Origin of the sequence: Salmonella sp. NW1250 (assembly GCF_051812965.1) — a bacterium.
Taxonomy (GTDB): domain Bacteria; phylum Pseudomonadota; class Gammaproteobacteria; order Enterobacterales; family Enterobacteriaceae; genus Salmonella; species Salmonella enterica.
Genome location: NZ_JAMNDD010000004.1, coordinates 109,253 through 203,372, shown reverse-complemented (window position 1 = coordinate 203,372; position 94,120 = coordinate 109,253). Strand labels below are relative to the sequence as shown.

At 51.9% G+C, this 94,120-nt stretch carries 82 protein-coding genes, 1 tRNA gene and 1 pseudogene (1 of these 84 only partly in view); 43 read left to right on the top strand and 41 right to left on the bottom strand.

The genetic code is table 11. The features are described from left to right. Window positions 1-23: 23 nt before the first annotated feature. The 8 genes from NBA72_RS08875 to NBA72_RS08840 form a co-directional block, all read right to left on the bottom strand. Window positions 24-100 (bottom strand) — tRNA-Pro (locus tag NBA72_RS08875). A gap of 90 nt (window positions 101-190) precedes the next feature. Continuing rightward, window positions 191-1,882: a kdo(2)-lipid A phosphoethanolamine 7''-transferase gene (eptB, locus tag NBA72_RS08870; RefSeq protein ID WP_001269257.1), complete on the bottom strand. Its 1,692-nt coding sequence runs from the start codon at window positions 1,880-1,882 to the stop codon at window positions 191-193. A gap of 217 nt (window positions 1,883-2,099) precedes the next feature. Then, entirely contained in the window at window positions 2,100-2,627 is a 528-nt protein-coding gene (lpfE, locus tag NBA72_RS08865; protein ID WP_000792959.1) for a long polar fimbrial protein LpfE, read from the bottom strand. 5 nt (window positions 2,628-2,632) lie between these two features. Further along, the gene (gene lpfD, locus NBA72_RS08860) at window positions 2,633-3,697 is read right to left on the bottom strand and encodes a long polar fimbrial protein LpfD (protein WP_023195899.1); all 1,065 of its coding nucleotides are present in this window, start codon (window positions 3,695-3,697) and stop codon (window positions 2,633-2,635) included. 17 nt (window positions 3,698-3,714) lie between these two features. Beyond that, the gene (gene lpfC / locus NBA72_RS08855; RefSeq protein WP_000220316.1) at window positions 3,715-6,243 is read right to left on the bottom strand and encodes an outer membrane usher protein LpfC; all 2,529 of its coding nucleotides are present in this window, start codon (window positions 6,241-6,243) and stop codon (window positions 3,715-3,717) included. A gap of 22 nt (window positions 6,244-6,265) precedes the next feature. Next, window positions 6,266-6,964, bottom strand: a complete 699-nt coding sequence (gene lpfB, locus NBA72_RS08850) for a long polar fimbrial chaperone LpfB (RefSeq protein WP_001082125.1) — start codon at window positions 6,962-6,964, stop codon at window positions 6,266-6,268. Between the two features lie 84 nt (window positions 6,965-7,048). Beyond that, window positions 7,049-7,573: a long polar fimbria major subunit LpfA gene (gene lpfA / locus NBA72_RS08845; RefSeq protein WP_001747709.1), complete on the bottom strand. Its 525-nt coding sequence runs from the start codon at window positions 7,571-7,573 to the stop codon at window positions 7,049-7,051. A 517-nt stretch (window positions 7,574-8,090) separates the two neighbouring features. Further along, entirely contained in the window at window positions 8,091-8,795 is a 705-nt protein-coding gene (locus NBA72_RS08840; RefSeq protein WP_000637073.1) for an autotransporter outer membrane beta-barrel domain-containing protein, read from the bottom strand. Window positions 8,796-8,951: 156 nt separating this feature from the next. Between NBA72_RS08840 and tag the strand changes: the two genes are divergently transcribed. Then, window positions 8,952-9,533 (top strand): DNA-3-methyladenine glycosylase I, encoded by a 582-nt coding sequence (gene tag, locus NBA72_RS08835; RefSeq protein WP_001188416.1) that lies wholly within the window; start codon window positions 8,952-8,954, stop codon window positions 9,531-9,533. Then, complete coding sequence (locus NBA72_RS08830; protein ID WP_000619902.1) at window positions 9,511-9,951, top strand: N-acetyltransferase; 441 nt, start codon at window positions 9,511-9,513, stop codon at window positions 9,949-9,951. Before tag ends, NBA72_RS08830 begins: the two co-directional genes overlap by 23 nt. Here NBA72_RS08830 and NBA72_RS08825 read toward each other — a convergent pair. Continuing rightward, window positions 9,920-12,253 (bottom strand): molybdopterin guanine dinucleotide-containing S/N-oxide reductase, encoded by a 2,334-nt coding sequence (locus NBA72_RS08825; protein ID WP_000148455.1) that lies wholly within the window; start codon window positions 12,251-12,253, stop codon window positions 9,920-9,922. The two genes, NBA72_RS08830 and NBA72_RS08825, sit on opposite strands and share 32 nt — an antisense overlap. 152 nt (window positions 12,254-12,405) lie before the next feature. Here NBA72_RS08825 and NBA72_RS08820 point away from each other — a divergent pair, with 152 nt between their 5' ends. Next, window positions 12,406-13,068 carry an OmpA family lipoprotein gene (locus tag NBA72_RS08820; protein ID WP_000747548.1) on the top strand — a complete coding sequence of 221 codons (663 nt, stop codon included), beginning with the start codon at window positions 12,406-12,408 and terminating at the stop codon, window positions 13,066-13,068. A 229-nt stretch (window positions 13,069-13,297) separates the two neighbouring features. Continuing rightward, complete coding sequence (ghrB, locus tag NBA72_RS08815) at window positions 13,298-14,272, top strand: glyoxylate/hydroxypyruvate reductase GhrB (protein WP_001528209.1); 975 nt, start codon at window positions 13,298-13,300, stop codon at window positions 14,270-14,272. A 49-nt stretch (window positions 14,273-14,321) separates the two neighbouring features. On the opposite strand, the gene NBA72_RS08810 is transcribed toward ghrB, so the two are convergent. Then, window positions 14,322-15,032, bottom strand: a complete 711-nt coding sequence (locus tag NBA72_RS08810) for a DUF3053 domain-containing protein (protein ID WP_000190524.1) — start codon at window positions 15,030-15,032, stop codon at window positions 14,322-14,324. Window positions 15,033-15,471: 439 nt separating this feature from the next. Between NBA72_RS08810 and NBA72_RS08805 the strand changes: the two genes are divergently transcribed. The 3 genes from NBA72_RS08805 to cueP all read left to right on the top strand — a co-directional run bounded on the left by NBA72_RS08805 (window position 15,472) and on the right by cueP (window position 16,975). Further along, window positions 15,472-15,762, top strand: a complete 291-nt coding sequence (locus NBA72_RS08805) for an HTH-type transcriptional regulator (RefSeq protein WP_000455790.1) — start codon at window positions 15,472-15,474, stop codon at window positions 15,760-15,762. Window positions 15,763-16,049: 287 nt separating this feature from the next. Continuing rightward, on the top strand, window positions 16,050-16,262 hold the full coding sequence (gene cspE, locus NBA72_RS08800) for a transcription antiterminator/RNA stability regulator CspE (RefSeq protein WP_000014594.1): 213 nt from the start codon (window positions 16,050-16,052) through the stop codon (window positions 16,260-16,262). 173 nt (window positions 16,263-16,435) lie between these two features. After that, entirely contained in the window at window positions 16,436-16,975 is a 540-nt protein-coding gene (gene cueP, locus NBA72_RS08795) for a copper-binding periplasmic metallochaperone CueP (protein WP_000047140.1), read from the top strand. A 372-nt stretch (window positions 16,976-17,347) separates the two neighbouring features. On the opposite strand, the gene NBA72_RS08790 is transcribed toward cueP, so the two are convergent. Next, window positions 17,348-17,833, bottom strand: coding sequence for a GNAT family N-acetyltransferase (locus NBA72_RS08790; RefSeq protein ID WP_042948514.1), 486 nt, complete (start codon window positions 17,831-17,833; stop codon window positions 17,348-17,350). Next, window positions 17,821-18,108: a DUF1778 domain-containing protein gene (locus tag NBA72_RS08785; protein WP_000965886.1), complete on the bottom strand. Its 288-nt coding sequence runs from the start codon at window positions 18,106-18,108 to the stop codon at window positions 17,821-17,823. The genes NBA72_RS08790 and NBA72_RS08785 overlap by 13 nt, the downstream gene beginning before the upstream one ends. A 195-nt stretch (window positions 18,109-18,303) precedes the next feature. On the opposite strand from NBA72_RS08785, the gene NBA72_RS08780 reads away from it, so the two are divergent. Further along, the gene (locus NBA72_RS08780) at window positions 18,304-19,338 is read left to right on the top strand and encodes a CHAT domain-containing protein (RefSeq protein ID WP_039519754.1); all 1,035 of its coding nucleotides are present in this window, start codon (window positions 18,304-18,306) and stop codon (window positions 19,336-19,338) included. Between the two features lie 172 nt (window positions 19,339-19,510). Here NBA72_RS08780 and NBA72_RS08775 read toward each other — a convergent pair. The 4 genes and pseudogenes from NBA72_RS08775 to NBA72_RS08760 all read right to left on the bottom strand — a co-directional run. Then, a pseudogene (locus NBA72_RS08775) lies at window positions 19,511-19,939 on the bottom strand (transposase); the annotation flags it as partial. A 466-nt stretch (window positions 19,940-20,405) separates the two neighbouring features. Beyond that, window positions 20,406-22,475: a glycine--tRNA ligase subunit beta gene (glyS, locus tag NBA72_RS08770; protein ID WP_042948517.1), complete on the bottom strand. Its 2,070-nt coding sequence runs from the start codon at window positions 22,473-22,475 to the stop codon at window positions 20,406-20,408. A gap of 9 nt (window positions 22,476-22,484) precedes the next feature. Then, window positions 22,485-23,396, bottom strand: a complete 912-nt coding sequence (glyQ, locus tag NBA72_RS08765) for a glycine--tRNA ligase subunit alpha (protein ID WP_001168551.1) — start codon at window positions 23,394-23,396, stop codon at window positions 22,485-22,487. 138 nt (window positions 23,397-23,534) lie between these two features. Then, a complete protein-coding gene (locus NBA72_RS08760) occupies window positions 23,535-23,837 on the bottom strand; it encodes a YsaB family lipoprotein (protein ID WP_000605592.1) in 303 nt (100 codons plus the stop codon). Window positions 23,838-24,002: 165 nt separating this feature from the next. Between NBA72_RS08760 and NBA72_RS08755 the strand changes: the two genes are divergently transcribed. After that, window positions 24,003-24,998 carry an acyltransferase gene (locus NBA72_RS08755; protein ID WP_042948518.1) on the top strand — a complete coding sequence of 332 codons (996 nt, stop codon included), beginning with the start codon at window positions 24,003-24,005 and terminating at the stop codon, window positions 24,996-24,998. A 22-nt stretch (window positions 24,999-25,020) separates the two neighbouring features. Here NBA72_RS08755 and NBA72_RS08750 read toward each other — a convergent pair whose 3' ends face one another. The 3 genes from NBA72_RS08750 to xylA all read right to left on the bottom strand — a co-directional run bounded on the left by NBA72_RS08750 (window position 25,021) and on the right by xylA (window position 28,425). Beyond that, window positions 25,021-25,374, bottom strand: coding sequence for a YiaA/YiaB family inner membrane protein (locus NBA72_RS08750; protein WP_439004990.1), 354 nt, complete (start codon window positions 25,372-25,374; stop codon window positions 25,021-25,023). Window positions 25,375-25,548: 174 nt separating this feature from the next. Further along, window positions 25,549-27,003: a xylulokinase gene (gene xylB / locus NBA72_RS08745; RefSeq protein WP_000275322.1), complete on the bottom strand. Its 1,455-nt coding sequence runs from the start codon at window positions 27,001-27,003 to the stop codon at window positions 25,549-25,551. Window positions 27,004-27,102: 99 nt separating this feature from the next. Then, entirely contained in the window at window positions 27,103-28,425 is a 1,323-nt protein-coding gene (gene xylA / locus NBA72_RS08740; protein WP_001149561.1) for a xylose isomerase, read from the bottom strand. A gap of 362 nt (window positions 28,426-28,787) precedes the next feature. On the opposite strand from xylA, the gene xylR reads away from it, so the two are divergent. After that, complete coding sequence (gene xylR / locus NBA72_RS08735) at window positions 28,788-29,966, top strand: D-xylose utilization transcriptional activator XylR (protein ID WP_000459824.1); 1,179 nt, start codon at window positions 28,788-28,790, stop codon at window positions 29,964-29,966. A 60-nt stretch (window positions 29,967-30,026) separates the two neighbouring features. Here xylR and NBA72_RS08730 read toward each other — a convergent pair whose 3' ends face one another. After that, window positions 30,027-30,851 carry a protein bax gene (locus tag NBA72_RS08730; protein WP_001575119.1) on the bottom strand — a complete coding sequence of 275 codons (825 nt, stop codon included), beginning with the start codon at window positions 30,849-30,851 and terminating at the stop codon, window positions 30,027-30,029. A 315-nt stretch (window positions 30,852-31,166) separates the two neighbouring features. On the opposite strand from NBA72_RS08730, the gene NBA72_RS08725 reads away from it, so the two are divergent. Together NBA72_RS08725 and avtA are read left to right on the top strand one after the other, a co-directional pair. Continuing rightward, on the top strand, window positions 31,167-33,194 hold the full coding sequence (locus tag NBA72_RS08725; RefSeq protein ID WP_042948519.1) for an alpha-amylase: 2,028 nt from the start codon (window positions 31,167-31,169) through the stop codon (window positions 33,192-33,194). Window positions 33,195-33,367: 173 nt separating this feature from the next. Continuing rightward, window positions 33,368-34,618 carry a valine--pyruvate transaminase gene (gene avtA, locus NBA72_RS08720; RefSeq protein WP_000144379.1) on the top strand — a complete coding sequence of 417 codons (1,251 nt, stop codon included), beginning with the start codon at window positions 33,368-33,370 and terminating at the stop codon, window positions 34,616-34,618. A gap of 36 nt (window positions 34,619-34,654) precedes the next feature. Here avtA and NBA72_RS08715 read toward each other — a convergent pair whose 3' ends face one another. After that, window positions 34,655-35,128, bottom strand: coding sequence for a 4Fe-4S dicluster domain-containing protein (locus NBA72_RS08715; RefSeq protein WP_001078817.1), 474 nt, complete (start codon window positions 35,126-35,128; stop codon window positions 34,655-34,657). A gap of 116 nt (window positions 35,129-35,244) precedes the next feature. Continuing rightward, window positions 35,245-36,045, bottom strand: coding sequence for an IclR family transcriptional regulator YiaJ (yiaJ, locus tag NBA72_RS08710; protein WP_000081338.1), 801 nt, complete (start codon window positions 36,043-36,045; stop codon window positions 35,245-35,247). A gap of 229 nt (window positions 36,046-36,274) precedes the next feature. Here yiaJ and yiaK point away from each other — a divergent pair, with 229 nt between their 5' ends. From yiaK to araD, 10 genes are all read left to right on the top strand, one after another. Next, window positions 36,275-37,273, top strand: coding sequence for a 3-dehydro-L-gulonate 2-dehydrogenase (gene yiaK / locus NBA72_RS08705; protein ID WP_000861182.1), 999 nt, complete (start codon window positions 36,275-36,277; stop codon window positions 37,271-37,273). An 11-nt stretch (window positions 37,274-37,284) separates the two neighbouring features. Further along, a complete protein-coding gene (locus tag NBA72_RS08700; protein WP_020899368.1) occupies window positions 37,285-37,749 on the top strand; it encodes a YhcH/YjgK/YiaL family protein in 465 nt (154 codons plus the stop codon). Window positions 37,750-37,772: 23 nt separating this feature from the next. Next, entirely contained in the window at window positions 37,773-38,705 is a 933-nt protein-coding gene (locus NBA72_RS08695; RefSeq protein ID WP_042948521.1) for a DUF4862 family protein, read from the top strand. Window positions 38,706-38,843: 138 nt separating this feature from the next. Beyond that, the gene (gene yiaM, locus NBA72_RS08690) at window positions 38,844-39,317 is read left to right on the top strand and encodes a 2,3-diketo-L-gulonate TRAP transporter small permease YiaM (protein WP_000832313.1); all 474 of its coding nucleotides are present in this window, start codon (window positions 38,844-38,846) and stop codon (window positions 39,315-39,317) included. Window positions 39,318-39,319: 2 nt separating this feature from the next. Beyond that, a complete protein-coding gene (gene yiaN / locus NBA72_RS08685) occupies window positions 39,320-40,597 on the top strand; it encodes a 2,3-diketo-L-gulonate TRAP transporter large permease YiaN (RefSeq protein ID WP_000301822.1) in 1,278 nt (425 codons plus the stop codon). An 11-nt stretch (window positions 40,598-40,608) separates the two neighbouring features. Next, window positions 40,609-41,595 (top strand): 2,3-diketo-L-gulonate TRAP transporter substrate-binding protein YiaO, encoded by a 987-nt coding sequence (gene yiaO, locus NBA72_RS08680; RefSeq protein ID WP_000766337.1) that lies wholly within the window; start codon window positions 40,609-40,611, stop codon window positions 41,593-41,595. A gap of 3 nt (window positions 41,596-41,598) precedes the next feature. After that, window positions 41,599-43,095 carry an FGGY-family carbohydrate kinase gene (locus NBA72_RS08675; RefSeq protein ID WP_042948523.1) on the top strand — a complete coding sequence of 499 codons (1,497 nt, stop codon included), beginning with the start codon at window positions 41,599-41,601 and terminating at the stop codon, window positions 43,093-43,095. After that, window positions 43,092-43,754: a 3-keto-L-gulonate-6-phosphate decarboxylase UlaD gene (ulaD, locus tag NBA72_RS08670; protein ID WP_000089527.1), complete on the top strand. Its 663-nt coding sequence runs from the start codon at window positions 43,092-43,094 to the stop codon at window positions 43,752-43,754. The genes NBA72_RS08675 and ulaD overlap by 4 nt, the downstream gene beginning before the upstream one ends. Next, window positions 43,747-44,607: an L-ribulose-5-phosphate 3-epimerase gene (locus tag NBA72_RS08665; RefSeq protein ID WP_042948525.1), complete on the top strand. Its 861-nt coding sequence runs from the start codon at window positions 43,747-43,749 to the stop codon at window positions 44,605-44,607. Before ulaD ends, NBA72_RS08665 begins: the two co-directional genes overlap by 8 nt. Then, window positions 44,601-45,296: an L-ribulose-5-phosphate 4-epimerase gene (gene araD, locus NBA72_RS08660; RefSeq protein WP_042948526.1), complete on the top strand. Its 696-nt coding sequence runs from the start codon at window positions 44,601-44,603 to the stop codon at window positions 45,294-45,296. The genes NBA72_RS08665 and araD overlap by 7 nt, the downstream gene beginning before the upstream one ends. Window positions 45,297-45,457: 161 nt before the next feature. On the opposite strand, the gene NBA72_RS08655 is transcribed toward araD, so the two are convergent. Beyond that, the gene (locus NBA72_RS08655; RefSeq protein WP_042948527.1) at window positions 45,458-46,273 is read right to left on the bottom strand and encodes an AraC family transcriptional regulator; all 816 of its coding nucleotides are present in this window, start codon (window positions 46,271-46,273) and stop codon (window positions 45,458-45,460) included. 263 nt (window positions 46,274-46,536) lie between these two features. Between NBA72_RS08655 and NBA72_RS08650 the strand changes: the two genes are divergently transcribed. Next, a complete protein-coding gene (locus NBA72_RS08650) occupies window positions 46,537-48,492 on the top strand; it encodes a glycoside hydrolase family 127 protein (protein WP_023245585.1) in 1,956 nt (651 codons plus the stop codon). A gap of 285 nt (window positions 48,493-48,777) precedes the next feature. On the opposite strand, the gene aldB is transcribed toward NBA72_RS08650, so the two are convergent. Beyond that, window positions 48,778-50,316 (bottom strand): aldehyde dehydrogenase AldB, encoded by a 1,539-nt coding sequence (aldB, locus tag NBA72_RS08645; RefSeq protein ID WP_000183988.1) that lies wholly within the window; start codon window positions 50,314-50,316, stop codon window positions 48,778-48,780. Between the two features lie 168 nt (window positions 50,317-50,484). Between aldB and NBA72_RS08640 the strand changes: the two genes are divergently transcribed. Further along, entirely contained in the window at window positions 50,485-51,366 is an 882-nt protein-coding gene (locus tag NBA72_RS08640) for an ROK family protein (RefSeq protein WP_042948529.1), read from the top strand. 247 nt (window positions 51,367-51,613) lie between these two features. Here NBA72_RS08640 and selB read toward each other — a convergent pair whose 3' ends face one another. From selB to NBA72_RS08625, 3 genes are all read right to left on the bottom strand, one after another. After that, the gene (selB, locus tag NBA72_RS08635) at window positions 51,614-53,464 is read right to left on the bottom strand and encodes a selenocysteine-specific translation elongation factor (RefSeq protein WP_042948531.1); all 1,851 of its coding nucleotides are present in this window, start codon (window positions 53,462-53,464) and stop codon (window positions 51,614-51,616) included. Further along, window positions 53,461-54,852 carry an L-seryl-tRNA(Sec) selenium transferase gene (selA, locus tag NBA72_RS08630; protein ID WP_000200187.1) on the bottom strand — a complete coding sequence of 464 codons (1,392 nt, stop codon included), beginning with the start codon at window positions 54,850-54,852 and terminating at the stop codon, window positions 53,461-53,463. Before selA ends, selB begins: the two co-directional genes overlap by 4 nt. Before the next feature lie 98 nt (window positions 54,853-54,950). After that, window positions 54,951-55,559, bottom strand: coding sequence for a glutathione S-transferase (locus NBA72_RS08625; protein ID WP_000766681.1), 609 nt, complete (start codon window positions 55,557-55,559; stop codon window positions 54,951-54,953). A gap of 475 nt (window positions 55,560-56,034) precedes the next feature. On the opposite strand from NBA72_RS08625, the gene mtlA reads away from it, so the two are divergent. The 3 genes from mtlA (at window position 56,035) to mtlR (ending at window position 59,917) form a co-directional block, all read left to right on the top strand. Then, window positions 56,035-57,951 carry a PTS mannitol transporter subunit IICBA gene (mtlA, locus tag NBA72_RS08620; RefSeq protein ID WP_042948533.1) on the top strand — a complete coding sequence of 639 codons (1,917 nt, stop codon included), beginning with the start codon at window positions 56,035-56,037 and terminating at the stop codon, window positions 57,949-57,951. 230 nt (window positions 57,952-58,181) lie between these two features. Further along, window positions 58,182-59,330, top strand: coding sequence for a mannitol-1-phosphate 5-dehydrogenase (mtlD, locus tag NBA72_RS08615; protein ID WP_023254779.1), 1,149 nt, complete (start codon window positions 58,182-58,184; stop codon window positions 59,328-59,330). Beyond that, window positions 59,327-59,917, top strand: coding sequence for a mannitol operon repressor MtlR (gene mtlR, locus NBA72_RS08610; RefSeq protein WP_000193201.1), 591 nt, complete (start codon window positions 59,327-59,329; stop codon window positions 59,915-59,917). Before mtlD ends, mtlR begins: the two co-directional genes overlap by 4 nt. Before the next feature lie 9 nt (window positions 59,918-59,926). On the opposite strand, the gene NBA72_RS08605 is transcribed toward mtlR, so the two are convergent. After that, window positions 59,927-60,136, bottom strand: a complete 210-nt coding sequence (locus tag NBA72_RS08605; RefSeq protein WP_001062558.1) for a hypothetical protein — start codon at window positions 60,134-60,136, stop codon at window positions 59,927-59,929. Window positions 60,137-60,425: 289 nt separating this feature from the next. On the opposite strand from NBA72_RS08605, the gene NBA72_RS08600 reads away from it, so the two are divergent. From NBA72_RS08600 to trmL, 7 genes are all read left to right on the top strand, one after another. Next, the gene (locus tag NBA72_RS08600; RefSeq protein WP_000665687.1) at window positions 60,426-60,788 is read left to right on the top strand and encodes a YibL family ribosome-associated protein; all 363 of its coding nucleotides are present in this window, start codon (window positions 60,426-60,428) and stop codon (window positions 60,786-60,788) included. A gap of 486 nt (window positions 60,789-61,274) precedes the next feature. Continuing rightward, the gene (locus NBA72_RS08595) at window positions 61,275-61,958 is read left to right on the top strand and encodes a DUF3251 domain-containing protein (protein ID WP_042948537.1); all 684 of its coding nucleotides are present in this window, start codon (window positions 61,275-61,277) and stop codon (window positions 61,956-61,958) included. Between the two features lie 43 nt (window positions 61,959-62,001). Continuing rightward, window positions 62,002-66,378: a trimeric autotransporter adhesin SadA gene (sadA, locus tag NBA72_RS08590; RefSeq protein WP_042948538.1), complete on the top strand. Its 4,377-nt coding sequence runs from the start codon at window positions 62,002-62,004 to the stop codon at window positions 66,376-66,378. A 298-nt stretch (window positions 66,379-66,676) separates the two neighbouring features. Further along, a complete protein-coding gene (gene lldP, locus NBA72_RS08585; protein ID WP_001055308.1) occupies window positions 66,677-68,332 on the top strand; it encodes an L-lactate permease in 1,656 nt (551 codons plus the stop codon). Further along, the gene (lldR, locus tag NBA72_RS08580) at window positions 68,329-69,105 is read left to right on the top strand and encodes a transcriptional regulator LldR (protein WP_000636696.1); all 777 of its coding nucleotides are present in this window, start codon (window positions 68,329-68,331) and stop codon (window positions 69,103-69,105) included. The genes lldP and lldR overlap by 4 nt, the downstream gene beginning before the upstream one ends. Beyond that, a complete protein-coding gene (gene lldD / locus NBA72_RS08575) occupies window positions 69,102-70,292 on the top strand; it encodes a quinone-dependent L-lactate dehydrogenase (protein ID WP_000586988.1) in 1,191 nt (396 codons plus the stop codon). The genes lldR and lldD overlap by 4 nt, the downstream gene beginning before the upstream one ends. A 64-nt stretch (window positions 70,293-70,356) precedes the next feature. Beyond that, complete coding sequence (trmL, locus tag NBA72_RS08570) at window positions 70,357-70,830, top strand: tRNA (uridine(34)/cytosine(34)/5-carboxymethylaminomethyluridine(34)-2'-O)-methyltransferase TrmL (RefSeq protein ID WP_000932335.1); 474 nt, start codon at window positions 70,357-70,359, stop codon at window positions 70,828-70,830. 67 nt (window positions 70,831-70,897) lie between these two features. Here the strand turns inward: trmL and NBA72_RS08565 are convergent, their stop codons facing one another. Continuing rightward, window positions 70,898-71,902: a LacI family DNA-binding transcriptional regulator gene (locus tag NBA72_RS08565; protein ID WP_042948618.1), complete on the bottom strand. Its 1,005-nt coding sequence runs from the start codon at window positions 71,900-71,902 to the stop codon at window positions 70,898-70,900. Window positions 71,903-72,220: 318 nt separating this feature from the next. Here NBA72_RS08565 and NBA72_RS08560 point away from each other — a divergent pair, with 318 nt between their 5' ends. Next, window positions 72,221-73,417 carry an L-talarate/galactarate dehydratase gene (locus tag NBA72_RS08560; protein WP_001218249.1) on the top strand — a complete coding sequence of 399 codons (1,197 nt, stop codon included), beginning with the start codon at window positions 72,221-72,223 and terminating at the stop codon, window positions 73,415-73,417. A gap of 73 nt (window positions 73,418-73,490) precedes the next feature. After that, window positions 73,491-74,801, top strand: coding sequence for an MFS transporter (locus tag NBA72_RS08555; protein ID WP_001092104.1), 1,311 nt, complete (start codon window positions 73,491-73,493; stop codon window positions 74,799-74,801). A gap of 82 nt (window positions 74,802-74,883) precedes the next feature. Here NBA72_RS08555 and cysE read toward each other — a convergent pair whose 3' ends face one another. The 5 genes from cysE to NBA72_RS08530 all read right to left on the bottom strand — a co-directional run bounded on the left by cysE (window position 74,884) and on the right by NBA72_RS08530 (window position 78,081). Beyond that, window positions 74,884-75,705, bottom strand: a complete 822-nt coding sequence (gene cysE / locus NBA72_RS08550) for a serine O-acetyltransferase (protein ID WP_001112113.1) — start codon at window positions 75,703-75,705, stop codon at window positions 74,884-74,886. 77 nt (window positions 75,706-75,782) lie between these two features. Next, complete coding sequence (gpsA, locus tag NBA72_RS08545; RefSeq protein WP_001076596.1) at window positions 75,783-76,802, bottom strand: NAD(P)H-dependent glycerol-3-phosphate dehydrogenase; 1,020 nt, start codon at window positions 76,800-76,802, stop codon at window positions 75,783-75,785. Continuing rightward, window positions 76,802-77,269: a protein-export chaperone SecB gene (secB, locus tag NBA72_RS08540; RefSeq protein ID WP_000003370.1), complete on the bottom strand. Its 468-nt coding sequence runs from the start codon at window positions 77,267-77,269 to the stop codon at window positions 76,802-76,804. Before secB ends, gpsA begins: the two co-directional genes overlap by 1 nt. 43 nt (window positions 77,270-77,312) lie before the next feature. Continuing rightward, window positions 77,313-77,564, bottom strand: a complete 252-nt coding sequence (gene grxC, locus NBA72_RS08535; protein WP_001273795.1) for a glutaredoxin 3 — start codon at window positions 77,562-77,564, stop codon at window positions 77,313-77,315. An 85-nt stretch (window positions 77,565-77,649) separates the two neighbouring features. Further along, window positions 77,650-78,081 carry a rhodanese-like domain-containing protein gene (locus NBA72_RS08530; protein ID WP_001156179.1) on the bottom strand — a complete coding sequence of 144 codons (432 nt, stop codon included), beginning with the start codon at window positions 78,079-78,081 and terminating at the stop codon, window positions 77,650-77,652. Window positions 78,082-78,328: 247 nt separating this feature from the next. Between NBA72_RS08530 and gpmM the strand changes: the two genes are divergently transcribed. Genes gpmM through NBA72_RS08515 form a run of 3 tightly spaced genes read left to right on the top strand, consistent with a single transcriptional unit; the run spans window position 78,329 to window position 82,132 of the window. Beyond that, a complete protein-coding gene (gene gpmM, locus NBA72_RS08525) occupies window positions 78,329-79,873 on the top strand; it encodes a 2,3-bisphosphoglycerate-independent phosphoglycerate mutase (RefSeq protein ID WP_000116576.1) in 1,545 nt (514 codons plus the stop codon). Between the two features lie 33 nt (window positions 79,874-79,906). Next, entirely contained in the window at window positions 79,907-81,166 is a 1,260-nt protein-coding gene (gene envC, locus NBA72_RS08520) for a murein hydrolase activator EnvC (RefSeq protein ID WP_058814511.1), read from the top strand. A 3-nt stretch (window positions 81,167-81,169) separates the two neighbouring features. Continuing rightward, complete coding sequence (locus tag NBA72_RS08515; RefSeq protein WP_042948542.1) at window positions 81,170-82,132, top strand: divergent polysaccharide deacetylase family protein; 963 nt, start codon at window positions 81,170-81,172, stop codon at window positions 82,130-82,132. Here NBA72_RS08515 and NBA72_RS08510 read toward each other — a convergent pair. From NBA72_RS08510 to kbl, 3 genes are all read right to left on the bottom strand, one after another. Beyond that, window positions 82,119-83,153, bottom strand: coding sequence for a glycosyltransferase (locus NBA72_RS08510; protein WP_000798200.1), 1,035 nt, complete (start codon window positions 83,151-83,153; stop codon window positions 82,119-82,121). The two genes, NBA72_RS08515 and NBA72_RS08510, sit on opposite strands and share 14 nt — an antisense overlap. A 494-nt stretch (window positions 83,154-83,647) precedes the next feature. Further along, window positions 83,648-84,673: an L-threonine 3-dehydrogenase gene (gene tdh / locus NBA72_RS08505; RefSeq protein ID WP_000645990.1), complete on the bottom strand. Its 1,026-nt coding sequence runs from the start codon at window positions 84,671-84,673 to the stop codon at window positions 83,648-83,650. Between the two features lie 9 nt (window positions 84,674-84,682). Beyond that, on the bottom strand, window positions 84,683-85,879 hold the full coding sequence (gene kbl / locus NBA72_RS08500) for a glycine C-acetyltransferase (RefSeq protein WP_001213790.1): 1,197 nt from the start codon (window positions 85,877-85,879) through the stop codon (window positions 84,683-84,685). A gap of 202 nt (window positions 85,880-86,081) precedes the next feature. Between kbl and rfaD the strand changes: the two genes are divergently transcribed. Genes rfaD through rfaL form a run of 4 tightly spaced genes read left to right on the top strand, consistent with a single transcriptional unit; the run spans window position 86,082 to window position 90,270 of the window. Then, a complete protein-coding gene (rfaD, locus tag NBA72_RS08495; RefSeq protein ID WP_000587771.1) occupies window positions 86,082-87,014 on the top strand; it encodes an ADP-glyceromanno-heptose 6-epimerase in 933 nt (310 codons plus the stop codon). A gap of 2 nt (window positions 87,015-87,016) precedes the next feature. Then, on the top strand, window positions 87,017-88,063 hold the full coding sequence (rfaF, locus tag NBA72_RS08490) for an ADP-heptose--LPS heptosyltransferase RfaF (protein WP_000699198.1): 1,047 nt from the start codon (window positions 87,017-87,019) through the stop codon (window positions 88,061-88,063). Then, complete coding sequence (rfaC, locus tag NBA72_RS08485; RefSeq protein ID WP_001264614.1) at window positions 88,063-89,016, top strand: lipopolysaccharide heptosyltransferase RfaC; 954 nt, start codon at window positions 88,063-88,065, stop codon at window positions 89,014-89,016. Before rfaF ends, rfaC begins: the two co-directional genes overlap by 1 nt. A gap of 39 nt (window positions 89,017-89,055) precedes the next feature. After that, complete coding sequence (gene rfaL, locus NBA72_RS08480) at window positions 89,056-90,270, top strand: O-antigen ligase RfaL (RefSeq protein WP_042948547.1); 1,215 nt, start codon at window positions 89,056-89,058, stop codon at window positions 90,268-90,270. Between the two features lie 56 nt (window positions 90,271-90,326). On the opposite strand, the gene NBA72_RS08475 is transcribed toward rfaL, so the two are convergent. From NBA72_RS08475 to rfaJ, 4 genes are all read right to left on the bottom strand, one after another. Next, entirely contained in the window at window positions 90,327-91,472 is a 1,146-nt protein-coding gene (locus NBA72_RS08475; RefSeq protein WP_042948548.1) for a lipopolysaccharide N-acetylglucosaminyltransferase, read from the bottom strand. A 99-nt stretch (window positions 91,473-91,571) separates the two neighbouring features. Further along, on the bottom strand, window positions 91,572-92,381 hold the full coding sequence (waaZ, locus tag NBA72_RS08470) for a 3-deoxy-D-manno-oct-2-ulosonate III transferase WaaZ (RefSeq protein WP_042948550.1): 810 nt from the start codon (window positions 92,379-92,381) through the stop codon (window positions 91,572-91,574). Window positions 92,382-92,530: 149 nt separating this feature from the next. After that, window positions 92,531-93,229: a lipopolysaccharide core heptose(II) kinase RfaY gene (gene rfaY, locus NBA72_RS08465; RefSeq protein WP_042948552.1), complete on the bottom strand. Its 699-nt coding sequence runs from the start codon at window positions 93,227-93,229 to the stop codon at window positions 92,531-92,533. Window positions 93,230-93,251: 22 nt separating this feature from the next. Continuing rightward, window positions 93,252-94,120: the 3' portion of a lipopolysaccharide 1,2-glucosyltransferase RfaJ gene (gene rfaJ / locus NBA72_RS08460; RefSeq protein ID WP_042948554.1), read on the bottom strand. The gene runs 145 nt beyond the window's last position; 869 of the gene's 1,014 nt are visible here — the last part of the coding sequence; the start codon falls outside the window, past its right edge — the gene reads right to left on this strand; it ends in the stop codon at window positions 93,252-93,254.

Sequence of the window (94,120 nt, the reverse complement as noted above, 5' to 3'; positions counted from 1 at the left end):
TCGTTGAGCAGGGTTTCTGAATTTGGTCGGTGATAGAGGATTCGAACCTCCGACCCCTTCGTCCCGAACGAAGTGCGCTACCAGGCTGCGCCAATCACCGAATGCGGGCGCATCTTACTGCTCAGGCGCACGCCCGTCAATCCCTTAGTCGCAAAATACAATTCAATCGGCGAGAAAGTCGGCAGACAACCTACTTCGCGGCGACTTTCTGCGCATCGGGAATATGGCACCAGTTGTTGTTCTGGTTAATGCCGCCATCCGGCGATGTATACCCCAGGCAGCCCATTATCGTATCGTACAGCTCCACATGACGACGCGGCACTTTGATCTCCGCCTGCTGTTTCAGGTGAGCGAACATCTGCGCATGTTGCGGACTGGCAAGATATTTATCCGACATCCATACCAGCATCGGAACACGGAATTGCTCCGGCGGCGCCATATTGCGCGGCGTACCGTGCAAATGTTCGCGTTCGTTAATCGACTCGCCGTGGTCAGCCGCGTAGAACACAATCGCTTTTTTATCACGCAGCTGATCGAACACACTGGTAATAAAGTGATCCACATAGGTCACGGAGTTATCGTAAGAGTTGATCATCTGCGCTTTCGTGCAGCCGCTATCGACCCCAATACATTCGGGCTTCCACTGAGCGTAGCTGCGCGGATAACGTTGCGTATAGTTAAAATGCGACCCCTTAGTATGCAGGATAATCAGATGCTTACCCTCAGGATTCTGGGCAAGCGAGTTCTGCATCTCATCAATCAACAGCATGTCATCAACCGTTTTACCGCGGTTACGCGGCTCGGCGCCGATCTGCTCGCGGTAGGAGATATTATCCGCCATGGTATTGCTATAGAACCACATCTCGCTCTGCATGGCGTACAGATCGGAACTGAATCCGAGCTGTTTGAGTACGGCAAAAACATTCTGCTCTTTTAAGGTACGCTGCGGGTTATTATCCGCCCCACCTTCCCGTACAAACATACAGCGTAAAGAAAGCTTCGTCGCGGTATCGCAAGAATAGCCGCGGAACGCCGCCAGATTTTTTTCCTGCGCCAGCTTAGGCGTGGTATTACGCTCGTAGCCGAAAATCCCCATGTGATCCCAACGGGTCGTCTCACCGATAATGAAAACGACGTAGGTGTCATCCCCATCCTTCGGCGCAACATAGGTAAATTTCCTGGCCGGGTTTATTAACGAATTATTGTCCGACGACTCATCTACCTGCGCCCAGGCATACAGCCCTAACGCAGATAACCAGTTTGAAGGCAGATAGGAGTTCGCCACCACGCCGCCATAGCTGGGTAAGTCGATACCTGTCGCCCGTTCAACCTTTTTTTGCTGTATATCCAGCAGGCGGATAGGCGCCCACACCATTACGCCTGCGAGTACCACTACAGCGGCGCTGCGAAAACGCTGCCCCGGCGTACGTAGCTGGCGCAACAACGTGTAGCGACAGTGGTTACTCCAGATAAAGATGAGCGGAAGCACGCTCACGGCAATCAGCCACAATACGAAGTGCAGCCCCACCACCTCTTTCGAAAGATCGATATCGGTGGTCATAACAGACGCAATAATGCCGTAGCCAATCACCACGTTCAGGAAGGTCATGTAATAACTGGCGCCAGCGGAAAACAGCACCACCAGCGTGGCCAGCACACGCCAGACGCGTCGGCCAAACAGTGAAAGAAGACGAAGTAAGAAGAAAGTGACCAGCACCGTGGCGCCAAGTTCGACAACCGCGGAAAGGCCTTTCCAAATGGTAAATTCTTGCGCATAACTGCCGAAACGGCGGTAAAACACGGCGCAATTCATAAACAGACCGATATAGAGCGCAAGCAAGAAACTAAGTTTCTGTTGCGTCATCGATTTAATGTATCTCATGCAAACAAACCCTGGGAATCGGGATAAAAACGACCTGTACAACGATTCTTTAATCAAACAGGTAAATATGCGGCTAACGCAGATGTAAGAAAGTCTACAAGCACGGTTAAGTAGACCACAAGCAGAGGGGAAAGTGGCAACGGAGAGTGTGATCGGAGAAGATTTTTACAAAAAATCACTAAAAATGGAAAAGGGCCAGCGAACTGGCCCTCAGTGATTATTCGTATGTGACGCTAAAATTCACCGTCGCATTCGCTGGGCCAACGGTGGCATCCGGCTTAACAGGCACATAGCTGGCGATATAGTTCAGCTTGTTCGTACCATCAAACCAGACAGTGTGTTCGACAGGCGTAGAGTCGGTACTGGAGGGGTATTGTTGCTCCCCACCAGATGTTTTAATTTTTAACGCCACGCCCGTCGCGCCGCCGCTATCCAGGGCAAAAAGCGAGGGGTCAGTCGGGTCTGGAGAACCGTCCATCGTAACGCTGGCCTTTGTGGCATACGCGCAATCTTTTAAGCCGATGCTAAAGTTTTTCTGGTTCAGCTCTTTACCCACTTTTACCGGGCGCTGAAGCACCACAGTCTCCATATTGACGTCGATACTGTCGTTTTCCAGTTCACAGGTAGCCGCCTTAATAGTAATGGTAAAGTGGATATCACCAGCAGAACCGATATTCGACGGTGCCGCCATCGCGGAAGTGGTAAGCAGTAAACACGCTGGCATCAAAGCATGAAGGTTTTTCATCCTGCTTACTCCACATCAATACGCATGGTGGCAATTCCCTCGAAATCCCCGGCGGCCGGCAATTTGCCGGTGGTACTAATGGGGTAAGCCGAAATGGTCGTTGAGGCGGTACGGTGCGTGTCGTCAACAAGACCCGATACGCTCAGCTCCTGATTAACACTGGCGTCATTTGGCACCAAAATTTTACCGTTAGCGCCCTCAATGATGGCACCGATATCCGGGTTGCCCATGTCGATGGCATTCGAATCATTAGCGTTTGGCGTTCCCTCAATACGCAGGAAGATCTTTACGCCATCGGAAATATTGGTGCATTTAAACTGCAGCTCTTTGGTGAATTTCGTGGCGTTCTTTGCAACTTGTCCTTTGCGATCTTTAAAATCAGTGGCCTTAAATTCCCCAAACGGAATTTCCAGCGTGCTGCCGCTGGAGAGCTCACAGCCCTGTGGAACAATGATGCTCCCACTTAAATATACGGATGCCAACGGACTGGCATTATAAACGTCTACTTTGTGGGTTCCAAACAAGTCCAGTATCTTTGTACTCGGTATTTGCAGTTCACCGACAAATGGATGATTAATATAAAGAGATAATTTTCCTTTGCTTCCTGTTGTAAACCGTACATCACCCACAGTGCAGCCTGCTCTGGCGGCGGACAGATTATCTAAATTAGAAAATGGCGCTGTTTTATAATCCTGATAGTGTCCCTGAACCCAAACATCGACTGAAATCTGGATATTATTATTGATAATAAAATATTGGCGTTCGCCTTCGCTGTGGCCAGGAGCGAGGGGGGAAGTAGCTTTATAATATGTCGATGCCGTAGCAGTCCCCTCTGGACATTCACAAACAGCATCGTAATCCCCCCCTAAATCCCACGACCAAAAATCACGGAAAACCATACCTGAGGCATTCTTGGACGTATCGGTGATGGTTTTATTCAGCGTGGCCGAAAAAACATGAGTCCCGCCGTCAGGCGTACACGCCCCCCAATCCGCTGCCGCCAGCGCCTGGCCAGAAAACAGCACCGACCCGCCCAGCAGGCCCGCAAACATCATCAACTTTTTCAACATAATCGTTTCCTTCCCTGTTACCGGCAGACGGCATTCGCCATCACCACGCCGGTATTATCCTGTTGTTCCGGCAGCGTAAACGCCACGCGGCATTGCTGTGCCTGGTCTTTACCCCAGTTCACCTGAAGGGCACCTTTCTCCGGCATCCCGCTGATATAAAGCTGACCGTCTTCACCCACGATACTGCTGGACTCTTTTGTGGTATCCAGCAGCGTGGCGGTAGCACCAAACGGCACCGCTTTGCCATTGGCCTGCGTCAGGTTCATCAGCACGCGATAGCCCACTCGGGTATCGAAGCGGGCACGAACAATCGCGCCGCGCGTCGGCACTACGTTGACGGAGGCGGTATCCAGGTCAACCTGGTTGTTCAGGCTGTCGCTTCGCAGTGAGACTTCCGTTTCACGGTACGGAGTGAGATAAGGCACGACTGCATTACCCATCCAGTCCACTTCCACACCACCGTTGTTGATCACGTGCGCGCCGCGCGCCCCCGGTGCGGAGATAATGGCCATGGATTCACCCAGCGGTTGAGAAAGAGTGATGCCTTCGCTATGGGCTATCACACCGCCGCGCAAACCGTAGTTCACCTGCTGGCCGTCACGGTTGTAGTTGTAACCCAGACTGGCGCTACCCACGCCGCCCTGGTAATCCAGGTTCACGCTGCCGCTGTTACCCACGCCGTTGCTGCCGTAGCCTTCCTGCACGCTATAGTTCAGGTTGTGGTCTTCCAGCGCGGTGCCGCTCACCCCTAACTGCTGGTTGGTTCGACCATGCTGATCGGTCGTGAGGTGGTAGTTACTCCACACGCGTCCCAGTGGAATCGACATGGAGAATGACAGTAAACGATCGCTCTCATCCCACTCCGGGCTTTTCGTCCAGGTGTAAGCAATGCTGTAGTTCACGCGGCCAATACGGCCGTTATAACCGGCATTCAGCGAACGCTGTTTACCTTCATCGTTCCAGTAGTCCTGCTGCGTGACGTTAAAATAGACCGAGCCCCAGGCGCCCAGTTGCTGCGTTACGTTGCCCTGAATCTGACTACGTTTGTGATACTGGCTATAAGAGCTGTCCGCATCGCTGCGCACATCCGTCGCTTCCTGGAAGGTGTAATAGCCGCTGGTCGAATACTTGTAACCCAGCAGACGGAAATCGGTACCGCTGTTAAAGCTCTTGGAGTAGAGGAAACGATAAGACTGACCTTCCGAATTCTCCTCATTTGCCAGCTTGCTTTTTGCCTGGGTTACATCGATGGAGATCGCGCCGATATAGCCGAAGTTTTTACCTAATCCTCCCGCCAGCGAGTAATAGTCGTCAGAGAAGATCGCACCACCGTAAACGGTAAAGCCATACGGCAGGCCGTACATGGCATCAAGCTGCCCGAATTTCGGCTCGGCGCTGTTATAGTTCCCGGCACGGTATTCCCCGGCGGAAAGGCTGTACTTGAGATGGCCTTCACGCTGGAGGAGCGCCACCGAGGAGAACGGCTGAACGAACTTCTGCTCACTGCCGTCCGATTCTTTAATGGTGACCGTCAGGTCGCCGCTGTTTGAGGTTGGATACAGGTCGTTAATTTCAAACGCACCCGGCTGAACAAACGTACGGTAAATAACGTAGTTGTTCTGCTCAACGGTGACTTCGGCATTACTTTTGGCAATACCCCGGATGACGGGCGCAAACCCACGCTGGCTGTCAGGCAGCATCTCTTCGTCGGAAGTTAACTGCACCCCGCGCATCTGAACGCTGTCAAAAATATCACCGGCAGTGGAGGTATCCCCCAACGTCAGCTGTGATTTCAGCGGCACAATGGCACGGCTTAGAGATGTGCCAATGTTATCCCATGTGTTGTTACCGTCGTTTCGCGTCCAGGTACTATAATTACGTAACCGCCATGCCCCCAGGTTCATACCGCTGCGCAGGTTCAGATAGTAGCTGTCGCTGTTGTAGTTGGTCTCACTGTCGTGCGCGTCATAGCTGGCGTTGCTGCCGGAGAAGTTATAATCCACCAGCAGGGCATTCACCCCTTCGTCCCACTGCGATTCTGGCACCGTACCGCGCGCTGTCTGCTTCATCGCAGCCTGCGGGAAGCTCATGATCAGGGTCTGGTCTGCAAAATCGAAATGGCTGGCGGCCTGGGGAATAATGTCGTCAAAAGCAACACAGGCTTCAGGCGGGGCCATTTTCAGCGCCGGGAAGCTATCAATACGCACGCCCATATCTTCAAGCTGCACGCGGCTTAAGCACGGCACCAGGGATTCACCCATTTTTGCGCGCTGCGCCTCTGTCGCTGCCTTAAACTCCAGGGTGCGAGACTCCATTTTTTTTTCGTTGACCACCACCGAGACGCGGTATTTACCTGGCAGGTGTTCAGCTTTATTGGATTCATACATTGAAAGGTCAACGTGCTGATCAATACCCGGCACATCCTCCAGAAAGCGCGGGTTAAATGTTCCCGCATACGCGGGGAGCGTACTCGCTATCATCAGCGCAAGCGCAGACTGCGTGAAACGCGAGGTCTTATTGCCCAGAGGAAGATGCGTCCATGTCATAGTAATAATCCTTTAAAACGTGTTAGTTAACGCGCTGTGTCAACATGTCGCCAGCCGTGCCAAAGTCATTAATAATGTTGTATTTAACTTCGCTTACCTTGCCGGTGCCGGCTGGCAGTTCAATATTCAATGAGCCTTTTGCCGGAACCATTCCCGTTTTTTCAATATCACGGCCGTTGGCATAAAATTTATTAAACGTCAGGTTAAAGGCAGATGGGTTTTCCACTTTGATCTGGTTAGCCCCTGCGCTGGTGAACTGCAGTTTGTTCCAGCCGTCCATGCTATTGCCTTTCAGGCCCGCCGGACGATAGAACAGTTTTAAGCGGGTACGTACGGCGATCTGCAGTACGTTTTTAGCTTCCGCGTCTTCACTTTTGGCAGGAATAGCTTTTACGTTAATCCAATAAACGGACTCGCGATCCTGCGGTAACGTGCTCGTCGTATTAACAATACGTAAAACGTTATTTTTAGTCGGGCTTAATTTAAATAACGGTGGAGTGATGATAAAGGGCGTCTTTTTATTACCGTTAGCATCATCAATCCATGACTGAATGAGAAATTCATCCGTGGTGCTTTTATTATTTACCGTAAGAGAAGCTTCCTTTCTACTACCGTCATAAATAACACGCGTGCTGCTTAATGCCACGCCACCGGCAAAACTGTTTTGAGCAATCAGCGCCAGCACCAGTGCTGTGCAAGATATCAAACGTGAGCGGTTCATGATTCTCTTCCTGAGCCTCCGCTGGAAAAAATGGCAACGGGATTTCCGTTGCCATTATGATTGACTGTATTAACGAAAATTCGATTATTCGTAGGACAGGTTGAAGTCCACTTCTGCGTTACCGTAACCAGTGGTTACAGCATCTTTTGTTGCAACGTAGTTAGCGGTGTAGTACAGCACGGTCTGACCAGCAGCCAGCGTAGTGGTGGATTTACCGGTGTTCATTTCAACAAGCTTGTTAGCGTTGTCGTAGATACCGATGCCCACGCCAGTTGCCGCACCTGCTTCAGTGTTAACAGAAACCAGTGTCGCGTCGTCTGCATCTCCAACGCCAGCGAAGCTCACGTTAACTTTGGTTTGAGAGGTGATGTCACAGTCTTCCAGTTTGATTTGGAAAGGCTTGGAAACAGATTTATCGCCAATGGCTTTGAAGATATTTTTCTTAACCTGACCCAGCACAACTTCCTGGTTCTGAGAGTCAGTAGAAACGACGCATGGCGCGTCAACGATTTCACCGGTGAATTTAATGGTGCCGTCACCAGATTCAGCAGCGAAAGCAGAAGTGGAAACTACAGCGAGAGCAGACAGAGCAAAAACAACTTTTTTCATTAAAAACTCCATTTATGACGGTAGATAACAGAACGCATCCTTAGGATTATCTGCATTCTGTGAGGAAATGGAGTGTATAGAGGTGGGTATTGGATACAATAATTAGTATATATAAAAATAATTTTTAGTTAATCTTAAAAAAAATAGAAATCAATATGTTACAAATGTAACGTACATAAATGTAAATTTTTATTAAGAATAAATTAATATAATTAATATATTATTTCTTCCTATTCATAAATAAGTTAAATGCCTTCCTTATTTATTAGACGTTTTTTTAACTACAATTGATTAGGCATTTGTGCTAAATAAAAAAAATAGCACCAAATGGGTGCGCTGTACGCCTGGTGTTGCATGTGTTACGCAGACGCTTCGCTAACCCCCTCCCGCTGCGGCTGGCGAATAGTGGTGGAAACTGCCAGCGAGATGATTAACAGCGCAAAGATAACGCAGAAGGTTAGCACCCTACTTCCGCCACAAGATCTGTTATCACAGCGTTTCGATGGTAGTTTTTAAGTTAAAACCTGGCGCTCACCCCCAGGGTATACAAATAATCGCTATCCGTAGCGCTATTTTCCGCCTGGGAAAACGCCGCATACGCCGCCATGTGCGGGTTAAGTAACACGTCCGCGCCTACGGTGACATCCAGCCAGTTTCCCGCCTGATTTCCTGCGGTCATACGACTCAACCCGGACTGCGCTTTCCAGATATTTTCCCCAAACTGTTGGTTATAGCTAATTTGCGCCCAGGGACGGACATCGCCGAACTGCGAGTTTACCCGCCAGCCTAACGTACTGACGCTGGCGTGCCATAACGGATCGGTAAGCGCTAATGTCGTCGCGCTATCGCCATATTCGTTATACATTGATGACGTCGAACCGTCGTAATGCAACGCCGCGACCGGCCCAGTGGTCACACGTCGGGAAAGCGGAAAATTCCAGCCCATACTGATACCGCTGGTCGCATCAAGCGGGGTTTCATCCGCCAGGCTAAGCACCGGCCCCACCGTATTTTGCGTAGACTGAATACGTTCGGCCAGTATGTCGTTGTAATTCGGTTGGTGATCGCTGTCCCAGGTATAGCGTTCCGTCGTATGCCCCGGAGCCGCTTCAGCGATATATTCTTGTTGCCAGGCATACGTGGTATTGATAAAAAACGAGCAGGCCATAAGGCCCGCCAGACAACGCAATGTCCGGCGACCACGGCGTTTTCTTACAATCATCAACGCGACTCCAGAGTAGAGCCGAATTCGGCGATATTATTGTCATTGAATGAAGGATGTCAGGCATCAGCCCTGTATTAACTATTGTCCTTTTAGCGGGCCCGTCAAGGCGGGTTGAAGGAAATTTTCGCGGTAACCACAATAACGAGGAAGTCTATGCAGCGTTGCGACTGGGTCAGCCAGGACCCCCTTTATATTGCCTATCATGATAACGAGTGGGGCGTGCCGGAAACCGATAGCAGAAAGCTGTTTGAAATGATCTGTCTTGAAGGTCAACAGGCCGGTTTATCCTGGATCACCGTGCTTAAAAAGAGGGAGAACTACCGCGCCTGTTTTCATCAGTTTGACCCAGTACGCATCGCAGCTATGCAGGAGGAGGATGTTGAACGCCTGCTGCAGAACACGGGCATCATACGACATCGCGGTAAAATTCAGGCCATTATCAGTAACGCCCGCGCCTGGCTTGCGATGGAGCAAAACGGCGAGTCTTTCGCCGATTTTGTCTGGTCATTCGTTGATGGCCAGCCGCAGATCACCCAGGCGGCCAGCCTGGATGAGATCCCTACCTCAACACCTGCGTCCGATGCGCTTGCTAAGGCATTGAAAAAACGCGGTTTCAAGTTTGTCGGTACGACTATCTGTTACTCCTTTATGCAGGCGTGCGGACTGGTCAACGACCATATTACCGGCTGTTTTTGCCATCCGGGAGAAAAACATGATTCGCAAATCCCAGAGTGAAGACATGGCGTCTATTCTGGCGCTGTGGATGAAAAGTACCATTTATGCCCATCCCTTTATCGAAGAACGTTACTGGCACGAGAGCGAAGCAATTGTACGCGACGTCTATTTACCCGCCGCGCAAACCTGGGTATGGGAGGAAAATGGACAACTGAAAGGCTTCGTCAGCGTACTGGAAGCCCGTTTTGTCGGGGCGCTGTTTGTCGCCCCCGACGCGTTAAGACACGGCATTGGCAAAGCGCTTCTGGAATATGTCCAGCAACGTTTTCCTCTGCTGAGCCTTGAGGTTTACCAGAAAAATCAATCCGCCGTAAACTTCTACCATGCGCTTGGTTTTCGTATTGAAGATAGCGCCTGGCAGGAGGATACCGCCCACCCCACCTGGATTATGAGTTGGCAGGCGGATCAAACGCCGTAAGCGGTAGCGCCGGGCCGGTATATTTCTCAAACCAGACCAGCGCGGTGTTGCCCGCACAACCGTTCCCCAGCCGGGAACTGGGAAGATCTTTTGTCAGGACGTTTACCGCGCCGTTTTTGCATATGCCGCCTGCGGTAGGTTCAGGGTCCGGCCATGCGCCTTCGTGAATACAGATAACGCCAGGCCGAATTCCGTCGGTAACGACCGCGCCCGCCAGAACCTGCCCGCGATGATTCCAGACGCGTACCGTATCGCCATCGACGATTCCGCGCGTTGTCGCATCCTGCGGATGAATCGTCACCGGTTCGCGTCCGGCTACCGCATACCGCTCCCGTAACGAACTGTAGTTAAGCTGGCTATGCAGACGGTGCGCCGGATGCGCGGAAAGTAGCTGAACCTGCCCCGCATCGGCGTTCCCGTGCCACTCATCCGGCACCAGCCACATCGGATGACCGGGACAATCCGCGTAACCATAGCTGGCAATGCGCGCAGAATAGATTTCGATTTTGCCGCTGGCCGTTTTTAGCGGATGGTTATCAGGATCGCGGCGAAAATCCGCGAAGCGCACAAACTGCGCGTTGGCGGGATTTTCCGGCATCTCCAGTAAACGGTTAGCCTGCCAGAATGCGGCAAACGGCGGCAGCGTCACCCCCTGGCTGGCGCCACGCTGGGCGGCAATATTGTAGAAAGTCTCCAGCCACGCCAGCTCGCTTTTTCCTTCGGTGAACCGAGCGTAACCGCCGGCTTCCCACCGTTCGCTCAGTTCAGCAAAAACGTCAAAATCATTCCGCGCCTCCCACCGGGGCGACACGACCTGCTTCATCGGCGCCAAATGCTGATTGCTATAGTCGCCGGTCATGGTTAAATCGTTACGCTCATAGCTGGTGGTCGCAGGCAGAACAATATCCGCGTGTTTCGCGGCGGCCGTCCAGAAACATTCCGAGATAACGACCAGTTCCGGTTTTTGCCACGCGCGAATCAGACGGTTGGTATCCTGATGATGAGTAAAGTTCGCGCCGCCCGCCCACCAGATAAAACGAATATCCGGGAAGCGGCGATCCATCCCATTGTGTTGGTAAAACCCACCGGGGTTTTCCAGCGCCTCGACAATACGCGCCACCGGTATTTTATCTACCGCATCGACCCCGCCAGGGATGCTTCCCTGCATCGAGGCTAACACGGCGGCGCGGCGCGTCGGGTTTCCGCCGTTAGCAAAATGATAAGAAAAACCAAACCCGCCGCCAGGCGTACCAATTTGCCCCAGCATTGCGGCCAGCGTAACGATCATCCAGTGCTTTTGCTCGCCGAACTGCTGACGCTGCATTCCCCAACCGGCCATCAACATGGTGGTGTTATGATGAAATATCTCCGCCAGTTCACGAATTTTCACCGCAGAAACGCCGCAAATTTCCGCCGCCCATTCCGCTGTTTTGGCCGTACCGTCGGTCGTGCCCAAAAGATAGTCGGCGAAGCGGTCATAACCCGTCGTGCAGCGGGCAAGGAACGCTTCATCCTGCCAACCGTTTTCCACCAGCGTATGGGCGATCCCCAACATTAACGCCACATCGGTGCCCATATGCGGGGCGATCCACTCCATCTTATCGCCAAAAAAGTCGACGCTTTCCGATCGCATTGGATCGATGCAGATCAGGCGTTTGCCGCTTTGTCGCAACGCCGCAAAATAGTCGAGCCCCTGTTCATCCGAGGCGTTCCAGGCAATTTTCAGAGTATTCAGCGGGTTCGCGCTCCAGAGCACCACCACCTCGCTGTGTTCCAGCACCACCGGCCAGCTAGTCTGCTGCTGGTAAACCTCGTTACCACCCACCACATAAGGCATGATAGCCTGCGCCGCGCCGGTGGAATAATCGCCAAGATGGCCGGTATACCCTCCCGCCAGCGCCATGTAACGCTGCAATAGCGTAGCCGCTTTATGCAATACGCCGTTCGAACGCCAACCATAGGAGCCAGCGAAGATGGACGATGGTCCATAACTTTCGCGAATACGTTTGTGCTGAGCGTGGATCAGATCCAGCGCGTCATCCCAACTTACGCGAACAAACTCATCCTGCCCGCGTATGCCTTGCGGCTTATCGGGAGAAGCCAGGAACCCTTTACGCACCATCGGGAAGCGAACCCGCGTTTTACTGTGCACCTGGTCATGCACAACGGTTTGCAGGGAATTTTGGTGTGCCGTCGGGAGTTCGCCATACGAGGCAAAAATGCGTTCTCCGTCGGTTTCAACGCGGACTGGCCCCCAGTGTGCGGCGGTCAATACCGAATGACGCGATGGTGCGTGGGTCAAGGTTCGCTCCTGAATTATTGGGATTATTTATTTTGCCGATCAATGTTACTTACAAATTTCAGAGTTTTCCCTGGAATTTTCTTCATGTGCAGACGTCATAATCAACCGCCACGGTCGCTGTGGTAAAAATAAAAAAGTGATAAGGATTTAAGATGAAAAAACGTGTATTTGTGATTGCTGCCATCGTGAGCGGCGCCCTGGCAGTATCTGGCTGCACAACAAACCCTTACACCGGCGAACGCGAAGCAGGTAAATCCGGCATTGGCGCGGGTATTGGATCGCTGGTCGGCGCAGGCATCGGCGCACTCTCCTCCTCCAAAAAAGATCGCGGTAAAGGCGCGCTGATTGGCGCGGCGGCTGGCGCGGCGCTGGGCGGCGGCGTGGGTTACTACATGGACGTACAGGAAGCGAAACTGCGTGACAAAATGCGGGGCACAGGCGTTAGCGTGACGCGAAGCGGCGATAATATCATTCTGAATATGCCGAATAATGTCACCTTCGACAGCAGCAGCGCGACGCTGAAACCGGCAGGCGCTAACACGCTGACCGGCGTGGCGATGGTGCTGAAAGAGTATCCCAAGACCGCCGTCAATGTGGTGGGCTACACCGACAGTACCGGTAGCCACGATCTGAATATGCGTCTGTCGCAGCAGCGTGCTGACTCCGTCGCCAGTTCGCTGATCACCCAGGGCGTCGACGCCAGCCGTATCCGTACCAGCGGAATGGGTCCGGCGAACCCGATCGCCAGCAACAGTACGGCAGAAGGTAAGGCGCAAAACCGCCGCGTCGAAATTACCTTGAGTCCATTGCAGTAAACGACAGTACCGGGTAAGGCGGCATGCTTTACCCGGCCTGCATTACTCCCTCGCCATTCCTTCTCCAGACCGGATACACGTCGCATTACTCGGTATTCATTCATTATTTACCACGACACGGCTGCCGACAGCGGGGAAATTGGCTGGTCGATGATGGCTAAACGGGTTAATAATAAGCCTGTTCCGGTTGGCGCATGCCGCGCTTACCTTTTGATTTACGGAGAGTCGCATGAAGCCGTCCATCATTCTCTACAAAACCCTGCCTGATGATTTGCTGCATCGCCTGGAGGCGCATTTTACCGTCACCCAGGTACCGAACCTGCATCCGGAAACGGTAGCGCGACACGCGCAGGCATTTGCCAGCGCGCAAGGCCTTCTGGGCGCCAGCGAAACCGTTAACCGCGCGCTGCTGGAAAAAATGCCGGCGCTACGCGCGGCGTCGACCATCTCGGTGGGATACGATAATGTCGAAGTGGACGCCCTTACTGCCCGCAAAATAGTCCTGATGCACACGCCTGCCGTTTTGACGGAAACCGTTGCCGATACGGTGATGGCGTTGATGCTGACCACTGCCCGCCGCGTGGTGGACGTCGCAGAACGGGTTAAAGCGGGTGAATGGACGGAAAGCATTGGCCCGGCGTGGTTTGGCGTCGATGTGCATCACAAAACACTCGGTATCGTTGGGATGGGGCGTATCGGGATGGCGCTGGCGCAGCGAGCGCACTTTGGGTTTACCATGCCGGTTCTCTATCACGCTCGTCGGCGGCATCAGGAGGCGGAAGACCGGTTTAACGCCCGCTACTGCGATCTGGATACGCTGTTGCAGGAGGCTGATTTTGTCTGCGTGATCCTGCCGCTAACGGCAGAAACGCGACATCTGTTTGGCGCAACACAGTTTGCCAGAATGAAATCGTCCGCCATTTTTATTAATGCCGGACGCGGCCCGGTGGTCGATGAAAACGCGCTGATTGCCGCGCTGCAAAACGGTGAAATATATGCGGCAGGTCTGGATGTCTTTGAGCAGGAACCGCTATCCGTGGATTCGCCCCTGCTGAACATGTCTAATGTCGTCGCGGTGCCGCATATTGGCTCGGCAACGCATGAGACGCGCTACAACATGATGGCCTGTGCGGTGGATAATTTGATTGATGCGCTGCAGGGAAAAATAGAGAAGAACTGCGTCAACCCGCAGGCGGCGGGATAACGCTACAGGCCCGATAAGCGCTGGCTTGCGCTTATCGGGCAGACTGTCATTACTGGGTCGCGTTTACCGCCGCCGTCCAGGCCTGATTAAACGCCTGATGCTGCGAGGCCAGCGGCCCAATCAGCGCATTATATTGGCTGGCCTGCTGTGAGGTCGGGAACTGAATGCCGTTCGCGACAAAGCTCACCTGCTCACCCTGTTGCGCAATATAATCGCCCACTTGTACCAACTGCTGCGTAAAGATCTGCGCCGCCGGGATCAGCGGCTGCAAAGCATCTGCCGGCACGGTGACCACTTTTTTGTAGACCTGATCAAACACAGGTTTCAGGTCATCGGCCTGCTTTAACGCGCCATGCGCGGCATCAGCCTGCAGTTTTGCATTCTGCAACTGTTGCGCCAGCACGCCTAACGAACCATTTGCCTGCCGCAGCGGCTCGCGTTGCGTCATATAATCCTGCGGAACGCGGATGGCGTTAACGCTATCGACCACCGGGCGCAGACCGGAATCCATCGCCTGGTTTACCTGCTGCGAGTAGCCATACAGTATCGCGTAATCAGACACGAACGGACCAAACTGTTTTTTCTGATCGGCCGTCAGCGTTGGTAAACGCTCTCCGCTACGCATTGCTGTATTCTGCAGGAAATCGACAAACGCTTTGCGCTGATCGCCTTCTTTATCAAAACACCCGCTCAGGCTAAACACCATTAATAACGCCACAACAGGCGCAAACCAGCGAGAGCAGGACTTACCTGTCGCCATTGTTAATACTCCTTTCACCCAAAAATGCGCACAACGACACCTGCGTGCCTGACGGCTTACAAGGATAGTCCAGGTCAGGCTTGCAGGATACCCTTTCCACGCGATCTTGTAGCGGAAAATTATGTTTATCTGCATCAATGCTTAATTTGTTATTTTATTGTTAATTTTTGGCCTAACACTACGATAAAAAACGCGGCAAGAAAGCTTTCCAGCGGGGGATGTAATATTTTTTTAATCTTTACAATTATTTTCTGAAAGACGGATATACCTTCCTGGATCAAATTGTTAGCGTCCTAAAAGTCGCGTAGCGTAAGGCATCGAAACGAATCGATAGCGCTTCCTGGCGGCCCGTCGCCCCCCCACCCGCAAGTTTCCCGACTATTCTTAAGAGGCTTCGATGCACTTCACGATCCCGCTGTGTGATTTACAGGAGTTCTCAATGGAATATAAAGATCCGATGTTTGAGCTGCTGAGCAGCCTGGAACAAATTGTTTTTAAAGATGAAACGCGAAAGATCACCCTGACGCAAAAACCCAATCCTTTTACCGAATTTGAACAGTTACGGAGAGGGACGGGACTAAAAACAGATGAATTCGCCAGAGCGCTGGGCGTAACGGTTGCCATGGTTCAGGAATGGGAATCGAAACGCGAAAAACCCACGCCAGCAGAGCTCAAATTGATGCGTCTGATACAGGCAAACCCACGCTTAAGTAAGCAATTGATGGAGTAATTTTTACCCCTTTCTGTTTTAACGGTCCTGCGTAAGGACCGTTTTCCCCGCCCGATTCCTGGCCTGGAGAAATAAAGTAAAATAAAAGTTGCATCGCCCGGCATTACATGAGTTAATGTGCTCAACGGTTTGACGTACAGACCATTAAAGCAGTTTAGTAAGGCAAGTCCCTTCAAGAGTTATCCATTAGATACCCCTCGTAGTGCGCATTTCCTTAACGCTTAAAAAATCTGTAAAGCACGCCATAACGCCGAAAGGCACACTTATTTTTTAAAAGGTAATACACTATGTCCGGTAAAATGACTGGTATCGTAAAATGGTTCAACGCTGATAAAGGCTTCGGCTTTATTACTCCTGATGACGGTTCTAAAGACGTGTTCGTACACTTCTCCGCTATTCAGAACGATGGTTACAAATCTCTGGACGAAGGTCAGAAAGTTTCCTTCACCATCGAAAGCGGCGCTAAAGGCCCGGCAGCTGGCAACGTAACCAGCCTGTAAGCTTAAAAAGCTCAGAATTTTGAATCCCTGCCTGATGGCGGGGATTTTTTTTATTCCAATTCCCCCCTCTCCCCCAGCATAACTTTGCATTACTTTACCCTGCGTCCCTTTGACCTTTCCCTTAGGGGAACCCCTATAGTAAGCAAGGAGATTGTTCACAAGGAATTGAAGTTATGTCGAAATCATCATGGTTATTACTTCTGGGTTTATGCGCCAGCGGCTCCGCGCTTGCGGCATCCGCAGAATCCGCTTTTCTGGCGCAACATGGGCTGGCGGGAAAAACGGTTGAGCAGATCGTGGATACGATTGATCAGACGCCGCAGAGCCGTCCTTTGCCTTACTCCGCGTCGATTACCAGTACTGAACTCAAATTATCTGACGGAGAGCAGATTTATACGCTGCCGTTAGGCGACAAATTCTATCTCTCTTTTGCGCCCTATGAATGGCGGACACACCCCTGTTTTAACCACAGCCTTTCCGGCTGTCAGGGAGAAATGCCGAATAAACCGTTCACTGTAAAAGTGACAGACAGTAAAGGCGCTGTCATCGTACAAAAAGAGATGCAAAGCTATCGAAACGGATTTATCGGTGTTTGGCTACCGCGCAATATGGAAGGGACGCTCGAAGTAAGCTACAACGGTAAAACGGCGTCACATGCCATTGCCACCAGAGATGACAGCCAGACCTGTCTGACGGAATTACCATTACGTTAAAAAAATGCCCGATAACATAATGGGTTATCGGGCCTATAAAACGCCAACAAGATAAAATTAACAGAGTGCCTTGAGAATGCATAACGCCACAAGAATGGCAGAGGGGGGCTCACTTTGTACTGACCCCAAAACCTGGACAGATTAACCGAGGCATCAGCGAAAGAGTATCCGTTTAATACATGGGCTCTTTTTTGTTTCTGGCTATAACTAAATAACATTGTCCGCAATTGGATTATCCATTCCGTTGCTTTCTTGCATCACGAGGATTCCTGTCTCATCAATATTTTGTTCGTCGTATTCTTCCTGAATCTAACCTTAGACGTTCTATCAAATTATCGCTTATAGCGATTTGAACGTAACAGTCTTTGCATTCTATTGAGGGAGCCTAAGGAACAATGTTCGCTGCTGAGTTTGTGATAATTTGAAACCATGGTGAATGTAGAAATTTTTGGCTTCTTCGGTAAGTGCATGAACCATGATTGCACGTACACCAATATTCTCGGCAACCCGATAGCAACGAAGCACTGCATCATGAAGTAAATCAGCACCAAGCCCTTTTTCATGGAATGAGAGATCGACAGCAAGACGGGCAAGTATAATGACAGGGATGGGATCTGGCATGTTACGCCGAAGATTGCCTGTCGCTTCTGTATGGTTGACGCTGCCGGTGGCCAGAGAGTAAAAACCGGCTACTTGCTTCGTGTCTTTCTTGCACACCACAAATGTTCTGGCCGCTCCGAGAGCCTGGTTTTTGAGGCCCTTTTGCTTCAACCAGTCATCAAGCACAGCTTCACCGCTGACGAACTCAGCTACCTGATGAAAAGCGGACAAAGGTTCTGGTGCTGTTACACGTCCCACTGAGGTTTCCTTGCCAGCAGTTTTTCGATAACGGGATCATCTGCGACCGGTGCATCAAGCAGATTGATGAACTCCTCATATTGCTCATCGTTAAAGTTAAATACACGGCGGTCAAGGATCACTTTCTCGGCAGCCTGGCAGGCCGTTTCCAGAATGAAATCTGTACGTGACTTGTGAAGGATTTCCGCGGCTGCATCAATGAGCGCCCGCTGCGATTCCTTAGCTCTAAGGTTAAGTTGAACATCTGATTTCATGAGACACCCCTTGTATAGCATTTGCTTTACAATGATAGCACAACCACCATGTATAGCAAACGGTATACATCAAGTCGTCGTTTTTCATTTTTTGAATACTGATGTCCGCTTTGTGCCAGCAGCGGACATTGTAAGACTCTCGGCTTCTTGTATTCAAAGAATTGCTTGATAAAATATGGACTTTGGAAATAGTCAGCTCAAAAATGAGATAAAGATATGGCGATGATTGATTTACATAGAAGAAATGTTGATCGTAAAAGAAATGAAATCGCGCGATTGATTGACCAAAAGGCCAAAGAATATGCAAAAATAACAAGCTTAAATAATAAAATTCAGTCGGCAACAAAGCAAATGAACTCATCGAAGTCATTAACAACGATTAGCAATAAGCAAAAGGAAATATACAAACACCAAGCAGATATATCTAAAGTTGAAAAGAAAATTTCAGAGTTTGAATCCAAAATATCCAGAAAAAATAAAGAATTACAAGCTGAGCAAAGAAAAATGGATAATGAGGAAGTTAAAGAATACAAAAAACGCCAACAACTTCAAGATAAATTCCAGCGCGAACAAACTAGGGCATTCAGCACTGTCAATAAAACATTGTCGGAGCACTCTGATATGATAAAGAATTTGAGTGAGTTACCTGAAGAAATTACAGTATTGTTTCTTGCATCAAATCCACAAGATCAAGGACAGTTAAGGTTAGATGAAGAAGTTCGTTCTATAAAAGAAATGATTACAAAATCACGTCACCGTGATGCAGTAAAATTGGAATCATGTTGGGCGGTTAGACCTGGTGACATTCTGCAGTATATAAATGAATATATGCCAACAATTGTACATTTTAGTGGTCACGGAAGTTCCAATGATGAATTAGTCCTTATGGATAACAACTCCAATACTAAATTAGTGTCGATGGAATCTCTCGTTCAGGCAATGAGTGTTGCAAATGACAACTTAAGACTAGTATTTTTCAACACATGTCACTCAAAAAACCAAGCTAATAAAGTAGTTGACCACATTGAATGTGCCATTGGAATGAGCGACTCAATTACAGATGATGCTGCGAGAGCCTTTTCTGCGCAATTTTATTCATCTTTAACTTTTGGCCTTTCTATTGAGAAATCATTTAATCAAGCGAAAGCAGCTTTAATGCTAGAGGGTATTTCAGAACAGAATACACCAACACTTTTTATGAAATCTGGTTGCGATGCAGCTAATACATACATTATTGCACAGTCAGATTAATCAATGTCTTTAATAAATAATTAATTGCTCAACATATCTCATTTGTCGGTGTGTTGAGCAAATTTGACCTCAATAAGAAATGGTAATGTCCGCTCCTCGCTCATAGCAGACATTTGCGTGAGCGTATCTACCGACGTTCAGGTTTCCTGATAGCATCCCTGTACAGACCTTGTTAATTTCTGCCTGGATAGCTCTTTAGGCGGTATTCAACCGGGCTGAGTCCGTTAAATCTAAGGCTAATTCGTCGGGGATTGTAGTATCGTATGTAATCCTCAATAGCTATCTTAAGTTCATCAATATCCTTAAATTTACTGGTGTAAAAACTTTCTGATTTTAAAGTGCCGAAAAAACATTCTGCACAGGCATTATCAAGGCAGTTGCCTTTGCGGGACATACTTTGGATGATGCCAAACTCTCGTAACTGATACTGGTACCATCAATGACGGTATTGCCAGCCCTGATCTGAATGAAGAACCGGATTGGTACCCGCATCAAGTCTGGCAAATGCCTTCATGAGTATGTCATCGATCATCGGCATGGTTGGACGTTCTGAAATACTGCAGGAGATCGCTTCGTTATTGAAGAGATCAATAATGGGCGCAGTGCACTTTTGATTTATATACCCTTCATACTTCAAGTTGCTTATGTGTTGGCTACGGATTACTCGGCCCCTCCATGGGCCTCGCCCTGACGGGCCGTCGCACGCGACGTTCAAATCTGCTCCCGGCAGATTTGTCGCTCACCCCAGTCACATAGTTATCTATGCTCCTGGGGACTCACTCCCTTGCCGCCTTTAAGCAACTCGAATTATTTTGGGTATAGTCAGGTGGGGCTTTTCTCTCTCTGCCTTTTGGTGAATACCTGAGACAAACAGTCTCAAGCACCCGCAGCTATTCTAACGCCAATATCCGTACCGCCAGCGTTAATGTATTCCTGAAATATTTTTTGCCAATCAATAGAAATAACCGCGTCTATGAGTTACAGAATTATTAGCGAATCGACTAGCACTCTTTACGTTATAAAAAAAACCTGCCCGAAAGCAGGTTTTTATTTATTTAACTGAACGCTTATTGCAGTAACGAAATATCCGCAACCTGCAGGAACAGTTCGCGTAGTTTCGACAACAGCGTCAGGCGGTTGATACGGATATCTTTCTCTTCCGCGTTAACCATGACATTTTCGAAGAATTCATCCACCGGCGCGCGCAGAGCAGCCAGCTCAATCAACGCTTCCTGATAACGACCATCGGCAAAGTACGGCTGAAGCTTATCACGCAGCACAACCAGATGTCTGGCCAACTCAATTTCCGCCGCTTCTTTCAGTACGGAGGCGTGGACGATATCGTTCAGCGGCTCAGTGGCTTTCGCCAGGATGTTGGAGACGCGCTTGTTCGCCGCCGCCAGCGCAGAGGCTTCTTCCAGGGTACGGAAGTGCGATACCGCTTTCATACGAGCATCGAAATCTGCCGGACGGGTCGGACGACGCGCCAGTACCGCCTGGATAGTGTCGACGGTGTAACCTTCATCCTGATACCAGGCGCGGAAGCGACCCAGCATAAAGTCGATCACATCATCGACTACGTTGGCGTTGGTCAGCTTGTCGCCATACAGACGCGCCGCTTCTTCGGTCAGCGTTTGCAGATCAAGGTTGAGGTTCTTCTCAACAATGATACGCAGCACGCCCAGCGCGGCACGACGCAGCGCAAACGGGTCTTTGTCGCCTTTCGGATGCTGGCCGATACCGAAGATACCCGCCAGAGTATCCATCTTATCGGCGATCGCCAACGCGCAGGCTACCGGGTTAGACGGCAGGTCATCACCGGCAAAGCGTGGCTGATACTGTTCGTTCAGCGCCACAGCGACATCTTCCGCTTCACCATCGTGACGCGCGTAGTGCATCCCCATCACACCCTGGGTGTCGGTGAACTCGAAGACCATGTTGGTCATCAGGTCGCACTTGGAGAGCAGGCCCGCACGAGTGGCATGGTTGACGTCAGCACCAATCTGACCGGCAATCCAGCCCGCCAGCGCCTGAATACGGTCGGTCTTGTCGCGCAGCGTGCCCAGTTGTTGCTGGAACAGCACGGTTTGCAGACGCGGCAGATGGTCTTCCAGACGTTTTTTACGGTCGGTATTGAAGAAGAATTCAGCATCTGCCAGACGCGGACGCACCACTTTCTCGTTACCGGAGATAATCTGGGTCGGATCTTTCGACTCGATGTTGGCGACGAAGATAAAGTTCGGCAGCAGCTTGCCCGCGTTGTCATAAACCGGGAAATACTTCTGGTCGCCCTTCATGGTGTACACCAGCGCTTCGGCAGGCACGGCGAGGAATTTCTCTTCGAATTTCGCCGTCAATACCACCGGCCATTCCACCAGCGAGGCCACTTCTTCCAGCAGGCTTTCGCTCAGGTCGGCATTACCGCCAATCTTACGTGCTGCTTCTTCAGCGTCCGCTTTGATTTTGGCTTTACGCGCTTCGTAATCGGCAATGACTTTACCGCGCTCCAGCAGAATTTGCGGGTACTGGTCAGCATTGTCGATAGTGAACTCAGGCTCACCCATAAAGCGATGGCCGCGAATGACGCGGTCAGACTGAATGCCCAGGATGGTCGCCGGAATCACTTTATCGCCCAGCAGCAGGGTCACGGTGTGCACCGGACGCACGAAGTGGACGTCAGACGCGCCCCAGCGCATCAGTTTCGGGATCGGTAGTTTCGCCAGCGAGGTGGCTACCATGTTCGGCACCAGCGCTTCGGTACTTTCGCCCTTCACGTGGGCGCGATACAGCAGCCATTCGCCTTTGTCGGTCTTCAGACGCTCGGCCTGATCAACGGTGATCCCGCAGCCGCGCGCCCAGCCTTCTGCCGCTTTGCTCGGTTTGCCTTCGGCGTCGAACGCCTGAGCAATCGCCGGACCACGTTTTTCGACTTCGCGATCGGGCTGAGATTCAGCAAGATTCGCCACTTTCAGCGCCAGACGGCGCGGGGCGGCAAACCATTCAACGTTATCGTGCGCGAGGCCGGCGTTATCCAGCTCCGCAGTGAAGTTCGCAGCAAAGGACTCAGCCAAACTGCGCAGTGCTTTTGGTGGCAGCTCTTCAGTGCCGATTTCCACCAGAAAAGTTTTCTCAGACATGGCCGCCTCTTACTTGTCTTTGTTGCACATCGGGAAGCCGAGGGCTTCACGGGAAGCATAATAAGCCTCTGCCACTGCTTTGGTCAGGGTGCGAATACGCAAAATGTAGCGCTGACGTTCGGTGACGGAGATAGCTTTACGCGCATCCAGCAGGTTGAAGCTATGGGCGGCTTTCAGAATACGCTCGTAGGCCGGCAGCGGCAGCGGGTTTTCCAGTGCCAGCAGCTGCTGGGCTTCTTTTTCATACTGCTCGAAGCAGGTGAATAAGAAATCCACATCGGCGTATTCAAAGTTATAGGTGGACTGCTCCACTTCGTTTTGATGGAACACGTCGCCGTAGGTAGTTTTACCCAGCGGGCCATCGCTCCAGACCAGGTCGTAAACGCTGTCCACGCCCTGGATATACATCGCCAGACGTTCCAGACCGTAGGTGATTTCACCGGTCACCGGCTTGCACTCCAGGCCGCCGACCTGCTGGAAGTAGGTGAACTGCGTCACTTCCATACCATTCAGCCACACTTCCCAGCCGAGTCCCCAGGCGCCCAGCGTCGGGTTCTCCCAGTTATCTTCCACGAAACGGATATCGTGAATGGTCGGGTCCATACCCAGCTCTTTCAGAGAACCGAGGTACAGCTCCTGAATGTTGTCCGGAGACGGCTTAATCACTACCTGGAACTGATAGTAGTGCTGTAAGCGGTTCGGGTTTTCGCCGTAGCGGCCATCGGTCGGACGACGAGAAGGCTGCACATAGGCAGTCGCCATCGGTTCCGGCCCCAGCGCACGCAGGCAGGTCATTGGATGAGAAGTTCCCGCGCCGACTTCCATGTCCAATGGTTGAACAATGGTACAGCCCTGGCGAGCCCAGTAATCCTGTAAGGTCAGGATCAAGCCCTGGAAGGTCCTGGTATCAAACTTTTGCATATTATTTCGTGCTGGATACGTGTGGATTTAAAGGAAGGAGCCAGTATACCCGCTGGATGCGAGATATACAGTATGAAACCGGTTTGTTTAGCGAAAATTGCCGGATTTCGCGGCATCACACCTCACCAGGCACGGCTTTTACCGCATAGAAAGATGTAAAAACTGCCCATCTGCATCAAAAGAGCAGACAAAACTCTCTTTACGGAAGGTATTACCCCGCATCTCATAGCTCCCCTGAAACTGTTCGAAGCCGGTAACAGCAATTTTCTGTGCGCCAGTGTTGTAACGCTGCGCCGCCTGAGCTTTACACAATGCTTCCATATCCAGCGTGCGTGTTGGGCTCACTTTACTCTGCTGGGCTTTTTGCGTCGGTGGCGGTGTCGCTGTGCATCCCACCAGAGCGATGGCTATCATCACAGTACAGAAATACTTCATTATCATTTTTATTACCGTCTGGTTTGCTGGTCAGTCTTATTATTAAGGTTTGTGGGTAACAGAAACATTGTGCGAATCTCCTTACGCCATCACAAGATGTAGCGTAGAAAGTCGGATTTTTCCAGTGAGCCACCGCGCTGGAACTCTATTGAAACGGAAGCTGAGGAACTGATGCAGCCTAAAATTAACTGGATTGATAACCTGCGAGGGATCGCCTGTTTAATGGTAGTGATGATCCATACTACAACGTGGTACATCACCAACGCCCACAGCGTCAGCCCGCTAAACTGGGATATTGCGAATGTCCTGAATTCGGCTTCGCGCGTTAGCGTTCCCCTGTTTTTTATGATTTCAGGCTATCTTTTTTTTGGCGAGCGCTGCGCGCAACCGCGGCATTTTTTACGTATCGCCCTATGCCTTATCTTTTACAGCGTTGTCGCCCTGGCTTACATTTCACTTTTTACTTCGATCAACGTCGAGCTTTCGCTAAAAAATGCGCTGCAAAAACCCGTGTTTTACCACCTGTGGTTTTTCTTTGCGATTACGGTGATCTACCTGGTATCGCCATTAATCCAGGTAAAAAACGTGAGCGGCAAAATGCTCCTGATGCTGATGGTGATCATTGGTATTATTGCTAACCCAAATACTGTGCCGCAAAAAATCGGCGGCGTTGAATGGTTGCCCATCAATCTGTATATCAGCGGCGACACGTTCTACTACATTCTCTACGGTATCCTGGGCCGCGCCATTGGAATGATGGAGACGCAAAAGCCATCGCTGACGCTTATCTGCACTGCCCTGTTCATCATCGCGGTATTTGTTATTTCTCGCGGCACATTGCATGAATTACGCTGGCGCGGAAATTTTGCCGATACCTGGTATCTGTATTGCGGTCCCATGGTGTTTATTTGCGCCGTCTCACTGTTCACGGTAGTTAAAAATAAGCTGAATGCGCGGACGTTACCTGGACTGGAGCTTATCTCCCGCCACTCGCTGGGTATTTATGGTTTCCACGCGCTGATTATCCATGCGCTACGTACTAATGGTCTGGAGTTAAAACGTTGGCCGCCGTTAGACATCGTGTGGGTTTTTGCCGCGACGGTGACAGGAAGCCTACTACTTTCCATGCTGTTACAGCGTATTGATAAACGGAAATGGGTTAGCTAAACGACAATGATGGCTCCGGCCATCATTCATCATCACTGTAGGAAGCGTAAAGATCGGTTCCATATATACTGACCCCCAGCGCCACCAGACACAGTATTTTCAGCGCGCCCGCCAGCGCCAGGTTAAATACGCCGACCGCGACCATGCCGATGCCAAGCAACAGCAAAGATTTGCAACGAGAAAGCAAGCGGTCATTCCCCGTGTGTTCCTGGCGAATTAAGACTGGAAAACCGTACATGACGATTGCCGCAAAAAAATATCCCTTTTCGCTTAATGTATGACAGCCTGGCCACAGTCCCACCAGGTATACCACTGCACCGACAACTAACATTCCCAGGCCGAACATCCGTTTCCTGCGTGCAACGTGATCGTCCATCTCACTCTCCTTGTGGTTGTGTGAGACACATTAAGCGAAGAAATAGCGATGAAAAAGGCGCCTGCTCAGCAATAATATAAAAATCAGAAAACACACATACTTACTTCGATATAATTCAATAGAATTAATATTTACGGGAAATGCCTTTCAGCCAAAACCGAAAGGCATTCTGACTTATGACATCAACGGCAACAGCTGCTGATAGAGTCGACGGAAGGTTTCACGACGTTGTTGATAAACCGCATGACGCTGCGCATCAGGATAATGCGCCTGCTCCAGCGGCAACTGCGGCAATACATCGGCGAGCGGAGTCTGTTTATTCACCGCAATTTGCGCCAGACGCGCCGCGCCCAGCGCTGGCCCCACATCGCCGCCAGTACGATAATCAAGCTGTAGCCCGCTAATATCAGATAGCATCTGACGCCAGTATTCGCTGCGCGCTCCGCCGCCGATAAGCGTCACGCTGGCGGGTTTGACGCCGCAGGCGTGAACCACATCCATGCCATCCGCCAGAGCATATCCCACGCCTTCCAGTACCGCCCGCGCCAGTTCCGCCGGGCCATGCTGATGGGTTAAACCAAAGAAAACGCCTTTTGCCTGCGGATTATTGTGCGGCGTGCGCTCGCCGGACAGGTACGGCAAAAACCAGATCGGATCGGTATGCTCATCCGCCAGCTGCGCGGCGGCAATCAGTGTCGGGACGTTCTTCTGCCCGGTGAGTTTAGCCGCCCAGTCCAGACAAGAGGCGGCGCTCAACATTACAGACATTAAATGCCAGCGTTCCGGCAGCGCATGGCAAAAACTGTGTACTGCGCTCTCCGGTTTACTCAGAAAGCCGTCGCTGACGGCAAAATAGACGCCCGATGTTCCAAGTGAGAGCATCGCCTGTCCGGCATCGATCATTCCTACGCCGACCGCGCCAGCCGCATTGTCGCCGCCGCCCGCCACCACAGGTACTGCTGGCATTCCCCATGCGCTGGCTACCTCTGGCAGCAACGTTCCGGTAATGTCACTACCTTCAAATAACGCTGGCATCTGCTGTCGGGTTAAATGACAGGCGTTGAGCATAACGTCGCTCCAGTCGCGCTTTTTCACGTCCAGCCACATCGTTCCCGCCGCATCCGACATATCGCTGGCAAAGACGCCCGTCATTCGCAGCCGCAGAAAATCTTTCGGCAGCAGAACTTTGTCTATCTGGCGGAAAATATCCGGTTCGTGGCGCTGCACCCAGACTAATTTGGGCGCGGTAAAACCGGGCATCATCAGATTACCGGTTATCGCACGCGACTGCGGCACCTGTTTTTCCAGCCAGGCGCACTCTTCGCTACAGCGTCCGTCATTCCATAAAATCGCTGGTCGCAGGACCTGCTGACGGCTATCAAGCAATGTCGCGCCATGCATTTGTCCGGCGATGCCCAACGCCCGGACGCCACTTAACGACTGTTGCCGACCTAAACCTTTAACCGCACGATCCGTCGCCTGCCACCACTGCTCTGGTTCCTGTTCCGACCATAAGGGATGCGGACGCGATACGGTCAGTTTTTCAGTATGCGTAGCCAGCACATCGCCCTGCTCATTCAACAGGATAGCTTTTACACCCGATGTACCAAGATCGATCCCGATATACATAGTGTGGGTTCCTTTACTGAAAGCGCCCGGCAGCGCTACGCTTACCGGGCTAATCACGACTACAGGCCGGGCTAACGCGGAGTCGCCCGGTAGATAGGGTTATTTATCAAACAGATAACGGTTAACCAGATTTTCTAACAGCTCCTGATGACCGCTTTGATGTACTGGCGCCAGATTATGCTGCTCCGCATACTGCGCCAGTTCGCCTAAGGAGAGTTGTCCTTTCAGAATCTGCTGCCCCAGCTCGCCATTCCAGCCGGCATAGCGCTTCGCCACGCGTTTATCCAGCTCGCCGTCTTCAACCATACGCGCGGCGATTTTCAGCGACAACGCCATCGTATCCATCGCGCCGATATGACCGTAGAACAGATCGTATTTATCGGTGCTCTGGCGACGAACTTTGGCGTCGAAGTTGAGACCGCCCGTCGTGAATCCGCCCGCTTTCAGGATTTCGTACATCACCAGCGCGTTCTCTTCAACGCTAATCGGGAACTGATCGGTATCCCAGCCCAGTTGCGCATCGCCGCGGTTGGCGTCAACGGAGCCAAAAATACCCAGCGCGATAGCGGTCGCGATTTCATGGTGGAACGAATGGCCCGCCAGCGTCGCGTGGTTCGCCTCAATGTTCACTTTGATCTCTTTTTCCAGGCCGAACTGTTTGAGGAAGCCATAGACCGTTGCAACGTCATAATCATACTGATGTTTTGTCGGTTCCTGCGGTTTCGGTTCAATCAGCAGCGTGCCCTGGAAGCCCATTTTATGTTTGTGCTCGACCACCATTTGCATAAAGCGGCCAATCTGTTCGCGTTCCTGGCGCAGATCGGTATTCAGCAACGTTTCATAACCTTCGCGCCCGCCCCACAGCACGTAATTTTCGCCGCCCAGTTTATGCGTGGCGTTCATTGCCGTAACCACTTGCGTCGCTGCCCAGCTAAAGACTTCCGGGTCCGGGTTAGTGGCGGCGCCTGCGCCATAGCGCGGGTTGGTAAAGCAGTTCGCCGTTCCCCACAGCAGTTTTACGCCGCTCTGCTCCTGTTTCGCCGCCAGCACATCCACCATCTGCGCGAAGTTGTTTTTATATTCTTTCAACGACGCGCCTTCCGGCGACACATCCACGTCATGGAAGCAATAAAAAGGCACATTCAGTTTGTGGAAAAATTCAAACGCCACGTCCGCTTTGCGTTTCGCCAGCTCCAGCGCTTCGCCCGGTTGCTGCCACGGACGATTAAACGCGCCTACACCAAACATATCCGCGCCGTTCCAGCAGAAGGTATGCCAGTAACAGGCCGCGAAACGCAGGTGATCTTCCATACGTTTACCTAAAACCAGCTCGTCGGGATTGTAATGACGAAATGCCAGCGGGTTAGTCGATTGAGGGCCTTCATAGCGAACACGATCGAGTTGGTCAAAATAAGCCTGCATAGTGAGCTCCATAATCAGATAAGACGGCAAGTAAACGACATAACGTCATACTGGAATTTCCTGATTTATTGCTCAATTACGTTATTTCACACCGCTATTAAGAGAATCCCCAAATGTGCTCTGGCTCTCAAAAAAACGCTGAAAACCACAGAAGAAAAAAGCGATCGCGATCGAATCCTGGCAAATAAACAAAAAACCGTAATATATAGATAAGAAATGACAATTGTCATCCGCCGTTTGCTGTGATGAATTTCGCATAACGTTTCAGGCGCAAAATAATTTGTCATCATTCGCCAGACCGTTATGTCAGCCGTTTTGATAGTATCCATGAGTCCAGGTTCACTTTTGCAGGATATATCCTCATGTTTGATAAACGTCACCGTATCACTCTGTTATTTAACGCGAATAAAGCCTATGACCGTCAGGTAGTGGAGGGGGTGGGTGAATATTTACAAGCCTCGCAATCCGAATGGGATATATTTATTGAGGAAGATTTCCGTGCCCGTATCGATAACATTAAAGAGTGGTTAGGCGACGGCGTTATTGCCGATTACGATGATGACGATATCGCGCAATTATTAGCCGATGTCGACGTACCCATTGTCGGGGTCGGCGGTTCTTACCATCTTGCTGAAAATTATCCCGCCGTTCATTACATCGCCACCGATAATCATGCGCTCGTTGAAAGCGCTTTCCTGCATTTAAAAGAAAAAGGCGTTAACCGCTTCGCGTTTTACGGTTTGCCCGACTCCAGCCGCAAACATTGGGCGGCGGAACGGGAATACGCCTTTCGCCAGCTGGTCGCCGAGGAAAAATACCGCGGCGTAGTCTATCAGGGGCTGGAAACCGCGCCGGAAAACTGGCAGCACGCGCAAAATCGCCTCGCCGACTGGCTTCAGACGCTGCCGCCGCAAACCGGCATCATTGCCGTAACGGATGCCCGCGCCCGTCACGTATTGCAGGCCTGTGAACACCTGCATATTCCGGTGCCGGAAAAACTTTGCGTTATCGGTATTGATAACGAAGAGTTAACCCGTTATCTGTCACGCGTGGCGCTTTCCTCCGTCGCGCAGGGGGCGCGGCAAATGGGTTATCAGGCGGCGAAGCTGCTGCACCGTTTGCTGGCGCGCGAAGAGATGCCTTTACAGCGCATTCTGGTGCCGCCGGTGCGCGTCATTGCGCGCCGCTCGACAGACTATCGCTCCCTGACCGATCCGGCGGTTATCCAGGCGATGCACTTTATTCGTAACCATGCCTGTAAGGGCATTAAAGTCGAGCAGGTGCTGGACGCGGTTGGGATTTCACGTTCAAACCTGGAAAAACGTTTTAAGGAAGAAGTTGGCGAGACGATACATGCGCTGATCCACGCCGAAAAGCTGGAAAAAGCGCGTAGTTTGTTGATTTCTACCACGTTGGCGATAAACGAAATTTCGCAAATGTGCGGCTACCCGTCGCTGCAATATTTCTATTCGGTGTTTAAAAAGGAGTACGTCACTACGCCTAAGGAGTATCGCGACCAGCATAGTGAAGCGTTGTTGTAGTTTATCCAGCCTACAGACGCCTTGTAAGCCGGATAGCGTAGCGCCATCCGGCACACAGAATTACATATGCGCGGCGATCAGACGCTGGTTGTCCTGGTACATCGCGAACAAGTAGTTGTTATAGCGCGACCCCTGGGTAGAGTAACCCTTCAGCTTATGAATCATCGCCGTGGCGGTGACTTCCTGATCCGCCTTACGCAGTTGGGCGCGCGACTTGCGGAAAGAGGAATAAGCCGGATGCGTGTTCAGGTTGGCGACATACGCGCTCACCGACTCCTCAACCGACGCGAATTGCGAGTAACCTTTCACCTTACCCGGCGTATTGGTACAACGCCCTTTCGTACACTTCATGCCGAACAGGTTGTTGTTGCTACGCGCCAGTTTAGAGGTTCCCCAGCCGCTTTCCGCCGCCGCCATCGTCGCCACCATGCTGGTTGGGATAATGTCGACGCGCTCCAGCAACGTATTCCACGGAATACGACGCGTGTTGCCGGACCAGCTCACTTTATAGCGCTTCGCGATATCTTTCATACGCGCGCGTTCAGACGGCGACCAGCGGTTCTGGTACTGTTTTGAGATCAGCCAATTACGGTCCGCGGTAATCGCGGCATTTTGGCTGGTGATGTAAGGCATAACGGTCCGGAGAAACGCTTTTTTTCTGGGGGTTCCGGAAGGGTATTTTCGCAAATCAGGAAGTGAACTGCTCTTTGCACTATTGCGAGAATACTCTTGTTTACTGCTAACCTGTTTATAACTTGTCTCAGTTATGTGGGACTTTTGACTCGTTTGTGTTGCGTGCGTCTTTGCCAGCACCTCACCCGAAAATGCGATGGTGAGTAACATAAGAATCATTGCCCCATATCGTCGCATGGGAGTCAATATCATTAGGTCTCCTGGTCGGATTGATACATTCCAACACCTTTTATTTTTCACGAAGTTAAGGTTTGAACCCCAAATTCTAGCAAAAATAGGCTTAAAAAGCACCTCAGGGAATAGTCTTAATCCGAAACTATGTCAACTATTAACGATAACAGGCAGCAATAATGCCAATAAAATGTGGTGCTTATCGCAAATAGAGGCGTTTTTTTGCGCCTCGTCGCTCACCCTCGCGCCTCCTCCTGCGCGACTCTCTGCTGAGGAGGAGTTCATTCGCCTAAAAACCAGGCAAGCTGATGAATATTGCCCACAAAGGATAGCGTGATGAAACTTGCCGCCTTCGCTCTGACGCTGATACCCGGTATCGCGATCGCCTCATCATGGACCTCGCCCGGTTTTCCGACGTTCTCGACGCAGGAAACCGGGCGCTTTACCAGCCATGCTGCATTAACAAAAGGTACACGCGCGTTAACGCTCCATATTGACCAGCAGTGCTGGCAGCCCTCCGGCGCCATAAAACTCAACCAAATGTTGTCGTTAAAACCTTGCGAAGGCGCGCCGCCGCAATGGCGTTTGTTTAAAGATGGCGACTATACGATAACGGTAGATACCCGCTCCGGTACGCCGACCCTGTTGTTATCGATAAAAACTGAACCTGAACGCACCGCGCAGCTCGCCCGTCAGTGTCCCGTCTGGGATGGTTCGCCGCTCACGCTGGATGTTCGCCAGACCTTTCCGGAAGGAAAGGTAGTGCGCGATTATTACAGTGGTCAAACCGATACCGTCCAAAACGGGCAAATCACGCTGCAACCTGCCGACAGCCACGGGCTTTTATTGCTGGAGCGCGCGGAAACCCATGCATCAGCGCCTTTTAACTGGCGCAACGCCACCGTTTATTTTGTGCTTACGGATCGCTTTCGCAATGGCGAGCCAACCAACGACCACAGCTATGGTCGCCATAAGGATGGTATGCAAGAGATTGGCACTTTCCACGGCGGCGATTTACGCGGGTTGACGAGTCAACTGGACTATCTACAGCAATTAGGCGTGAACGCCTTGTGGATAAGCTCGCCGTTTGAACAGATCCACGGCTGGGTCGGCGGCGGAGCAAAAGGCGATTTTCCTCATTACGCCTATCACGGCTATTACACTCAGGACTGGACGACGCTGGATGCCAATATGGGCAACGAAGCCGATCTCCGCGCGCTGGTCGACGGCGCGCACCAGCGCGGCATCCGTATTTTATTTGACGTAGTAATGAATCATGCCGGTTACGCTACGCTGGAGGATATGCAGGAGTATCAGTTTGGCACGCTCTATTTATCCGGCGCGGAACGGCAAAAAATTCTCGGCGATCGCTGGACAAACTGGCGACCCGCCGCCGGACAAAGCTGGCACAGCTTTAACGACTACATCAACTTCAGCGACAGCGCCGCCTGGGAAAAATGGTGGGGGAAAAAGTGGATTCGTACCGATATTGGCGACTACGACAGTCCGGGATTTGACGATTTAACCCTGTCGCTGGCCTTCCTGCCGGATATAAAAACGGAATCTGCCACGCCTTCCGGCCTACCCGCGTTCTATGCCAACAAACCCGATACTAAAGCAAAGTTCATTGAAGGCTATACGCCACGGGATTATCTGACTCACTGGTTAAGCCAGTGGGTGCATGATTACGGCATTGACGGGTTCCGGGTCGATACCGCCAAAAACGTTGAGCTTCCTGCCTGGCAACAGCTAAAAACCCAGGCCAGCGCGGCGTTACATGAATGGAAGCAGGCCAATCCGGACAAAGCGCTGGATGATAGTCCGTTCTGGATGACTGGCGAAGCGTGGGGCCACGGCGTCATGAAAAGTGATTATTATCGCTATGGTTTCGACGCGATGATCAATTTTGATTATCAGGAGCAGGCGGCGAAAGCGGTCGATTGCCTGGCGGAAATGGGGCCAGTCTGGCAGCAGATGGCGGATAAAATGCAGGATTTCAACGTATTAAGTTACCTCTCCTCGCATGATACGCGCCTTTTCCGTGAGGGCGGTGATAAGGCGGCGGAACTGCTGCTGCTTTCGCCGGGCGCGGTGCAGATCTTTTACGGCGATGAATCCGCTCGTCCCTTCGGCCCCACCGGCTCCGACCCGCTGCAAGGCACCCGTTCAGATATGAACTGGCAGGACGTGAGCGGAAAGTCAGCCGCAGCCGTCGCGCACTGGCAGCGTATTAGCCAGTTCCGCGCCAGACATCCCGCCATCGGCGCAGGCCAACAAACCACGTTGACGCTAAAACACGGGTACGGTTTTGTACGCCAGTACGGCGACGATACGGTGATGGTCGTCTGGGCGGGCCGCCGCTAATCGTGGCGCTACCGGTCTCCTCGCGTACCGGTAGCCCCTTCAAAATAAAAAACTAACCTGATAAAAATTTGTAGCATAAAACATCAACACTACCGCCTGACCCCCATTTGCGCCCCGCCATTTGTAGCGTTATGGTTATCCACTTTGACAGACAGTTCGATAGATCACCCGTTATGACATTTTCACTTTTCGGCGATAAATTTACCCGCCATTCAGGCATTACCCGCCTGATGGAGGATCTCAACGACGGCTTACGCACGCCAGGCGCCATCATGCTTGGCGGCGGTAACCCGGCACACATCCCTGCAATGCAGGATTATTTCCAGACGCTACTGACAGATATGGTAGAAAGCGGCAAAGCCGCTGATGCGCTTTGTAATTATGACGGTCCCCAGGGAAAAACGGCGCTACTGAATGCACTGGCCGTACTGCTACGTGAAACGCTGGGATGGGATATCGAACCACAGAATATTGCGCTGACAAATGGCAGTCAGAGCGCGTTTTTCTACTTATTTAATCTCTTCGCCGGACGTCGCGCCGACGGCAGTACGAAAAAGGTACTATTCCCGCTTGCGCCGGAATACATCGGCTATGCGGATTCCGGTCTGGAAGACGACCTCTTCGTTTCGGCGCGCCCGAATATTGAACTGCTGCCGGAAGGCCAGTTTAAGTATCACGTCGATTTTGAGCATCTGCACATCGGCGAAGAAACGGGGATGATTTGCGTCTCGCGCCCGACCAACCCAACCGGTAACGTTATCACCGACGAAGAGCTGATGAAGCTGGACAGACTGGCGAATCAGCACAACATCCCACTGGTGATTGATAACGCTTACGGCGTACCGTTTCCGGGCATTATCTTTAGCGAGGCGCGCCCGCTGTGGAACCCCAATATTATCCTATGCATGAGCCTCTCGAAGCTGGGGCTGCCCGGTTCCCGCTGCGGGATTATCATCGCCAATGATAAGACGATTTCCGCCATTGCCAACATGAACGGCATCATCAGCCTTGCGCCCGGCGGCATGGGTCCGGCGATGATGTGCGAAATGATTAAGCGTAACGATCTGCTGCGGCTGTCGGAAACGGTTATCAAACCTTTCTACTATCAGCGCGTTCAACAGACTATCGCGATCATTCGTCGCTATTTATCCGAAGAACGCTGCCTGATTCATAAACCGGAAGGCGCAATATTTTTGTGGCTGTGGTTTAAAGATCTGCCGATTACCACCGAGCTACTCTATCAACGCTTGAAAGCGCGCGGCGTGCTGATGGTGCCGGGCCACTATTTCTTTCCCGGGCTGGATAAACCCTGGCCGCACACACACCAGTGTATGCGGATGAACTACGTGCCTGAACCGGATAAAATCGAGGCGGGCGTAAAAATTCTGGCAGAAGAGATTGAACGCGCCTGGCGTGAAGGCTGACGGCTATTCCGGCCATCATGCAGGCCGGAACGACATTCAGAAAGGTTGAGAATAGAGGCGCTGGCGCTGCACGTGTGCTGCGTCAACGCACTGTAACGCACTGGTCGGGCAGGCTTCCACGCACGCCGGCCCCGCTTCCCGATGCCAGCAAAGATCGCATTTAATCGCCTGCGCGCCTGACGCGGACGCCACCACGGTCATCGCACCAAATGGGCAAGCCAGCATACAGCTTTTACAACCAATGCAGCGCGATGGCGTCACGAAGATATGCCCCCGATCACGGCGAATCGCCTGTACCGGGCAGACATTCGCGCACGGCGCGTCCTCACACTGATGGCAGACCGTGGCCGTGGTGAAGCTATCCTCTTTTATCACCCGGATACGCGGCACAAAGTCCGCCGTCGTCACCGCCGCGCTATTCTGCTGTTCCTGGTGCGACACTACGCAGGCGACCTCGCAGGTACGACACCCGATACACGCCGACGCATCCGCCATAATAAACCGGTTCATTGTTCTCCCCCTGCGTTAAAACGCCAGAATGCCAGAGAGCCATTCCCCGCCGCTTTGATCCCACTACGCAAACGGACAAATTTTGTCAGATGCCTGATAAAACCTGGCGAGCTGTCTTATTCGCGAACGGTAAATCCCAGCTCATTAGAGATAGCCTGTGCGGTTTCACGCAACGGTTTGAGCAGATTTTTCTCGCCGATCTGTTTTAGCCGTGACGTCGACAGTGAAATAGAAATGGCGTAAGGCACTCGATGGTGAATATCAAACACAGGCACAGCAATACAGGAGACGCCCAGTTCATTTTCTTCGCGGTCCATCGCCATGCTGGTTTCACGAATTTGCGCCAGCTCATCGTACATTGCTGGTAAATCGGTAATGGTGTTGCGAGTCAGCGGCTGGATCTGATCTTTATGGCTTTCCCAGTAAGACGCCACATAATCCGGCTGACCAAACGCCATATAAATTTTCCCCATCGCCGAGCAGTACAGCGGCATATGCTGGCCAATGTAGGCACGCGTGCGCAGCATACCGGTGGTCGGTTCCAGCTTATAAATCAGGATAGCGTGATCATCTTCACGGCTGGAAAAATTCACCGTCTCGCCGGTGGCCAGGTTGAGCGCCTCAAGGTGCGGTGCCGCAACGTGGATGATATTCAGCGATGACAGGGCTTTTTGGCCGACGGCAATAAACTTTGTCGTCAGACGGTAGCTTCCGGCCGCCGGCGCTGGCGTCACGTATCCGCAGGATTGAAGCCCCTGCAACAAACGATGGACGGTACTCTTGTTCAACCCCGCCAGCTCCGACAGGTGCGCCAGTGGGCAACCGTTCGGGTAGTTACTCAAAATTTCTATCAACATCAGGCCACGAAACAGGCTCTGACTCCCCGCAGGCTTCTCTTTATCGTTGTTCTGGCTCATCAGAAAACTCTCTCCTTTCTTGGGCGATCAGATGGTAGCTCAAAGTGTGTTGCAGTTCACGATATCAGCATAAAAAACATAACCCAATGATTTTAATCGTTTTTAAAAACCTTCTCTGGCGTTGCCATGTCAATTTTTGATCTATATATTTGGAACTGCATTTCGTATTATGAAATTTATCGACAAAAAAACATACTAAAATTTCTAACAATCGACCAGGAGAACAGGGATGAAAGTAGCTTTCGAAGAGTTAAAAGGGGCCTTCTACCGCGTCTTGCGGTCGCGGAATATTGCGGAAGATACCGCCGATGCCTGCGCGGAAATGTTCGCTCGCACCACTGAGTCCGGTGTCTATTCCCACGGCGTGAACCGCTTTCCCCGCTTCATCCAGCAGCTGGATAACGGCGACATTATTCCTGATGCTAAACCGCAGCGGGTTACCAGCCTCGGCGCCATCGAACAGTGGGATGCTCAGCGCGCTATCGGCAACCTGACGGCGAAAAAGATGATGGACCGGGCCATCGAGCTGGCTTCCGATCATGGTATTGGCCTGGTGGCGTTACGTAATGCTAACCACTGGATGCGCGGCGGCAGCTACGGCTGGCAGGCGGCGGAAAAAGGCTATATCGGCATTTGCTGGACCAACTCCATCGCCGTCATGCCGCCGTGGGGCGCGAAAGAGTGCCGTATCGGTACCAATCCGCTGATCGTCGCCATCCCGTCTACGCCGATCACGATGGTAGATATGTCGATGTCGATGTTCTCCTACGGGATGTTAGAAGTTAACCGTCTGGCGGGCCGCGAACTGCCGGTGGACGGCGGTTTCGACGATAACGGTCAGTTGACCAAAGAACCGGGCGTGATCGAGAAAAATCGCCGCATTTTACCAATGGGTTACTGGAAAGGATCTGGTCTGTCGATTGTGCTGGACATGATTGCCACCCTGCTTTCCAACGGCTCTTCCGTTGCCGAAGTGACACAGGAAAACAGCGATGAATATGGCGTCTCGCAGATTTTCATCGCCATAGAAGTGGATAAGCTGATCGATGGCGCAACCCGCGATGCCAAACTGCAGCGGATTATGGATTTCATCACCACCGCTGAACGCGCCGACGACAACGTCGCGATTCGGCTGCCCGGCCACGAATTTACCAAACTGCTGGATGACAACCGCCGTCACGGTATCACCATTGACGACAGCGTCTGGGCCAAAATTCAGGCGCTGTAAGGAGCCACATCATGATTTTTGGACATATCGCGCAGCCTAATCCGTGCCGGTTACCGTCGGCCATAGAGCAGGCGCTCGATTTCCTGCGTACTACGGACTTTCGCACGCTCGAACCCGGCGTAGTGGAAATCGACGGCAAAAATATCTTCGCGCAGATTATCGATATGACCACCCGTGATGCTGCTGAAAATCGTCCGGAAGTCCATCGCCGCTATCTGGATATTCAGTTTCTGGCATGGGGTGAAGAGAAAATTGGGGTTGCCATTGATACCGGCAATAATCAAATCAGCGAGTCATTATTAGAACAGCGCGATATTATTTTTTATCACGACAGTGAACATGAATCATTCATTGAAATGATACCGGGAAGTTATGCCCTGTTTTTCCCGCAGGATGTTCATCGTCCAGGTTGTAATAAAAGCATTGCTACGCCGATACGGAAAATAGTCGTAAAAGTCGCCATAGACGTTTTATAAAATAGAGTTTACTGGAGCACAAAATGAAAAATAATACCGGTTATATTATCGGTGCGTACCCTTGTGCACCCTCATTTCACCAGAAGAGTGAAGAGGAAGAGACGGAATTCTGGCGGCAACTCTCTGATACTCCGGATATCCGGGGGCTGGAGCAGCCTTGTCTTGAACATCTTCACCCGCTCGGCGACGAGTGGTTATTGCGCCATACACCGGGAAACTGGCAAATCGTGGTCACCGCGATAATGGAAACCATGCGCCGCCGTAGCGAAAACGGCGGTTTTGGATTAGCGTCCAGTGACGAGGAACAGCGTAAAGCCTGCGTGGAATACTACCGTCATCTTTATCAGAAGATCAATAAAATCAATGGGAACAATACCGGCAAAGTCATAGCCCTTGAGCTTCATGCCGCTCCTCTGGCGGGCAATCCGAACGTGGCGCAGGCAACCGACGCCTTTGCGCGCTCATTAAAAGAGATTGCCAACTGGGACTGGTCCTGCGACCTGGTGCTTGAACACTGCGACGCGATGACCGGCCCCGCACCGCGCAAAGGATTCTTACCGTTGGTAAACGTACTGGAAACTATTGCCGACTATGACATAAGCGTCTGTATTAACTGGGCGCGCTCGGCTATTGAAGGGCGGGATACCTCTCTACCACTGCTCCACACGCAGCAGGCCAAACAGGCTGGAAAACTCGGGGCGCTGATGTTCTCCGGTACAACGCTGGATGGAGAATACGGCGAATGGCAGGACCTCCATGCTCCGTTTGCACCTTTCTGTCCACAAAGCCTGATGACGGAGAAACATGTTCAAGAACTGATTACCGCCGCAGCTCCCGAACTGTTGCAGTTTACCGGTATTAAATTGTTGGAAATCAATGCCAGCGCCGATATTAATCACCGCATAAATATATTACGCGATGGTATTAACATAATGAAAAAGGCCACACGCCGCTAACCTGAATTAAACATCATCACCTTAATTCTCGGCCTGCAACTCAACGTTGCGCCGACCTAATAAAAACCAAACATAAGAAATTAAGTTCCACTATTCAGCATCGAAAGAGATAAGTTTCTATAACCTGATGGAGTCGTTATGAAGCGGGTACTTGAGGGCATACTTGCGGTATTAATTGCCGTACTTTCCTGCATTGTATTTATTAACGTTATTTTACGTTACGGTTTTGAGAGCAGTATTTTGTCGGTAGATGAACTATCACGTTATCTATTTGTATGGCTGACGTTTATTGGCGCCATCGTTGCATTTATGGATAACGCTCACGTTCAGGTCACTTTTGTGGTGGAAAAACTTTCGCCAGCGAATCAGCGTCGTCTCTCGCTGCTGACGCATTCACTGATTTTATTGTTATGCATCGCATTAGGCTGGGGCAGCCTGCAAAAAGCGTTGCAGGACTGGAGCGATCACTCGCCAATCCTCGGTTTACCGATCGGCCTGATGTATATCGCCTGTCTGCCCACAAGCGTTGCCATCGCGTTAATCGAGCTGCGTCGGCTTTATCACTTAATAACGCGTAACGATTCCTTTCAACAACCACAGCAAGGAGCCTAATCATGGCCGTGGTGATATTTCTCTGCTGCCTGCTCGGCGGGATCGCGATAGGTTTACCCATCGCCTGGTCGCTGCTGCTTTGCGGCGCTGCTCTGATGGCATACCTGGATATGTTTGACGTGCAGATTATGGCGCAAACTTTGGTTAACGGCGCGGACAGCTTCTCCCTGCTGGCCATTCCCTTTTTTGTTTTGGCCGGTGAAATCATGAACGCGGGCGGCCTGTCAAAGCGAATCGTCGACCTGCCGATGAAGCTGGTCGGCCATAAGCCCGGCGGCCTGGGCTACGTGGGCGTTATTGCGGCAATGATTATGGCCAGCCTTTCCGGCTCTGCGGTAGCAGATACCGCTGCGGTCGCCGCGCTGCTGGTGCCGATGATGCGCTCCGCAAACTATCCGATCAACCGCTCCGTTGGGTTAATCGCTTCCGGCGGGATCATTGCGCCAATTATTCCGCCCTCGATTCCTTTTATTATCTTCGGCGTTTCCAGCGGCTTGTCGATCAGCAAGCTGTTTATGGCCGGGATCGCACCGGGCATCATGATGGGCGCGGCGCTTATGCTCACCTGGTGGTGGCAGGCCGGGCGATTAAATCTCCCTTCTCAGCCTAAAGCAACACCGCGTGAAATCTGGCAATCATTGGTTTCAGGTATCTGGGCGCTGTTTTTACCGGTGATTATTATCGGCGGCTTCCGTTCCGGACTTTTCACGCCAACGGAGGCAGGGGCGGTTGCCGCCTTTTACGCCCTCTTTGTCGCCGTGGTTATCTATCGGGAATTAACGTTTTCCAGTCTCTACCACGTGCTGGTCAATGCCGCCAAAACGACGTCAGTCGTCATGTTTCTGGTGGCCGCGGCCCAGGTATCCGCCTGGCTGATTACGATCGCGGAATTACCCATGATGGTGTCAGATTTGCTGCAGCCGCTGGTCGACTCTCCGCGACTCTTATTTATCGTCATTATGATCTCAATTATGGTCGTCGGTATGGTGATGGATTTAACGCCAACGGTGTTAATTCTTACCCCTGTATTATTGCCATTAGTTAAAGAAGCCAATATTGATCCGATTTATTTCGGCGTCATGTTCATTATTAACTGCTCTATTGGATTAATCACACCGCCCGTTGGCAACGTCCTCAACGTTATTTCCGGGGTAGCAAAATTGAAATTTGATGACGCGGTAAGAGGCGTATTCCCTTACGTTGTCGTACTGATGTCGCTGCTGGTTTTATTTATTTTTATTCCCGAGCTAATTATCACACCGCTTAAATGGATTAATTAAAGGATAATATTATGAAATTACACGTTATTGCTCGTTCATTATTGATAGCTGGTCTGACGGTTTTCAGCGTGTCGTCTCTGGCGGCGCAATCTTTACGTTTTGGTTATGAAACACCGCAAACTGACTCCCAACATATTGCCGCGAAAAAATTTAACGAACTATTAAAAGAAAAAACTAACGGCGAATTAACGCTAAAACTCTTTCCTGACAGCACATTAGGTAACGCCCAGGCAATGATCAGCGGGGTGCGCGGCGGAACCATTGATATGGAAATGTCCGGTTCGAACAATTTCACCGGCCTGGCCCCTGTATTCAACTTACTTGATGTCCCCTTCCTGTTTCGCGATACCGCGCATGCGCATAAAACGCTCGACGGCAAAGTCGGCGATGAACTGAAAAAATCACTCGATTCAAAAGGGTTAAAAGTCCTCGCCTACTGGGAAAACGGCTGGCGCGACGTCACCAACTCCCGCGCGCCGGTAAAAACGCCGGGCGATTTGAAAGGCTTAAAAATCCGCACTAACAACAGCCCAATGAATATCGCGGCCTTTAAAATCTTCGGCGCGAACCCTATTCCGATGCCGTTCTCCGAAGTCTATACCGGCCTCGAAACCCGTACGATTGATGCCCAGGAACACCCTATCAACGTCGTGTGGTCAGCGAAATTCTATGAGGTACAGAAATATCTCTCCCTCACTCATCACGCCTATTCGCCTCTGCTGCTGGTGATCAATAAAGCCAAATTCGACGCTTTAAGCCCGCAGTTCCAGGAGGCACTGCTGAGTTCCGCCAAAGAAGCGGGTGACTATCAGCGCAAACTGGTCGCCGAAGATCAGCAAAAAATTATCGATGGCATGAAAGAAGCCGGAGTTGAAGTCCTGACCGACATCGACCGTAAAGCCTTCAGCGATGCGCTGGGCAGCCAGGTGCGCGATATGTTCCTGAAAGACAACCCGCAGGGCGCCGATCTCCTGAAAGCCGTGGACGAGGTGCAATAAGTCATGAGCAACTACTGGCTGGGGTTAGATTGTGGTGGGAGTTGGCTAAAAGCCGGGTTGTACGATGGCGCAGGCCGGGAAGTAGCGGTGCAACGCCTGCCGCTGCACGCTTTAAGCCCGCAGCCAGGCTGGGTTGAACGCGATATGACCGAGCTGTGGCAACAGTGCGCCTCGGTCATCAGCAAACTGCTGGCGCACACGGGGGTGAACGGTTCACAAATCCGTGGTCTGGGTATTTCAGCCCAAGGAAAGGGCCTGTTTCTGTTAGATAAAAGCGATCGGCCATTAGGTAAAGCGATACTCTCTTCCGACCGTCGCGCCATGGAAATTGTCCAGCGCTGGAAAAAAGAAGCGGTTCCGCAAAAACTCTACCCGCTGACCCGGCAAACCCTGTGGACCGGGCATCCAGTCTCCCTTTTACGCTGGGTAAAAGAGAATGAGCCGCAGCGCTACGCGCAGATAGGCTGCGTCATGATGACGCATGACTATCTGCGCTGGTGCTTAACCGGCGTGAAAGGCTGTGAGGAGAGCAACATCTCCGAGTCCAACCTCTACAACATGGCGACGGGCCAGTACGACCCGCGTCTGACCGAGTGGCTGGGCATCAGTGAAATCGACAGCGCGCTGCCCCCCGTGGTGGGTTCAGCAGAAATATGCGGGGAGATCACCGCTCAGGCGGCCGCCATAACCGGTCTGGCGGCGGGTACCCCCGTCGTCGGCGGCCTGTTTGATGTGGTTTCCACCGCCCTTTGCGCCGGTATTGAGGATGAATCGACCCTCAATGCGGTGATGGGTACCTGGGCCGTCACCAGCGGCATCGCTCACGGTCTGCGCGACCATGAGGCCCACCCTTACGTCTATGGCCGCTACGTCAATGACGGGCAGTATATCGTTCACGAAGCCAGCCCGACCTCTTCCGGCAACCTTGAATGGTTCACCGCCCAGTGGGGCGACCTCTCTTTTGACGAGATCAACCAGGCGGTCGCCAGCCTGCCGAAAGCCGGTAGCGACCTCTTTTTTCTGCCGTTTCTCTACGGCAGCAATGCCGGACTGGAGATGACCTGCGGTTTTTACGGCATGCAGGCGCTGCACACCCGCGCGCACCTGCTGCAGGCGATTTATGAAGGCGTGGTCTTCAGCCATATGACCCACCTCAACCGCATGCGTGAACGTTTTACCGACGTTTGCGCCCTGCGCGTTACCGGCGGCCCGGCCCACTCCGACGTCTGGATGCAGATGCTGGCGGACGTCAGCGGTTTACGCATTGAGCTGCCGCAGGTGGAGGAGACCGGCTGCTTCGGCGCGGCGCTGGCTGCCCGCGTCGGCACCGGCGTTTATCGCGATTTCAGCGATGCCCAACGCGACCTCCGGCACCCGGTGCGCACGCTGCTGCCGGACATGACCGCGCACGCCCTCTACCAGCGCAAATACCGCCAATACCAGGATTTGATTACCGCACTACAGGGCTATCACGCCCGTATTAAGGAGCACGCATTATGAGCCGACCATTACTGCAACTGGCGCTCGACCATACCAGTCTGGAAGCAGCCCAACGCGATGTCGCCCTGCTACAGGATCATGTCGATATCGTTGAGGCCGGAACCATCCTTTGTTTAACCGAAGGCCTTAGCGCGGTGAAAGCCCTGCGAGCGCAGTGCCCGGAAAAAATCATCGTCGCCGACTGGAAAGTGGCCGATGCCGGTGAAACCCTGGCGCAGCAGGCTTTTGGCGCTGGCGCTAACTGGATGACTATCATCTGCGCCGCGCCGCTCGCGACCGTCGAGAAAGGCCATGCCGTCGCCCAGTCCTGTGGCGGTGAAATTCAAATGGAGCTGTTCGGCAACTGGACGCTGGACGACGCCCGAGACTGGTACCGCACCGGCGTGCGTCAGGCGATTTACCACCGCGGACGCGATGCGCAGGCCAGCGGGCAGCAGTGGGGCGAAGCGGATCTGGCGCGTATGAAGGCGTTGTCCGACATCGGCCTTGAGCTGTCAATTACCGGTGGCATTACCCCAGCGGATCTGCCGCTGTTCCGCGACATTAACGTTAAGGCATTTATCGCCGGACGTGCGCTGGCAGGTGCCGCCCATCCGGCGCAGGTCGCCGCCGAATTCCACGCCCAAATTGACGCCATTTGGGGAGAAAAGCATGCGTAATCATCCATTAGGTATTTACGAGAAAGCGCTGGCGAAAGACCTCAGTTGGCCGGAGCGGCTGGTGCTGGCAAAAAGCTGCGGTTTTGATTTTGTTGAGATGTCAGTGGATGAAACCGACGAACGTCTCTCACGCCTGGAGTGGGCACCAGCCCAACGCGCATCGCTGGTGAGCGCGATGCTGGAAAGCGGCGTCGCCATCCCGTCGATGTGCCTCTCCGCCCATCGTCGATTCCCTTTTGGCAGCCGCGACGAAGTGGTACGCGAGCGGGCGCGTGAAATCATGACCAAAGCCATCCGTCTGGCGCGCGATCTGGGGATCCGCACCATCCAGTTGGCGGGTTACGACGTCTATTACGAAGAGCACGACGAAGGCACCCGGCAACGTTTCGCCGAAGGGCTGGCGTGGGCGGTAGAACAGGCTGCGGCTGCGCAGGTGATGCTGGCGGTGGAGATCATGGATACCGCGTTTATGAACTCCATCAGCAAGTGGAAAAAGTGGGACGAGATGCTTTCGTCACCGTGGTTCACCGTCTACCCGGACGTCGGCAACCTCAGCGCCTGGGGGAACGACGTGACCGCCGAGCTGAAGCTGGGTATCAACCGTATCGCCGCTATCCACCTGAAAGACACGCTGCCGGTGACCGGTGACAGCCCCGGCCAGTTCCGCGACGTGCCGTTTGGCGAAGGATGCGTTGATTTTGTTGGCATCTTCAAAACGCTGCATGAGCTGAATTATCGCGGTTCATTTCTGATTGAGATGTGGACAGAGAAAGCCAGTGAGCCGGTGCTGGAAATTATCCAGGCCCGCCGCTGGATTGAATCACGGATGCAGGAAGGAGGTTTCACATGTTAGAGCAACTGAAAGCCGAGGTGCTGGCGGCCAACCTGGCGCTTCCGGCGCACGGGCTGGTCACCTTTACCTGGGGCAACGTCAGCGCGGTCGATGAGACGCGCAAGCTGATGGTCATTAAGCCTTCCGGCGTCGAATATGAGGTGATGACCGCCAACGATATGGTGGTGGTAGAGATCGCCAGCGGTAAGGTCGTTGAAGGCAACAAAAAACCGTCGTCCGATACCGCGACCCATCTGGCGCTCTATCGCCGCTATCCACAGATCGGTGGGATCGTGCATACCCATTCCCGCCATGCGACGATCTGGTCGCAGGCCGGGCTCGATCTGCCCGCCTGGGGCACCACCCACGCCGACTATTTCTATGGCGCAATCCCCTGTACCCGACTGATGACCGTTGAGGAAATTAACGGCGAGTACGAGTATCAGACCGGCGAGGTGATTATTAAAACCTTTGAAGAGCGCGGTCTGGATCCGGCGCAAATCCCGGCGGTATTGGTTCATTCGCACGGCCCGTTTGCCTGGGGTAAAAATGCCGCCGATGCCGTCCACAACGCCGTGGTGCTTGAGGAGTGCGCCTATATGGGGCTGTTCTCGCGCCAGCTGGCCCCGCAGTTGCCGGATATGCAGCCTGAACTGCTCGATAAACACTATCTGCGTAAACACGGCGCGAATGCCTATTACGGGCAGTAATGCCGGCAGCCACAGCCTGTGTCGGATGGCGGCTGCGCCTTATCCGACCTACAAGATTTGCAATATCAATACGTTGTGATGAACTCTTGTAGGCCCGATAAGCAAAGCGCCATCGGCGCATTCAGTTTGCAACCGCGTTGTCAGAGGGCCAAAGATTATACTCAAGAATTAACGTGTTCCTTACTGTAGCGTCGCTTCCAGGCGGTAGGCGTCAGGCCGGTGTGCTTGCGGAAGATCTGGCGAAAGTAACCAACGTCATTAAAACCGCACCGCTCCGCCACCTCTTTTAACGAACGCGCGTCGCTAATCAGCAACTTTTCCGCCTCGCGCACCCGCTGGCGGTGGATGGCTTCCGTTAGCGTAAGGTGAAATACCCGCCGATAAACGCGTCCCAGATAATCCACATTGCAATGCAGTTCTTTCGCCAGAACCGCGCTGGAAAGCGGCAGGTGATAGTGCGTTCGAATCAGCTGCTGTACTTTCCAGGCCAGCGACACGCCAGCGGCCTCGGCGTTTTCATTCTGCCGGGCGTCAACGGTGAGCTGCTGCAAAATCAGCAGCACGATGAACTCCAGCGCCGGGCTGCGCTGGTGCTTTTCCTGCTCGTTCATAAACTGGCGAAAAAGCGCAATCAGCGCCTGCGGATCGGCAACCTGGGTATGCTGCGGCACGGAAAGATGCGTCAGCCAGCGCGGGTCGCTGTCCGGCGCTTTGACCTCAAAATGGAGCCAGTAAAATTTAAGATCGGCGGGAAACTCCTCAACGCCAATATGGCGGCGATGCGGCCAAAGCAACAGGCTTTCCCCGGCGTCGACACAGAAAACACATTCTTCTTCCTGAATTTTCAGGCAGCCTTTTTCCACAAATATAATTTCCCACGATTGCAGACGCCTGGCAGGATGACGCCCAATGCCGCGAGAAATAAATAATCCGCCGTTTTGGACTTTAATCGGTAATGTTATGGATAATTCGAGCATTAATATGTCATTTCCCGCTCATTCAGCACCGTATTTCATATTACCTTTTGATTATTAACTAAAAATAGTCATTTCACTCGATCCATCTCACATTTTTAAATACGGGTCGGAATCGTCATCTTTTTTTACTCTTTTATCGCCTTGTCGCTCACCGCTATCCGGGCAAAATGAATCAGGTCATAACGCGAAAATAAAAATTACTGCCATAAAATACTCCGTCAGCGAGGAATATCTATGACCTCTACAACCTTAAGGAGCACGAAATGAACGTACTGGAAGTCGATCTGCATAAACTGACGGTCAGCGATCCGTTCCTCGGACAGTATCAACAACTGGTTCGCGATGTGGTTATTCCTTACCAGTGGGATGCGTTAAACGATCGTATTCCAGAGGCTGAACCCAGCCATGCCATTGAGAATTTCCGCATTGCCGCAGGCCAGCAGACGGGCGACTTTTACGGCATGGTCTTTCAGGACAGCGACGTTGCGAAATGGCTGGAAGCGGTTGCCTGGTCACTGTGCCAGAAGCCCGATCCCGCGCTTGAGAAAACCGCCGATGAGGTGATTGAACTGGTGGCCGCCGCGCAGTGTGACGATGGCTATCTCAATACGTACTTTACGGCAAAAGCCCCGCAAGAACGCTGGAGCAACCTGGCGGAGTGCCACGAGCTTTATTGCGCCGGGCACCTGATTGAAGCGGGCGTCGCCTTCTTTCAGGCCACCGGCAAGCGTCGGCTGCTAGACGTCGTTTGTCGCCTGGCCGATCATATCGACAGCACTTTCGGCCCTGGCGAAAATCAGCTGCACGGCTATCCGGGCCACCCGGAAATTGAGCTGGCGCTGATGCGTCTGTATGAGGTAACAGAGCAGCCGCGCTATATGACGCTGGCAAGCTACTTTATCGGGCAGCGCGGCGCCCAACCGCACTTCTACGACGAAGAGTACGAAAAACGCGGCCAAACCTCTTACTGGCATACCTACGGCCCGGCGTGGATGGTCAAAGACAAAGCCTACAGCCAGGCGCATCTGCCAATTTCGCAGCAGCAGACGGCCATTGGTCACGCGGTACGTTTTGTCTATCTGATGACCGGCGTGGCGCATCTCGCTCGCCTGAGCAACGATGAAGGCAAACGCCAGGACTGCCTGCGCCTGTGGAAAAATATGGCGCAGCGTCAGCTGTATATCACCGGAGGCATCGGTTCACAGAGCAGTGGCGAAGCCTTTAGCAGCGATTACGATTTACCGAATGATTCGGTCTATGCGGAAAGCTGCGCTTCAATCGGCCTGATGATGTTCGCCCGCCGGATGCTGGAAATGGAAGCCGATAGCCAGTACGCCGACGTGATGGAGCGCGCGCTGTACAACACCGTCCTCGGCGGTATGGCGCTGGATGGCAAGCATTTCTTCTACGTCAACCCGCTGGAAGTGCATCCAAAATCGTTAAAATTCAACCATATTTACGATCACGTTAAGCCCATTCGCCAGCGCTGGTTTGGCTGCGCCTGCTGCCCGCCGAACATCGCCCGCGTGCTCACCTCCCTTGGTCACTACATCTACACGCCGCGTGCGGATGCGCTGTACATCAATATGTACGTGGGTAACAGCATGGAAATACCGGTTGAAAATGGCGCGCTCAAACTGCGAATCAGCGGGAACTACCCGTGGCATGAGCAGGTGAAGATTGCCATCGACTCTGTGCAGCCGGTACGTCACACGCTGGCGCTACGTCTGCCGGACTGGTGCCCTGAGGCAAAAGTGACGCTCAACGGGCTGGAAGTGGAGCAGGATATTCGCAAAGGTTATCTGCATATCCGTCGGACCTGGCAGGAGGGCGATACGATAACCCTGACGCTGCCGATGCCGGTTCGCCGCGTGTATGGCAATCCGCTGGCGCGTCACGTCGCCGGTAAGGTTGCCATTCAGCGCGGGCCGCTGGTCTATTGCCTTGAGCAGGCCGATAACGGCGAAGAACTGCATAATCTGTGGCTACCGAAAGAGAGTGAGTTCCGGGTCTTTGAGGGCAAAGGGCTTTTTGCGCATAAGATGCTGATTCAGGCTGAAGGCGAGAAGCAAAGCGCCCCAGATGCGCAGCATCAGGCGTTGTGGCACTACGATAACGCGCCGTCATCGCGCCAGCCGCAGACGCTAACGTTCATTCCGTGGTTTAGCTGGGCCAACCGTGGCGAGGGCGAAATGCGGATTTGGGTTAACGAGCGGTAATACTGTGCCGGATGGCGGCTGCGCCTTATCCGGCCTACAAGATTTGCAATATCAGTATATTGCGATGAATTTTTGTAGGCCTGATAAGCGAAGCGCCATCGGACATGACCACCAGGCTAATATCAACGCGGTAGGCCCGATAAGCGAAGTGCCATCAGACATTACCACCAGGCTAATATCAACGCGGTAGGCCCGATAAGCGAAGTGCCATCAGACATTACCACCAGGCTGATATCAATGCGGTAGGCCCGATAAGCGCAGCGCCATCGGGCATTACCTCTTGCGTCAGAACAGCCCCAGCGGCTTATCGGAATAGCTCACCAGCAGGCACTTGGTTTGCTGGTAGTGTTCCAGCATCATCTTATGCGTTTCGCGCCCGATGCCCGACTGCTTATAGCCGCCGAACGCCGCATGTGCCGGATAGGCGTGATAGCAGTTGGTCCATACGCGCCCGGCCTGAATGCCGCGCCCCATCTTATAGGCCAGATTGCCGTTGCGGCTCCAGACGCCAGCGCCTAGGCCGTATTGGGTATCGTTAGCGATTTCCAGCGCCTCCTCCATGGTTTTAAAGGTGGTTACCGCCAGCACCGGGCCAAAGATCTCCTCCTGAAAGACGCGCATATTATTCTTACCAAACAGAATGGTAGGCTCAAGGTAATAGCCCTCTTTAAGTTCGCCATCCAGTTCCTTGCGTCGCCCACCGGTCAGAATATCGGCCCCCTCTTTTTTACCGATATCGATATAATTGAGGATAGTCTCAAGCTGGCCGTGGGAGACCTGCGCCCCCATCTGTGTACCGCTATCTAGCGGGTTCCCGCTGCGAATGCTCTCTACCCGGCGAATAGCGCGCTCCATAAAGCGCTCATAGATGGACTCCTGGACCAGCGCACGGCTTGGACAGGTACACACCTCGCCCTGGTTAAAGGCAAACAGGGCAAATCCCTCCAGCGCTTTATCAAAGAACGCATCTTCCTCATCCATCACGTCGGCGAAGAAGATATTGGGCGACTTGCCGCCTAACTCCAGCGTCACTGGAATAATATTCTGCGTGGCGTACTGCATGATCTGTTGACCCACTTCCGTCGAACCGGTAAACGCCACCTTCGCGATACGTTTCGAGGTCGCCAGATATTCGCCGATCTCGCCGCCCGCGCCGTTCACGACGTTGACGACGCCCGGCGGTAACAGATCGCCAATGACTTCCATCAACAGCAGAACGGAAAGCGGCGTCAGGCGTGCCGGTTTAAGCACTACGCAGTTACCCGCCGCCAGCGCTGGCGCCATTTTCCAGCTTGCCATCAACAACGGAAAGTTCCACGGGATTATCTGTCCCACGACGCCAAGCGGTTCGTGAAAATGGTAGGCCACGGTTTCGCTATCAACTTCGCTGATCCCGCCCTCCTGCGCACGTATACAGGAGGCGAAATAGCGGAAATGATCGATCGCCAGCGGTACGTCGGCGGCGCTGGTTTCACGAATCGGTTTACCGTTATCCCAGGTTTCCGCTGTCGCCAACAGTTCGAGGTTTTGTTCCATCCGATCGGCGATCTTAAACAAGATAGCGGCACGGTCTTGTACTGACGTATGCGCCCACTTATCTTTCGCCTTATGCGCGGCGTCGAGCGCTAAATCGATATCTTTTTTACCGGAGGAAGCGACTTCACATAGCGGCTGGCCGGTCACTGGCGTCAGGTTTTGATAATATTCGCCGTCGGCGGGCGCAACCCAGTCACCGCCAATAAAATTGTCATAGCGGGCTTTTAATTTCAGTGGGTACCCGTATTCACCTGGCTGAATACGTGTTGAAGGGGGATTGTTCGTCATGACCAACTCCTTATTGTAAAGGTACTCCACAAGGGTAGACGGTACTGGTGAATTTTTCGCCAATGGTTTTCCGCTTTACGACAGCAATCACGAATTACTTTCCTTTACGTTTCTCCGTCTGGTTTTAGCCATACTAAACAGGTGCCTGTTTAACGTACGGAGAACACTATGCAGCAATATATCGGTATTGATGTGGGAGGAACTCACGTCAAATATGGCGTGATTAACAGTGACGGCGAAGAATTAACCCATCATCAATTCGATACGCCAGAGGACGCCTCCACGTTTACCCGCAAATGGCAGGATGTGGTGGCGCGTTGCCAACAGGACTATGACATTGCGGCAATCGGGGTCAGTTTCCCCGGCCATATTAATCCCCATAACGGTCATGCGGCAAAAGCGGGCGCGCTGGCTTACCTGGATGACGTCAACCTGATGGAGTTGTTCAGCGGGCTGACCGATCTGCCGCTGGTCGTGGAGAACGACGCGAACTGCGCGGCGCTGGGCGAAATGTGGCGAGGCGCCGGGCAGCATTATGACAATCTGGTCTGTATCACCATTGGAACCGGCATTGGCGGCGGTATTATCGTCGGACGAGAACTGTATCGCGGCGCACATTTCCACGCCGGTGAATTCGGCGTCATGCCGGTCGGGAATAATGGCGAAAGTATGCATAAAATCGCGTCAACCAGCGGATTAATGGCGTCGTGCCGCCAGGCGCTGGCGCTGCCTGCCGAAGAGATGCCGCCTGCGGATGTGATCTTCGAACAAATGGCGACCGATGTTCATCTGCGTGAGGCGGTCAATGACTGGGCGCGTTATCTGTCACGCGGCGTTTACAGCGTGATCTCTATGTTTGATCCGGGCGTGGTGCTGATCGGCGGAGGAATAAGCGAACAGGAAAAGCTCTACCCGCTCCTGACGCGGCATCTTGAAACATTTGAAATGTGGGAGGCGCTCCAGGTGCCGATTCAGCCCTGCCAACTGGGAAATCAGGCGGGCAGGCTGGGCGCCGTCTGGCTGGCGCAGCAACAGCTCGCCCGAAGCTAACGAGTTACGCCTTATCCGGCCTGCATCGTCTACGCAGGCCCGGTAAGCGTCCGCGCCACCGGGCAAAGGCGTTACATCGCCGCGCGATAAATTTCCACAATCTCATCGTGAGTCGCCTGACTAAGGCGCAAAGAATATGGGCAAAACTATTCTGATAACAGGTTCACGCTGGCTATTTTAAGAAGCCAGAAAAATAAAAAGCAACGCAATAATTGTATTGCTTCATTTGTTATTTAATTTAACCATTTCATTCTTTTTGCGGAAATAATAACGCATCACGTAATAAATGATCATTCCCACGACGTCGTGTAAATCCAATCCGGTCAAAATATTCAAGGATCTGAATGGCCAGTTTCCGCCCTACATTCAGCCTGTCGCGAAAATCCGCCGCACACGTTGATCCTCTCTCTTGATCCAGCTCGCGGATCATATTGGCGAAAGCGACTATCCGATCGTTACGATAGTACCGATCTTTTACGATCGCAGTAATGATGCCTTGCTGTGCCGCCTGCCGCAGCACCAGCCGCATCAATTGTTCTTCCGTTCCGGTCTCTTTCGCCAGATCGCGTACCCACCAGGGCTCATCGCCAAATAGCGGTTCAACTTTTTGCCAGACGGCCTGCTGCTCATCGCTAAATCCTGCTTTATGATCCGGCAGATGCAACCAACCGTGATGGCTATGAATCAGGCCGTCGTCGCGCATCCGCTCGATCAGCATCAGGACCAGCGCTTCATCTTCCATTGGCAGGGCCATGCGGCGTAAACGCTCACGTCCCGGCCCCGGTTCATCGCGGTGCTGTTCGTGGTAGGTCGCCAGCGTATCAAGAATCTTACGCTGCCAGCGGGCGGCGACGGGCGCGCTTAACAGATTGTCTCCGGCCTGGATAAAACCATGTTGCTCAATAAGCTGACGCATACCGAGAGGATTAAGCTGACGCGCCCAACCGAAATCCGGCAGGTTGACGGCGCCGCGTTCCAGATGAATGGCCAACGCCGCGCTATCGTCCTGCGCGGCGGCAAGCGTTGAAAGCCAGTGCAAATAATCTGGCTTACGTTTACCGCGACGCGGCGCCTTAAGCGTCACCACGCGTGCGCCGGCAAGGGTGGCGCGTGCGGAAATATCACGCAGCACCAGTCTGTCATTATCGGCCAGCCACAACGGCGTATCAAAGATCAGCTCGGCCAGCCCGCCTTCCAGCAAAGAGACGCGACCGGTCACATGGCTGGCGGCATGGTGAATATGTAGCGGCTGCCATTGGGAAAGCGGCGCATGAAGCGCCAGAGAAACGATCACCCGGGAAAAAGCCTCCCCCACCGGCGCATCCGAAAGCAGCCAGTCGCCGCGGTTAAGCTGCTCCTTCTCCGCATCGCCCGCAATATTGAGCGCAATACGTTGCCCGGCATACGCATGGTCGGTGGGCTGATTTTGCGCGTGTAGACTTCGTACGCGCATCGGCGTATTAACGCCGGTCAACCATAGCGTATCGCCCACGTTTACCTCTCCGCTCAGCGCCGTTCCGGTCACCACCAGTCCCGCCCCTTTCACCGTAAACGCACGGTCGATAGCCAGACGGAAACGATGCTGCGCGGCGTGCGAACGTGCAGGAAGCTGCAGTAAATGAGCGCGAAGTTCTGCAATACCGCGCCCTTCATTGGCAGCGGTGACAAATAAAACGATATCGGCGAAGCCATAGTTGTCGAGCGCCGCCAGTACCTCTTCACGTACTTCACCGATACGCGCCTCATCCACGCGATCGGCTTTGGTCAGCGCGACGGTGAGCTGGAGATTGCCCGTCAGTTGCAGGATCTGTAAATGCTCGCGCGTTTGCGCCATAACGCCGTCATCACAGGCGACCACCAGCAAAGCGTGATCGATACCGCCTACGCCCGCCAGCATGTTAGAGAGGAATTTTTCATGCCCAGGCACATCGATAAAGCCCAGCACACGACCATCCGGCTGCGGCCAATAGGCGTAGCCCAGATCGATAGTCATCCCGCGTTTTTTCTCTTCCGGCAGGCGATCGGCATTGACTCCGGTAATCGCCTGGAGCAACGTCGTTTTACCGTGGTCTACGTGTCCGGCAGTTGCAATAATCATTTCAGCATCATCTCCATAAACCGGCTTTCGTCTTCAAGACAGCGCATATCCAGCCATAAACGGCCATCATAAATTCGGCCAATGACCGGTACAGGCAGCATGCGCCAGCGGGCCGCCAGCGCCTCCAGCCGACTACCGCGCCCGTCGTGCGGGGTAAAGGTCATGGCGGCGCTGGGAAGGCGGTCTACCGGTAATGAACCGCTGCCGATTTGCGACAGGCAGGGTTTAACCTCCAGCGCAAATTCATCGCCGTAACGTGCCGCCAGCCGCGCCTGTAACCGCTGCGCTTGCTCGCGAATCGACGCTTCACTGCGGGTTAACAGACGCAGGGTGGGTAATTTCTCCGCCAACGCTTCCGGGTGCAGATACAGACGTAACGTTGCCTCCAGCGCCGCCAGTGTCATTTTATCGGCGCGCAGAGCGCGTTTCAGCGGATGGCTTTGCAGTTGGGCAATCATCGCTTTTTTGCCGACGATGATCCCGGCCTGCGGCCCGCCCAGCAACTTATCGCCGGAGAAGCTTACCAGGCTGACGCCTGCGGCAATGAGCTGCTGCGGCATCGGCTCTTTGGGTAAGCCATATTGACTTAAATCCACCAGCGAACCGCTGCCCAGATCCGCCACCACCGGAATATCCAGCTCTCGCCCAATTTCCGCCAGTTCCGCTTCCTCTACCGTTTTGGTAAAGCCCTCAATGCTGTAATTACTGGTATGCACCTTCATCAACAGCCCGGTATTTTCATTTACCGCCTGACGGTAATCTTTCGCGTGCGTCCGGTTGGTGGTGCCCACTTCATGCAGCGTACAGCCCGCCTGGCGCATAACATCCGGAATACGAAACGCGCCGCCGATTTCGACCAGCTCGCCACGCGAAACCACCACCTCTTTGCCGCTGGCGGTCGCCGCCAGCATTAGCAATACCGCCGCCGCATTGTTATTGACGATACAGGCGTCCTCCGCCCCGGTGATTCGGCATAACAGCGTCGCCAACGCCCGGTCGCGATGCCCCCGCCCGGCGCCATCTAAATCGTATTCCAGCGTCACCGGCGCGCGCATCGCCTGCGTTACCGCCTCAATCGCTTCTTGCGCCTGCAATGCGCGGCCAAGGTTGGTGTGCAGCACCGTCCCCGTCAGGTTAATCACCGGGCGCAGCGCGCTTTGCGCCGCATTTTCCAGCCGGAGTTTCGCCTCTTGCGCCCAGTCTGCGTACCAGTCGGGAAGCGTTTGCGTATTCCGGATGACGTCGCGCGCGTCGTCAAGCATCCGCCTAAGCAGATCAACCACCTGGGTATGGCCATACCGATCGCGCAGAGAAAGAAAAGCGCTATCGTGCAATAAGCGATCGATAGCAGGAAGCTGGCTGTAGAGTGTACGCGTTTCGCTTGTCATGAAAATGCCTGGCTGTTGGTGGCCCTCTCCTGGCGGGAGAGGGATATCGACATAAGGGGGATTGTAACGTGAGTTTGCTCAGGCGGACATAATGCGCGTCAAGCCTTTGGCGCTTCGGTGCGGGCAAAGCTTTCGCGTTGAAAAAGCGTTTCGACCAGTTTGACCAGGTGGGGGCGGCTAACACACCAGCCAGGCGCGACCCGGCGGAAGTTGAGATAGCCTACCGCACAGGCAATCGCGATAGTCGCCAGATTGACCGTATCCGTTTTTAGCGTCCCGTCGCTCAGATAACTTTCGAGCATATCCAGGCTGCGGTTGATTTTTTCCCGCTGGCGCAGCAGTTCCGTTTCCGATTGTTGCGCCGCCGGACGCGCCTGTTCGCGTACAGAAACCAACGCTGCATCCATAATGCCGTCAGCCAACGCTTCAAGCTGGCGAACTTTAAGCGCTGCCATCGGGTCACGCGGGAGCATCGCTGGCGCGATATCCAGCAGCTCAATATATTCCGCGATGATCGGCGAATCGAACCAGTACTCCCCTTTCTCCGTCACCAGCGCTGGCACCTTACCCAGAGGGTTGTATTGCGCCACGCCGTTATCCGCCTCGTAGGGTAGTTCATTAATAAATTCGAAGGTAATGCCTTTTTCGAGCAGCAGAACAGAGATTTTGCGCACAAAAGGGCTGGTGTAGCTACCGATGAGTTTCATGCCGTGTCCTTTTTGCCAACCAGTAAAAATCATAGTATGGCTCAAATAAGACGAAAAGAGACACAAAAGGAGGTTGCTGAATGACATAACGTGAGAGGGCTCGCGACAAAATGTTTGCCGGATCGTATTGGCGTTACCCGGGCTTAAAATTTCTTGTGAAGAGGATCACAAAAATTCAACAAAACACCAAAATAAAAATGTGAAATATCTCACATAAAATGGTCTTTTAAGGGCTAAAAATTAGATTCGTTGTTTTTTTACACAGCCACTTTGTGATCAATATCACATCAATTACCTCTCTACCCCCTATATTTATGTGACACAAATCACATAAATTGTCCCTGTCTGGACAGTTGAACGATTCAGTGCCAGATTGCGCAGTATCTACACTACAGGGTCCGGCTACCTCTGCCGCTACATTAACAAACCTCGGGCTTTCAGCCTGCGCGACAGCAACATAAGAAGGGGTGTTTTTATGTCATCCGATATTAAGATCAAAGTGCAAAGCTTTGGTCGATTCCTCAGCAATATGGTGATGCCTAATATCGGCGCGTTTATCGCGTGGGGTATTATCACCGCATTATTTATTCCAACAGGGTGGTTGCCTAACGAAACGCTGGCGAAACTGGTTGGTCCGATGATCACCTACCTGCTGCCGCTGCTCATCGGTTATACCGGCGGTCGTCTGGTTGGCGGCGAACGCGGCGGCGTGGTGGGCGCTATCACTACCATGGGCGTTATTGTCGGCGCGGATATGCCGATGTTCCTCGGCTCAATGATCGCCGGTCCATTAGGCGGCTACTGCATTAAGAAATTCGACAGTTGGGTAGACGGTAAGATCAAATCCGGTTTTGAGATGCTGGTGAACAACTTCTCCGCTGGCATTATCGGTATGATCCTCGCCATCCTGGCGTTCCTCGGTATTGGTCCGGCGGTTGAAGTCCTGTCCAAAATTCTGGCGGCGGGCGTTAACTTCATGGTGGCGCACGATATGCTGCCGCTGGCGTCCATTTTTGTTGAACCGGCGAAAATCCTGTTCCTCAATAACGCGATTAACCACGGCATCTTCTCACCGCTGGGTATCCAGCAGTCCCATGAGATGGGTAAATCCATCTTCTTCCTGATTGAAGCTAACCCGGGTCCGGGGATGGGCGTTCTGCTGGCGTACATGTTCTTCGGTCGCGGCAGCGCTAAACAGTCTGCGGGCGGCGCGGCAATTATCCACTTCCTGGGCGGTATCCATGAGATCTACTTCCCGTACGTGCTGATGAACCCACGTCTGATCCTGGCCGTTATCCTTGGCGGTATGACTGGCGTATTCACCCTGACCATCCTGAACGGCGGTCTGGTTTCTCCGGCTTCTCCTGGCTCCATTCTGGCGGTACTGGCGATGACGCCAAAAGGCGCTTACTTTGCTAACATCGCTGCCATCGTGGCGGCAATGGCGGTCTCCTTCGTGGTTTCTGCAATTCTGCTGAAAACCAGCAAAGTGAAAGAAGAAGATGACATTGAAGCGGCCACCCGTCGTATGCATGACATGAAAGCGGAATCTAAAGGCGCCTCTCCGCTGGCGGCTGGCGACGTGACCAACGACCTGAGCCATGTGCGTAAAATCATCGTGGCTTGCGATGCCGGTATGGGTTCCAGCGCGATGGGCGCAGGGGTAATGCGTAAGAAAGTACAGGATGCGGGCCTGAGCCAGATCTCCGTCACCAACAGCGCCATTAACAATCTGCCGCCGGATGTGGATCTGGTCATTACTCACCGTGACCTTACCGAGCGCGCGATGCGTCAGGTACCGCAGGCGCAGCATATTTCGCTGACCAACTTCCTGGATAGCGGCCTGTACACCAGCCTGACCGAACGTCTGGTTGCCGCACAGCGCCACAATACTAATGAAGAGAAAGTACGCGACCATCTGAAAGACAGCTTTGAGGAGGGTGATAACAACCTGTTCAAACTGGGTGCGGAGAATATCTTCCTGGGCCGTAAAGCCGCTAACAAAGAAGAGGCGATTCGCTTTGCTGGTGAACAACTGGTGAAAGGCGGCTATGTTGAGCCGGAATACGTCGAGGCGATGCTGGACCGCGAAAAGCTGACGCCGACTTACCTCGGTGAATCCATCGCAGTTCCGCACGGTACGGTAGAAGCGAAAGACCGCGTGCTGAAAACCGGCGTGGTGTTCTGCCAGTATCCGGAAGGCGTACGCTTCGGTGAAGAAGAAGACGATATTGCCCGTCTGGTCATTGGTATCGCCGCACGTAACAATGAGCACATCCAGGTCATCACCAGCCTGACCAACGCGCTGGATGATGAATCCGTGATCGAACGTCTGGCGCACACCACCAGCGTGGATGAAGTGCTGGAACTGCTGGCAGGTAAAAAAGCTTAACAGTTAAGTATCCCCAAAATAGTTCGAGCTGCAGGAAGGCGGCAACGCAGTGAATCCCCAGGAGCGTACATAAGTACGTGACTGGGGTGAGCGAGGAGAGCCAACGCATCTGCAGTTCGAAATATGAAGGCGATACCCTCTCCCTTGTGGAGAGGGTTAGGTTGAGGGGAAATCTATGCAGTCCCTCACCCCAGCCCTCTCGGGTAAAAACATTAATGAAGGTTAATACTATGAAAGCATTACATTTTGGCGCAGGTAATATCGGTCGTGGCTTTATCGGCAAACTGCTGGCTGACGCGGGGATACAACTGACGTTTGCGGATGTAAACCAGGTCGTACTCGATGCCCTGAATGCCCGTCATAGCTATCAGGTTCATGTTGTGGGTGAAAATGAGCAGGTGGATACCGTTTCCGGCGTCAACGCTGTCAGCAGCATCGGCGATGATGTTGTCGACCTGATTGCCCACGTTGATTTAATCACTACTGCCGTGGGTCCGGTTGTGCTTGAGCGTATCGCTCCGGCCATCGCTAAAGGGCTGGTGAAACGTAAAGAACAAGGTAATGAATCCCCGCTGAATATCATCGCCTGTGAAAACATGGTACGCGGCACAACGCAGTTGAAAGGCCATGTGATGAATGCCCTACCGGAAGACGCCAAAGCATGGGTAGAAGAACATGTTGGCTTTGTCGATTCCGCCGTTGACCGCATCGTGCCGCCTTCTGCGTCGGCAACCAACGATCCGCTGGAAGTGACGGTAGAAACCTTCAGCGAGTGGATCGTCGATAAAACCCAGTTTAAAGGCGCGTTGCCAAACATCCCGGGGATGGAGTTAACGGATAACCTGATGGCATTTGTCGAACGTAAACTCTTCACGCTGAACACGGGTCATGCTATAACCGCGTACCTCGGCAAATTAGCCGGTCATCAAACCATTCGCGACGCTATTCTCGATGAGAGTATTCGCGCGGTGGTGAAAGGCGCGATGGAAGAAAGCGGCGCGGTGCTGATCAAACGCTACGGTTTTGATGCCGACAAACATGCGGCATACATTCAGAAAATCCTCGGTCGTTTTGAAAACCCGTATCTGAAAGATGACGTCGAACGCGTAGGTCGTCAGCCGCTACGCAAACTCAGCGCGGGCGACCGTCTGATCAAACCGCTGCTTGGCACCCTGGAATATGGTCTGCCGCATGTGAATCTGGTCAAAGGGATCGCGGCGGCGATGCATTTCCGTAGTGATGAAGATCCGCAGGCGCAGGAGTTAGCGGCTCTGATTACCGAAAAAGGCCCGCAGGCCGCGCTGGCGCAAATTTCCGGGCTGGATGCCAATAGCGATGTGGTGGCGGAGGCGGTTAACGCATATAACGCGACCAAATGACGCAGAATCCGGCGCAGGTTAGCCTGCGCCCAAATAACAGATTGTCAGATATGCAGGCAATAATGGAACAAACCCAGGCCTTTGAAAATCGTGTGCTTGAGCGTCTGAATGCTGGCAAAACCGTACGGAGCTTCCTGATTACCGCCGTCGAGTTATTGACCGAGGCGGTGAATATTCTGGTGCTCCAGGTGTTTCGCAAAGACGACTATGCCGTGAAATACGCTGTGGAACCGTTGCTGGACGGCGACGGGCCGCTGGGCGATCTTTCGGTACGTCTGAAACTTATCTATGGCCTGGGCGTACTCAGCCGCACCGAATATGAAGATGCGGAGCTGTTAATGGCGCTGCGCGAAGAGCTGAATCACGACGGCAATGAATACGCCTTTACCGACGATGAAATCCTCGGGCCGTTTGGCGAACTGCACTGCGTCATGGCGCTACCGCCGCCACCGCATTTTGATACGTCCGACGCGGCGCTCTACGCCATGCAAATTCAGCGCTACCAGCAGGCGGTGCGTTCGACGATGGTCCTCTCTCTGACCGAGCTGATTTCTAAAATCAGCTTAAAAAAGGCCTTTCAAAAGTAAATCCCGCCGTTAACCTCTTTCTTCTTCTTTTGGTCGGTACAGCCGTCGGTAATATTCCAGACGCTGCAAATAAATGGGCGCGCTCTCCGACGGCACTTCGGAAGGAACATAATCACGCGGCGGCGTTTTATTCAGGTATTCACGGAACGCCTGGCTGGACGCCATAAAATCGACGGCTTTATCAATAAGAAGTGGTACGTTCTCACCTATTTTTGCCATGATAGATCCTCCATGTGGGACCCGCGTCTGACTCCCGCGGTCGCTTATTTGAGTTTAGGATCAATTTAGCGTTGTCATTGAGGAAAATGTGCTTAATCGCTTTTCTTGCCGACAAAAAGGCGCTTCATCTTTTATTTCGAAAAAAATATTTTATTATCAATGAGATCAATAAATAATTAGCGATGTAATACTTGCCGTAATTGATTATCTTTATGTCATGAGTTGTGAAGAATCACTCACTGCGCGCATACTATAGGATATCTATCCCATTTCTATCAGAAGCTATCCCATGAAAGAAGTCGAAAAAAACGAAATTAAACGCCTGAGCGATCGTCTTGACGCTATTCGCCACCAGCAGGCAGGTCTCTCTCTGGTTGAATCCGCCGATAAATACGCGGAGCTGGAAAAAGAAAAAGAGACGCTGGAAGCAGAAATTATCCGTCTGCGCGAAGTACACAGCCAAAAACTGAGTAAAGAAGCGCAGAAGCTGATGAACCTGCCGTTTCGCCGCGCGATCACTAAAAAAGAGCAGGCCGATATGGGCAAACTCAAAAAAAGCGTACGCGGCCTGATCGTGGTGCACCCGATGACGGCGCTGGGCCGGGAAATGGGGCTCAAAGAGATGACAGGCTTCGCGAAGAGCGAGTTCTAAACTTTCCGCATCCCAGGTTCTCAGGACACCCGTTGTACGGAGGGTGTCTTGAGAGCATCGGGCTATATTCCGAATTTTTCCTGGAAGTATTTACACCGCTTATATACAAGTTCATTTTTAACGGTAGTCCCTGCTTTTTCAGGATGAAAAATTCCACTATCATGCCTGTTTGTATTTATACAATGAATTTTTTTCATCCTCTTTTCTTATATCCCGCAGAATATGATTGACCCGCAAAATTAAATAACATTATCATCCCTGAAAAAAATCCCCATACATAAACATTATAATTATATTTTTATAAAGCATTGCTATGAGTAATTGATAAACAACGTCGGGTATTTGCACACTCCTATAGAAACAATGAATGTTTTAGTTATAACCATATATTATGGTTATTGGCAATGCTCGCAAAATGATGAGTTAGCTGTATAAATAACAGGTTAACTATTTATATTATATAAATTATTAACAAGGATATTTTATATGCACAAAAATGGAAAATTTATCCCCCTGCTTGCTTTGGGATTCACATTCTTTTTATCTGGTTGTGACTACTTTGCAGATAAACACCTTGTTGAAGAGCTGAAAAAACAACAAAAAGAACAAGAAACAAAGATAAACCTGTTAGAAAAACAACAAAAAGAACAAGAAGAAAAGATAAATTTGCTAGAAAAACAACAAGATACGGTTATCAACACGACTCAAAAGGTCGCCGAAGTCGTTGGCCGCGTTGAACGCAAACAACGGCTATTCGACTATACAGAACTGGACCCATCACAAACGCACTATTTTATTATTAACAACGGCAATATCGGATTAGCCGGGCGTATTCTATCTATTGAGCCAATAGATAATGGAAGTGTTATTCATCTTGATTTAGTTAACTTACTCAGCATTCCCGTATCAAACCTTGCGTTTAATATGACATGGGGTACGAAAAAACCTTCCGAGGCAAAAGATCTGCCTCGATGGCGACAACTCCTGCTCAACACAAAAATGGATTCGACAATCGAACTCTTACCGGGAGCATGGACAAACGTCACGCTAACATTAAAAGGCGTATCGCCCAATAATCTTAAGTATCTAAAAATAGGTATTAACATGGAGAATGTCATATTCGACAGCATACAGCCTATTAATGATACGAAAAAGAAGCCAAAAAAATAATAGCCATTGATACAATTATTTTAGAAAAGGAAAGCACTTATTCATGAACAGAATATTTAGAGTCCTCTGGAATGCCGCTACGGGAACATTTGTTGTCACCAGCGAAACCGCAAAAAGCCGCGGCAAAAAAAGCGGCCGCAGAAAGCTGGCGGTTTCCGCACTCATCAGTCTTAGCAGCATTATGGTTTCTGCGGACGCACTGGCCAATGCTGGGAACGATACAGGGAAAGGGATCGGCACTGAGAATGGATGGATAGCCATTGGCGAAGGCGCCGAAGCTGATTCAACAATAACAACTAAAGAAAAGGTCGCAGAAGATCCGTCCAAAGGATATGTAGCGGGTGCCGGTATTGCAATAGGTTACTATAGTAAGGCATCTGGGGCTTCCAGCACTGCGTTGGGCGGATATAGCCTTGCTGAGAGTATAGGCTCAGTGGCGCTAGGGGCAGGTGCACATACCACTTCTACGGCTAAATACTCTATGGCAGTAGGTACAAACGCAGTTGCCTCAAATCTTTACGCCATCGCACTGGGAACAAATGCAAATGCCTCAGGGAAAAATTCAATAGCGCTTGGACGCGATACCGTATCATCAGCAGAAAGAAGCCTGACGGTAGGATTAGGGGCGAATGCCGCATCTCTGGATAGCATGGCTTTCGGTTACAATACATCCGTAACGTCAGATGCGGCAAATGGCATTGCCTTCGGTAGTGGGGCGGTAACCTCTGCAAAAAATTCCGTCGCGATAGGGAGCAATTCTACAGCGACCGAAGAAAACGTAGTTTCTGTAGGGAGTGATGCCCTAAAGCGCAAAATTGTCAACGTTGGTAACGGAGCCATATCAGAAAGCAGCACCGACGCCGTTAACGGCTCTCAGCTATTTGCAACCAACGCCAATGTGACGCAGAACACCACTGATATTGCTGCCAATACCGACAGCATTAACCAAAACACAACCGATATCGCCACCAACACCACCAATATCAACAGCCTGAGCGACTCCGTCACCACGCTCACCGACGATGCCCTGTTGTGGGATGCAGCCTCTGGCGCATTCAGCGCTAAGCACAACGGAAGCGACAGCAAGTTAACCAATCTGGCGGCGGGTACCCTGGCTGCTGACAGCACCGACGCCGTTAACGGCTCTCAGTTGTTTGATACAAATGAGAAAGTGGATAAGAACACTGCTGATATCGCCACCAATACCGACAGCATCAACCAAAACACTGCCGATATTACCGCTAATACCGACAGCATTAACCAGAACACAACCGATATCGCCGCCAATACGACCAGCATCAATCAGAACACCACTGATATTGCCACCAACACTACCAATATCAACAATCTGAGCGATTCCATCACCGGCCTTACCGATGATGCCCTGCTTTGGGATGCAGCCTCTGGCGCATTCAGCGCCAAGCACAACGGAAGCGACAGTAAAATCACCAATCTGGCGGCGGGTACCCTGGCTGCTGACAGCACCGACGCCGTTAACGGCTCTCAGTTGTTTGCCACCAACGAAAATGTGTCGCAGAACACCACTGACATCGCTGCCAACACCACCAGCATCAATCAGAACACCACTGATATCGCCACCAACACCACCAGTATCAACAGTCTGAGCGACTCCGTCACCACGCTCACCGATGATGCCCTGTTGTGGGATGCAGCCTCTGGCGCATTCAGCGCTAACCACAACGGAAGCGACAGCAAAATCACCAATCTGGCGGCGGGTACCCTGGCTTCGGACAGCACCGACGCCGTTAACGGCTCACAATTGTTTGCCACCAATGAAAATGTGTCTCAGAACACCACTGATATCGCCACCAACACCACCAGTATCAACAACCTGAGCAACTCAGTTACCACGCTCACCGACGATGCACTGCTATGGGATGCAGTCTCTGGCGCATTCAGCGCTAACCGCAACGGAAGCGCCAGTAAAATCATCAATGTCGCCGCTGGGGACCTTTCTGAGGACAGTACAGACGCGGTGAACGGCTCCCAGTTGTATGAAACCAACCAGAGGGTGGATCAAAACACCTCTGCTATCGCAGATATTAATACGTCCATCACCAATCTTAGCTCTGACAACCTGAGCTGGAATGAGACAACGAGTTCGTTCTCTGCCAGCCACGGAAGTAGTACGACAAACAAAATCACCAACGTTGCTGCCGGAGAGCTGTCTGAAGAAAGTACCGACGCCGTTAACGGATCGCAGCTGTTCGAAACCAATGAAAAAGTGGATCAGAACACGACCGATATCGCCGCCAATACCACCAACATCACTCAGAACAGCACCGCGATTGAGAACCTGAATACTTCTGTCTCCGACATTAATACGTCCATTACCGGCCTCACTGATAACGCTCTGTTATGGGACGAAGACATCGGCGCTTTCAGCGCAAACCACGGTGGAAGCACCAGTAAAATAACCAATGTCGCCGCCGGGGCGCTTTCTGAGGACAGTACAGACGCGGTAAACGGCTCACAGTTGTATGAAACCAACCAGAAGGTGGATCAAAACACCTCTGCTATCGCGGATATCAATACGTCCATCACCAATCTTGGTACCGATGCACTGAGCTGGGATAACGAAGAGGGTGCGTTCAGCGCCAGCCACGGTACCAGCGGCACCAATAAGATAACCAATGTAGCAGCAGGTGAAATCGCCAGTGACAGTACTGACGCCGTTAATGGCTCTCAGCTTTATGAAACTAACATGCTGATTTCTCAGTATAATGAATCTATTAGCCAACTAGCCGGCGATACCAGCGAAACCTATATCACGGAAAATGGTACCGGCGTGAAATACATCCGTACGAATGATAACGGGCTTGAAGGCCAGGATGCATACGCAACGGGTAACGGCGCAACGGCAGTAGGTTACGACGCCGTCGCCTCTGGCGCTGGCAGTCTGGCTCTTGGTCAAAACAGCAGCAGTAGCATTGAGGGCAGTATCGCTTTGGGCAGTGGCTCCACCTCTAACCGCGCTATTACAACCGGTATACGAGAAACGAGCGTAACAAGCGATGGCGTTGTCATTGGCTACAATACAACAGACAGAAAGTTGCTGGGCGCGTTGTCATTGGGGACGGATGGAGAAAGCTATCGTCAAATTACCAACGTTGCGGACGGCTCTGAAGCGCAAGATGCGGTAACAGTTCGTCAGTTACAAAATGCCATTGGTGCGGTCACTACTACACCGACCAAGTACTACCACGCAAACTCAACGGAAGAAGATTCACTGGCTGTCGGAACTGACTCACTGGCAATGGGTGCGAAGACCATCGTCAATGCTGATGCAGGTATTGGTATTGGTCTGAATACACTGGTGATGGCTGATGCCATCAACGGTATTGCTATCGGTTCTAACGCACGCGCCTACCATGCAAACAGTATTGCAATGGGTAATGGTTCTCAGACCACTCGCGGCGCGCAGACTGACTACACCGCCTACAACATGGACACACCGCAGAACTCTGTCGGTGAGTTTTCTGTCGGCAGTGAAGACGGCCAACGCCAGATCACTAACGTCGCGGCGGGTTCGGCAGATACCGATGCCGTTAACGTTGGTCAATTGAAAGTCACCGACAGCCGTGTTGCCGCGAATACCGAAAGCATCAATAACCTGAACACGCAGGTGAGTAGTCTTGATACTCGCGTCACCAATATTGAAAACGGTATTGGCGATATCGTCACTACCGGTAGCACCAAGTACTTCAAGACCAACACCGATGGCGTAGATGCAAATGCCCAGGGTGCGGACAGCGTCGCGATTGGCTCTGGCTCTATTGCTGCCGCTGAAAACAGCGTGGCGTTAGGCACAAATTCCGTCGCAGATGAAGCTAATACTGTGTCTGTTGGCTCTTCTACTCAACAACGCCGTATTACCAACGTTGCCGCAGGGGTGAACAACACTGACGCGGTTAATGTGGCGCAACTGAAAGCCTCAGAAGCAGGCTCCGTGCGTTATGAAACCAATGCAGATGGCTCGGTTAACTATAGCGTGCTCAACCTGGGAGACGGGAGTGGCGGCACCACTCGGATCGGCAATGTTTCAGCGGCGGTGAATGATACGGATGCGGTTAACTATGCGCAATTGAAACGCAGCGTCGAAGAAGCAAACACCTATACCGACCAGAAAATGGGGGAAATGAACAGCAAAATCAAAGGCGTAGAAAACAAGATGAGCGGCGGTATCGCTTCAGCGATGGCGATGGCCGGTCTGCCACAAGCCTACGCCCCGGGCGCCAACATGACCTCGATTGCCGGCGGTACGTTTAATGGTGAAAGTGCCGTCGCCATTGGTGTCTCCATGGTAAGTGAAAGCGGGGGCTGGGTGTATAAATTGCAAGGAACCAGCAACAGCCAGGGCGATTACTCTGCGGCCATTGGCGCGGGCTTCCAGTGGTAATGAAGTAACAACACTCCCGACATCAAAGGCAATGGCATAATGCCATTGCCTTTTCACTTCCCTTTGCTGTCCTCTCCCCTCAATTGGCCCTACCAATTTTAGCCCGTTACCACAGCCTACTCACATTTCACTAAATTAACTCTACAATACCGTTGCCAATAAATAACATCTGGTTAACTATTTGTTGTCATTATCCATACACAACAATATTGGCAGGACCACTTTTACACATAATGTGACCCCAACGAGATGAGCAAAGATTCATCCCATTATGCGTGTGGTTCTCAGGAGACCTGCAATGAACCTCTGGCAACAAAACTATGACCCGGCGGGTAATATCTGGCTTTCCAGCCTGATCGCATCGCTCCCAATCCTGTTCTTCTTTTTCGCCCTGATTAAACTCAAGCTGAAAGGCTATGTTGCCGCTTCGTGGACGGTGGTTATCGCGCTCGCCGTCGCGCTGCTGTTCTATAAAATGCCGGTCGATCACGCGCTGGCATCGGTCGTGTATGGCTTCTTCTACGGGCTATGGCCGATTGCCTGGATAATCATCGCCGCGGTCTTCGTCTATAAAATTTCGGTCAAGACCGGGCAGTTTGACATTATTCGCTCGTCAATTCTGTCGATTACCCCCGACCAACGTCTGCAAATGCTGATTGTCGGCTTCTGCTTCGGCGCGTTCCTTGAAGGCGCGGCGGGTTTCGGCGCGCCGGTGGCGATAACCGCCGCGCTGCTGGTGGGTCTGGGCTTTAATCCGCTGTATGCGGCAGGGCTGTGCCTGATTGTAAACACCGCGCCTGTCGCCTTTGGCGCGATGGGGATCCCGATTCTGGTTGCCGGACAGGTCACGGGCCTGGACAGCTTTGAAATCGGTCAGATGGTCGGTCGTCAGCTACCGTTCCTGACAATTATCGTGCTGTTCTGGATTATGGCTATTATGGACGGCTGGCGCGGCGTGAAAGAAACCTGGCCTGCGGTGATGGTCTCTGGCGGTTCATTTGCTATCGCCCAGTATCTCAGCTCCAACTTTATCGGGCCGGAACTGCCGGACATTATCTCTTCGCTGGTGTCTCTGGTGTGCCTGACGCTGTTCCTCAAACGTTGGCAGCCGGTGCGCATCTTCCGCTTCGGCGATATGGGCGCATCACAGGTCGATCAGACGCTGGCCCGTACCCGCTATACGACAGGGCAAATCGTTCGCGCCTGGTCGCCGTTTCTGTTCCTGACCGCCACGGTCACTCTCTGGAGCATACCGCCGTTCAAAGCGCTGTTTGCCCCCGGCGGCGCGCTGTATGACTGGGTAATTAACGTTCCGGTACCGTATCTCGATAAACTGGTCGCCCGTATGCCGCCGGTTGTACACGAAGCGACCGCTTACGCGGCGGTGTATAAATTTGACTGGTTCTCCGCCACCGGCACGGCGATCCTGTTTGCCGCGCTGTTGTCTATCGTCTGGCTGAAAATGAAACCCTCAGCCGCAATCCAGACCTTTGGCAGCACGCTGAAAGAGCTGGCGTTGCCGATTTACTCCATCGGCATGGTGCTGGCGTTCGCGTTTATCTCGAACTATTCCGGGCTTTCCTCCACGCTGGCGTTAGCGCTGGCGCACACCGGCAGCGCCTTCACGTTCTTCTCGCCGTTCCTCGGCTGGCTGGGGGTATTCCTGACCGGCTCTGATACCTCATCTAACGCGCTGTTTGCCTCTCTACAGGCTACCGCGGCGCAGCAAATCGGCGTCTCTGATGTGCTGATGGTGGCGGCGAATACCACTGGAGGCGTAACCGGGAAGATGATCTCACCGCAGTCTATCGCCATCGCCTGCGCGGCGGTGGGGCTGGTAGGGAAAGAGTCCGATCTGTTCCGTTTTACCGTCAAACACAGCCTGATCTTCACCTGTATGGTGGGCGTGATCACTACGCTTCAGGCCTATGTTTTAACCTGGATGATTCCGTGATTGTGATGCCAAAACGCCTGTCAGACGAGATTGCCTCTCGCGTGCGGGCGCTGATTGAAGAACAAAACCTGGAAGCGGGCATGAAATTGCCCGCCGAGCGCCAGTTGGCTCTACAGCTTGGCGTATCACGCAACTCTTTACGCGAAGCGCTGGCGAAGCTGGTCAGCGAAGGCGTGCTGGTGAGCCGTCGCGGCGGCGGGACATTTGTCCGCTGGCAGCACGAAACCTGGTCTGAACAGAATATCGTGCAACCGCTGAAAATGCTGATGGCGAACGATCCGGACTACAGTTTCGACATTCTGGAAGCCCGCCACGCCATTGAAGCCAGTACGGCCTGGCACGCCGCCATGCGTGCCACCGCTGCCGACAAAGAGAAAATCAGACTCTGCTTTGATGCGACGCTCAGCGAAGACCCGGATCTCGCCTCCCAGGCCGACGTGCGCTTTCATCTGGCGATCGCGGAAGCCTCGCACAATGTGGTGCTGTTGCAAACCATGCGCGGGTTCTTCGACGTCCTGCAATCCTCCGTCAAACAGAGTCGCCAGCGTATGTATCTCGTTCCGCCCGTATTCTCAAAGCTGACGGAACAACACCAGGCGGTGATGGACGCCATTCTGGACGGTAACGCCGAGGGCGCGCGTAAAGCGATGATGGCGCACCTCAGTTTTGTCCACACCACGATTAAACGATTTGATGAAGACCAGGCCCGCCAGGCGCGTATTACCCGCCTGCCCGGCGACCATAATGAGATGACCAGGGAGAATAAATCATGATTATTTCAGCAGCCAGCGATTATCGCGCCGCAGCTCAGCGCACGTTGCCTCCTTTCCTCTTCCACTACATCGACGGCGGCGCGTATGCGGAATATACCCTGCGCCGAAATGTGGAAGACCTGTCGCAAGTCGCTCTGCGCCAGCGCGTGCTGAAAAATATGTCCGATTTAAGCCTGGAAACGACCCTGTTTAACGAAACGTTGTCGATGCCGGTGGCATTAGCGCCGGTAGGTCTGTGCGGCATGTACGCCCGTCGCGGCGAAGTACAGGCCGCCGCCGCCGCAGACGCAAAGGGCATTCCGTTCACCCTTTCCACCGTCTCCGTCTGTCCGATAGAAGAAGTTGCACCAACCATTAAGCGCCCGATGTGGTTCCAGCTTTATGTGCTGCGTGACCGGGGCTTTATGCGCAACGCGCTTGAACGTGCGAAAGCGGCGGGTTGCTCCACGCTGGTCTTTACCGTGGATATGCCGACGCCGGGCGCGCGCTACCGTGACGCCCACTCCGGGATGAGCGGCCCAAACGCGGCCATGCGCCGTTACTGGCAGGCGGTGATGCACCCTAAATGGGCGTGGGATGTCGGCCTGAACGGTCGCCCGCATGATTTAGGCAATATTTCCGCCTATCTGGGTAAACCGACCGGCCTTGAGGACTATATCGGCTGGCTGGCAAATAACTTCGATCCGTCCATCTCCTGGAAAGATCTGGAGTGGATACGCGAATTCTGGGACGGCCCAATGGTGATCAAAGGGATCCTCGATCCAGAAGATGCCCGCGATGCGGTACGTTTCGGCGCTGACGGTATCGTGGTGTCGAATCACGGCGGCCGCCAGCTCGATGGCGTGCTCTCTTCCGCCCGCGCCCTGCCCGCCATTGCCGATGCGGTGAAAGGCGATATCGCCATTCTGGCGGATAGCGGGATTCGTAACGGGCTGGATGTCGTGCGTATGATTGCGTTGGGGGCCGATACCGTACTGCTGGGTCGGGCCTATCTCTACGCGCTGGCGACGGCAGGAAAAGCGGGTGTCGCCAATCTGCTGGACCTGATCGAGAAAGAGATGAAAGTCGCCATGACCCTGACCGGCGCGAAATCCATTAGCGAAATCAGTGGCGATTCACTGGTGCAGGAACTGGGGAAAAGTTTGCCCGCCGCGCTGGCGCCAATGAGCAAAGGCGATGCCGCCTGAACGCCTGGCGCGTGAGAGCCCGGTAAATTTCTGCTATTCTGCCCCCCGCATTTAAGGGGGCATCATGCTTAACATCGTACTCTTCGAACCAGAAATCCCGCCGAATACCGGCAACATCATTCGTCTTTGCGCCAATACCGGCTTTCGTCTGCACATCATCGAACCGATGGGGTTTACCTGGGATGATAAGCGCTTACGCCGCGCAGGGCTGGACTATCACGAATTCGCCGCGGTTCAGCGCCATCACGATTATGCCGCCTTTGTCGCCGCCGAAAACCCGCAGCGCCTATTTGCGTTGACGACAAAGGGCACGCCCGCCCATAGCGCCGTAAGCTATCAGGATGGCGATTATCTGATGTTTGGCCCGGAAACGCGCGGCCTGCCCGCCAGCATTCTCGATGCGTTGCCTAAAGAGCAGAAGATTCGCATTCCGATGATGCCGGATAGCCGTAGCATGAACCTGTCGAATGCGGTGTCGGTGGTGGTGTATGAAGCGTGGCGCCAGTTAGGATACCCCGGCGCGGTATTGCGGTCGTAATATATTCAATGCCGGATGGCGGCTAACGCCTGATCCGGCCTGGCCGATCCCGATGGCATGTTCCCGTTTATGCGGACTCTCGCTCAATCAAATGAAAGCCAATATCCACAATAGCTTCTGCGCACGGTTTCTGTTCAATACGATCGGCCAACAGCGTAGCGGCGCGCTGGCCAATGGCGCGTCTGTCAACGCTTACGGTAGTAATTGACGGTCGATTGCTGGCGGCAAAATCAAGGTCGCCAAAACCAATAACCGCTAAATCATGCGGAATGCGCAAACCACGGCTTTCCGCCTCCATCATCGCCCCCTGTGCCAGGGTATCAGAACTGCAAACAATGACATCAAACGTCCCTTCGTCAAAAAGCTGGCTTAAACCGCTGCGCCCCAGCGAAAGCGATGCCGGAAGGGGGACATCTACCTGCGGTACGGCATGAATAGCGTGGCGTTGAAGAACACCACATAACCCCTGCTTACGTTGCGCGGCTCGGCGATCGGCGGTCCACAACAAGCCGGGACGACGATAGCCCTTACTCAGAAGATACTCCCCCGTCGCCTGCCCGACTTTTTCATGGGAAAAACCGACCAGCATATCAAGCGGCGTGGGCGTTAAGTCCCAAATTTCCACCACCGGAATAGCCGCGTTCAGGATGACCTTTTTCAGTTCTATCGTGTGATGGATCCCGGTAAGCACCACGCCATCGGGGCGGCGGGAAAGCAGTGTCGCCACCAATTCCGCTTCCGTTTGTTCGGTATATCCCGCCACGCACAGCAATATGTGATATCCGCGTCGGGCCAGTTCATCGCTCAGCGACTGGATGGTATCGACAAACATGTTGTTGTTAATTTGCGGCACGACGACAGCGATTAATTTACTCCGTCGCGACGCCAGACCACCGGCTAACGCGTTGGGTATGTAGCCTGTGACGCGAACCGCCTGCATGACTTTCTCAACCGTTTTGGGGCGAACCAGTTGTGGCGAATTCAATGCCCGGCTGACTGTCATCGGAGACAGCCCGGCGCTACGTGCTACATCTTCCAGCGTCGGCGCACGAGGTGATTTGGTTCTCTTCACGTCTGATGCCCCTGCAAAGATTGGCTGATTTATCCGCGCATTATTCATCATGCCTGCGGCTATTGCCAGCTTCGCATCAGGAAAGGCCGTAAATACAGTAGCTTATCAAGCTCAGTCATTACAAAATGATAGCGCCATCATTTTGTATTATGCATTTCCCCAGATATTTTTGGATCGTGATCCATTTTGCAATAAATCCTGCTTTTTATACGACATATGTGATCAAATGTTCAAATCAACATCAACTTTCTGGATCCTGCGCTCGCTTAATAATAAAAATGTTAGCGCAATCATTTTGTGATTATCAGGAGAAAAAAAATGGCTTTAAGCGCGAATTCCGACGCCGTAACGTATGCAAAAGCGGCGAATACCAGAACCGCGGCAGAAACCGGCGATCGTATCGAATGGGTGAAGCTATCACTGGCTTTTCTACCGCTGGCGACGCCAGTGAGTGACGCGAAGGTACTGACCGGTCGCCAGAAACCTTTGACCGAAGTGGCAATCATCATTGCCGAAATCCGCAGTCGCGACGGCTTTGAAGGCGTTGGTTTTAGCTACTCCAAACGTGCTGGCGGCCAGGGTATTTATGCTCACGCCAAAGAGATAGCCGATAATCTACTGGGCGAAGATCCCAATGATATCGACAAAATATACACTAAGCTGCTGTGGGCCGGAGCCTCGGTGGGGCGTAGCGGGATGGCGGTACAGGCTATCTCCCCTATCGATATCGCCCTATGGGATATGAAGGCTAAACGTGCCGGTCTGCCACTGGCAAAACTGTTGGGCGCGCACCGCGACTCCGTTCAGTGTTACAACACCTCAGGGGGGTTCTTGCATACACCGCTCGATCAAGTGCTGAAAAATGTGGTGATTTCCCGCGAAAATGGCATTGGCGGTATTAAGTTGAAAGTCGGACAACCCAACTGCGCTGAGGATATTCGCCGCTTAACCGCAGTACGTGAAGCGCTTGGGGATGAGTTCCCGTTAATGGTTGACGCTAACCAGCAGTGGGATCGCGAAACGGCTATCCGCATGGGGCGTAAAATGGAACAGTTCAATCTTATCTGGATTGAAGAACCATTAGATGCTTACGACATCGAAGGCCACGCCCAGCTTGCTGCCGCGCTGGATACGCCTATCGCCACCGGGGAAATGCTGACCAGTTTCCGGGAACACGAGCAGTTGATTCTGGGCAATGCCAGCGATTTCGTTCAGCCAGATGCGCCGCGTGTCGGCGGTATCTCTCCGTTCCTGAAGATTATGGATCTGGCGGCGAAACACGGGCGTAAGCTGGCGCCGCACTTTGCGATGGAAGTACACCTGCACCTTTCCGCAGCGTATCCCCTGGAGCCGTGGCTGGAACATTTCGAGTGGCTGAACCCATTATTCAACGAGCAACTTGAGCTGCGCGATGGCCGCATGTGGATTTCCGATCGTCATGGTCTGGGTTTCACGCTCAGTGAACAAGCGCGCCGCTGGACACAATTAACCTGTGAATTTGGCAAACGCCCTTAACCCGACTGGCGGGAATCCGTCCCGCCTCTCTTACCTTACAGGATGCATTCTGCCCTTATCTGAGGAGTAGATAATGAACACAATAATAAAGCGCACAAAAGTGCGTCATACCATTCTTATATTTTTATTTCTTGCTACCGTATTTAATTATGCGGATCGCGCAACTCTATCCGTAGTTGCCCCAATAATGAGTAAAGAATTAGGTTTTGATCCGGAAGCGATGGGCCTGGCCTTCTCCTCATTTGGTATCGCCTATGTCATTATGCAACTACCCGGTGGTTGGCTATTAGACCGCTACGGTTCACGACTGGTTTACGGTTGCGCATTGATTGGCTGGTCGTTAGTAACCATGTTTCAGGGAACGATCTATCTGTATGGCAGCCCATTAATTGTACTGGTTATTCTACGTCTGCTGATGGGCGCGATTGAAGCGCCTGCCTTTCCGGCGAACAGTCGTTTAAGCGTACAATGGTTTCCCAATAATGAACGAGGTTTCGTTACTTCAGTTTATCAGGCTGCGCAATATATCTCGCTGGGCATTATCACCCCGCTAATGACGATCATTCTGCATAATTTAAGCTGGCATTTTGTCTTCTATTATATTGGCGCTATTGGCGTGATGCTCGGTATATTCTGGTTAATGAAAGTCAAAGATCCGATGCACCATCCAAAAGTTAATCAAGCGGAAATTGACTATATTCGTAGCGGTGGTGGCGAGCCCTCTCTGGGCTGTAAAAAGGAGCCGCAGAAAATAACGTTTGCGCAGATTAAAACCGTCTGTGTTAACCGGATGATGATCGGTGTTTACATCGGGCAATTCTGCGTCACCTCTATCACCTGGTTCTTCCTGACCTGGTTCCCGACCTACTTGTACCAAGCGAAAGGCATGTCGATTCTGAAAGTCGGTTTTGTGGCCAGTATTCCAGCCATTGCCGGTTTTATTGGCGGCCTGCTCGGCGGCGTGTTCTCCGACTGGCTGCTCAAACGCGGCTATAGCCTTACCGTCGCGCGGAAACTGCCTGTTATCTGCGGTATGTTGCTCTCTTGCGTAATTGTGATCGCCAACTACACCTCTTCAGAATTTGTGGTCATTGCGGCGATGAGTCTGGCCTTTTTTGCCAAAGGGTTTGGTAACCTGGGCTGGTGCGTACTCAGCGACACCTCGCCGAAGGAAGTTCTGGGTATTGCTGGCGGCGTATTTAACATGTGCGGCAATATGGCAAGCATCGTTACTCCACTGGTCATCGGCGTGATTCTTGCCAATACTCAGTCGTTCGACTTTGCCATTTTATACGTTGGCTCGATGGGACTTATTGGTCTCATTTCATATCTGTTTATCGTCGGCCCGCTGGATCGCATCACGCTGACATCATCCGCAGCCTGATTGTCCACATTGCGAATTCTTCGCTCCGCTGTTCCGGGATTGCACTCCATCGGAACAGCGTTTTTTAGTTGTACCGCGCAATTCAGATGCCGTCGCCATACTCAAACGTATGGTGTATCCCGTTGAAATGCTGGTCCATATCCATCGACGGCTTATCGCTGCCCGGCTTGCCGACAATACGCGCCGGAACGCCTGCGGCGGTAGTGTGCGGCGGGACAGGCTGTAAAACGACGGAACCTGCGCCAATTTTCGCGCCGCGCCCCACCTCGATATTGCCGAGAATTTTCGCGCCCGCGCCAATCATCACGCCTTCGCGGATTTTAGGATGACGATCGCCGCTCGTTTTCCCGGTACCGCCCAGGGTGACGGATTGCAGGATCGACACATCATCCTCAATAACCGCCGTCTCCCCCACCACAATACCGGTGGCATGGTCGAGCATAATCCCGCGGCCAATTTTCGCTGCCGGGTGAATATCCACCTGAAACGAGACCGAAACCTGATTTTGCAGGAAGATAGCCAGCGCGCGGCGACCTTTATTCCACAACCAGTGACCAATGCGGTAGGCCTGTAGCGCATGAAAGCCTTTCAGATATAACAGCGGCGTGGAGTATTTATCCACCGCCGGATCGCGAGTGCGCACGGCCTGAATATCGCAGGCTGCCGACGCGATCATTTCCGGGTCGGCAGCATAGGCTTCTTCAACTACTTCACGGATAGCGATAGCGGGCATGATGGGCGACGCCAGTTTATTTGCCAGCATATAGCTCAGCGCACTGCCCAGATTTTCATGCTTGAGTAGCGTGGCGTGATAAAAACTGGCCAACATAGGCTCACAGTCAGCTAAAGCGCGGGCTTCAGCTTTAATATTCTTCCAGACGATTTCCAGTTCTTCACACGGCATGGCTTACTCCAGACGGGCAGAAAACGACCAACCCGTTCTGTGCGGGTTGGGTCGTTTATGCAAACAGTTCCTTACGGCTAGTGGCGACTCAGCTCTTCCTTGCGGGCGCGACCTAATAACGTTAATGCTGCCTCGCGCGCGTTTTTTCCGCAATACAATACTTGATAAATTTCCTCGGTTATTGGCATTTCAACACCAAAACGGTGCGCCAATTCACGAACTTCTTTCGTATTGCGATAGCCTTCGACCACCTGGCCAATCTTATCCTGCGCGCCTTTAACGTCCATGCCCTGGCCAAGCATCATGCCAAAACGACGGTTGCGCGACTGGTTGTCGGTACAGGTCAGCACCAGATCGCCTAAACCCGCCATCCCCATAAAGGTGGCGGGATCGGCGCCAAGCGCTGCGCCAAGCCGCGACATTTCGGTCAGTCCACGCGTGATTAGCGCCGTGCGGGCGTTCGCGCCGAAGCCGATGCCGTCAGACATCCCCGCGCCAATCGCAATCACGTTTTTCACCGCGCCGCCAAGCTGCACGCCGATAAAATCCGCATTGATATAGACGCGAAAACTTTTTCCGCAGTGCAACAGTTGCTGGAGATCGTCGGCAAAGGTCTCATCGGTTGAGGCCAGCGAGATTGCCGTCGGCAAACCCGCCGCCAGCTCTTTAGCGAACGTCGGACCGGAAATCACCGCCAGCGGGATTTGATCGCCTAACGCCTCGCGAGCGACATCCTGCAACAGGCGCCCCGTTTCCGCTTCCAGGCCTTTGGTCGCCCATACCAGACGCGCATCCGGACGCATCAGCGGTTTAATCTGCCGCAGCACGTCGCTGAAAACATGGCTTGGCACCACCACCAGAATGTTACGACTGGCCGCCAGCGCGGTTGCTAAGTCGCTTTCCAGGTGTAACGTATCGGGAAAAGGCACATCGGGAAGGAACGCGACGTTGCAGCGATCGTGCTCCAGGGTCGCGATATGTTTTGGGTCGTGGCCCCACAGGACAACCTGGTGGCCGTTTCTCGCCAGAGTGATGGCAAGAGCGGTGCCGTACGAGCCGGCACCGATGACTGTCATTGACGCATTACTTTGGTTCATCAGGCATCCTGATGTTCTTCAGTACCTTCGCCAGCCTGCTGCTGCAAATAGTTCATGAACAGCGCATCAAAGTTGACCGGCGCAAGGTTCAGTTGCGGGAACGTACCGCGTGAAACCAGGCTGGTGATGCACTCGCGAGCATACGGGAACAGAATGTTCGGGCAGTATGCGCCCAGGCAATGCGCCATCTGAGTACCTTCAATACCGCTGATGGAGAAAATACCGGCCTGCTGAACTTCGCACAGGAACGCGGTTTCTTCCCCCAGGGAAGCCGTTACGGTAACACGCAGCACAACTTCATAAACGTCATCCGCCAGTTGGGAAGATGCCGTATCAAGATCCAGTTTAACCTCTGGCTGCCAATCTTTCTGGAAAACATGCGGTGCGTTTGGCGCTTCGAAAGAAACATCCTTGGTATAGATACGTTGGATCTGGAAAGCCATTTCAGTGTTATTTTGTTCTGACATGTGTAAAACCCTTTAGTGTTGTCCTTAAATACTTGAGTACGCCTTAACGCAACAGCGGATCCAGTCCACCACGCGCATCCAGCGCATACAAGTCGTCACAACCGCCAATGTGCTGTGCATCAATAAAAATTTGCGGAACCGTCGTTCGGCCACTACGTTTGATCATCTCTTCACGCTTCACGGCGTCGCCGTCAATCGCAATTTCCTGGAAACTCACGCCCTTGCTGTTTAACAGCGCCTTTGCACGATGGCAAAACGGACAGGTTGCTTTGGTGTAGATTTCAATATTGGCCATGACTTCGCTCCTGTTTTTTACCCGATGGATTTCATGTCGACGCAAGGGCAAGTCATTCCCCTTACGTCATGAAAACGACGGGTAATCACTTACCGCGCACCAGAGGCAGATTCTCGCCGCTCCAGCCTGCTACGCCTTCTTTCAACACAAAGACCTTTTCAAAGCCGGCTTTTGTCAGCGCGTTAGCGGATTCCTGGCACTGCATACCAGAACCGTCGACCACGATAATCGGCTTGTCTTTGTGCTTTTCCAGTTCGCCAACATTGTTGGCTTTGATTTCGCTCGGCAGCAAATTGGTCGCGCCAGCGATATGGCCTTTACGGAAATCGTCACGTTGACGTAAATCCACAACAACGGCGTCCTCTTTGTTGATAAGGCGCGTGGCTTCGCCGCGTGTAATCACCTTAACTTTTGAAGTCAGACCTTTGAACGTGGTAAATAAAACCGCCACCAGTAACGCAATCCAGGCGATACTCAGTATGGGATGACGGCCAACAAATTGCATAATTTCTTGCATGGGGGGTAACAACTCCCGACGTAGTGATTAAAAAACCAGGAAAGGAGTATACCTGTGCAGTGGCGCAAATACAGCCAGAGCGTGCACTGGAATGCATTTTTGCGGGGCGCTACGAAAAAAAATCACGCTATTACTTGCCTTCTCACGCCAGCGCGATCCCTTTCTTTGATCTTCTGAGGCTATTTTATCGATTCAGCTGTAGTAAAATTACGCAATTATTTTGTCTATTGAGTATGAGGTTGTCGCAATGTCGGTTTCTAAAAAACCTATGGTACTGGTGATTCTGGATGGCTACGGCTACCGTGAAGAACAGCAGGATAACGCTATCTTAAACGCCAAAACCCCGGTGATGGATGCTCTGTGGGCAAAACGTCCGCATACCCTGATCGACGCATCCGGTCTGGAAGTGGGTCTGCCTGACCGCCAGATGGGCAACTCCGAAGTGGGCCACGTTAACCTGGGCGCAGGTCGCATCGTTTATCAGGACCTGACGCGTCTGGACGTTGAAATTAAAGAACGTACTTTCTTTGCTAACCCAGTCCTGACCAATGCGGTAGACCAGGCGAAAAACGCCGGTAAAGCGGTTCATATTATGGGTCTGCTGTCCGCGGGCGGCGTCCACAGCCACGAAGATCACATTATGGCGATGGTGGAGCTGGCCGCAGAGCGCGGCGCAGAAAAAATCTATCTGCACGCCTTCCTCGACGGTCGCGATACCCCGCCGCGCAGCGCTGAAGCCTCGCTGAAAAAATTCGAAGACAAATTCGCCGCGCTGGGCAAAGGCCGCGTGGCGTCTATCGTCGGTCGTTACTACGCTATGGACCGCGACAACCGTTGGGATCGCGTGGAAAAAGCGTATGATCTGATGACCCTGGCCCAGGGCGAATTCCAGGCGGATACCGCTGTGGCTGGCCTGCAGGCCGCTTACGCTCGTGATGAAAACGATGAGTTTGTCAAAGCGACCGTTATCCGCGCCGAGGGCCAGGCTGATGCGGCGATGGAAGACGGCGACACGCTGATTTTCATGAACTTCCGCGCTGACCGCGCGCGCGAAATTACCCGCGCTTTCGTTAATGCTGATTTCGACGGCTTTGCGCGTAAGAAAGTGGTTAATCTGAACTTCGTGATGCTGACCGAATACGCCGCCGACATCAAAACTGCCGTTGCCTACCCACCAGCGTCGCTGGCGAATACCTTTGGCGAATGGATGGCGAAAAACGACAAAACTCAGCTGCGTATTTCCGAAACGGAAAAATATGCGCACGTAACCTTTTTCTTTAACGGCGGCGTAGAAGAACCGTTTGCTGGCGAAGAGCGCATTCTGATCAACTCCCCGAAAGTGGCCACTTATGACCTGCAACCGGAAATGAGCTCTGCAGAATTGACTGAAAAATTGGTCGCGGCGATCGAAAGCGGTAAGTACGACACCATCATTTGTAACTATCCAAACGGCGATATGGTCGGTCATACCGGCGTGATGGAAGCCGCCATCAAAGCGGTGGAAGCGTTGGATAACTGCATTGAACAGGTAACAAAAGCGGTTGAGTCCGTTGGTGGACAACTGTTGATTACCGCGGACCACGGCAACGCGGAGCAGATGCGCGATCCGGCGACCGGTCAGGCGCATACCGCCCACACCAACCTGCCGGTGCCGCTGATTTATGTCGGCGAGAAAAACGTGAAGGCGGTTGAAGGCGGCAAACTTTCAGACATTGCGCCTACCATGCTGTCGCTGATGGGGATGGAAATCCCGCAAGAGATGACTGGTAAGCCGCTGTTCATCGTGGAATAATCCCTCCCCATGAGGGGAAAGGCGATTAACACCATTCAACAGGCCGTGAAACCAAGAACGTTTTCAGTCAGGCCTTTGTTCTACGCCAGCGTACTTAGCGCTGGCGTATTGTTGTGCGCCTTTTCCGCCCACGCGGATGACCGCGATCAACTCAAATCTATTCAGGCCGATATCGCCGCGAAAGAACGCGACGTACGCCAGCAGCAGCAACAGCGCGCCAGCCTCCTGGCACAACTGAAAGCCCAGGAAGAGGCCATCTCGGCCGCAGCGCGTAAGCTGCGCGAAACGCAAAGCACTCTGGATCAGTTAAACGCGCAAATTGATGAGATGAACGCCTCAATTGCCAAACTGGAGCAGCAAAAAGCCAGCCAGGAGCGTAATCTTGCCGCGCAGTTGGACGCCGCTTTCCGCCAGGGCGAACACACCGGCATTCAGCTTATTCTTAGCGGAGAAGAGAGCCAGCGTGGGCAACGCCTGCAGGCCTACTTCGGCTATCTGAACCAGGCGCGCCAGGAGACTATCGCCGAACTGAAGCAGACTCGCGAACAGGTCGCCACGCAAAAAGCCGAGCTGGAAGAGAAGCAAAGCCAACAACAAACGTTGCTGTATGAGCAGCGCGCCCAACAGGCGAAGCTGGAGCAGGCGCGTAATGAACGTAAGAAAACGCTTGCCGGACTGGAGTCGTCTATTCAGCAAGGCCAGCAACAGTTAAGCGAACTGCGCGCCAACGAATCACGCCTACGCAACAGTATCGCGCGGGCGGAAGCGGCGGCCAAAGCGCGAGCGGAGCGTGAAGCCCGCGAAGCGCAGGCGGTACGCGATAAGCAGCAGGAAGCCTCGCGTAAAGGCAGCACCTATAAGCCGACGGAAAGCGAGCGTTCGCTAATGTCCCGCACCGGCGGTCTGGGCGCGCCTCGCGGTCAGGCATACTGGCCGGTACGCGGCCCGATATTGCATCGCTATGGCGAACGGCTGCAGGGTGAGCTACGTTGGAAGGGGATGGTGATCGGCGCGTCGGAAGGCACCGAGGTCAAAGCCATCGCCGACGGCAGGGTGATTCTGGCGGACTGGCTGCAAGGCTATGGCCTGGTGGTGGTCGTGGAGCATGGTAAAGGCGATATGAGCCTTTACGGCTATAACCAGAGCGCGCTGGTCAGCGTAGGCGCGCAGGTGCGCGCCGGACAACCTATCGCCCTTGTGGGCAGTAGCGGCGGTCAGGGCAGACCTTCGCTTTATTTCGAAATTCGTCGCCAGGGTCAGGCCGTCAATCCACAGCCGTGGTTGGGAAGATAAGTTTTGCCTCAGTTTCGTCGCTCCATTCTCACGCTGGCCACTTTGCTGGCGTTTGCACATCCCGTTTTCGCTGGCAAGCTCGCCATCGTGATTGATGATTTTGGCTATCGCCCGCACACGGAAAACCAGGTTCTGGCGCTGCCGCCAAACATCTCCGTCGCCGTACTGCCCAACGCGCCGCACGCGCGCGAAATGGCAACTAAAGCGCACAATAGCGGGCATGAGGTGTTAATCCATCTGCCGATGGCGCCGCTAAGCAAACAGCCGCTGGAGAAGGATACGCTGCGACCAGATATGAGCAGCGATGAGATCGAGCGCATTATCCGCGAGGCGGTAAACAACGTGCCGTATGCCGTCGGGCTTAATAACCACATGGGCAGCGCAATGACTTCCAGCCTGTTCGGTATGCAAAAAGTTATGCAGGCGCTGGAACATTACAATCTCTATTTTCTCGACAGCATGACGATTGGCAATAGCCAGGCGATGCGCGCGGCATCCGGTACGGGTGTGAAAGTGATCAAGCGCAAAGTGTTCCTCGACGATACGCAAAACGAGGCGGATATCCGCCGTCAGTTTAATCGCGCTATCGAACTGGCCCGTCGCAACGGTTCCGCTATCGCGATTGGTCATCCACATCCCGCAACGGTTCGCGTGCTGCAACAGATGGTTTATCACCTGCCGGCGGATATCACCCTGGTACGTCCAGGCAGCCTGCTCAACGAACCGCAGGTAGATACGTCCCGACCGGGTGTGACGCCGCAGAAAATTGACGCACCGCGCAATCCCTTTCGCGGCGTGAAGATGTGCAAGCCGAAAAAACCGCTGCAACCGGTCTACGCTACGCGCTTTTTCAGCGTCATCGGCGAGAGCATTACGCAAAGTTCCGTGGTTGTCTGGTTTCAGCATCAGTGGCAAGGCTGGGGGAAAATCGCCGCGCCTAAAAACGTGAGCGCTAAGACAGATTGAGCGCCTTACGGGCCATACGACGGTGCGACAAGGTTTTGTCGCGCCATTGCCACAGCCGGAAAGACCAGAGCAGCGTCTGATAAGCTGCTTTCGCGCTGCGGACGTTAGCCATCATCCGTCTATACATGCCAGAAGTAAAAATTTCGGCAATCATACGCTGGCGGGTCAAAATATCAGGCTCTTTACGTACCGCATGACAAACGCGTAACGCTTCCCAGGTAATTTGCTGGCGAAATTCCGGGTAAATCGGAATACGACGGGCATAATCACGATTGAGCTTTTCTAATAATCGCGTAATTTTAATATAATGCCGCTGATAATTAAGATTTTTATTGCCTTGTCTTTGCAAACGGCTTACCGAATTATCATGCAGGAAATATTTATATAATGATTGTTCGGTATAACGTACGCGCGTGGCATTAAACATAACTTCCGTCGACCATAATATGTCCTGATGATGTAGTCCGGGAACGAAAGTAATATTGTTATCGGTAATTAACGCACGTCGATAAACGCCCATCCAGACAACATGCGTCCAGCGCCGCGAGGCCAACGCCATACGCAACCAATCCGGTCCGCTTAATACCCCGGTGGAGCGCAGACGATCGGTCGGAATAGATTGCCAGGCGTGCCCGGTTTTTCGGACGCACCAGTCCGCGTTGCACTGCGCAACGTCCAGATCATCGTTAAGCGCCATGGTCATCAGCGTTTCATACATCTTCGGGTAGACCAGGTCATCTGCATCGACAAAGGCGACATAATCGCCGGTCGCTGCTTGCAGGCCAAGATTACGGGCGACAGATGCGCCAGCATTGGCCTGATGAAGCAGTCGAACATGCGGGTAATGTTCCGCGTAATGTTTTGCTATCTCAACGGAATGATCCGTCGATCCATCATTCACAATAATAATTTCCAGCGCCGACCACGTTTGCGCGATTAATGACGCCATGCAAGCATTAAAATCCGCTCCCGCATTATATAACGGGACAATGATACTCACTTTGGTTTTACTATTTTTCATAACGATTACCAGAAAAACCTTAATTTACCCTGCCTTTATACTGTGGCTCTATTAAGAAACTATTAAGCCGCCATAATTAATTTTTACAGTAAAAAGCAAGCACAAAACTCAGAGTAGAGCGTGACGTTAGCGAGTAAAATAAGAGTAAAGCGCAATTACGAATGCTTGATGTCTATGACAATTCTTTACGGCTTTCCAGATTTTCCCTAACAAAAAAGGTTGGCGAATGACACCAACCTTTTACGATGAAACGTATATCAGACCCGATAAATATCATCGGGTCTCTATACCCTTCATACTTCAAGTTGCTTATGTGTTGGCTACGGATTACTCGGCCCATCCATGGGCCTCGCCCTGACGGGCCGTCGCACGCGACGTTCAAATCTGCTCCCGGCAGATTTGTCGTTCACCCCAGTCACATAGTTATCTATGCTCCTGGGGACTCACGCCCTTGCCGCCTTTAAGCAACTCGAATTATTTTGGGTATATACATATTAATCCCAGCTCAGAATAACTTTTCCTGACTGGCCTGAACGCATGGCGTCAAAACCTTTCTGGAAATCATCAATAGAGAAACGATGGGTGATAATCGGTGACAGATCCAGACCGGACTGGATCAGCGCCGCCATTTTGTACCACGTTTCGAACATCTCACGACCATAAATACCTTTAATGAACAAGCCCTTAAAGATAACTTTTGTCCAGTCGATAGACATATCTGATGGCGGAATCCCCAACATCGCAATACGACCGCCGTGATTCATGGTGTCCAGCATGGTACGAAACGCCGGCGGCGCGCCGGACATCTCCAGACCCACATCGAATCCTTCGGTCATTCCCAGCTCCGCCATGACGTCGTTCAGGCTCTCTTTCGCGACGTTGACCGCGCGGGTGACGCCCATTTTGCGCGCCAGCTCCAGACGGTATTCATTGACGTCAGTAATCACCACATGACGCGCGCCGACATGTTTCGCCACTGCGGCGGCCATTACGCCGATTGGCCCCGCCCCCGATACCAGTACATCTTCGCCGACCAGATCGAAAGACAACGCCGTATGCACCGCATTACCAAACGGGTCGAAAATAGAGGCTAAATCATCAGAAATGTTATCCGGGATTTTAAACGCATTGAACGCCGGGATGACCAGGTATTCCGCGAAGCAGCCGGGACGGTTGACGCCCACGCCGGTGGTGTTGCGACACAGGTGAGTACGACCGCCACGGCAGTTGCGGCAATGACCGCAGGTGATATGACCTTCGCCGGAGACGCGATCGCCGATTTTAAAGCCTTTCACTTCCTGACCGATGCCGACCACTTCGCCGACATATTCATGCCCCACGACCATCGGAACCGGGATGGTTTTTTGCGACCAGTCATCCCAGTTATAGATGTGAACGTCAGTACCGCAGATGGCTGTTTTACGGATTTTAATCAGCAAATCGTTATGGCCGACTTCCGGTTCCGGAACGTCGGTCATCCAGATGCCCTCTTCCGCTTTCAGTTTGGATAACGCTTTCATCTTACATCCTCAGGCAATCACGCCCAGTTGTTTACCAATACGCGTGAACGCGTCTACCGCACGCGTAATTTGCTCAGGTGTATGCGCCGCAGACATCTGGGTACGAATACGCGCCTGACCTTTTGGTACGACCGGATAGAAGAAACCGGTAACGTAAATGCCCTCTTTTTGCAGTTCGCGGGCAAATTTCTGCGCGACAACCGCATCTCCCAGCATTACCGGGATAATGGCGTGATCCGCGCCTGCCAGCGTAAATCCCGCGGCAGACATCTGCTCACGGAACTGCCGGGCGTTCGCCCACAAGCGATCGCGCAGTTCTGCGCCCGCTTCCACCATCTCCAACACTTTAATAGAAGCCGCCACGATTGCCGGCGCCAGGGAGTTGGAGAACAGATATGGGCGGGAACGCTGACGCAACCACTCAACGACCTCTTTACGCGCCGCGGTATAGCCGCCGGATGCGCCGCCTAACGCTTTGCCCAGCGTACCGGTAATAATATCTACGCGGCCCATTACGTCGCAGTATTCATGGGAACCACGACCGTTTTCGCCGACAAAGCCTACCGCGTGAGAATCATCAACCATCACCAGCGCATCGTATTTATCGGCCAGATCACAGACGCCTTTCAGATTGGCGATGACGCCATCCATTGAGAACACCCCGTCGGTGGCGATCAGGACATGACGCGCGCCGGCCTCACGCGCCTCTTTCAGCCGTGCTTCCAGCTCAGCCATATCGTTGTTGGCATAGCGATAGCGCTTCGCTTTACACAAACGCACGCCGTCAATGATAGACGCGTGGTTCAGCGCGTCGGAAATAATAGCGTCTTCCGCGCCCAGCAACGTCTCAAACAAGCCGCCGTTAGCGTCGAAACAGGAGGAATACAGAATCGCATCTTCCATGCCGAGGAAGCTTGCCAGCTTTTGCTCCAGCGCTTTGTGGCTGTCCTGGGTGCCGCAGATAAAACGCACGGACGCCATACCGAAACCGTGGCTGTCCATGCCCGCTTTTGCGGCATTAATCAGCTCAGGGTGATTCGCCAGCCCGAGATAGTTATTGGCGCAAAAGTTAATAACGTGGCTTCCATCCGCCACGGTGATATCCGCCTGCTGCGCAGACGTAATAATGCGCTCTTCTTTAAACAATCCTTCCGCCCGGGCGGTTTCCAGATCGTTGGTTAACTGTTTGTAAAAATCCCCACGCATTGCGATTCTCCAGACTGGGCAAATTTCAGCACATATTACCCAAAGCGATACGTTGATACGAGATGACGCGTCATCACTTCTTTAAAATGCAGCATAAATCACGCGTATCCTCACGGGTTATCAGTGAATGGATGAATAGTGTTATGATAAGAGCATTCATGTCTGAGACAGTCTCTGACACCATAATTCAAAGGTTACAGTTATGATCATCGTTACCGGCGGCGCGGGCTTTATCGGCAGCAATATCGTTAAGGCCCTGAATGATAAAGGTATCACCGATATTCTGGTGGTGGATAACCTGAAAGACGGCACCAAGTTTGTAAACCTGGTGGATCTGAACATTGCTGACTATATGGATAAGGAAGATTTCCTTATCCAGATTATGTCCGGAGAAGAGCTCGGCGATATCGAAGCTATTTTCCATGAAGGCGCCTGCTCTTCCACCACCGAGTGGGACGGCAAGTATATGATGGATAATAACTATCAATACTCCAAAGAGCTGCTGCACTATTGTCTTGAGCGCGAAATCCCGTTCCTCTACGCCTCTTCTGCCGCCACCTATGGCGGTCGCACGTCTGATTTCATCGAATCGCGCGAATACGAAAAACCGCTTAACGTTTACGGCTATTCTAAATTCCTGTTTGATGAATATGTGCGCCAGATCCTGCCAGAAGCGAACTCGCAGATTGTCGGTTTCCGCTATTTCAACGTCTATGGACCACGTGAAGGCCATAAAGGCAGCATGGCAAGCGTGGCATTTCATCTGAATACACAGTTAAACAACGGCGAAAGCCCGAAACTGTTTGAAGGCAGCGAAAACTTCAAGCGCGACTTCGTTTACGTGGGCGATGTGGCCGCCGTTAACCTGTGGTTCCTGGAAAGCGGTAAGTCCGGCATCTTTAACCTGGGCACAGGCCGTGCGGAATCTTTCCAGGCCGTCGCCGACGCGACGCTGGCATACCATAAAAAAGGCAGCATTGAATACATTCCGTTCCCGGATAAGCTGAAAGGCCGCTATCAGGCGTTTACGCAGGCGGATTTAACCAATCTACGCAACGCGGGCTACGACAAACCCTTTAAGACCGTCGCCGAAGGCGTCACGGAGTATATGGCCTGGCTGAACCGCGACGCGTAAGTATGAAAATTTTGGTCATTGGCCCGTCCTGGGTGGGCGACATGATGATGTCGCAAAGTCTCTATCGCACGCTTAAAGCGCGCTATCCCCAGGCGATAATCGACGTGATGGCGCCCGCCTGGTGCCGTCCGTTGTTATCGCGTATGCCGGAAGTTAACGAGGCGATACCCATGCCGCTGGGCCACGGCGCGCTGGAAATAGGCGAGCGCCGCAGATTGGGCCATAGCCTGCGAGAGAAGCGCTACGATCGCGCCTGGGTGCTGCCAAATTCGTTTAAATCGGCGCTGATTCCTTTCTTTGCCAATATCCCGCACCGTACCGGCTGGCGCGGCGAAATGCGCTATGGCCTGCTGAACGATGCGCGCGTCCTTGATAAAGACGCCTGGCCGCTGATGGTAGAGCGCTACGTGGCGCTGGCTTATGATAAGGGCGTGATGCGCACGGCGAAAGATCTGCCGCAGCCGCTGCTCTGGCCGCAGCTCCAGGTTAGCGAGGGTGAAAAGTCGCTGATGTGCAGCGACTTTTCACTATCTTCTGAACGTCCTCTGATCGGCTTTTGCCCCGGCGCGGAATTTGGCCCGGCAAAACGTTGGCCGCACTATCACTACGCCGAACTGGCAAAGCAGCTCATTAACGAAGGGTATCAGGTCGTACTATTTGGCTCGGCAAAAGACCATGAAGCCGGAAATGAGATCCTGGCGGCGCTGAATAGCGAGCAGCAGGCATGGTGTCGCAACCTGGCGGGGGAAACCCAGCTGGAACAGGCCGTCATTCTGATAGCCGCCTGTAAAGCCATCGTCACCAACGATTCCGGACTGATGCACGTCGCGGCGGCGCTCGACCGCCCGCTGGTCGCCTTGTATGGCCCAAGTAGCCCGGATTTCACGCCACCGCTGTCTCATAAGGCCCGGGTGATTCGTCTCATTACGGGTTATCACAAAGTGCGTAAAGGCGATACGGCGCAAGGCTATCACCAGAGCCTGATCGATATCACGCCGCAGCGGGTTCAGGAAGAGCTTCATTCGCTGTTGTCGGAAGAGGGCGTTTAATGCGGGTTTTGATCGTTAAAACATCATCGATGGGCGACGTATTACATACCCTGCCTGCGCTTACCGACGCGCAACAGGCGATTCCGGGGATTCAATTTGATTGGGTTGTCGAAGAAGGGTTTGCGCAAATTCCGTCCTGGCACAGTGCTGTCGATCGCGTGATTCCCGTCGCTATTCGCCGTTGGCGCAAGGCCTGGTTTTCCGCGCCCATCAAAGCGGAACGCACAGCCTTTCATCGGGCGGTATGCGCATACCAATACGACGCTGTGATTGATGCGCAGGGGCTGGTGAAAAGCGCGGCGCTGGTGACGCGTCTGGCGCATGGGATAAAGCACGGTATGGACTGGAGTACCGCCCGCGAACCGCTGGCCAGCCTGTTTTATAACCGTAAACACCATATCGCAAAGCAACAACATGCGGTTGAACGGACGCGCGAACTGTTCGCCAAAAGTCTGGGATACGATAAACCGCAGTCGCAGGGCGATTATGCCATCGCAAAACATTTTCTGCATTGCCAGCAGGCGGTTAGCGATCCGTATGCGGTGTTTTTACATGCCACGACCCGCGATGATAAACACTGGCCGGAAGCAAACTGGCGCGAGCTTATCGGCCTGGTGGGCAACACCGGATTACGGATAAAACTTCCCTGGGGCGCGCCTCATGAGGAGGCCCGGGCTAAACGACTGGCCGAAGGCTTTGACTATGTGGATGTGTTACCGCGTATGAGCCTGGAGGAGGTCGCCAGAGTGCTGGCTGGCGCAAAATTTGTCGTATCGGTTGATACCGGCCTGAGCCATCTCACCGCCGCGCTCGACAGACCGAATATTACGCTCTATGGCCCAACGGACCCTGGGTTAATTGGAGGTTATGGGAAGAACCAAATGGCATGCTGCTCACCAGAACAGAACCTGGCGAATTTAGATGCCACAAGCGTATTTGGAAAGATTCATTAAAGAGACTCTGTCTCATCCCAAACCTATTGTGGAGAAAAGATGCTAACCACATCATTAACGTTAAATAAAGAGAAATGGAAGCCGATCTGGAATAAAGCGCTAGTTTTTCTTTTTGTTGCCACGTATTTTCTGGATGGTATTACGCGTTATAAACATTTGATAATCATACTTATGGTTATCACCGCGATTTATCAGGTCTCACGCTCACCGAAAAGTTTTCCCCCTCTTTTCAAAAATAGCGTATTTTATAGCGTAGCAGTATTATCATTAATCCTTGTTTATTCCATACTCATATCGCCAGATATGAAAGAAAGTTTCAAAGAATTTGAAAATACGGTACTAGAGGGTTTCTTATTATATACTTTATTAATCCCCGTACTATTAAAAGATGAAACAAAAGAAACGGTTGCGAAAATAGTACTTTTCTCCTTTTTAACAAGTTTAGGATTACGTTCGCTGGTAGAAATTGTCTTTTATATTCAGGACTATTCCAGGGGGGTGATGCCATTTACAAACTATGACCATCGACATATATCTGATTCAATGGTATTTCTGTTCCCGGCATTGTTGAATATCTGGCTATTCAGAAAAACATCGCTCAAACTCGCTTTCTTTGCGCTGAGCGCCGTCTACTTATTCTTAATGTTAGGCACCTTGTCGCGGGGAGCATGGCTGGCAGTTTTAGTGGTGGGCGTTTTATGGGCGATTTTGAACCGTCAGTGGAAACTAATGGGAATTGGCGCTGCTATCCTGGTTATTGCTGGCGTTTTAGTTATCACTCAGCAAAGCCATAAACCGGATCAGGAACGACTACTGTATAAATTACAGCAGACAGATAGCTCATATCGTTATACTAATGGAACCCAGGGTACCGCGTGGATACTGATTCAGGAAAACCCGATCAAGGGCTACGGCTATGGTAATGATGTGTATGATAGTGTTTATAATAAACGCGTTGTCGATTATCCAACGTGGACCTTTAAAGAATCCATCGGTCCGCATAATACCATCCTGTACATCTGGTTTAGTGCTGGCATATTGGGTCTGGCGAGCCTGGTCTATTTATACGGCGCTATCATCAGGGAAACAGCCAGCTCTACCTTCAGGAAAGTAGAGATAAGCCCCTACAATGCTCATCTTTTGCTATTTTTATCTTTCATTGGTTTTTATATCGTTCGTGGTAATTTTGAACAGGTCGATATTGCTCAAATTGGTATCATTACTGGTTTTCTGCTGGCGCTAAGAAATAGATAAAAAAACGCGCTGATACTTATTACGGTATCAGCGCGTTTTCCATCATCAGGACTCAATCACTTATCAAACCAGCTTTTCATTTGTTCCTCGAAACGCTGCGCTACATTTTCCCAACTGTATTTTGAAAACACCAGGGATTTTGCTTTTTCGGCAATCTGGTGGCATTCCTTATCAGCAAGCGCACGGTTAATATCATTAATTATACTGTCGCTCGACATAGGTTCTGCGAGGTGATAGCCCGTTATGCCATCTAACACAAATTCGCTAATCCCCCCTTTTTTGCTGGCAAGAACCGCTTTTCCTGCTGCCATCGCTTCTACAGCCACCATGCAAAATGCTTCTTCAACCTGAGACGGCACAATAACCAAATCGGCTATATGATAGAAGTTATGCATCTGGTCGGGAGATTGCCCCCCAGCCATAATACAATCCGTTCCAATCTCTTTTGCGGCGTCCAGTACTTTCTTTTGATACTCTGCTTTTTCACCCTTGCGGCTTGCATAAGGGTCGCCAACAACGACAAGTTTAATATTACTTCTTAAGGTACGTAATTTTTTGAACGCCTGCAAAAGCAACAGGATGCCTTTATCAGGCGAAATTCTCCCGGCATATAAGAGAACGGTGGCATCTTCCGCAATATTTAATTGCTGACGAAGATTATCTTGTGGGTTTCTTTTATAAGTCTCAGCACAAAAACCATTAGGAACAATACTAACAGCAGCGGCAGGCAATCTTTCTTCATAAAACGCTTTAAGAAACTGACTGGGCACGATAATTTTTGCATCGTTATCAGGAAGTTCTGGTTCAAATGCGTTATGCATGTGCATAACCAGTTTTGCATTCGGATTGCGCTCTCTGATCTGCCGATACAGTTTCATACTATTATGAATAACAATGACGCTATCTTCCTGGGTAGTCACTTTATCTCTAATATTAAGGACGCGCTGGGAATAGGGTAGTGGGTCTAGACGAGTCCATTTCTGAAAAAGACGCTTATAAACTTTACTAAACCCAATGTAATGAATATCACAGTTATCGTTTATTTTATTATATTCAGGATAGCCAGCATTCTTTATACAAGCAATAGCACTCGGTATTGATAGTCGTTTTGCAACCTGGTAAATCCAGGTTTCTACCGCAGCCGCACCACGAGGAGGAATTGAAAATATAGGAGTAACAGTAAATATGATTTTTTTAATCATAATAGCTATAATCCAGAATAGTTAACTTTATAGAAAAAGAAATGTTATAGAAAAAGAAATGCGTGCCGAAGCAACGCAAAATAATGATTTATCTAGTGTCTAGACAATTTTATCGTAATATATTTCATCCTCAAGTTCCGAGGCTGTAATATATGGAATAATATCGTAATGAATTGCAGTATCATCTGATAAATTAAAGATATTTAAATCACTCACATTTTTTCTCATAAAAGTAAAAAATGGCAGTATTTTAAACAGGTCTTTACTAAGCTCAGATGGCATAGGGCTGGTAGATTCGTCATAGAAACGTGGGCAACTCCCTGTTAAGTCAAGCCCAGAACATATAATACGGCCATACTTGAGGGAATAGGCAACCTGAATAGCGGTATAAGCAATAGTATGGCAAGAGCAATAGCCGATGCTGATATCCTTGCAAAATCCAGCCAGTCGTCCTCTTTTCGAAAGAGGAACTGAAATAAGTAATGCTTTATGAACCCGCTTGAGGATATTAAATTTAATTTTCTTTAAAAAGCCCCCTTTTTCCCGGCGATAAAAGGAGCGAATAATTAAACAGTTTTCTTCAATATATTTTTGATCATCTACTGAAGCCTGTTCGTACACATCAAGATTGACGATAGTAAACTGACTGTTACGGCTAAAGTTATAAAAATCTTCGCGCCGGCGATGAAGGAAGCGAACATCCGTCAGAAGGTACAAAAATGGCTTGACGTTATTGTTTAGCAAATATTGAACAGAACTATTGACTGCAATGACATCTTTCATTCGTAACAAGGACAGCGGCGTCTTTCTGGACGTAGGACCAGAAAGAAAAATAATACAATCTTCAGCCGTTCTTTTCGCAATAAGTTGCAGAACATCGGCGTGAGTTATGAAATTAACGCTACCCATAAAAAACTCGTATGTTTATCATGCAACCTATAAATAAATGTTATATTCAATAACTAATATTACATCTCAAATTCTCTCAAGTATGTCATAACGCTGCAGCAAATAAAAGTCAGTCAGCCCCTTAAATTAAACCAAACGTGCTACATTGATCAGCGCTTTTCCTTACCCTTAATACGACGAAGGAAATTTCGAAGTTTTTTCTTATAAATCAATAAGTAAAATCCGATATCTCTCACATTATTTTTGATACCATAATGTCTTTCTAAATCAATACGATCCTTTGCTTTTCGTTGCCTGGAAGGTCTTTTTCCGGACAAATCGATAATTCTGATCTCATTGCCTTGCAGGATAAAGTTACCTTTATGGGGATCGCCCGAAACCATACCATGCTGATGCAGAGAATATATCGACTGTTTGATTTTCCCTCTCACCTCGTCAGAAATTTCTGGCATATCAACAAGTTCAATACCTTCAATATACTCAATTATCATCACGTATGTTTTTACATAGCGTAATGTTTTAATTTCCGCCAGCAGGTAAAAATCATTAAGCGCCGCAAACCCTTCACGCCGCACACGATCTGTCTGATGAAAAAGCTTTTCGTAGTAATCTCCTTTTACTAACGATTTGAAAAATCGTTCAGTATTTTTTACTTTTGGACTAAATACTTTGAGAATATATTTTCCGTAGTCTGTATTAATCAATACAACTTTTGTATCTTCTATATTACGGAAGACTTTAATAGCCTGATGATTATAAGATAAAAAATCTTTGAATATCTCAATGTATTTTTCACCGTCTTTTTTGACAAAGACAGTATAGTTTTTAACCTTTTTTTCAATAATCATAATGGAGATTTAAGGAAGGGAATTATTTGTGGAAAAGTTTACGATAAAGATATGCGCTTCCAGCCAGAAGGCCTTTAAAGTAATGACCTTGCACGAGAAGATGTTTATATCGCTTCTTAAATTCAACTATGGTACGCGCATCTTTTGCAGGAAAATCTTTCCAGGGCGAATTCAACCGTGCATTTTTATAATAGATAACTGAAGGATAATTTGCCCAGGCATGCCATGGTTTTGTAGCGCCCGTATAATGAATTAAAATAGTATTATCATTAATTATATTGCTATACTTTTTATGTGACTTATCTTTCAACTCACTTTTGATAGTATAAATGGTATTATACGGTCGTGGGAGAAAAATGACTTTATCCTGTAGGAGAATATTCAAAACATCCTGATCGGGATATTTAAAAGAGTTAGCTTCTTTACCTGCCAAAAGTAAAAATGCCTTTTCGGTTAAGGCATTCTCTTTCCATAATTTCAGGTTAACAAAAACCACGCCGGAGTTAAAATAACCACCTTGTAAATTAAATGCTCTTAATCTCTCATTTACCTTATTCTGGATGGAATCAACATCTTTTACGACCGCAGCAATCTTCTCTGTCAAATCAAGCTGTAGAAGATATTGCAAAGATCCTTTGCATACAACATCGGCATCCAAATAAAGTAGTGTATTTACCTTCTTGCTGAGATAATCGAAAGCAAATAAACGAAAATACATTGCTCTCGACCATACTTTAGTTTGAGGCAATACCTCAAGGCTTTCTACTTTAATAAGATAAAGAGAAATTTTTATGTGATGCTGTACGGCTAAACGCTCTATATATTTTACAAAACACGGAGAGTATAAATCACAAATAATGTGAAAAGCGAGCGGGATATTATTGTTTAGTA

Coding starts and splice junctions, on each gene's coding strand:
- eptB (WP_001269257.1), bottom strand. CDS start 1,882: ATGAGATACATTAAATCGATGACGCAACAGAAACTTAGTTTCTTGCTT.
- lpfE (WP_000792959.1), bottom strand. CDS start 2,627: ATGAAAAACCTTCATGCTTTGATGCCAGCGTGTTTACTGCTTACCACT.
- lpfD (WP_023195899.1), bottom strand. CDS start 3,697: ATGTTGAAAAAGTTGATGATGTTTGCGGGCCTGCTGGGCGGGTCGGTG.
- lpfC (WP_000220316.1), bottom strand. CDS start 6,243: ATGACATGGACGCATCTTCCTCTGGGCAATAAGACCTCGCGTTTCACG.
- lpfB (WP_001082125.1), bottom strand. CDS start 6,964: ATGAACCGCTCACGTTTGATATCTTGCACAGCACTGGTGCTGGCGCTG.
- lpfA (WP_001747709.1), bottom strand. CDS start 7,573: ATGAAAAAAGTTGTTTTTGCTCTGTCTGCTCTCGCTGTAGTTTCCACT.
- NBA72_RS08840 (WP_000637073.1), bottom strand. CDS start 8,795: ATGATTGTAAGAAAACGCCGTGGTCGCCGGACATTGCGTTGTCTGGCG.
- tag (WP_001188416.1), top strand. CDS start 8,952: ATGCAGCGTTGCGACTGGGTCAGCCAGGACCCCCTTTATATTGCCTAT.
- NBA72_RS08830 (WP_000619902.1), top strand. CDS start 9,511: ATGATTCGCAAATCCCAGAGTGAAGACATGGCGTCTATTCTGGCGCTG.
- NBA72_RS08820 (WP_000747548.1), top strand. CDS start 12,406: ATGAAAAAACGTGTATTTGTGATTGCTGCCATCGTGAGCGGCGCCCTG.
- ghrB (WP_001528209.1), top strand. CDS start 13,298: ATGAAGCCGTCCATCATTCTCTACAAAACCCTGCCTGATGATTTGCTG.
- NBA72_RS08810 (WP_000190524.1), bottom strand. CDS start 15,032: ATGGCGACAGGTAAGTCCTGCTCTCGCTGGTTTGCGCCTGTTGTGGCG.
- NBA72_RS08805 (WP_000455790.1), top strand. CDS start 15,472: ATGGAATATAAAGATCCGATGTTTGAGCTGCTGAGCAGCCTGGAACAA.
- cspE (WP_000014594.1), top strand. CDS start 16,050: ATGTCCGGTAAAATGACTGGTATCGTAAAATGGTTCAACGCTGATAAA.
- cueP (WP_000047140.1), top strand. CDS start 16,436: ATGTCGAAATCATCATGGTTATTACTTCTGGGTTTATGCGCCAGCGGC.
- NBA72_RS08785 (WP_000965886.1), bottom strand. CDS start 18,108: ATGCTATACAAGGGGTGTCTCATGAAATCAGATGTTCAACTTAACCTT.
- NBA72_RS08780 (WP_039519754.1), top strand. CDS start 18,304: ATGGCGATGATTGATTTACATAGAAGAAATGTTGATCGTAAAAGAAAT.
- glyS (WP_042948517.1), bottom strand. CDS start 22,475: ATGTCTGAGAAAACTTTTCTGGTGGAAATCGGCACTGAAGAGCTGCCA.
- glyQ (WP_001168551.1), bottom strand. CDS start 23,396: ATGCAAAAGTTTGATACCAGGACCTTCCAGGGCTTGATCCTGACCTTA.
- NBA72_RS08760 (WP_000605592.1), bottom strand. CDS start 23,837: ATGATAATGAAGTATTTCTGTACTGTGATGATAGCCATCGCTCTGGTG.
- NBA72_RS08755 (WP_042948518.1), top strand. CDS start 24,003: ATGCAGCCTAAAATTAACTGGATTGATAACCTGCGAGGGATCGCCTGT.
- NBA72_RS08750 (WP_439004990.1), bottom strand. CDS start 25,374: ATGGACGATCACGTTGCACGCAGGAAACGGATGTTCGGCCTGGGAATG.
- xylB (WP_000275322.1), bottom strand. CDS start 27,003: ATGTATATCGGGATCGATCTTGGTACATCGGGTGTAAAAGCTATCCTG.
- xylA (WP_001149561.1), bottom strand. CDS start 28,425: ATGCAGGCTTATTTTGACCAACTCGATCGTGTTCGCTATGAAGGCCCT.
- xylR (WP_000459824.1), top strand. CDS start 28,788: ATGTTTGATAAACGTCACCGTATCACTCTGTTATTTAACGCGAATAAA.
- NBA72_RS08730 (WP_001575119.1), bottom strand. CDS start 30,851: ATGATATTGACTCCCATGCGACGATATGGGGCAATGATTCTTATGTTA.
- NBA72_RS08725 (WP_042948519.1), top strand. CDS start 31,167: ATGAAACTTGCCGCCTTCGCTCTGACGCTGATACCCGGTATCGCGATC.
- avtA (WP_000144379.1), top strand. CDS start 33,368: ATGACATTTTCACTTTTCGGCGATAAATTTACCCGCCATTCAGGCATT.
- NBA72_RS08715 (WP_001078817.1), bottom strand. CDS start 35,128: ATGAACCGGTTTATTATGGCGGATGCGTCGGCGTGTATCGGGTGTCGT.
- yiaJ (WP_000081338.1), bottom strand. CDS start 36,045: ATGAGCCAGAACAACGATAAAGAGAAGCCTGCGGGGAGTCAGAGCCTG.
- yiaK (WP_000861182.1), top strand. CDS start 36,275: ATGAAAGTAGCTTTCGAAGAGTTAAAAGGGGCCTTCTACCGCGTCTTG.
- NBA72_RS08700 (WP_020899368.1), top strand. CDS start 37,285: ATGATTTTTGGACATATCGCGCAGCCTAATCCGTGCCGGTTACCGTCG.
- NBA72_RS08695 (WP_042948521.1), top strand. CDS start 37,773: ATGAAAAATAATACCGGTTATATTATCGGTGCGTACCCTTGTGCACCC.
- yiaM (WP_000832313.1), top strand. CDS start 38,844: ATGAAGCGGGTACTTGAGGGCATACTTGCGGTATTAATTGCCGTACTT.
- yiaN (WP_000301822.1), top strand. CDS start 39,320: ATGGCCGTGGTGATATTTCTCTGCTGCCTGCTCGGCGGGATCGCGATA.
- yiaO (WP_000766337.1), top strand. CDS start 40,609: ATGAAATTACACGTTATTGCTCGTTCATTATTGATAGCTGGTCTGACG.
- NBA72_RS08675 (WP_042948523.1), top strand. CDS start 41,599: ATGAGCAACTACTGGCTGGGGTTAGATTGTGGTGGGAGTTGGCTAAAA.
- ulaD (WP_000089527.1), top strand. CDS start 43,092: ATGAGCCGACCATTACTGCAACTGGCGCTCGACCATACCAGTCTGGAA.
- NBA72_RS08665 (WP_042948525.1), top strand. CDS start 43,747: ATGCGTAATCATCCATTAGGTATTTACGAGAAAGCGCTGGCGAAAGAC.
- araD (WP_042948526.1), top strand. CDS start 44,601: ATGTTAGAGCAACTGAAAGCCGAGGTGCTGGCGGCCAACCTGGCGCTT.
- NBA72_RS08655 (WP_042948527.1), bottom strand. CDS start 46,273: ATGCTCGAATTATCCATAACATTACCGATTAAAGTCCAAAACGGCGGA.
- NBA72_RS08650 (WP_023245585.1), top strand. CDS start 46,537: ATGAACGTACTGGAAGTCGATCTGCATAAACTGACGGTCAGCGATCCG.
- aldB (WP_000183988.1), bottom strand. CDS start 50,316: ATGACGAACAATCCCCCTTCAACACGTATTCAGCCAGGTGAATACGGG.
- NBA72_RS08640 (WP_042948529.1), top strand. CDS start 50,485: ATGCAGCAATATATCGGTATTGATGTGGGAGGAACTCACGTCAAATAT.
- selB (WP_042948531.1), bottom strand. CDS start 53,464: ATGATTATTGCAACTGCCGGACACGTAGACCACGGTAAAACGACGTTG.
- selA (WP_000200187.1), bottom strand. CDS start 54,852: ATGACAAGCGAAACGCGTACACTCTACAGCCAGCTTCCTGCTATCGAT.
- NBA72_RS08625 (WP_000766681.1), bottom strand. CDS start 55,559: ATGAAACTCATCGGTAGCTACACCAGCCCTTTTGTGCGCAAAATCTCT.
- mtlA (WP_042948533.1), top strand. CDS start 56,035: ATGTCATCCGATATTAAGATCAAAGTGCAAAGCTTTGGTCGATTCCTC.
- mtlD (WP_023254779.1), top strand. CDS start 58,182: ATGAAAGCATTACATTTTGGCGCAGGTAATATCGGTCGTGGCTTTATC.
- mtlR (WP_000193201.1), top strand. CDS start 59,327: ATGACGCAGAATCCGGCGCAGGTTAGCCTGCGCCCAAATAACAGATTG.
- NBA72_RS08605 (WP_001062558.1), bottom strand. CDS start 60,136: ATGGCAAAAATAGGTGAGAACGTACCACTTCTTATTGATAAAGCCGTC.
- NBA72_RS08600 (WP_000665687.1), top strand. CDS start 60,426: ATGAAAGAAGTCGAAAAAAACGAAATTAAACGCCTGAGCGATCGTCTT.
- NBA72_RS08595 (WP_042948537.1), top strand. CDS start 61,275: ATGCACAAAAATGGAAAATTTATCCCCCTGCTTGCTTTGGGATTCACA.
- sadA (WP_042948538.1), top strand. CDS start 62,002: ATGAACAGAATATTTAGAGTCCTCTGGAATGCCGCTACGGGAACATTT.
- lldP (WP_001055308.1), top strand. CDS start 66,677: ATGAACCTCTGGCAACAAAACTATGACCCGGCGGGTAATATCTGGCTT.
- lldD (WP_000586988.1), top strand. CDS start 69,102: ATGATTATTTCAGCAGCCAGCGATTATCGCGCCGCAGCTCAGCGCACG.
- trmL (WP_000932335.1), top strand. CDS start 70,357: ATGCTTAACATCGTACTCTTCGAACCAGAAATCCCGCCGAATACCGGC.
- NBA72_RS08560 (WP_001218249.1), top strand. CDS start 72,221: ATGGCTTTAAGCGCGAATTCCGACGCCGTAACGTATGCAAAAGCGGCG.
- NBA72_RS08555 (WP_001092104.1), top strand. CDS start 73,491: ATGAACACAATAATAAAGCGCACAAAAGTGCGTCATACCATTCTTATA.
- cysE (WP_001112113.1), bottom strand. CDS start 75,705: ATGCCGTGTGAAGAACTGGAAATCGTCTGGAAGAATATTAAAGCTGAA.
- gpsA (WP_001076596.1), bottom strand. CDS start 76,802: ATGAACCAAAGTAATGCGTCAATGACAGTCATCGGTGCCGGCTCGTAC.
- secB (WP_000003370.1), bottom strand. CDS start 77,269: ATGTCAGAACAAAATAACACTGAAATGGCTTTCCAGATCCAACGTATC.
- grxC (WP_001273795.1), bottom strand. CDS start 77,564: ATGGCCAATATTGAAATCTACACCAAAGCAACCTGTCCGTTTTGCCAT.
- NBA72_RS08530 (WP_001156179.1), bottom strand. CDS start 78,081: ATGCAAGAAATTATGCAATTTGTTGGCCGTCATCCCATACTGAGTATC.
- gpmM (WP_000116576.1), top strand. CDS start 78,329: ATGTCGGTTTCTAAAAAACCTATGGTACTGGTGATTCTGGATGGCTAC.
- NBA72_RS08510 (WP_000798200.1), bottom strand. CDS start 83,153: ATGAAAAATAGTAAAACCAAAGTGAGTATCATTGTCCCGTTATATAAT.
- tdh (WP_000645990.1), bottom strand. CDS start 84,673: ATGAAAGCGTTATCCAAACTGAAAGCGGAAGAGGGCATCTGGATGACC.
- kbl (WP_001213790.1), bottom strand. CDS start 85,879: ATGCGTGGGGATTTTTACAAACAGTTAACCAACGATCTGGAAACCGCC.
- rfaD (WP_000587771.1), top strand. CDS start 86,082: ATGATCATCGTTACCGGCGGCGCGGGCTTTATCGGCAGCAATATCGTT.
- rfaF (WP_000699198.1), top strand. CDS start 87,017: ATGAAAATTTTGGTCATTGGCCCGTCCTGGGTGGGCGACATGATGATG.
- rfaC (WP_001264614.1), top strand. CDS start 88,063: ATGCGGGTTTTGATCGTTAAAACATCATCGATGGGCGACGTATTACAT.
- rfaL (WP_042948547.1), top strand. CDS start 89,056: ATGCTAACCACATCATTAACGTTAAATAAAGAGAAATGGAAGCCGATC.
- NBA72_RS08475 (WP_042948548.1), bottom strand. CDS start 91,472: ATGATTAAAAAAATCATATTTACTGTTACTCCTATATTTTCAATTCCT.
- waaZ (WP_042948550.1), bottom strand. CDS start 92,381: ATGGGTAGCGTTAATTTCATAACTCACGCCGATGTTCTGCAACTTATT.
- rfaY (WP_042948552.1), bottom strand. CDS start 93,229: ATGATTATTGAAAAAAAGGTTAAAAACTATACTGTCTTTGTCAAAAAA.